This is a genomic window from Streptomyces sp. NPDC037301, assembly GCF_055602785.1.
Genome location: NZ_JBVJWD010000004.1, coordinates 97,019 through 211,991 on the forward strand (window position 1 = coordinate 97,019; position 114,973 = coordinate 211,991).

A 114,973-nucleotide genomic window follows, 5' to 3' on the forward strand; every position below is an offset into this window, starting at 1 on the left:
TTCTCCTCCCCAAGCCATCGCCATGCGCCCGCCCCCCTGCGCGCAGAACGAACCCCCCCCCACCCCCCCCCCCCCCCCCCCCCCCCCCCCCCCCCCCCCCCCCCCCCCCGGCTCCCTCCCCCCCCCCCCCCCCCCCCCCCCCCCCCCCCCCCCCCCGGCCCTCGCCCCTGCCGGCCGAGCCTCCAGCGGTCTCAGGCCTGCGCCGCCCACCACTTCTTGAGCTTCTCGACCGCCACGTCATGCCCCATCGGCCCGTGCTCCAGCCGCAGCTCCAGCAGGAACGCGTAGGCCTTGCCGATAACCGGCCCAGGACCGACACCCAGGGTCTTCATGATCTCGTTGCCGTCGAGGTCGGGCCGGATGGCATCCAGCTCCTCCTGCTCCTGCAACTGTGCAATGCGCTCCTCAAGCCCGTCATAGGTCCGCGAGAGGGCAGCAGCCTTGCGCTTGTTCCGCGTGGTGCAGTCCGAGCGGGTCAGCTTGTGCAGTCGCTCCAGCAGAGGTCCCGCATCACGCACGTACCGGCGCACCGCGGAGTCGGTCCACTCGCCGTCGCCGTAGCCGTGGAAGCGCAGATGAAGCTCCACGAGCTTCGAGACATCCTTGACCATGTCGTTGGAGTACTTGAGCGCGGCCATCCGCTTCTTGACCATCTTGGCGCCCACCACCTCGTGGTGATGGAACGAGACGCGCCCGTCCTTCTCGAAGCGCCGCGTCCTTGGCTTGCCGATGTCATGGAGGAGAGCGGCAAGGCGCAGAACCAGATCAGGGCCGTCCGCCTCCAGGGCGATCGCCTGCTCCAGGACGGTCAGCGAGTGCTCGTAGACATCTTTGTGACGGTGATGCTCGTCACTTTCCAGACGCAGAGCGGGGAGCTCCGGCAGCACCTGCTGCGCCAGCCCCGTATCGACGAGCAGCGCCAGACCCTTGCGGGGGTTGGCGGAGAGCAGCAGCTTGTTGAGCTCCTCCCTGACCCGCTCGGCGGAGACGATCTCGATACGCCCGGCCATTTCCGTCATCGCCGTGATCACATCGGGGGCGACATCGAAGTCCAACTGCGCGGCGAAGCGAGCAGCACGCAGCATGCGCAGCGGATCGTCGGAGAACGATTCCTCGGGGGTGCCGGGAGTGCGCAGTACACGCTCGGCCAGGTCCTCAAGACCACCGTGAGGATCGATGAAGTCCTTCTGCGGAAGCGCTACCGCCATCGCGTTGACCGTGAAGTCACGACGGACGAGGTCTTCCTCGATGGAATCGCCGTAGGACACCTCGGGCTTGCGCGAGGTCCTGTCGTACGCCTCCGACCTGTATGTGGTGACCTCGATCTGGTAGCCGTCCTTCTGGGCACCCACGGTGCCGAAGGCGATCCCGACCTCCCATACCGAGTCGGCCCACGGCCGGACAATCTTCAGTACGGCCTCGGGGCGGGCGTCGGTCGTGAAGTCCAGGTCGTTCCCGAGCCTGCCGAGAAGCGCATCCCGGACCGAGCCACCGACCAGGGCGAGGCTGAATCCGGCATCCTGGAAACGGCGGGCGAGGTCGTCGGCGACCGGGGACACCCGCAGCAGTTCACTGACTGCGCGGTGCTGCACCTGGGTCAGGGCACGGGAGCTGTCTTCATTGGCGTTCGACACAACAGAAAAGGGTACGTGCCCGGACCGGCCCGGTCGTCCTGGTTTCGTCCCGCCCTGCGAGACTCTTCCGATCATGTAGCGGACTCCCCAGCACTTGGCACCCACGCACATCGTTACCATGCGGGGACGCAGCAACCGACAACCATCGACACCAGCTGACAACGACGAGGGACGGGTAGGCGCGTGGCCGAGGCGGCAGACATTCAGGGGATCGGTCCCTCTCCTGCCCGCCGGTGGCTGCGGCGCACAGCCTCCTTGATCATCGGGGCGCCGCTCGTCGCAGCTCTGCTGGCAGGACCGGCCACACCCGCCGCACAGGCCGGCGGGACCGCCAAGGCCCCGACCGGCTCCGAAACAGTCAGTGTGTCCCTGAACACCGTCGCTCCGAGCGCGCCGGTGAAGGGGGACACCCTGACCGTCTCCGGCACCGTGACCAACAGGGGCAAGGACACGATCACGCAGGCGAAGGTCGACCTGCGAGTCGGCCCGAGGCTCCTCGACAGGACATCGATCGACACCGCTGCCAAGCGCACCGGGTACGTCCTCGGCAGCGACCCCGCCCCGATCGGCGGCAAGTACACGGTGAAGTTCGCGAAGCTCCCATCCGGAATAAGCCAGGACTTCACGCTGTCCGTCCCGGTCGGCAAACTGGGGCTCGGCGACGACGGCGTCTACCAGCTCGGCGTCTCGCTGTCGGGGCAGACCTCCCGGGCCCCGTACGGGGTTCTGGGAATCCAGCGCACCTTCCTGCCGTGGCAGGAAGAGGAGCGTGACTCCAAGACGAAGGTCACCTATCTCTGGCCGCTCATCGCATCGCCCCATGTCACTGCCGAGACCGGCTCCGACGATCAGCAGACGCCTGTGTTCGCGGACGACGACCTGGCCGCCGAACTCGCTCCGGGCGGACGCCTCGAACAGCTGGTCTCGCTGGGCAGTCAGCTGCCCGTGACATGGGTCATCGACCCTGATCTACTGGCCAGCGTCGATGCGATGGCGAGGAACTACCGCGTCAAGTCCGGCGACACCACCGTCGCCGGGAAGAACCAGGCCGTCGCCAAGAAGTGGCTCACCTCGCTGGAGGCCGCGGTCTCGGACGGCAAGGTCATCGCGCTGCCGTTCGGCGACCCCGATCTGGCGTCCATCGCACACCGCGGCAAGAACGTGTCGGGCACCCTCAGCCACCTGCAGACCGCCACGGAGGTGGCCGGGACAACGGTACAGACCATCCTTCATGTGAAGCCGTCGACCGACTTCGCCTGGCCCGTCGACGGAGCGATCGACCCGTCGATCGTCGACGTCGCCACCTCGGCCGGCGCCCACAACGTGATCGCCCGCAGCGACAGCCTTCAGGAGACCGGCGGCCTGTCGTACACGCCCACCGCGGCCCGGCCGATCGGCGGCGGCACGACCGCGGTGGTCTCCGACGCCCGGCTCTCCACGGCTTTCCAGGGCGACATGTCGAAGGCGGGGAACTCCACCCTCGCCGTGCAGAAATTCCTCGCTCTGACCCTCGCTCTGACCCAGCAGGACACCGACGCGGAACGGAGCATCGTCGTCGCACCGCAGCGGATGCCGACTGTCGCCCAGGCCCAGTCGATGGCCGACGCCCTGCACGCCCTCGACGACGGACGCTGGACAGAACCCCTCGGGCTCGTGGACGCGGCCGAGGTGAAGCCGGACACGGACGCGACGACCAGCGTCCCCGGATCGTCCCAGTACCCGAAGAAGCTCCGCAGCCAGGAGCTGCCCACCCAGGCGTTCCAGGACATCAAGTCCACCCAGGTCTCGCTCAACAACTTCCAGGTCATCCTCACCCATCCCGAGCGGGTGGTGACTCCCTTCGGCAACGCGGTCAACCGCTCCATGTCGACGTCATGGCGTGGCAAGCCGCTGGAGGCCCAGCAGTACCGGGACTCGGTACGCACCTATCTGCAGGGCCTCATCAACGAGGTCCAGCTCATCTCGAAGTCGGACGTCACCCTGTCCGGCCGCAGCGCCACAATCCCGGTGACTGTGCAGAACAGACTGTTGCAGGGCGTGGACCATCTGGTCCTCCGGCTCAAGTCGGAGAACGCGACCCGGCTCAAACTGAACGACGGTGGGGCCGTGGCGGAGCAGCCGATCCGGATCGCCGGCGGCCACAGCCAGTCCGTGAAATTCGACGCCGCGGCCAACGTCAATGGCCAGGTGCAGATGACCGCACAGCTCTATACCGAGGACGGCACACCGTACGGCGGAGAGATGGCCTTCACCGTGAAGGTCTCCGAGGTCACCCCGACCGTGCTGCTGGTGATCGCCGGTGGGCTGCTCCTTCTGGTCCTCGCAGGCATCAGGATGTACACCCACCGCAAGCGCGCCAACGCGGGCGGGGACGACGGCGGCGAACCCGAGCAGCCGAGTGACCCGACCCCGGACACCGGTCCGGAAAACGGGGAGCCGTCGGGCTCGGGTGAGAAAGTGGAACGTTGAGCGATGTCTGTCGTGGCCTGTCGGCCGGGGACGATGAGGTGGGGTTTCGATGAACGCGCCGTACGACGGTGACCGCGGTCAGGGTGCGGACGGAGCCGGTTCTTCCGGCGGGCCCCCGATGCCGCCCGGACCGGGCCAGGTTCCGCCGACGCCCGATCCGTACCTCCAGACCGCGTACGACCACGATCCCTACCGGTCCCAGGATCTGTCCGTCCAGGACCCGGTGACCGAGGCGCTGTACGACCGCGCCGCGCACCCGCCGCCACCCCCTGGCACCTACCAGCAGCCCCAGCCGCTCTACCAGCAGCCGCCCGCGGCGCAGTACGCACCCGATCCGCGTATCTGGGCGCAGACCCCGCCGCCCGAGCCCGACGGCCCGTCGCGATACCTGCCGTATGGCGATGACCCGGTGACCACCCAGTTCGTCGGGGTGGACGATCTCGTCAGCCAGGCGTCCCAGGACCACGAGCAGCCGGATGCCTTCGCGCACCTGTTCCGGGACCAGGAGGGCCCGGCAGGCCCCTCCCCCGTTCCGGCGGAGCCCGAACCGGCCCCGGCACCCGCACCGCCCAAGTCCGGCGGCCGGGCCTCCGGCCTGCTGAAGTCCAGTGCGGTGATGGCGGCCGGCACGCTCGTGTCCCGGCTCACCGGATTCGTCCGCAGCCTCGTGATCACGGCCGCGCTCGGTGCGGCACTGCTCGGCGACAGTTTCACCATCGCGAACACACTGCCGACGATGATCTACATCCTCACCGTCGGTGGCGGGCTGAACTCGGTCTTCGTTCCCCAGCTCGTGCGATCCATGAAGGACGACGAGGACGGCGGCGAGGCCTATGCCAACCGCCTGCTGACTCTCGTGATGGTCGCGCTCGGTGTGATCGTCGCGATCGCGGTCTTCGCCGCTCCGTGGCTGATCCACATGATGTCGCCGACGATCGCCGGGGACGCGGCAGCCAACAGCGTCGCCGTGACGTTCGCCCGCTACTGCCTGCCGACCATCTTCTTCATGGGCGTGCATGTCGTGATGGGCCAGGTCCTCAACGCCCGCGGCAGGTTCGGCGCGATGATGTGGACCCCGGTCCTCAACAACATCGTCGTGATCTTCACGTTCGGCATGTTCATCTGGGTCTACGGCACCTCCGCCGAATCCCAGATGGGGGTCCAGACGATCCCGCCGGAGGGCGTCCGCCTGCTGGGCATCGGCACGCTGCTCGGTCTGGTCGTCCAGGCCCTGGCCATGGTCCCGTATCTGCGTGAGGCCGGCTTCCGTTTCCGCCCGCGCTTCGACTGGAAGGGGCACGGGCTCGGCAAGACGGTCAAGCTGGCCAAGTGGACCGTCCTGTTCGTCCTGGCCAACCAGGCGGGCGTGATCGTCGTCACCCAGCTCGCGACGTCGGCGGGCAAGCTGTCCGGCAAGGACGGCGCCGGCTTCCTCGCGTACTCCAACGCCCAGCTCATCTGGGGCATGCCGCAGGCGATCATCACCGTGTCGGTCATGGCGGCCCTGCTGCCCCGCATCTCCCGCGCCGCGCACGACGACGACCCGGGCGCAGTCCGCGACGACATCTCCCAAGGACTGCGGAACTCGGCCGTGGCGATCGTGCCGGTGGCCTTCATGTTCCTCGCCCTCGGTCTGCCGATGTGCACCCTGCTGTACGCCTCCGCGGGCACCGAAGCGGCCCGGTCCATGGGCTTCATCCTCATGGCCTTCGGTCTCGGTCTGATCCCGTACTCCGTGCAGTACGTGGTGCTGCGAGGCTTCTACGCCTACGAGGACACCCGGACGCCCTTCTACAACACAGTCATCGTCGCCGCGGTCAACGCGGCCGCCTCGGCCCTCTGCTACGTGGTTCTGCCCGCCCAGTGGGCCGTAGTCGGCATGGCTGCCTCGTACGGACTCGCCTACGCCGTCGGCGTGGGCATCGCCTGGCGACGGCTGCGCAACCGGCTGGGCGGCGATCTGGATGGCGCCCACGTCGTACGCACCTACGCCCGTCTGTGCCTCGCTGCCATCCCGGCAGCGGTGCTCGGCGGCGGCGTCGGCTTCGCTGTTCTCCTGGGCCTCGGCGAAGGCGCCTTCGGGTCGCTCGTCGCGCTGATCTGTGGTGGGGCCGTTCTGCTGGGCGTCTTCTTCGTCGCCGCCAAGCGGATGCGGATCGAAGAGATCAACGGCATGGTCGGCATGGTCCGCGGGCGGCTCGGACGCTGAGAATCACCGGCCGCACAACCATCACCGCCCTTTGCGTGTCGTGCATAGCGCCGGAGTGTGGGCACAATTGGCGTGACTGTGCAGAGCTGGCTGGCATCGCGCAACGGATGGGGAGGCAGGAACGACGGTGGCGGAACGTAGCACGGCTGCCGTCGACGTGGCCGACAACAGCGGTGATGAACCGCTGGCCGCCAAGGCGGACGAGGCCACGACCGACGGGACGGCAGAAGCTCAGGACCCAACGGGCACAAAGCCGCAGGACACGGACGGTGAGCGCATCAGCATCGAGGCCACCCTGGCGACCCCGGATCTGCACAGCGGGCACAAACTCGCCAGACGCTACCGGCTCGAAGAGTGCGTCACCCGTCTGGACGGATTCAGCAGCTGGCGCGCTGTCGACGAGAAACTGCGCCGCGCGGTGGGCGTGCATCTGCTCCCCGCCGACCACCCCCGAGCCCGCTCCGTGCTGGCCGCAGCCCGCTCCTCCGCTCTGCTCGGCGACCCACGCTTCGTGCAGGTACTCGACGCGGTGGAGGAGGACGATCTCGTCTATGTCGTCCATGAATGGCTCCCCGACGCCACCGAGCTCACGTCTCTGCTGGCCGCGGGGCCGATGGACGCGTACGACGCGTACCAGCTCGTCAGCCAGGTATCCCAGGCCATGGCAGCCGCACATCGAGAAGGTCTCGCACATCTGAGGCTGACCCCGGGCGCGGTGCTGCGGAGCTCGACCGGGCAGTACCGGATCCGCGGCCTCGCGGTGAACGCCGCCCTGCGGGGCATCACCAGCGACGGCCCGCAGCGCGCGGACACCGAGGCCATCGGCGCCCTGCTCTACGGCGCCCTGACCCAGCGCTGGCCGTACGAGACCGATGCCTACGGCTTGTCCGGGCTTCCCAAGGGAGTGGGGCTGATCGCCCCCGACCAGGTTCGGGCCGGTGTTCACCGCGGTCTTTCCGAGCTCGCCATGCGCGCACTCGCCAATGACGGCGCCACTGCCTCCCGGCAGGAGCAGCCGTGCACCACCCCGGACGAGCTGGCCAAGGCCGTTGCCGCGATGCCCCGCATCCGCCCTCCGGAGCCCACTTTCACGGCACCCCCGGAGTACCAGCGCACGACCTACCAGCAAGGCACCTACGGACGCCCGCCTGCAAGCCCCGGCGCCGCTACGCAGCCCGTGATCGCCGTGCCTCCGGCCCCACTCCAGAGCCGCACCGGCAAGGTCCTCAAGTGGGCGGTGTCCGCACTGCTCATCGCCGCGCTGGGCCTCGGCAGCTGGCAGCTCGCCGAGACGCTCCTCGACCGCAGCAACGACTCTGGGAGCGACGACACCACGCAGACAACCCCGAAGAACGAGGGCAACAAGGCTCCGGCCCCTCTCAAGCCGCTGCGGATAGCCGGTGCGACAGAGTTCATGCCCAGCGGTTCGGGGATGAAGCCGGAGGACGCGCCGAAGGCCGTCGACGGCGATGCGAGTACCGCTTGGGTCACGTACCGCTACCAGGGCTACGCCAACTTCGGCAACATCCCGAACCGCCGGGACGGCAGCGGCATAATCGTCGATCTGGGCAGTGTTCAGGACGTCAACGGCATCAAGGTCGAGATGTTCCGCAGTGGGCAGAAGGCCGAAGTGCTCGCGGCCGACGCGAACGCCTCCGCCCCGTCATCGCTCTCGGACTTCTCTCAGCGCCTCACCAAGCTCGGAACAGTGGGGGGCGAGCTGAAGGAGTCCCTCGCCAAGCCCGTGCGTACCCGCTACGTGCTGATCCACATCACGGAGCTGCCGTCGGACGGGACGTCTGACGGCTTCCGCGGCGGAATCTCGGAGATCTCGGTACTCGGCTGATGCGAAGGGCCGGTGGGAACCCCCACCGGCCCTTCGCACACCGGCCGGCGACCAGGACGATCCCGTACGGTGTGCCTGCCGCCCACTGCCCCTGCTCACTCGAATCGTGATAGACAGACGCACCTTGACGCAGAGAGAGGGAGGGAGGGGGAGGTGGCCGCCGAGCCGTCGGAACCACTCAGCGACTCAGACCTCCTCGCTCGCCATGTGGCCGGTGAACCCGACGCTTTCGGCGAGCTCGTACGGCGCCACCGTGACCGGCTGTGGGCCGTGGCACTGCGGACCCTGGGCGACCGCGAGGAAGCCGCCGACGCCGTCCAGGATGCGCTGGTCTCCGCCTTCCGGGCCGCCCATACCTTCCGCGGCCAGTCCGCCGTCACCACCTGGCTGCACCGCATCACCGTCAATGCCTGCCTCGACCGGGTCCGCAAGGCAGCCACCCGCAAGACCTCGCCGGTCGATGACACCGAACGGTTCGACCAACTCCTCGAACCGCACGAGTCCGCGGAAGCCCCGGCGGAGCGCCGGGACCTGCACCGCGAGCTCCTGGCCGCACTCGACACTCTCCCCGCCGAGCAGCGTGCCGCCCTGGTCCTCGTGGACATGCAGGGATACCCCGTGGCCGAAGCGGCTCGCATCCTCGACGTACCGACAGGCACCGTGAAGAGTCGCTGCGCGCGGGGCAGAGCCCGGCTGGCCCCTCTGCTCGCTCACCTCCGCAGTGAAAGCACAGGAGCCGAGGAACCCGACTTGGGAAGGAACCGGACGCCTCGCGCATCCGTCCCACCCGCATCGGTGCCGAGGGACGCCGGTACAAGCGATCCTGCTGGAGTGAAGGGCGGAGGTGGGCGCGCATGACATCAACGACCGACACGGCCTGGCACCCGGACGTCTCGGAGATCTCCGATCTCACGGAGGGGCTGCTCCCGCCGTCACGTGCGGCAGAGGTACGCAGTCATGTGGACGACTGTGAGCTCTGCGGCGATGTCCATTCCTCACTCATGGAGATCCGCGAGCTGCTCGGCACCGTGCCCACGCCACAGCACATGCCCGACGATGTCGCGGACCGCCTCGACGCCGCGCTCGCCGCCGAGGCTCTCAGCACCGCGGCGCCCGTCGGAGCGGTGCATGTTTCACGTGAAACAGAACCCTCTGTGACACAGAAGCCGGAAACGGAGCTCAGTCTCCGGGACCGCCCTGCCGGGCGTCCCCGGGCTACCACCGGTCCCGGCCGTCGGCCGGCCCGGCGCCGCAACACAGCCGTGCTCGGCACCGCTCTCGGTGCAGCCGTGGTCGGTGTGGGCGTCTTCATGCTGCAGAACGTCCAGCCGTCCCAGGAGGATGCCAGCCTCAAGGCGGCGGACCGGGGCTCCAGCTCCGCAGCGAAAGGTGCAGGAACCTTCTCGGCCTCCACCCTCGAAGGCCGGGTCCAGACGCTCCTTCTGAGCGCGGGCACGGAGCCGTCGAGTACGAACGGCACCAGCACCGAGAAAAAGGCGCCGTCCGTCGACATTCAGTCGACGCCCAAGAGCGACTCTCCCGGCTCCGAGTCGCCTCGAACACCGTTGCGCGCACCTGTCGTTTCCGTCCCGCTCTGCGTGGAGCAGGGCATCGGGCGGAAGACCGCGGCCCTCGCCGCGGAGGAAGGCACCTACGAGGGCACGAATGCCTTCCTCGTCGTCCTGCCGCATCCCTCCGACGTGACCCGCGTCCAGGCATATGTCGTAGACGCGGCCTGCGTCCGGGAAAAGCCCGCCGCCAAGGGGAAGCTACTGCTGACCCGCGCCTACGCGCGCCCCTGAGAATCGCGCCGGACGCGGCCCCGGCACGTCGGGAATGCATCCCCCGTAGGATCCGTTGGGTGGGGTGAGAGTCGTTGAACCGACCCCAGTAGGCGTGGACAGTAGGCAGTCTGCAGAGACGAGGAAGAAACCCGTGAGCGACGTCCGTAATGTGATCATCATCGGCTCCGGCCCTGCGGGCTACACGGCCGCCCTTTACACCGCACGCGCCTCGCTGAAGCCGCTGGTGTTCGAGGGCGCCGTCACCGCCGGCGGTGCGCTGATGAACACCACCGACGTGGAGAACTTCCCGGGCTTCCAGGACGGGATCATGGGCCCGGAGCTCATGGACAACATGCGCGCCCAGGCCGAACGCTTCGGCGCCGAGCTCGTCCCCGACGATGTCGTCTCCGTGGACCTCACCGGAGACATCAAGACGGTCACCGACACGGCCGGCACGGTGCACCGCGCCAAGGCCGTCATCGTGACGACCGGCTCCCAGCACCGCAAGCTCGGCCTGCCCAATGAGGACGCCCTCTCCGGGCGCGGCGTCTCCTGGTGCGCCACCTGTGACGGCTTCTTCTTCAAGGACCAGGACATCGCCGTGATCGGCGGCGGCGACACCGCGATGGAGGAGGCGACCTTCCTCTCCCGCTTCGCGAAGTCGGTCACCATCGTCCACCGTCGCGACTCGCTGCGTGCCTCCAAGGCCATGCAGGACCGCGCTTTCGCCGACCCGAAGATCAAGTTCGCCTGGGACAGCGAGGTTGCTGGAGTGCACGGGGAGCAGAAGCTGTCCGGCCTGACCCTTCGGAACACCAAGACCGGCGAGACGTCCGGGCTCGCGGTGACCGGCCTGTTCATCGCGGTGGGCCATGACCCGCGCACCGAACTCTTCAAGGGGCAGCTCGACCTCGACGAGGAGGGCTACCTCAAGGTCGAAGCTCCCTCGACGCGCACCAACCTCACCGGTGTCTTCGGCGCCGGTGACGTCGTCGACCACACCTACCGGCAGGCCATCACCGCTGCCGGCACGGGTTGCTCGGCCGCTCTCGACGCCGAGCGCTTCCTCGCCGCGCTCGCCGACGACGAAAAGGCCGCTGCGGCTACCGTCTGATCCACGCCTCACCCCCACACCCCAAGTAGTTAAGGAGGTCGCCGTGGCCGGCGCCCTGAAGAACGTGACCGATGACTCCTTCGACGAGGTCGTCCTGAAGAGCGACAAGCCTGTGCTGGTGGACTTCTGGGCCGCGTGGTGCGGTCCGTGCCGCCAGATCGCGCCGTCTTTGGAGGCCATCGCTGCTGAGCACGGCGACCAGATCGAGATCGTCAAGCTCAATATCGACGAGAACCCGGACACGGCCGCCAAGTACGGCGTCATGTCCATCCCGACCCTGAACGTCTACCAGGGTGGCGAGGTCGCCAAGACCATCGTTGGCGCCAAGCCGAAGGCCGCGATCCTCCGCGACCTCGAAGGCTTCATCGGCGAGTAGGACCGTGGTCCGCTGTTTCACGTGAAACGGGTCCATCCCCTCGGGGGATGGACCCGTTTCACGTTGTCATGGGCTCTCGGATCAAAGAGGCCGCAGCGCCGGCTCCTTCTGGACGGCACCCAGCAACCGGTCCAGCGCCAGCTCGACGTCCTCCTTCCAGGAGAGCGTCGTACGCAGTTCCAGTCTCAGCCGCGGATGAACGGGATGGGGCCGTACAGTCTTGAAGCCGACCGCGAGGAGATGATCTGCCGGAAGCACACAGGCAGGCTCCTTCCACCGGGCGTCGCCGAAAGCCTCGATCGCCCTGAATCCCCGACGCAGCAAGTCCTTGGCGACGGTCTGCACCATGACTCGGCCCAGGCCCTGTCCCTGGTATGCCGGCACAATCCGGGCAGTCATCAACTGCACGGCATCGGGGGAGACGGGGCTCGTCGGAAAAGCCGTCGAGCGCGGCACGTAGGCAGGCGGTGCATAGAGAACGAAGCCCGCCGGCACATCGTCGACATAGACAACGCGGCCGCACGATCCCCACTCCAGCAGAACGGCCGAGATCCATGCCTCTTTCTCCAGCTCGGGCGTTCCCGCCTTTACTGCAGCTTCCCCACTGACCGGATCAAGCTCCCAGAAGACGCACGAGCGGCAACGCCTGGGGAGATCGGAAAGGTTGTCCAGTGTGAGCGGTATGAGCCGACGCCCCATGAAGGCTGTTCCTCGCTTCCTTCGCCCGCCGCACCGCGTGCGGCAGTCAGTGCACTCCGTTCAAGGAGCAGGCTGCCGACGAACCCTCCGACAGCCCCCAGGCCCAGCCCCACTGTCACCAGTCGGCTGCGGCTCACTGATCGCATGGCCCTCCCTCCGCCGAGGTGGCTCAAGCCGATGTGCCATACCAGAACGCATCGTATCCACCCAGCGATGAAGCCGACACCGAGAGAAAGCAAAGGGCGGGCTGTATTCCGGTATCCCCCGGAACACAGCCCGCCCCCAGTCCATCGGCAGAGGTCAGCTCTCGTCGCCCTCGGCAGGATCTTCAGAGGAGGCCCGATCCAGCACGCGCCCCTCACCCGGTGCCAGGCTGCCGAGAATGCGGTCCAGATCCTCCATCGATGCGAACTCGACGACGATCTTTCCCTTCTTCTGGCCGAGGTCGACCTTCACCCTGGTCTCGAAGCGGTCCGAGAGCCGGGAAGCAAGATCGGACAGCGCAGGCGACACCCGGCCACCGGCCCGCAGCCCCTTGGCCTTGGCAGTGCTCGTGGGACTGGAGCCCATGAGGGTCACAATCTCTTCGACCGCACGCACCGACAGCCCCTCGGCCACAATGCGATGTGCCAGCCTGTCCTGCTCCTCCGAGTCGTCCACGGACAACAGCGCCCGTGCATGACCGGCCGACAGCACCCCGGCCGCGACCCTCCGTTGGACCGGATGCGACAGCCTCAGCAGTCGCAGCGTGTTGGACACCTGGGGGCGGGAACGCCCGATCCGGTCAGCCAGCTGATCATGCGTGCACTTGAAGTCCTTGAGCAGCTGGTCGTACGCGGCTGCCTCCTCCAACGGGTTCAGCTGAGCCCGGTGCAGGTTCTCCAGGAGCGCGTCCAGGAGAAGCTTCTCGTCGTCCGTGGCCCGGACAATGGCGGGGATCCGCTCCAGACCGGCCTCACGGCAGGCCCTCCAGCGCCGCTCGCCCATGATGAGCTCATAGCGCTCCGGACCCATCTTCCGCACCACGACGGGCTGGAGAAGGCCCACCTCCTTGATGGAGGTCACCAACTCGGCAAGCGCGTCCTCGTCGAATACCTCACGGGGCTGACGAGGATTCGGGGTGATGGAGCCGAGAAGAACCTCGGCAAAGTACGCTCCTGCGGCTCCCGCAGATTCTGCCGCGGCCTCGGGCTCCGAAACCGGCGCACTCGGCTCCGGCACAACCGGAGCGGGCGCAAGCGTGGCCACCTTCGCAGCGGCCACTCCCCGCTCTGCCGTCATGACAGGACCCGCCCCAGGAGAGGCCGAGCCCACCCCCGTGGACGGCACCTGCTTCTCCTGCGGAGCGGCGGGGATCAGGGCACCTAGCCCACGCCCCAACCCTCTTCGACGCTCACTCACTGGATCCCCTCCGAAATGCTCTGCTGACTGTTCCCACTGCCCGTGTGGGCCTGCTGGGCCTCGTACTGCACCCCTACACCCCGCAGGGCGATCTCACGCGCCGCTTCGAGGTACGACAGCGACCCACTCGAACCCGGGTCGTAGGTCAGTACAGTCTGCCCATAGCTCGGTGCCTCCGAAATCCGCACCGACCGCGGAATGCTCGTCCGCAGCACTTCCTTACCGAAGTGGCTGCGCACCTCCTCCGCGACCTGCGAAGCGAGCCTGGTCCTGCCGTCGTACATGGTGAGCAGAATCGTCGACACATGAAGATCGGGGTTGAGATGCCCCCGCACCAAATCCACATTGCGCAGCAGCTGCCCCAGTCCTTCCAGTGCGTAGTACTCGCACTGGATAGGGATCAGCACCTCGGCACCGGCGACCAGGGCATTGACCGTCAGCAGACCGAGCGAAGGCGGGCAGTCGATGAGGATGTAGTCCAACGGCTGCTCATATGCCTGGATCGCCCGCTGCAGTCGACTCTCCCGCGCCACCAGCGACACCAACTCGATCTCCGCACCGGCGAGATCGATAGTGGCGGGGGCGCAGAAGAGGCCTTCGACGTCCGGAACAGGCTGAACCACCTCGGAGAGCGGCCTGCTCTCCACCAGGACGTCATAGATGGAGGGGACTTCGGCATGGTGATCGATACCCAGAGCCGTGGAGGCGTTCCCCTGCGGGTCAAGGTCGACCACCAGAACACGTGCACCGTGAAGCGCGAGCGAGGCGGCAAGATTGACCGTCGTGGTCGTCTTGCCCACCCCACCCTTCTGGTTGGCCACCACCATGACGCGCGTCCGGTCAGGACGGGGCAGGCCCTCGCCGGCGCGGCCAAGGGCCTCGACCGCCAGCTGGGCCGCGCGACCGATGGGTGTGTCATCCATCGGCGGCGGTGTTTCACGTGAAACACCCTCCCCCGCCGATTCGGTTCGGGGACCGGGGACCGGATCGGTCATCGGTCCCGCGATGTTGGCGTCGGACCGCAAGGATTCACTCTCCTCGACTTCAGGCTCACAATGAGCAGAGCCTGCCATGCTTTCGGGGTCGTGAACCAGCGAGGCCCGCTCTTCTGTGGATGAATCCACTTCTGTGGACAACTCCGTAGCCCTAACGGGCCTGCGGTGCCGCGGCGCGGCAGCCGCGCGACCGCGGCTGATGATCCCATGCAGCAGAGAGCGACGTTTCACGTGAAACACGATGCCCCTGCAGCCTAGCTACAGGGGCACGACACTCCGCGTGGGGTATGTATGGCCGCTTGTCGGGAGCATCGCCGACAGGCAACCAAACTGTATGTAATGGTCGATTTCGCAGCGTGACCAGACGCGTCAGCGACGACGCCTCGTGCGGCTCGTCCTCGCGGCCTTGGCCCTCTTTGCGGCGAACCTCACACCGCCCGGGCTCTCCCCGACCACCACACGCACCACCGTGGACATCGGATCGACAACGCCCTCTCCGACGTGCAACACCTCGGTCTCCACCACGCCGAGCTTACTCAAGGCCGCACGGGCGCCGACGATCTCCTCTTCGGCTGTATCCCCCTTGAGCGCCAGCATCTCTCCGTATGGACGCAGTAGCGGAACTCCCCAGCCGGCCAGCCGATCGAGCGGCGCCACAGCCCGAGCCGTCACAACGTGAACCGGCTGAAGCGTCCCTAGAACCTCCTCGGCCCGACCACGTACAACCGTCACATGGTTCAGGCCCAGCAGCTCGACGACTTCCTGGAGGAAATTCGTCCGCCGGAGCAAGGGCTCAAGCAAGGTGATCTTAAGATCCGGACGCACCAGCGCCAGCGGGATACCCGGAAGCCCCGCACCGGAGCCCACATCGCAGACCGTGACGCCTTCAGGCACGACCTCGGAGAGCACCGCGCAGTTCAGCAGATGCCGCTCCCACAGCCGCGGCACCTCACGCGGACCGATCAACCCCCGCTTCACCCCGGCATCCGCCAGCAGTTCCGCGTACCGGACAGCCTCTGGGAAGAACTCACCGAAAACTGCCCGCGCCCCTTCGGGCGCCTGGGGAAGCTCTACTTCCGCCGTCACGGGAACCGTCCTTCCATACCGCACTACCGCACTGTGGGTGGCTGACTATCAGGCTGACAAAGATCGGCCCCGCCTGCGAACAGACGGGGCCGACAGAACAAGGTTCCGGTCAGGCCGGGAGAACGACGACGAAGCGCTGCGGCTCCTCGCCCTCGGACTCGCTGCGCAGACCAGCGGCCGCGACCGCATCGTGCACAACCTTGCGCTCGAACGGCGTCATCGGGTCCAGCTTCACCGGCTCACCGGTGCTCTTGACCTCGTCCGCGGCCTTGGCACCCAGCTCGGCGAGCTCAGCCCGCTTCTTGGCCCGGAAGCCCGCGATGTCCAGCATCAGCCGACTCCGGTCACCGGTCTCCCGGTGCACAGCAAGCCGCGTCAGCTCCTGGAGCGCCTCCAGCACCTCACCGTCGCGGCCCACGAGCTTCTGCAGATCACGTGCCGAGTCGCTGATGATCGAGACCGCGGCCCGGTCCGCCTCGACGTCCATGTCGATGTCTCCGTCGAGATCGGCGATGTCGAGCAGGCCCTCGAGGTAGTCCGCTGCGATCTCGCCCTCCTGCTCAAGGCGGGTCAAGGTGTCGCTGCCCTCAGCGGCCGTGGAGGTGGTGCCTTCCGTCACGGATGGACTCCTTCTTACTTCTTGGACGGGTGCTTGGGCCGCTGCGGGCCCTTGCGCTGTCCGGACTTGGCTTGGCGTGAGGAGCCGGACGCGGGCTTGCCCGCCGGCTTGGGCTTGTCGTCCTGCGATGCGTCCGGCTTCTGCAGAGAGGTCTTGGATCCCGACTCGGTTGAGTCGGTGTCCTTGGCCCCCGCCTGCTGGGCAGCACCGGTCTGACGCTGGGCCTTGGTCTGGCGCTTGGGCTGCTGACGCCGCTGCGCGGCTCCGCCCTCGGACTCGGCAAGAGCCGTATCGCTCTTGATCACCGTGCCGTCCTCCTGGGCGGCGAAGCCCAGCTTGGCAAGTCCAGTGATGAACTTCCGCTCGATGTCATTGCGATCCGAGCCCTTGGACACGATCCGCTTGACCGTATTGCGCTTGGTCCTGCCGCGAACGTCACCGTGAGCGGTGACGCTCTTCAGCAGACGTCCCAGGTACTGGTCCTGCGCCTTGCTGCCCGGGGTCGGGTTCTGGTTGATCACGTACATCTGCTGACCCATGGTCCAGACGTTGGTGGTCAGCCAGTAGACGAGGACACCGACGGGGAAGTTGATGCCCATGACGGCGAAGATCAGCGGGAAGATGTACATCAGCATCTTCTGCTGCTGCATGTAAGGCGTCTTGACCGTCAGGTCGACGTTCTTCGTCATCAGCTGGCGCTGGGTGAAGAACTGCGACGCCGACATCATCACGATCATGACCGCGGTGACGACCCGGACGTCGGTCAGCGAGGCACCGAGCGCACGGACCGTCGCTTCGCTGTCCATGAACTTGGCAGCGAGCGGAGCACCGAAGATGTGTGCCTGACGGGCGCTGTCGAGCAGCGGCTGGTCGATGACACCGATCGTCTTGCCCGAGGCGATGGCCGAGAGCACGTGATACAGGGCGAAGAAGAACGGCGACTGCGCCAGGATGGGAAGGCACGAGGAGAGCGGGTTGGTGCCCGTCTCCTTGTACAGCTTCATCATCTCTTCGGACTGACGCTGCTTGTCGCTCTTGTAGCGCTCCTGGATCGCCTTCATCTTCGGCTGGAGCACCTGCATGTTGCGGGTCGACTTGATCTGCTTGACGAACAGCGGGATCAGGCAGATCCGGATCAGCACCACCAGGGACACGATGGACAGGCCCCAGGCCCAGCCCGTGTCATCGCCGAAGATCGCTCCGTACAACGTATGGAACTGAACGATGACCCATGAAACAGGCCAGGTGATAAAGCTGAACAGACTGGCAATCGTGTCCACTAATCAGGCTCCTTGAGCTTTGGGCGAGGTCTCTGAGGCCGGGCTAGGGGGTTCGGAGACCGTCCCCCCAGGAGGCACATCAGCGGCGGAGTCCCCGCCCTTGCTGCCACGTATTGCATTACGCAGCAGTTCGTGCCAACGCGGGCGTTTGCGTGGCGGGACGTGATCCACGCCGCCGGGTGACCACGGATTGCATCGCAGGATGCGCCAGGCCGTCAGCGCAGTTCCCTTGATCGCTCCGTGCCGGTCGATCGCCGTATATCCATAGTGGGAACACGACGGGTAGTAACGGCAGACAGGCCCGAGAAGTGGGCTGATCGTCCACTGATACAGCTTGATAAGAGCCAGCAGCGGGTACTTCATCGCGCGCCCCCTCCCAGCAGCCGCTGCAGAGCGGCGTCCAGGTCTCGGGCCAGCTGTTCATGGTCGGCGTTGCCCGCTCCGGGCAACGCTCGTACGACAACCAGGCTACCGGGGGGCAGCAGGGCCAGTCGCTCGCGGACCAGATGGCGAAGCCTGCGCTTCACCGCTGTGCGTACAACCGCTCCACCCACAGCTTTGCTGACAACGAAACCCGCACGCGGCGGGGGAGCGTTCTCCCCAGTCACGTGCGGGTCCGTTGCACCGCTGCGTAGATGAACGACGAGAAGCGGGCGGCCGGCCCGGCGTCCTCGACGTACTGCGGTCGCGAAGTCCTCGCGCCGCCTCAGCCGATTCTCGGTAGGCAGCACGTCATGACCTGTAAGCGATCAGGCGGACAGGTTGGCGCGACCCTTGCCACGGCGGGACGCGAGGATCGCGCGGCCGGCACGGGTGCGCATACGCAGCCGGAAGCCGTGGGTCTTCGCGCGACGACGGTTGTTCGGCTGGAAGGTGCGCTTGCTCACTCGGGGGCTCCAGAAATGACTCGTGTGTTGGCGGGACATCGCCTGGCTGTCACCGTGCGCCCACGAGAGACTCGCGTAAACGCCCTAGTGCACCGCTTCACAATCACAGATCGTGATCTTTGCCCATCGGAGGCAGGCGGCAGCAGCCATCGACAACTCGACCTGGTCACGGTACGCGCGGCTACGCCATCCGGTCAAACCGGCTCCACAGCACCCCCCACTGTGCACAGCCTGTGGACAACAACTTGAACCACGCGGGTCGGCCTGACTACCGTGGTTGAACTCCGGTTCTTTTTCTTCCTGCCTGCCGGTCCTCACCCATCCCGACCCATCCCGTCCCGAGAACCACACATTCGTGGGACCAGCGAGAGAGCGTGCCTTGTGGCTGATGTACCTGCCGATCTTGCCGCAGTGTGGCCACGAGTTCTGGAGCAACTCCTCGGGGAGGGCCAGCAGGGCATCGAGCCGAAGGACAAGCAGTGGATCGAGCGCTGCCAGCCGCTCGCGCTGGTCGCCGACACGGCGCTGCTCGCCGTCCCCAATGAATGGGGCAAGCGAGTCCTGGAAGGCCGGCTCGCGCCGCTCATCAGCGAGACGCTGAGCCGCGAGTGCGGCCGTCCGATCCGCATCGCGATCACCGTCGACGACTCCGCGGGCGAACCTCCGAGTCCGCCCGCGCCTCCGATGCACCAGTCCCAGCAACCTCAGCAGCACCGCTACCAGGGACCGCAGCACGACGAGCGTCAGCACAATGACGCATACGACGGATACGGACACCGGCCCTCCGACGACGGCATGCCGACCGCCAGGCCCGCCTACCCCGACTACCAGCAGCAGCGCCCCGACCCCGGCGCGTGGCCGCGCACCCAGGAGGACCTCTCCTGGCAGCAGCCCCGGCTCGGCGGATTCCAGGACCGCGACACCTCGGCGGAACAGTGGCGCGAGCCGTACGCCGGCGGCCGCCCCCAGCAGCCGCAGCACGACTACCGGTCGCTGCCGCCCGAGCGTCAGAGTTACGAGCAACAACGCTCCGAGCGCCACGACATGCAGGACCCCCAGCACCGCCAGGGCGGTACCGGCACCGGACGGCCCGGCGGCGCCACCGGGCCGATGGGCGCGCAGCCCGCTCCCACGCCCGGCCCCGGCGAGCCGGCGGCCCGGCTGAATCCGAAGTACCTCTTCGACACCTTCGTCATCGGTGCGTCCAACCGATTCGCGCACGCCGCAGCGGTCGCCGTCGCCGAAGCACCCGCCAAGGCCTACAACCCGCTCTTCATCTATGGGGAGTCCGGACTCGGCAAGACCCACCTGCTGCACGCCATCGGGCACTACGCCCGCAGTCTCTACCCGGGCACCAGGGTGCGGTACGTGAGCTCCGAGGAGTTCACCAACGAGTTCATCAACTCGATCCGCGACGGCAAGGGCGACACCTTCCGCAAGCGCTACCGCGATGTGGACATCCTGCTGGTCGACGACATCCAGTTCCTGGCGAGCAAGGAGTCGACGCAGGAGGAGTTCTTCCACACCTTCAATACGCTCCACAACGCCAACAAGCAGATCGTGCTTTCCTCGGACCGGCCGCCCAAGCAGCTGGTGACCTTGGAAGACCGGTTGCGGAACCGTTTCGAGTGGGGTCTGACCACTGATGTGCAGCCACCGGAACTGGAGACGCGGATCGCGATCCTCCGCAAGAAGGCGGTGCAGGAGCAGCTCAACGCCCCGCCGGAGGTATTGGAGTTCATCGCCTCCCGCATCTCCCGGAACATCAGGGAGCTGGAGGGGGCGCTGATCCGGGTCACGGCCTTCGCCAGTCTCAACCGCCAGCCGGTGGACCTCGGGCTGACCGAGCATGTGCTGAAGGATCTGATCCCGGGTGGCGAGGACTCGGCTCCGGAGATCACGGCGACGGCCATCATGGCGGCGACCGCGGACTACTTCGGTCTGACGGTCGACGATCTCTGCGGAACTTCGCGCAGCCGCGTGCTGGTGACAGCCCGGCAGATCGCCATGTACCTCTGCCGGGAGCTGACCGATCTCTCGCTGCCCAAGATCGGTGCGCAGTTCGGCGGCCGCGACCATACGACGGTGATGCACGCGGACCGGAAGATCCGTGCGCTGATGGCGGAGCGACGCTCCATCTACAACCAGGTCACCGAGCTCACCAACCGCATCAAGAACGGCTGACGGACCACCGGCACACGCTCTCCGTACGCGCCGAAGGGCGCCTGGGGAACCCTCACAGGGTTCCCCAGGCGCCCTTCTCCGTTGCCCAAGGCTTGCCCGAAGCCCTTCCGGAGGGCGTCCCGGAGGGCTTCCAGATGCCGCTCCGAAGTCCTCCGGAAGCCGTCCCGCCCCCTCCTGAAGCCTTCCCCTAGCCCTTCAGGAGCCCCGAAGGGCCCCTCCGAACCCGGCCTCTGAGGCTCCGACGCAGTCGCGGTGTTCGAATACCCGGCGCCGGCCGTCCGTTCTCCACAGATCTGGGGAGATTTTCCTCTCCACAGCCTGGGGATCCGGAAGTTGTCCATATTGCTTCCACAGGGGCGACTGTCGATACTCCATCAGGCCAGGTCAAGGGCCTGGGGATTTGTGGTCAACAGTGATCCACAGCCTGTGGACAAAATATTCGTCCACAGAGAGCCGATGATGTTGTCCACCGGCGGCCCACAGCCCGGGCCATGTTGTCCCCAGCTTCCTTGAACTTCTCCACACCCCTGTCCACTGTTCGGCAACGCGACACCGCCCTTCACTGCGCCGAGTGAAAGGCGTCACACCAAGAGGGCAGGTTGGGCTGTGGGGAACGTGGGTAAAGCTGGGGACAGCCCTGGGGAGAACTCCCCCTGTCCTGTGCATCGGGTGTGCAGAACTTTCGTGTGTCCACAGAAGCACCGGGTTGTCCACCGGTGCCGCCCACAGGGTCGGTGGACAAAAAACTGGGCCTGACCTGCGAAAACGACGTTATCCACGGTTTCCACAGGCCCTACTACTACTGCCACCTAGAGTTAGCCCGGAATCCGCTTCGAAGTGGGGCCTGTGCACAACTCGGCGCCGGAGCTCTCCGAACCTCTTGTCGCGACTTGACCCCGAGCAGCACCGAGTGTCGGTGCCGTACGTCAGACTGGTCCCCGGCGTCCTCCCGCTGTCATCGGTGGGAGACCCGATCAGACGACGAAGGCCAGCAGGGCGAGCGAGCAACAGCAGGAGGCGGTTCCGGTGAAGATCCGGGTGGAGCGCGATGTACTCGCGGAGGCTGTGGCCTGGGTGGCCCGTAGCCTCCCGGCCCGTCCGCCGGCGCCCGTTCTTGCGGGCCTTCTGCTGAAGGCTGAGGACGGCGCCCTCAGCTTCTCCAGCTTCGACTACGAGGTCTCGGCCCGGGTCTCGGTGGATGCCGAGGTCGACGAAGACGGCACGGTGCTGGTCTCCGGCCGGCTGCTCGCGGACATCTGCCGCGCCCTTCCCAACCGCCCGGTGGAGATTTCCACAGACGGTGTACGGGCCACCGTGGTCTGCGGCTCCTCGCGATTCACACTCCACACCCTTCCGGTGGAGGAGTACCCGGCGCTGCCGGAGATGCCGACCGCGACCGGCACGGTCCCGGGTGAGGTCTTCGCCTCGGCCGCCGCCCAGGTCGCCATCGCCGCGGGTCGTGACGACACGCTGCCGGTCCTGACCGGTGTGCGGATCGAGATCGAGGGCGAGACCGTCACCCTGGCCTCCACCGACCGTTACCGCTTCGCGGTCCGCGAGTTCCTCTGGAAGCCGGAGAACCCGGATGCCTCGGCCGTCGCCCTGGTGCCCGCCAAGACGCTGCTGGACACCGCCAAGGCGCTGACCAGCGGCGACACGGTGACTCTGGCGCTGTCCGGCTCGGGTGCCGGTGAGGGCCTGATCGGTTTCGAGGGTGCGGGCCGGCGTACGACCACGCGACTGCTCGAAGGCGATCTGCCGAAGTACCGGACACTGTTCCCCACAGAGTTCAACTCGGTCGCGGTCATCGAGACCGCTCCGTTCGTCGAGGCCGTCAAGCGTGTGGCTCTCGTTGCCGAGCGGAACACTCCGGTGCGGCTCAGCTTCGAGCAGGGTGTGCTGATCCTGGAGGCGGGTTCCAGTGACGATGCACAGGCTGTGGAGCGGGTCGACGCGGTGCTGGAGGGTGACGACATCTCGATCGCCTTCAACCCGACCTTCCTGCTGGATGGGCTGAGCGCGATCGACTCCCCGGTCGCCCAGCTCTCGTTCACGACGTCCACCAAGCCTGCGCTGCTCAGCGGCCGTCCGGCCGTGGATGCCGAGGCGGATGACGCGTACAAGTACCTGATCATGCCGGTCCGCCTTTCCGGCTGACCCGGCCATCGGTCCTGCAACGGCAGCTCCCGACGGGCACGCTCAGTGCCGAGCATGCCCGTCGGTCTGTGGCCGGCCGGGCGTAGGCTCGGCCTTGGGTACGAATCGGCACAACGCTTAAGGAATCTCTGATGGAGCTCGGTCTCGTCGGCCTAGGCAAGATGGGCGGCAACATGCGCGAGCGCATCCGCCGCGCAGGCCACACCGTCATCGGTTATGACCGCAACCCGGACGTCTCCGATGTCCACAGCCTCGAAGAGCTTGTGGGCAAGCTGAAGGGTCCCAGGGTCATCTGGGTGATGGTGCCGGCCGGCGCGCCGACCCAGGCCACCATTGACGAGCTGGCCGGGCTTCTCTCGCCCGGTGACATCGTCGTGGACGGCGGAAACTCCCGCTGGACGGACGACGAGAAGCACGCGGTCGAGCTGGGCATCAAGGGCATCGGCTTCGTGGACTGCGGCGTCTCGGGCGGCGTCTGGGGCCTGGAGAACGGCTACGCGCTGATGTACGGCGGCGACGCCGAGAACGTGGCGAAGGTCCAGCCGGTCTTCGACGCCCTGAAGCCCGAGGGCGACTTCGGTTCCGTCCACGCGGGCAAGGTCGGTGCCGGCCACTTCGCGAAGATGGTCCACAACGGCATCGAGTACGCCATGATGCAGGCCTATGCCGAGGGCTGGGAGCTGCTGGAGAAGGTCGACTCCGTCACCGATGTGCGCGAGGTCTTCCGCTCCTGGCAGGAGGGCACGGTCATCCGCTCCTGGCTGCTCGACCTGGCGGTCAACGCGCTGGACGACGACGAGCACCTCGACAAGCTCCGTGGCTTCGCCGCCGACTCCGGTGAGGGCCGCTGGACGGTGGAGGCCGCGATCGACAACGCGGTGCCGCTGCCCGCAATCACGGCGTCGCTCTTCGCGCGTTTCGCCTCGCGGCAGGACGACTCCCCGCAGATGAAGATGATCGCCGCGCTGCGCAACCAGTTCGGTGGCCACGCGGTCGAGAACAAGAAGTAACCGCAACGAGGAGCGGGCCGGGCCGAAGCGTCCGACCCGTGACTACGGAGCACGGAGCAGGAAGCCGGGAAGGTCGGCGTACACCCATGCATGTCACGCATCTCTCGCTGGCCGACTTCCGCTCGTACGCCCGGGTCGAGGTACCTCTCGATCCGGGCGTCACCGCTTTCGTGGGGTCCAACGGCCAGGGCAAGACGAATCTGGTGGAGGCCGTCGGCTACCTTGCGACGCTCGGCAGCCATCGGGTCTCCTCCGATGCGCCGCTGGTGCGTATGGGCGCGGACCGGGCTGTCATCCGGGCCGCCGTGACGCAGGGCGAGCGCTCGCAGCTGGTCGAGCTGGAGCTCAATCCGGGCAAGGCCAATCGCGCCCGAATCAATAGATCGTCGCAGGTCAGGCCGCGTGATGTGCTGGGGATCGTACGTACGGTGCTGTTCGCGCCGGAGGATCTGGCGCTGGTCAAGGGGGACCCGGGGGAGCGCCGGCGCTTTCTCGACGAGCTGATCACGGCGCGTTCGCCGCGGATGGCGGGGGTGCGTTCGGACTACGAGCGGGTGCTGAAGCAGCGCAACACCTTGCTGAAGTCGGCGGCGATGGCGCGCAGGCACGGTGGCCGGTCGATGGATCTGTCCACGCTCGATGTGTGGGACCAGCACCTGGGCCGGGTGGGTGCGGAGCTGCTGGCGCAGCGACTGGATCTGATCGCCGCGCTGCAGCCGCTGGCTGACAAGGCGTACGGGGATGTGGCGCCGGGCGGTGGTCCGGTGGCGCTGGAGTACCGCAGTTCGGTCGGTGCAGGCGTGGAGCCGGCCCGCACCCGTGACGAGCTGTACGAGCAGCTGATCGCGGCCCTGGTGGATGTGCGTAAGCAGGAGATCGAGCGGGGTGTGACGTTGGTCGGTCCGCACCGTGATGATCTGGTGCTGGGTTTGCGGGGGATGCCGGCCAAGGGGTACGCGAGCCACGGTGAGTCCTGGTCGTATGCGTTGGCGCTGCGGCTGGCTTCGTACGATCTGCTGCGCGGCGAGGGCAATGAGCCGGTGCTGGTGCTGGACGATGTCTTTGCCGAGCTGGATGAGCGTCGTCGTGAGCGGTTGGCGGAGTTGGTGGCTCCGGGCGAGCAGGTCCTGGTGACGGCTGCGGTGGACGACGATGTTCCGGGTGTGCTGGCGGGGGCGCGGTATGCGGTGTCCGCGGGTGAGGTGGAGCGGCTGTGAACGGCCGTGGTGAGGTGTCCGGTGCTTCTGGGGGGCAGTCGCAGGAGCGGCCGGTGGAAGGGAAGCAGCCGGAGCCCTCGGGTGTCGATCTGGCGCGGGTGGCGTTGCGCGCGGCGAAGGAACAGGCGCGGGCGCGTGGTGCTGCTGCGCAGCAGAAGAAGCAGGCCAGGCGGGGTGGGGGGCTGCGTTCGGGGGCGCGGGCGGATGGGCGTGACCCGTTGCCGTTGGGTGCTGCGATCAATCGTCTGATCACTGAGCGTGGCTGGGAGACGCCTGCGGCGGTGGGTGGGGTGATGGGGCGCTGGCCGCAGATCGTCGGTGAGGATCTGGCCAATCACTGTGTGCCGCTGCGGTACGACGAGGATCCGGACGAGCGGGTGCTGACGGTGCAGTGCGATTCGACGGCGTGGGCGACGCAGCTGCGGTTGCTGGCGCCTCAGCTGGTGGCCCGGCTGAATGCGGATCTGGGGCATGGCACGGTGAAGTTGATCAAGGTGTTGGGGCCGGGGGGTCCGCAGCGCAGGTTCGGTCCGCTGCGGGCGCCGGGGAGCACCGGTCCTGGCGATACGTACGGATGAGGCTTCTGAGCTGGTCTTTTCTCTGTTTCTGAGCTCCGTGGGGCTCTGCTCCGATGTGAGTCATGGCCTTGTGCTGTCTTCTCGGTGGTGCTGTCCGTCGCGTCCGTTTTGTACCGGTGTGCGGCGGTTGAAACCGCGCGGTGGGAGTGGGGCGTCCCTCACGGTAGTGAGAGGTTGACAGGCCGAAGCGCTCAATGCCCGCGTGAGCCTCTTGGGGGCCCGTCCTGAATATGGGGAGTCGTCAGGCGCTCATTCAGGGCGGCACATGCGTACTCAGGTACCGGCAAACCCCCATTCATGTCGGTGCTACCGGTAGACTGGTGGACAATCCCGCATCCTTGCGGGAGTCGTCGATTACAAGCCGAACGACGCAGCCGCTCCCGACTGTCCGGAGAACGGCCTGTGCTGTGCCAGAAAGGGCGCTTCGTGGCCGATTCCGGCAACCCCAACGAGAACATTCCGTCCACACCCGGTGAGAGCGGCGGGGCAACTGCCCCGGGCGAGGTCTCGTCCTCGTACGACGCCAGCGCGATCACCGTCCTCGAGGGTCTGGACGCGGTCCGCAAGCGACCTGGCATGTACATCGGTTCGACCGGTGAGCGCGGTCTCCACCACCTCGTGCAAGAGGTCGTGGACAACTCGGTCGACGAGGCGATGGCCGGGCACGCGGACACGATCGACGTCACGATCCTCGCCGACGGCGGGGTCCGCGTGATCGACAACGGCCGTGGCATCCCGGTCGGCATCGTGCCGTCGGAGAAGAAGCCCGCGGTCGAGGTCGTGCTGACGGTGCTGCACGCCGGCGGCAAGTTCGGCGGCGGCGGTTACGCCGTCTCCGGCGGTCTGCACGGTGTCGGTGTCTCCGTGGTCAACGCGCTGTCGTCGCGGGTCTCGGTCGAGGTCCGGACGGACGGTTACCGCTGGACGCAGGACTACAAGCTCGGTGTGCCCACCGCTCCGCTGGCCCGCAACGAGGCCACCGACGAGACGGGGACGTCTGTCACCTTCTGGGCCGACGGGGACATCTTCGAGACGACCGAGTACTCCTTCGAGACCCTGTCGCGCCGCTTCCAGGAGATGGCGTTCCTCAACAAGGGTCTGACGATCAAGCTCACCGACGAGCGTGAGTCGGCGAAGGCGACGCTGGGCGCGGAGGTCGCCGAGGTGGCCGAGGCCGCCGAGGCGGAGCAGGCCCGCACGGTCAAGTACCACTACGAGGGCGGCATCGTCGACTTCGTGAAGTACCTGAACTCCCGCAAGGGCGATGTCATTCACCAGTCGGTGATCGACATCGAGGCCGAGGACAAGGAGCGTCTCCTCTCGGCCGAGATCGCGATGCAGTGGAACACGCAGTACAGCGAGGGCGTGTACTCCTTCGCCAATACGATCCACACGCATGAGGGCGGTACGCACGAGGAGGGGTTCCGTGCGGCGCTGACGACGCTGGTCAACAAGTACGCGCGGGACAAGAAACTGCTGCGCGAGAAGGACGACAACCTCACCGGTGACGACATCCGTGAGGGTCTGACGGCGATCATCTCGGTGAAGCTGGGTGAGCCGCAGTTCGAGGGCCAGACGAAGACCAAGCTGGGCAACACGGAGGCGAAGACCTTCGTCCAGAAGGTGGTCCACGAGCACCTCACGGACTGGTTCGACCGCAATCCGAACGAGGCGGCCGACATCATCCGCAAGGGCATCGCGGCGGCCACGGCCCGTGTCGCGGCCCGCAAGGCGCGTGATCTGACCCGTCGTAAGGGGCTTCTGGAGAGCGCCTCGCTGCCGGGCAAGCTGAGTGACTGCCAGTCCAACGACCCGACGAAGTGCGAGATCTTCATCGTCGAGGGTGACTCCGCCGGTGGTTCGGCGAAGTCCGGCCGTAACCCGATGTACCAGGCGATCCTGCCGATCCGCGGCAAGATCCTGAACGTCGAGAAGGCCCGGGTCGACAAGATCCTGCAGAACACCGAGGTCCAGGCGCTGATTTCGGCCTTCGGTACCGGGGTCCACGAGGACTTCGACATCGAGAAGCTCCGCTATCACAAGATCATCTTGATGGCGGACGCCGATGTCGACGGTCAGCACATCAACACCCTGCTGCTGACGTTCCTCTTCCGCTTCATGCGTCCGCTGGTCGAGGCCGGGCACGTGTATCTCTCCCGCCCACCGCTCTACAAGATCAAGTGGGGCCGGGACGACTTCGAGTACGCGTACTCGGACCGGGAGCGCGACGCCCTGGTCGAGCTGGGCAAGCAGAACGGCAAGCGGATCAAGGAAGACTCGATCCAGCGCTTCAAGGGTCTCGGCGAGATGAACGCCGAGGAGCTGCGCGTCACCACGATGGACATCGACCACCGGGTCCTCGGTCAGGTCACGCTGGACGACGCGGCGCAGGCCGACGACCTCTTCTCGGTGCTGATGGGCGAGGACGTCGAGGCGCGGCGCTCGTTCATCCAGCGCAACGCCAAGGACGTCCGCTTCCTCGACATCTGAGTCGGCCGTACCAGCAAGCCGCCGCTCGAAAGGACTTTGACCAGCAATGGCCGACGAGAACACCCCTGTGACACCTGAAGAGGAGCCCGCCGCCGGCGTGGGCATGCGTGTCGAGCCCGTGGGGCTCGAGACGGAGATGCAGCGCTCCTACCTCGACTACGCGATGTCCGTGATCGTCTCGCGTGCGCTGCCCGACGTACGGGACGGTCTCAAGCCCGTTCACCGCCGGGTGCTTTACGCGATGTACGACGGCGGTTACCGGCCCGAGAAGGGCTTCTACAAGTGTGCCCGTGTCGTCGGTGACGTCATGGGCACGTACCACCCGCACGGTGACTCGTCGATCTACGACGCACTGGTGCGACTGGCACAGCCGTGGTCGATGCGCATGCCGCTGGTGGACTCCAACGGCAACTTCGGTTCTCCGGGTAACGACCCGGCCGCCGCCATGCGGTACACCGAGTGCAAGATGATGCCGCTGTCCATGGAGATGGTCCGGGACATCGACGAGGAGACCGTCGACTTCCAGGACAACTACGACGGCCGCAACCAGGAGCCGACGGTTCTGCCGGCGCGCTTCCCGAACCTGCTGGTCAACGGTTCCGCGGGCATCGCGGTCGGTATGGCGACCAACATCCCGCCGCACAACCTGCGTGAGGTCGCGGCCGGCGCCCAGTGGTACCTGGAGCACCCGGAGGCCTCGCAGGAGGAGCTTCTGGACGCGCTGATCGAGCGGATCAAGGGCCCGGACTTCCCGACGGGTGCGCTCGTCGTGGGCCGCAAGGGCATTGAGGAGGCGTACCGCACCGGCCGTGGCTCGATCACGATGCGTGCGGTCGTCGCGGTCGAGGAGATCCAGAACCGGCAGTGCCTGGTCGTCACGGAGCTTCCGTACCAGACCAACCCCGACAACCTGGCGCAGAAGATCGCCGACCTGGTGAAGGACGGCAAGGTCGGCGGGATCGCGGACGTCCGTGACGAGACCTCGTCGCGTACAGGTCAGCGCCTGGTCGTCGTGCTGAAGCGGGACGCGGTCGCCAAGGTCGTTCTGAACAACCTGTACAAGCACACCGATCTGCAGACCAATTTCGGCGCCAACATGCTGGCGCTGGTCGACGGTGTGCCGCGCACCCTGTCGATCGACGCGTTCATCCGCCACTGGGTGACGCACCAGATCGAGGTCATTGTCCGGCGTACGAAGTTCCGTCTGCGCAAGGCGGAGGAGCGGGCGCACATTCTGCGTGGTCTGCTCAAGGCGCTGGACGCGATCGACGAGGTCATCGCCCTCATCCGGCGCAGCCAGACGGTCGAGGTGGCGCGCGAGGGCCTGATGGGCCTGCTGGAGATCGACGAGATCCAGGCGAACGCGATCCTGGAGATGCAGTTGCGCCGGCTGGCCGCGCTGGAGCACCAGAAGATCACGGCCGAGCACGACGAGCTCCAGGCGAAGATCAACGAGTACAACGCGATCCTGGTGTCGCCGGAGCGGCAGCGTCAGATCGTCAGCGAGGAGCTGGCGGCGATCGTCGAGAAGTTCGGCGACGACCGGCGTTCCAAGCTGGTGCCCTTCGACGGTGACATGTCCATCGAGGACCTGATCGCCGAGGAGGACATCGTCGTCACGATCTCACGCGGCGGCTATGTGAAGCGCACGAAGACGGACGACTACCGCTCGCAGAAGCGCGGCGGCAAGGGCGTGCGCGGTACGAAGCTCAAGGAAGACGACATCGTCGACCACTTCTTCGTGTCGACGACGCACCACTGGCTGCTGTTCTTCACCAACAAGGGCCGGGTGTACCGGGCGAAGGCGTACGAGCTCCCGGACGCCGGCCGCGATGCCCGTGGTCAGCATGTCGCCAATTTGCTGGCTTTCCAGCCGGATGAGCAGATCGCCCAGATCCTGGCGATCCGTGACTACGAAGCCGCGCCCTATCTGATCCTGGCCACGAAGGGCGGTCTCGTGAAGAAGACCGCGCTGAAGGACTATGACTCGCCGCGTTCCGGCGGTGTCATCGCCATCAACCTCCGGGAGACGGCAGATGGCGCCGAAGGCACTGCCGACGAGCTGATCGGTGCGGAGCTGGTGTCGGCCGAGGACGATCTGCTGCTCATCAGCAAGAAGGCCCAGTCGATCAGGTTCACCGCGACGGACGATGCGCTGCGCCCGATGGGCCGTGCCACTTCGGGCGTCAAGGGCATGAGTTTCCGCGAAGGCGACGAACTGCTCTCGATGAATGTTGTCCGGCCGGGTACGTTCGTGTTCACTGCCACCGATGGTGGGTACGCGAAGCGGACTCCCGTCGACGAGTACCGCGTTCAGGGTCGTGGTGGCCTGGGCATCAAGGCCGCCAAGATCGTGGAGGACAGGGGCTCGCTGGTCGGTGCGCTGGTGGTCGAGGAGACGGATGAGATCCTCGCCATCACGCTCGGCGGTGGTGTGATTCGTACGCGGGTCAATGAAGTCAGGGAGACGGGCCGTGACACCATGGGCGTCCAACTGATCAATCTGGGCAAGCGCGATGCCGTCGTCGGTATCGCTCGTAACGCCGAAGCCGGCCGCGAGGCCGAAGAGGTCGAGGGGTCCGAGGACGCCGAGGCCGCGACGGCAGAGGCTGCCGAGAGCACAGTCGAGGGCAATGTCGAAGGCACGCCGCCTTCGGCCGGGGAGCACGAGGAGTAGAGCGTGAGTGGAGCCACGGGCGCCGGTTCGGCCGCTTCCGGAGCTGGAGCGAACGGTGACCGTGGCCCTGCCACGGACTCCCAAGGGGGCACTGTGACGGACACTCGGGGGCCTCAGCCCCAGTACGAGGGTTACGCGACCGGGCCGTTGCCCGGTGAGCGCGAGCCCGCACCGGGGCAGGCGAGCGGGCCGTACCACCCCCCGCAGGCGTACCCCTCGCCCGCGGACGGGACGCAGGGCGCCGCTGCCGCGCAGGCGGCCCGGTGGCCGCGGACAGGGGCGCGGACCACTCCGCGTACCCGCAAGGCGCGCCTGCGGGTGGCCAAGGCCGACCCGTGGTCGGTGATGAAGGTCAGCTTCCTGCTCTCCATCGCGCTCGGTATCTGCACGGTGGTGGCGGCCGCGGTGCTGTGGATGGTCATGGACGCGATGGGCGTCTTCTCCACCGTGGGCGGCACGATCAGTGAGGCCACCGGCTCGAACGAGAACAACGGCTTCGATCTCCAGTCGTTCCTGTCGCTGCCGCGGGTCCTCATCTTCACTTCGGTCATCGCTGTGATCGATGTGGTTCTGGCGACCGCGCTGGCGACGCTGGGCTCCTTCATCTACAACTTGTCGGCGGGCTTCGTGGGCGGTATCGAGCTCACGCTGGCCGAGGACGAGTAGGGCGCCGGGTATCGATTTTGGGACTGGCCCCGACGTGCGCTAATCTTCAGAAGTCAGCGCACAGCGCGGCGGGGCTATAGCTCAGTTGGTTAGAGCGCATCCCTGATAAGGATGAGGCCACAGGTTCAAATCCTGTTAGCCCCACAGTGACAGTTGAAGGCCCGGTACCTCTTCGGAGATACCGGGCCTTCTGCGTGTGGTGTGCGATGCGTCCCCGGGCGTGCATGCGCAGGGGCTGAGGGACGCGGTCTCGGGGCGGTCTTGGTGCCTGTACGCGCCGAGACCCCGGGGCTGGGCGCGTACAGGGAGACCTTCCCGGGGCTCGGTGCGGCACGGAGGTGCGCCGTGCCCCCGCGCCGGCGGGGGCAGAGCGGGGCTTGAGCACATGAAGAAGCCCCCGTCCGGCGCGAACCGGCCCAGGGGGCTCTGTGCGTCAGTTGCGCGGCTCTCACGGCGGGAGAATGGAGGTGTCCCCCGCCGGGGCCCCGTGGGCGGCGCGGGCGGTGTTCCTGGTCTCCATGGCGTCCGTCGTGTCTGCGGACAGATGGCGGGTGGCGGGTGAGGAGCCGTGTGCCTCGGCGCGGATGCGCTGCTTCATCGTGGGTGGCAGTGCCCTGTCACGCGGAAGGGTCCATCGCACCGACGGGGTGGTCGCGATTGCCGCGGTCGCACCCGTGTGCTCCTGGTTCGTGGTGGTCGGCTCCGTGGTGCTCGACTCCGTGGCCGCCGCCGGGGTGCTCATGAGCCCCAGTGCGGCGAGGAGCGCGAAGAAGGCGGTGACGAAGGCGGTCCAGATGTTCTTGGCCTTGAAGGTGCTCATGGCCCCTCGCTTTCGGGTGGTCCGGTTTGCTTACCTTTCCGATGATGTGGATGGGGCCCGCGATTTCGTGGACCGACGCCACCGATCCACCGATCTTCAGATGAACACCACTCGTATGGTTCAACCGGCCTTGACGGGCTTGTGCGGGGCGATCGGCGTGCGCCGGGTCCTTTGGCCGGGACGATCCGCGGAGCGATCCTTGGATGATCGCTTTTCCCCTGACGCCAGTTGGGCCGCAGGTAGGTCACCGATCGATATCGGCCGGTGTGTATAGTCGGGCGGCAGAAGTCCCCTACGTCAAGGAAAGACGAGGTCGCGCGGTGAAGAAGCTTCTCCTGGTCGCACTGGCCGCCATCGGCGGGCTCCTCGTGTACCGCCAGATCCAGGCGGATCGCGCCGAGCAGGATCTGTGGACGGAGGCGACTGACTCCGTGCCCGCAGGTTCGGGTGTGTGAGACAGAACAGCCTGATTGCGGGCCCCGGTCGCTGAGCGGCCGGGGCTTCGTGCTGTTGCGGGACCGTGATGCCTGTGCTCTTGAATTCGCCTAAGCAAATCAATAGGTTGCGAGAGCAAAACGGCCGGGTTTCGAGGAGGCACGGGTGAAGGCACGGGACCACCACCGCCGTACTGCAGCTGCGGGGGCATGGCTCGGCGGGGCGCTGCTCGCCCTGGTGGCGGGCGCGATGCCGGCCGCGGCGGCGGCACCGGGCGGTGCACCCGCCACTTCTGAGACACCCCGACCCGGCTCGGGCGGCAGCCTGATCATGGTGCTCGACTCGTCCGGATCCATGGGGGACGACGACGGCACGGGGCATACCCGGATGGAGAGCGCCCGTACGGCCGTCGGCACCGTCGTCGACGGCCTTCCCGACGGATATCCGACCGGGCTGCGGGTGTACGGCGCGGACCGTCCTCAGGGCTGCACGGACACCAGGCTCGTACAGCCGGTGCAGAGGCTCGAGCGGGGAGCCGTGAAGCGGGCTGTGGCGGCCGTACAGCCCAAGGGTGACACTCCCATCGGGCTGTCGTTACGGAAGGCCGCCGAGGACCTTCCGCGGCCCGCGGGTGGTGCCATCGGTACGCGCACGATCCTGCTGATCTCCGACGGCGAGGACAACTGCGGTACGCCGCAGCCCTGCGAGGTCGCCGAGCAGCTCGGCAAGGAGGGGGTCGGGCTGCGGATCGACACCGTCGGCTTCCAGGTGAAGGGCGCGGCGCGCGAACAGCTCGAATGCATCGCGGCGGCCGGCAACGGCCGCTACTACGACGCACCGGATGCCGAGGCGCTGGCCCGGCAGCTGCAACGGGCGTCGCAACTCTCCGCGGACGGCTACCGGTTCCGGGGCGAGCGGGTCGAGGGTGCGGCGACGGGTGCGGCGGCACCCGTGCTCGTACCAGGGCAGTATCTGGACACCATCGGACCCGGTGAGAAGCGGTACTACGCCGTCGACCTGGATGCCGTTTCGACGGTGGACTTCTCGGCGACGGCGGTGCCGCAGCCCGGAGCGGCCGTCGACACCTTCGACGCACTGCGCACCGGCATCGTGTACGGCACCGGCAGTTCCTGCGTGACGGACACCGCGCACTTCTACCAGAAGGAGGGCGCGACCCCGCTGACCTCGGCGGTCGCCCGTATCCCCGCGGAGGAGGGCAACCACGCCTGCGACCGGGCGGGCCGGTACTGGCTGGTGGTGGAGCGGGAGAGCAAGAAGGGCTCCGACGCCGCACGTTGGCCGCTCGAGCTCCTTTACGGGGTGGAGGCGGCGCTGGCGAAGGGCGTCACGCCCGCCCAGTCGCAGCCGGAGTACGGCAAGGGCGGCAAGGACGCCGTGATGCCCACCGGTGACCCCCGAGATGTACGGGGCGGCACCGGCTTCAACGACGCCAAGGAGCTCGGCCCAGGCGTGTGGCGCGACCGGATCCTTCCGTCGCAGACCCTCTGGTACAAGGTCCCGGCCGGCTGGGGCCAGCAGGTGCGCTACGACGTGGAATTCGCGAACGAGCCCACGGTGGAGCGCGGTACCTCCACGTACTCGTACGGGGCGACCCAGCTGTTCACCCCCGCTCGTTTCCCGCTCACCGGCGGCGGCGAGTTCACCTCGACGGCCATGTACAACGGTCGTCCGTCGGCGATCAGGATGGGCGGGGTGCCGGTCGCCTGGACCAACCGCTACGAGTACCGCTCCAACGTGCAGCCCGTACACGCCGGGGGCGACTTCTACATCTCGGTGACGCTGGGGGCGAGGGCCGCCGATATCGCGGAGAACCCGCAGATCGGTGTGGTGCTGCGGGTGTCGGTGCTCGGCGACGAGCCGGCAGGCCCCGAGCACCATGCTCCTGCCGTAGCCAAGAAGGCGGACAAGAACGGCAATTCGAGCGGTGCCGAAGACAGCGGTGGTACGGGCGGGGCAGGATGGACCGGCATTGCGGCCGCTGCCGGTGCGGGCGCCGTGGTGGTGGTGATCGCGGGGCTCGTGTCCGTACGAGGGCGTCGCAGGCGGGCCGCACAGACGACGAGGGGAAGCGTGTGATGAGGCAGCGCAACAGAGGCCGGGTGGCGCTGGCCATGGTCGCGGCGATGTGCGTGGCGGCGGCGCTGCCGGGGCAGGCGTACGCGGACGGGGAGAGTGCTGCGTACACCTTCGATCCCCGGGCGAAGAAGGTCAGCGGCGCGGAGGTCAGCACCGAGGCGTCGGTGTTCACGCCCGGATCGGTCTACAAGAGCTCGATCAAGCGCGGCGAGAAGCTCTACTACCGTCTGGACCTCGACGACAAGACGAACGCGTACGTCTCGGCGGTGGCCGTGCCCAAGGGCGGCGGCCAGGTCGCCTACGGGGACGGCATCACGGTCAGCGTCAGGGACAACGCCGACCTGCAGTGCAGTTCGGAGGACGCACGGTTCGAGTCGGCGGAGTTTCCGCGTCCGATCGCGGCGTACGCCTACCGGGTCACGCAGAAGGACAGCAGCACCTGCCAGAAGGCCGGAACGTACAACGTCCTGATCGAGCGGGAGAGCAAGGCCACCTCGGCATCCGACGAGTGGGACCTGGAACTGCGGTACGAGTCGGAGCCGCAGCTGGAAGCGGGCGGTTCGATGCCGACCCAGGCGCCGGAGAACTGGCCGTCGGCGTCGCCCGCGCCGCCCACCACGGCCCCGCAGAGGCGGTCGGGCGGCACCAGCTACCACGACGCGACCAGCCTGGAAACCGGCGAGTGGCACGACAGCATCGCACCCGGGCAGACCCGCTTCTACCGGGTGCCGGTGGACTGGGGTCAGCAGATCTTCGCCACCGCCGACCTGAGCAACAACAACGCCTCGGACGAATACATCGGCAACGCGCTCGCGATGTCCCTGGACAACCCGGCGCACGGCCATGTCGACGACGCGTCGCCGCTGTCGTACTCCGGCAAGCCCGCGTCCGTGTCGATGGATCCACTGCCTCCGGTGGCGTACGAGAACCGCTACAACTCCACCAGCAGCGACAGCGCCATGCGGTTCGCCGGCTGGTACTACCTGTCGGTGTCCCTCAGCCCGGAGGTCGCGAAGTCGTACGGCGACAAGGCGATTCCGCTGACCCTCAGGATCAAGGTCGAGGGGACGGCGGAGAAGTCGCCGTACACGGGGGGTGCCGGGATCTTCTCGGTCACGCAGGACGACAAGGACATGGCGAGGAGCGGCCAGAGCGGTCCCGAGGCGGCCGAGAGCGACACCATGAAGATGGTCGGCGTGGCCGGGATCGGCGTGGGTGCGGTGCTGGTGCTCGGGCTGGGTGTGTGGACGCTGCTGGCACGGCGCCGTGCGGCCGCCGCCCAGGTGGCACCGATCGGTTCGAACAGTCCGGTTGCGGGAGGCCCGGCCGGGGGCGGGCAATCGCCGTACGGAGGGCCGCCGCAGGGCTGGTAGCCGGCGGGCCGGAGCCGCCGCCGCGTAGGGCAGGGGCTCCGGCCGGGCGTGCTCAGCTCTGGGTCAGTGCCCAGATGCCCACGGCGAAACAGATCAGTGCCACCAGCAGGACCGGGACCGCCACCTTCGGGGGCGGTCCCGGACGCTTCTGCGGTGCGAGCGCGGGAACAGCGGCCGAGAGGTGCGGGGGAACCCCTGCTCCGGGAGCGGGAACCTGCGGCTGCCCGGCGGTGTACGCGTGGGTGAGAGCCGGTTCGTGCTGCCCTGCGGCAGTGGGGGCCTGCGAAGGATCCGGCGCGGGGAAGGGGGAAGCCGCGTGCGCCGGGATCGGTGTGGGGGGCGTGGCCGGCTGCGCCGGATGGGGCAGCGGTGTGGGCTGCTGCGGAGGCGGTGGGAGGTGGAAGCTGCCCGTTTCCGACATCGGGACCGGCGGCTGGGTGTAGGGCTGCTGGGCGGACTGGTCCGTCTGTGCGGGCTGCGCGTCCTGAGAGGCTGTCCGGGGGGACGCGATCGGTCCGGCGGGGCCGAAGCCTGCAGGCAGCGGCCCGAGTTGGTCGAAGACCTCCACCGGCTCGTCGTCGGCGCCGAGCTCGGGCAACATGTCGACCGCGGCCGTCAACGCTTTGCGCGCACCCGTGGCCGTACGGAACCTGGCCTGGGGATCCGGCTGCAGCAGCCCTGCGAGCACCTGCCACAACGGCTCGGGAATCCCCTCCGGGGCGCTGGGAGTGCCGTACGAGGCGAAGTGCTCGACGAGGGCCCGCGCGTCCGGCTTCTTCCCCTGCAGCAGATACAGCGCGACCAGTCCGACCGCGAAGAGGTCCGCGGGGAAATCGGGTTCCGCGCCCATCATCTGTTCGGGTGCGAAGTAACCGGGCGTGCCCACCACGTAGTTGGTCTCGGTGAGCCGCGGCTCACCCTTGCGCATGGAGATACCGAAGTCGGACAGCCGTAGATGCGGCCGTCCGGTGCCGGTGGCCTCCATCAGGATGTTCGCGGGTTTGATGTCCCGGTGCACGACACCCTCCGCATGCACCGTCGACAGTCCGGACAGCAGTTGGTCGAGCAGCGTGCAGACGAAACGAGGAGGCAGCGGTCCGTAGTCGCCGATGACATGCGCCAGCGAACCACCGCTCACCAGATCCATGGTGAACAGGACCTTGTCGTCGTCCGCGGCCCAGCTGGCCGGGGCGAGCACATGCGGATGCTCGATCCGCAGCGCCTGCTCGCGGACGAAGCGCAGCAGCGTGTGTGCGTCGCTCTGCTGGAGGACCTTGGCCGCCACATAACGGCGGCGCCGGTGGTCCCAGGCGCGCCAGACGGCGCCGACCCCACCACGTCCGATCGGATCGATCAGTTCGTACCGACCGGCGAAGACCTCACCCATTGCGCTGTGCCCGCTCCCAGTCCTGTTTCGGCTCGTGCCCGGCTCTCGGGGGTAGTGCCCTAGGGCATGAAAGGACAGGCCCTAGCTCTGGTGTCCCTCGTAGTGCGCCACCGCGTCCGAGGTGCGCCCTGCGCCGTACACCTTGAGGAACTCTGCCAGTTCCGGGTGGGTCGGGGCGAGGGAGTCGGCGGCATCGATGATGTCACCGGCGGCCGCGACGGACCGCAGCAGCGACTGGATCTCACGCACCACGCGCCGGACGGTCGGAGCGCCGCCGGTGTTGGAGGTCTGGCTGGTGCCGGTGAGGACGGAGCCGCCCTGGGACTTCTTGATCTCTTCCATGCGGTCGGTGGCCTCTCCCGCGCTGGCGCTGCCGTCGGCGACCTGGCCGGCCAGTTCCTGGAGCGCCTGGACACGCTGGACGACCGCGGGGTTGCCGATCTTCGCCCGCTGACCGCTCATCAGCTGGGAAAGCATGGGGGCGGACAGCCCGAGGACCGCGGCGAGCCGGGCCTGGTTCAGGCCGAGATCATCGATCAGCCGGCGGAAGAGCGCCCCGAGAGGTTCTCCGTACCAGCTGCGCTGAAGCTCCCTGGCTCTTGCTGTTGCCTCTTGCTGAGCTGCATCCATGGCGTCTCCCCTTCGCTGCGGCTTCGCTGCTGCGAACCTCGTCGAGCATCTTACGGAGAGTGGTCGCCGACCGGGAGTCCCCATCTTTTTTGCAAGATTCCGGGGGGTACCCGGTACTCTGGTCTGCGGCGGTCGCCGAGACGCAGAAGCGTCCGGTGATGTCCGCTTTTTCGGGGCCTTAGCTCAGTTGGTAGAGCGCTGCCTTTGCAAGGCAGATGTCAGGAGTTCGAATCTCCTAGGCTCCACAGGTGACAGAACGGGCGCCGGAAGACCTCAGGTCTTCCGGCGCCCGTTCGTCGTGCAGGGGCTGTTCAGCGGCGGTCGTCGAGATCGGTGCCGTCCACACCTTCCGGGCCGTCCGTGCCCTTGGTCTCCGCGTCGGCCTGCTTGGCCTGGACCTCCGGGTCGAGCGAGCTCGGACCACTGCCGTCGACCGAGGACAGGGGCGCGCGGTCGGAGACCTCCGTGGGAGCGGGGGGTTCGACCAGCCAGTCCGGGTTGGCCTGCTTGTCCCACCACCTCCAGGCGGCGTAGGCACCGCCCGCCACGATGCCGACCACGGCGAACTTCTTGAACAGCCGCCCGGTCTTCGCCCGCCGCTCGTGCTTTCTGGCCAGCTGCTTGATCTCCTTCGCGGTCACCTGACTGCGCAGCGCGGCCAGCGCGGCGGCGCTGCGGGCCGAGGCCTCCTCGGCCACGGGCTGGGCGACGGCCATCGCGTGCCCGACGCGCGGCACGGTGTAGTCCGCGGCGGTACGGGCGGCCCGGCGGGTGCGGTGCGCGGCGCGCTGGGCGGCCTCGTCGACCTTGGGGGGTACGTGAGCACGGGCCAGTTCGATACGTGGTGCGAGATGCGCGTCGTATTGGACGCGGGCCTGCTGGGCTGCCTTCGACACCTTCGGCGCGAGCCGGGTGCGGGCCTCGTACGCAAGATGTGCGGCCTGGTCCTTGGCCGTGTCGGCGTAGGGCGCCACCACTTCCGCGGCGTGCTGCACGCTGTCCTTCGCCGAGTCGGTTGCGGCGCGCACGCTGTCGATGCGGGTCACGGGATCCTCCTCCTTGGTGGCGGGTGGATACTCCGCCTTTCCACCCATTTCGAGATCATGCCTGCCGGAGGCCTGTATGGCATGCGGGGCAGGCATCCGGGTTATTCAGGTCATCGGTGACGCCTTCGGGTAATGCGGTGCAAGGGGAGCTTGCCGACGACAATGCCACGGTTCGGTTCAGCCCGCGCCGGTTCGTCACGCACTTGGCCGCATTTGTTCCTGCGGGGAGCGGCACATGAGGATTTCGGGGAAGCCGCAGGCGAGCGGGGTGAAAACGGCCTTCCGCACGGGGTGCGGAAGCGGGCAAGAAGGTGGCGGAATCGGGCAAGAAGGTGAGTGAAGTGCGTTGGTGGTGGCGGCCGGGCACCGGAGCGGACGGTCCGTGCGAGGATCGGTGAACGTCACTGAAGACTTACGGAAGGCAGATCGTGGCTGAGCAGCTTTACGCCACCTTGAAGACCAATCAGGGCGACATCGAGATCCGGCTTCTGCCGAACCACGCGCCCAAGACGGTCAAGAACTTCGTCGAGCTCGCCAAGGGTGAGCGTGAGTGGACGCATCCCGAGACCGGCAAGAAGTCCACGGACAGGCTGTACGACGGCACCGTCTTCCACCGCGTCATCAGCGGCTTCATGATCCAGGGCGGTGACCCGCTGGGCAACGGCACCGGTGGCCCTGGGTACGAGTTCGGTGACGAGTTCCACCCCGACCTCAGCTTCAACAAGCCGTACCTGCTGGCCATGGCCAACGCCGGCCCGGGCACCAACGGCTCGCAGTTCTTCGTGACCGTTTCGCCGACAGCCTGGCTGACCGGCAAGCACACCATCTTCGGCGAGGTCGTCGACCCCGCCAGCCAGAAGATCGTGGACGCCATCGCGTCCACCAAGACCAACTCCCGCACCGACCGTCCGCTGCAGGACGTCGTGATCGAGTCGGTCGTCATCGAGAACCGATGATCGCCGGTAGTCATCAAATGATCACGCTCTGATTGTCCTTTCGGGGAACCAACCGCCCTGCTCGTCCGTACTTGTTACATAGCGGACGAGCAGGGCTGCGTTGTGCGTGCTGCCGCCACGACGAGCACCGAGGGGACCGGGAAGTGATGGGACCGATGGACCAGCAGCCGCCGGGAGACCAGGACCGGTCCGCCGCCACGGACGGCTCGCTCAGCTGCTACCGCCACTCAGGTCGTGGGACGCACATCCGCTGCACCCGCTGTGACCGGCCGATCTGCCCCGAGTGCATGGTCAACGCCTCGGTCGGCTTCCAGTGCCCGGACTGCGCCCGCCAGGGAGCCGGTACGGGACACGGCCCGGGCGCCGCCCGGCCGCGCACGGTCGCCGGCGCCCCCGTCACGGCCGACCCCCGGCTCATCACCAAGATCCTTCTCGGCATCAATGTCGCCGTGTTCATCGCCGTGCAGGCGAACGGTGCGCTGGTCAACGATCTGGTCCTGATCGGCCGTGCCACGACCCACTTCGGCGGCCCGCTGGAAGGCGTCGCCGAGGGCCAGTGGTACCGGCTGGTGACGTCGATGTTCCTGCATCAGGAGATGTGGCACATCCTGTTCAACATGCTGGGGCTGTGGTGGCTCGGCGGGCCGCTGGAGGCGGCGCTCGGCCGTGCCCGCTATCTCACGCTCTACATGCTCTCCGGCCTGGCGGGCGGCGCCCTCACCTACTGGCTCTCCGCACCTGTACAGGGCTCGCTCGGAGCCTCCGGAGCGATCTTCGGCCTGCTGGGCGCCACTGCCGTGCTCATGCGCCGCCTGAACTACGACATGCGCCCGGTCTTCGTGCTTCTCGCGGTGAACCTGGTCATCACCTTCAACCCCTGGGGCGGAATCGCCTGGCAGGCACATGTCGGTGGTCTGATCGCGGGCACGCTGATCGCGATCGGCATGGTGCACGCACCCCGCGAGCGGCGCGCACTGGTGCAGTACGGCACCTGCGCCCTGGTCCTGGTGGCTGTGGTCGCCGTCGTCGTCGCCAGAACAGCCGCGCTGACCTGAGCGGACGCCGTTCCCTGGCGCTCCCTGGGCGTTCCCCAGGTCAGTTGTCCACAGTGCGTGCCGGATCTTGTGCATTCTGTGGGAACAACTGTGCCCCTTGTCGCTGAGCTGGGTTTTTCCAGCAGAGACAAGGGGCGTGCCATCCCCCGATGGGGGAGGCTGCAGTCACATCGGCGTCAACAGCCAGGGAGTTATCCACAGATCGTCTGACCTTTTCCCCTGCCTGTGGATAACGCTGTGGGTAACTCGGGGCAAGGGTTGCAGGACCGGGCCCTGCTGTGGGGTCACATGCCCTGCGGTGCTACTTCCACTGCGTGGAGACACCGAAGCCACCGGCGATGAAGCCGAAGCCGACGACGATGTTCCAGTTCCCCAGCGACTTGATCGGCAGATCGCCGTCGGTCACATAGAAAACGACGATCCACGCCAGACCGATCAGGAAGAGCGCCAGCATCACCGGCGCCACCCAGCTCCGGCTGGTCAGCTTTATGTTGGTTGCCTGCTTCGCCGGAGGGGGCGTGAAGTCGGCCTTCTTGCGGATACGTGACTTCGGCACGAGGAACTCTCCTGTCGATGCGCTGCGTGACCGCGCAGGGAACTGTGGCTGGCGCCGGGGCGGGGCGCGAGGGGGGAATGCTGCCTCCCCCGGGCGTCCGTTAGCGTAGTGCTTCCGAGGCGCCGAAGGAGATAAGGGTACGTTGAGCAATTCTGCCGACTCCCCCCAAGGACCGGTCCGGCGCACCTTCCGGCACCCGGTCAGGGTGCTCACCGCTGCAGTCTTCGCCCTCGCCGGACTGATCTTCGTCACCAGCGCCAACACGGCCAAGGGCACCAATATCCGCACCGACTCCTCGCTGCTGAAGCTCTCCGACCTCATCCAGCAGCGCAGCGGCAAGAACGCCCACCTGGACGAGACCAACGCATCCGTGCGCGAGGACATCGACACGCTCGTCCGGCGCGACGACGGCAGCACCAAGGGGGAGGACGCCCGGCTCAAGGAGCTGGAACGGGACGCGGGCACCGCAAAGCTCTCCGGCCGGTCCGTGGCCGTCACGCTCGACGACGCCCCGCCCAACGCCACCGCCAACCCCGGCTACCCCGACCCGCAACCCAATGACCTGGTCATTCACCAGCAGGACCTGCAGGCGGTCGTCAACGCCCTCTGGCAGGGCGGCGCACAGGGCATCCAGGTCATGGACCAGCGGCTGATCTCCACGAGCGCCGTGCGCTGCGTCGGCAACACCCTGATCCTCCAGGGCCGGGTCTACTCCCCGCCCTACAAGATCACCGCAGTCGGTGACCCGGCCGAGCTCAAGCAGGCTCTCGACAACTCTCCGGCAATCAGCAACTACCTGCTGTATGTGAAGGCGTACGGACTCGGCTGGAAAGTCGACGAGCACAAGGCGGTGACTCTTCCCGGCTACTCGGGCACAGTGGATCTCCACTATGCGGAGCCGGCGAAGTAGCGAGCAGCTGTGGGGAGGCCGACGAGGTGTCGGTGCGACTGATCGTGAGGACGTTCAGCGAACTCTGTATCACCGTCGGCGCCCTGATCGTGCTCTTTGTGGTGTATGTGCTGTTCTGGACCGGAGTGAAGGCCGCCGACGCGACCGAGGGACAGATCGACGCCCTGCGCGACCGGTGGGCGCAAGGAACGGTGTCCGCACCCGCGCCGCACACATCCCCGACGGGGGCGCCCCCCGCCCCCGCGGCGTACCGGGACGGCAAGCCGTTCGCGATGCTGTACATACCCCGCTTCGGGAAGGGCTGGGAGTGGCCCGTCCTGGAGAACACCGAGGTCAGGACCTTGCAGAAGGGGCTCGGCCACTACACCGGGACTGCCCGCCTCGGCGCGAGGGGCAATTTCGCGGTCGCCGGACACCGTCGCACGTACGGGGACCCGTTCAAGGACTTCCCGAAGCTGCGCCCGGGAGACGCGGTGGTGCTGACGGACGGAGCGACGTGGTTCACGTACCGCATCGACAAGAGGCCCTACCGGACGGTACCGAGCGACATCGGGGTCATCGACCCCGTCCCCCGCAAGTCCGGCTTCGACGGGCCGGGCCGCTATCTGACGCTGACCACCTGCGATCCCGAATGGGGCAGCAGCCACCGGCTGATCGCCTGGGCTCACCTCGATGCGACCCAGCCTGTGACCGACGGCAAGCCGGCAGCTTTCCACAGCTGACCCACGCTCCTGCCCCGGCCCTTTAGTCTGGTCCCGTACCGAATGGAGGGGACAGCATGTACGGCTGGATCTGGCGGCATCTGCCGGGCAACGCATGGGTGCGTGCGCTCATCTCGCTCGTGCTGGCGCTGGCTGTCGTCTACGCGCTTTTCCAGTACGTCTTCCCGTGGGCGGAGCCGCTGCTTCCGTTCGGTGACGCGACGGTCGACGGCTCGACCGGATCGGGGGCCGGCCAGTGAGTGCCCGCATCCTCGTCGTGGACAACTACGACAGCTTTGTCTTCAACCTCGTCCAGTACCTGTACCAGCTCGGTGCCGAGTGCGAAGTCCTGCGCAACGACGAGGTGACCACGGCACACGCCCAGGACGGCTTCGACGGCGTGCTGCTGTCACCCGGCCCGGGTACCCCGGAGCAGGCAGGTGTCTGCGTCGAGATGGTGCGCCACTGCGCGGCCACGGGCGTTCCGGTCTTCGGGGTCTGCCTCGGGATGCAGTCGATGGCGGTGGCGTACGGCGGTGTGGTGGACCGGGCCCCGGAGCTGCTGCACGGCAAGACCTCGCTGGTGACCCATGAGGGCACCGGGGTCTTCACCGGTCTGCCGTCCCCCTTCACCGCGACCCGCTACCACTCGCTCGCCGCCGAACCCGACACGGTTCCGCCGGAGCTGGAGGTGACCGCGCGCACCGCCGACGGCATCATCATGGGGCTGCGCCACCGCGAACTGGCGGTGGAGGGCGTGCAGTTCCACCCGGAGTCCGTGCTGACCGAGCACGGCCATCTGATGCTGGCCAACTGGCTGGCACAGTGCGGCGACACAGAAGCTGTCGCGAGGTCGGCGGGGCTCGCGCCGGTGGTGGGCAAGGCCGTCGCGTGACCGCACTCCGCCCCGAACACGACGCCGGACAGGACGGCCCGTACGAGCAAGGAGCGTACGAGGCCGCAGGCGCGTTCGAGGCGGCGGTCGACCAGCTGGCGGATCCGCTGAACGATCCGCTGCCGGGGCAGCATGCCTCGCCGTGGTTCCGGGCGGACAACATCCCGTCCGAGGAGCCGGGAGCGGGGCAGGAGCAGAAGCCGGGGCGGGGGCTGCACCGGGCGCCGGATCAGCCGCCGCAGGCGCAGGCACGGCCGCCACAAGGGGCGCAGAAGCCCGAGGAGACTCCGCGGGAGTGGTACGACCCCGAGGGGTTCGAACGGGACTGGTACGGGCAGCAGGCGCCCGCGCCGACGCCCGCGCCGATGCCCGCGCCGATGCACCGGGCGCAACCCGTCGCCCATCCCTTCCCGCTCGACGACGAGACGGTCGGTCTGCGGACGGCGGACACCCGGCGCCTGGTCGACCAGGCGGTGACGACCCGGCAGCCGAATCCCGGGCCGGAGCCGGAGCTGGAGCCGGAGCCGGAGCCGGGCTCGGGAGCGGGGCCGGCGAGCGATGTGGAGAGCTTCGCGGAACCGGGCACGGGGCCCGAGACGGCCGGTCCGGAACCACGTACCGGAGGCCGCGCCGAGCGCCGGCGTGCTGCCAAGGGGCGCGGCCGCCGGCGTACCGAACCGCAGCCGGAGAAAGCGGCGCCGGCCGCGAAGCCGATGTCACGCGTCGAGGCACGGCGTGCGGCGCGCGCGGCCAAGGACAGCCCGGCCGTTGTCGCCAGCCGGGTCGTCGGGGAGCTGTTCATCAGCCTCGGCGTGCTGATGCTGCTGTTCGTCACGTACCAGCTGTGGTGGACGAATGTGCGTGCCGACCAGTACGCCGGCAAGGAGACGCACAAGATCCAGGACGACTGGGCGAAGGGCGACCGCAATCCCGGTGTGTTCGAAGCGGGGCAGGGATTCGCCATCATCCACATCCCCAAACTGGATGTCGTCGCTCCGATCGCCGAGGGCACCAGCAAGGAGAAGGTCCTCGACCGGGGCATGGTCGGCCACTACGACGAGGGCGCGCTCCGCACCGCGATGCCGTCGGCCAAGCAGGGCAACTTCGCGCTGGCGGGCCACCGCAACACGCACGGCGAACCGTTCCGCTACATCAACCGGCTGCGCCCCGGTGACCTGATCGTGGTCGAGACGCAGGATGAGTACTACACGTACGAGGCGACGAAGACCCTTCCGCAGACATCGCCGTCCAATGTCTCGGTGATCGGCCCGGTGCCGCCCGGTTCGGGGTTCACCGGGCCGGGCCGGTACATCACTCTGACGACCTGTACGCCGGAATTCACGAGTACGTACCGTCTGATCGTCTGGGGCAAGATGGTCGACGAACGACCGCGCAGCAAAGGGAAGCCCGACGCGCTCGTCGGCTGATACATCATCACGACAGGGACGGGTGCGGTGACTGCGAGGACCGAGCACGAAGAGCGAATCGGTGAGTCCGCGCCCCCACAGCGGCGCAGCGGCCGCCACCCCGTCGCGACCGCAGTCAGTGTTTTCGGCGAACTGCTGATCACCGCAGGCCTGGTGCTGGGGCTCTTCGTCGTCTACTCCCTCTGGTGGACAAATGTGCTCGCCGATCGCGAGGCCACCAAACAGGGCCACACCGTCCGCGACCGCTGGGCGGGCGGACCGGGCGCGCTGGACACCAAGGACGGCATCGGCTTCCTGCACGTCCCGTCGATGAAGAACGGCGAGGTGCTGGTCAAGAAGGGTACCGACACCGAGAATCTCAACGACGGCATCGCGGGCTACTACACGGACCCGGTGAAGTCGGCTCTCCCCTGGGACAAGAAGGGCAACTTCACCCTGGCGGCACACCGCGACGGGCACGGTGCCAAGTTCCACAACATCGACAAGGTGAAGACGGGTGACGCGGTCGTCTTCGAGACCAAGGACACCTGGTATGTCTACAAGGTCTTCAAGGAGCTTCCCGAGACGTCGAAGTACAACGTCGATGTGCTGCAGGCGGTGCCGAAGGGATCGGGAGCGAAGAAGCCCGGCCGCTACATCACGTTGACGACCTGCACGCCGGTCTACACGTCGAAGTACCGCTACATCGTGTGGGGCGAACTGGTGCGTACGGAGAAGGTGGACAAGGACCGTACGAAGCCGGCGGAGCTGCGTTAGCCGGTACGATGAGCCGGGCCCGAAGTCGCAACCAATCCTTGCGACTTCGGGCCTTCTGCCGTCGTGGCCTACTTGCTTACTTGAGCACCTGCAGCTTCGCGCCCGCGCTCCAGGCCTCCAGCAGGCCGCGGTGCACGGCGGTGACGCCGACCTGCATCGCGATATCGAGCGACTCGCGGGAGAACGGGCAGGTCGCCACGTACACGGCAACGTCCGCCCGGTGCAGCGTCTTTGTGCCGACGAACTTCTGCATCTCGCCGCTCCACACCGAGCGGTACGGGGCGAAGTTCTTGCACTGGACGACCACCCGTCGCCCGTCGGCGGTGTACGCGGTGATGTCGGCCCCGCGGTCGCCGCTACCACCGTGGATCTCGACGTCGGTGCAGCCGTCCCGATGCAGCAGTCCTGCGATGTGCTGCTCGAACTCCCGCCAGTTCATGGCGTCGATGGAGGCCATGACCCCGGTGAGGGGGCGCTGTTCCTGGGCGTGCTGAAGGCGGCGCAGCTGGATGTCGTGGCGGACGAGCCTCCGCTCGATCTGCTGGACGTTCTCGCGGAGACTGATGAGCTCTCGCTGCTGCTCGCCGGAGGTCTCGATGAGGGCGTTGAGTATGGGGACGACGGTGGCGCCGAGGAGGCGGGTGAAGCTCTCCTCGCTGAGTCGCGTGATGTGGGCGTCGAGGGATTCGACGTCGCTGTCACGCCGAGGGGTATCCGTGATCACCGGGTGCACCCGGGAGGTGTGTTCGACGTCGAGCAGATATGTACGGACACGGCGCGCAATCTCGCTGTCCCGGAGCAGCATGGCAACGTTCAGGACGGTCCGCCGCGGCCAGAGCGCCATGCTCGAACGGGGCTGTGGATAACTCTCCCGATAGGAACTCAGGGTGAGTTCCTTAAATTTCTGCAGCTCAGCGCCACGGATCACCCTCAGACCATTCGATTCGAGCTCCTCTCGATGACGGCTGAGGAGGTTGTTGATGACGGTTTCCGCCACCTCGAAGTAGGCGGCAACCATGGCGGTGGTCACGTGCATGCCGTCCGGCAGTAAGGACAGCATTTTGACTCTGTCGAGTGCCTCCGTCCGCTCGGCGAAGTTTTGACGCAGCGCCTGTGATTCCACCAGAGCGACCTCGTTGATCACGCTCTTGACCCTTCGCGTATCCAGCGATGTGGACGGAGTCCGATGCCCCGCCCTATCCGATCAACGAATCGGCACATATGAAGACACGATCGGTATACGGCTACATGTGCGGTATGCCTCGCAGAAGGCATCGCGGCGGGCACAGCAAAGGGCCCCGGTCACCGTTGCGGTGACCGGGGCCCGATGGCAGTCGCGATTCGGGGTCAGTGCCGACGTGAGCCGGACGGGCCGCCGAAGATGTTGCCGTCTCCACCACCCTGCACGGTCTGGACGTTGACCACGCTGTTCTTGTCGACCTCCTGGCCCGCTTGGGGCTGGAAGAGGACGACCCTCGCGTTGTCGTCATTCGATCCCTGCACCTGGATCTGCAGGCCCGCCTGGGCCAGCAGAGCCTTCGCCTCCGCGAGGGTCTTGCCCTGCAGGTCGGGAACCGTGGCCTTCTCCGGCTGCGGCGGACCCTTCGAGACCTTCAGGACGATCGGGGCGTCCTTGGCCTGCTTGCCGACTCCGGGGGACTGCTCGACCACGGTGTCCACCGGCTGGGTCGAGTCGATGTCGACACGCGAGATGGTTGTGAACCCGATGCCCCTGAGCTGGGCCTCTGCATCCTGGTACGTGCGGGTGCGAACGTCGGGGAGGTCCAGCAGGGCCTGCTTGGCGACCGTGATCGTGACCTCGGAGTTCTTCTCGGCCTTCGCGCCGCCATCGGGGTCCTGCTTGATGACCGTACCCGCGGTCTTGCCGGACTCGACCGCGGTGACGTTCACCGTGAAGCCCTTGTCCTCAAGGTCCTTACGGGCAGTCGCCTCGGTCTTCTCCACAACGTCCGGGACCTCGACCTTCGGCGCACCGGTGGAGACGACGACCGTGACGACCTCCTTCTCCGCCATCTGGCCGTCCGCCGGGTCCTGGCTGCAGATCTTGCCCTTGGGCTGTTCCTCGCAGGGTTCGTGCGAGCCGACCTTGAGGACGACGTCGGCGGTTTCCGCGCGTTTCTGTGCTTCCTTCACAGTCAAGCCGACCATGTTCGGCACATCGACCTTGCCGCTGTTGCTGTTGGTGTTGCTGAACACCGCCCGGCCGATCAGGATCGCGCCGATGAGCACCAGGACGCCCGCGACGATCAGCAGGATCGTCGAGGTGTTGCTCTTCTTCTGGCGGCGGCGGTCCGGGCGGTCGTCGTAGCCGTAGCCGCCGTCGTCCGGGTTGACCGGGGGCAGCATGGACGTGGGCGCGCCGTTCTGGTCCGCGGCGCGCAGTGCGGTGGTGGGCTGGTCGTTGCCGTATCCGTCGTAGCCGCCGTAACCGGGCACACCCATTGCCGCGGTGGCGGCGACCGGCCGGCCGTCGAGGCAGGCCTCGATGTCGGCGCGCATCTCGTCGGCCGACTGGTAGCGGTAGTCGGGGTCCTTGACCAGGGCCTTCAACACGATCGCGTCCATCTCGGGCGTGATCTCGGGGTCGAAGTTGCTGGGTTTCTGCGGCTCTTCCCGTACGTGCTGGTAGGCGACCGCGACGGGTGAGTCCCCGATGAACGGCGGCCGGACCGTCAGCAGCTCGTAGAGCAGGCAGCCGGTCGAGTACAGGTCGGAGCGTGCGTCGACCTGCTCGCCCTTGGCCTGTTCCGGGGAGAGGTACTGGGCGGTGCCGATGACGGCAGACGTCTGGGTCATCGTCATGCCGGAGTCGCCCATGGCGCGGGCGATGCCGAAGTCCATGACCTTGACCTGGCCGGTGCGCGTCAGCATGACGTTCGCCGGCTTGATGTCGCGGTGGACGATGCCTGCGCGGTGCGAGTACTCCAGCGCCTGGAGGATGCCGACGGTCATCTCGAGGGTGCGCTCGGGCAGCAGCTTGCGGCCGGAGTGCAGAAGTTCCCTGAGCGTCGACCCGTCGACGTACTCCATGACGATGTACGGGATGGAGACCCCGTCGACGTAGTCCTCACCGGTGTCGTAGACAGCGACGATCGCCGGGTGATTGAGCGAGGCGGCGGACTGGGCCTCACGGCGGAACCGGGCCTGGAAAGACGGGTCGCGGGCGAGATCGGCCCGCAGTGTCTTCACAGCTACGGTGCGGCCGAGCCGGGTGTCGTGTGCGAGGTAGACCTCGGCCATGCCACCACGGCCGAGCACCGAGCCCAGCTCGTACCGGCCGCCGAGGCGACGCGGCTCTTCCATAACTGTTCCAGCCCTCTCCGTCAGTCCCGACCGCACCGGTGTGCGGTCCGGCGGTGTGCTGCTCGCGCATACGCTACCGGCCGCGCACTACCTGATCGGCCCGGAGTCCGGACCTGATACCTGACCGGTATCCCAATGTGCAGGTATGGCTCCCGATGTGACGGGCATCACCTCTTGCTGTCGATGACCGCCTTCATTACAGCCTTTGCGATCGGGGCGGCCAGACCGCCACCGGAGATGTCGTCCCGGTTGGCCTGGCCGTCCTCGACAACGACGGCGACGGCAACCGGGGAGCCCTTGTCGGTCTTGGCGTACGAGATGAACCAGGCGTACGGCTTCTCGCTGTTGTTCAGACCGTGCTGGGCGGTACCGGTCTTGCCGCCGACAGTGACGCCGTCGATGAGTGCGTTGGTTCCCGTGCCGTTCTTGACCACGGTCTCCATCATCTGCTGGAGCTTCTGGGCGTTCTCACCCGAGAGGGGCTGGCTGAGCTGCTCCTTCTCGTGCGTGTAGATCACGTCCAGGTTCGGGGCCTGGCGCTTTTCGATCATGTACGGCTGCATCAGCTTGCCGTCGTTGGCGACCGCGGCGGCGACCATCGCCATCTGCAGCGGGGTGGCGCGGTTGGACGCCTGGCCGATGCCGGCCATGGCGTTCTGCGGGCGGTTGTCCTTGGGGTAGACGCTGGCGTCGGCGCGTACCGGAGTGAAGATGTCCTTGTTGAAGCCGAACTTGTTGGCCTGGTCGATCATCTTCTGGTTGCCGAGGTCATCGCTGATCTTGCCGAAGACGGTGTTGCAGGACCACCGCAGCGCCTCCCGCAGCGAGGCGTTCTCGCACGGGATGTTGCCCTCGTTCTCCAGGTTGCCGGTGGTCAGCGGGAGCCGGTAGGGCAGCGGCGACTTGGTGTGCTCGTCGATGCTGGTGTACAGCCCGTTCTCCAGCGCGGCCGCGGCGGTGACGACCTTGAAGGTCGAGCCCGGAGGGTAGGTCTCGCGCAATGCCCGGTTGAGCATCGGCTTGTCCTTGTCCTTGGAGAGCTTCTCCCAGGCCTTGGAGTCGGCGTCGGAGTTGCCCGCGAAGGTCGAGGGGTCGTACGACGGGGTGCTGACGAGGGCCAGGATGGCGCCGGTCTGCGGGTCGAGCGCGGCGACGGCGCCCTTCTTGTCGCCGAGTCCCTTGAAGGCGGCCTTCTGAGCGGCGGAATTGAGGGTGGTGACGACGTTGCCGCCCTGCTTCTTCTCGCCGGTGAACATCGACAGGGTCCGGTCGAAGAAGAGCCGGTCGTCGTTGCCGGTGAGGATGCCGTCCTCGAGCTTCTCGAGAAAGTTGGCGTCGAACGCCTGCGAGGAGTACCCGGTGACGGGCGCCCACATGGGGCCGTTCTTCCAGACACGCTTGTACTTGAAGTCGCCCACCTTGGTCTCGACCGAGCCGGTCACAGCGGTGCCGCCGTCGACGATGATGTTGCCGCGTTCGTGCGCGTAACGCTCGATGCGGACGCGACGGTTCTCGTCGCGGCTGTTCAGCTCGTCGGCACGGACGTACTGCAGGTAGTTGGTCCGTACGAGCAGGGCGAGGATGAGGACGCCACAGAAGATCGCGATCCGGCGAAGGGGCTTGTTCACGGTCGGACCACCTGGGTCATCTCGGCGTCGGAGGACGGGGCGGGGGCCGGGGCGGGACGGCGGGCGGTGTCGCTGATCCGGATCAGAATGGCGATCAGCGCCCAGTTGGCCAGCACGGACGAGCCACCGTACGCGAGGAACGGCATGGTCATACCGCTCAGCGGGATGAGCCCCATGACACCGCCGGCGACCACGAAGACCTGGATTGCGAAGGCCCCCGACAGCCCGATGGCGAGAAGCTTGCCGAAGGGGTCACGGGCGGCCAGCGCCGTGCGGACGCCTCGCTCGACGATCAGGCCGTAGACCAGCAGGACGGCCATCATTCCGGCCAGACCCAGCTCCTCGCCGACTGTGGAGAGGATGAAGTCGGCGTTGGCGGCGAACATGATCAGGTCCGAGTGGCCCTGGCCCAGTCCGGTGCCGAGCGTGCCGCCGGAGCCGAAGGACATCAGCGACTGGGCGATCTGGTCGCTCTGCGCCATCGTCGCCTTGGAGAACGGGTCGAGCCAGGCGTTCACCCGGGACTGCACATGCGGCTCGAAGGACGCCACACCCACCGCGCCTACCGCGGACATCAGTAGACCGAAGACGATCCAGCTGGTCCGTTCCGTGGCGACATAGAGCATCACCACGAAGAGGCCGAAGAACAGCAGTGAGGTGCCGAGGTCGGTTTCGAAGACCAGGATCAGGATCGACAGGGCCCAGATGGTGATGATCGGTCCGAGGTCACGTCCGCGCGGCAGGTACATCCCCATGAAGCGGCGGCTGGCCAGCGCCAGCGCATCGCGCTTCACCATGAGATAGCCGGAGAAGAACACCGCGATCAGGATCTTGGCGAACTCTCCCGGCTGGATGGAGAACGGGCCGAGGCTGATCCAGATCTTCGCGCCGTTCACCGCGGGGAAGAACATCGGCAGGATCAGCAGGATGAGCGCCGCGACCATCGAGATGTAGGTGTAGCGCTGAAGGATGCGATGGTCTTTGAGGATCACCAGCACGGCGACGAAGAGGGCGACGCCGATCGCTGAGTACAGCAGCTGCTTGGGGGCATCGGGGCTGTACGCCCCGTAGAGAGTCTCTGCACGCTGGATCAGCCTCGGCGACTTGTCCAGCCGCCAGATCAGCACCAGCCCCAGGCCGTTGAGCAGGGTGGCGAGCGGGAGCAGCAGCGGGTCCGCGTACGGCGCGAACTTGCGCACCACGAGGTGCGCGACGCCGCCGAGCAGGATGAGCCCGCCTCCGTATCCGAACATGCTGGACGGGAGCTTGCCGTCCATGGCGAGTCCGACATTGGCGTAGGCGAATACCGAGATGGCGATGGCGAAGACCATCATCATCAGTTCGGTGTTGCGGCGGCTCGGTGCGTCGATCGCGCCGATCGTGGTCGTGTTGGTGACAACGCTCATGGTGCTGAAGGCCCCCTACGGCTTTACTGCTTACCGCACTGCGGGACCAGCTTTTTCTCTTCCTCCGAGAGGCTGGGACCAGGAGTGGGAGTTGCGGTCGGCTTGGTCTTGGTGGCACCGGAAGCGGCGGATGTCTTGGTGACGTCCGAGCCCATACCACCGGCTTGGCCCTCGTCGGAGCGGGCTTTCTCGGCCGCGCGTCGCTGGGCGTCCTTCTTGCAGGCGGATGCCTGGACAGCGAGTTCGCCGATCTTCTCGCGTGCGGCGGTGAGGTCGCCCTCGGCGATGGTCGCCTCGACCTGCTTGCGCTGGTAGGGCGGGAGGTACTTGAGTTCGATCTCGGGGTGGTCCTTCTCGACCTTCGAGAGCGAGACCCAGGCCAGGTCCTGGTTGAGGCCACGGAACAGCGCGACATGTTCGTTCTTCGCGCCGACATAGAACTGGTTCTGGGTCCAGCGGTAGCCGCCGTAGAGACCGCCGCCGATGACAGCGAGCGCGAGCACGACGTAGAAGGACCTCTTGAGCCACTTACGGCCGCCGCCGGGCTTGATGAAGTCCTCGTCGGTGTACTCGTCGAAGGAGCCGTCAGGCATTTCGCCGTAGCCGACGCCGTCACCGCTTCCGGGCGGACCGAAGCCGCCTGCGGGCGGCGGGACGGGGCGGCCGAGGCCGGCCGCTCGTCCGGCGGGGGTCTGCATGGCGGCTGTGCTTTCGGCGGCGGACATCTGTGCAGCCTGGTTCTCGGCGACCGCGCCGACGATGACCGGGGTGTCGTTGAGCTGTCCGGCCAGGGTGTCGTTGCTGTCGACGTCGAGGACGTCGGCGACGATGCAGGTGATGTTGTCCGGGCCGCCGCCGCGCAGGGCGAGCTGGATCAGCTCCTGGATGGTCTCCTGGGGGCCCTGGTAGCTGGCGAGGGTCTCTTCCATGGTCTGGTGGGAGACGACGCCGGAGAGCCCGTCGGAGCAGATCAGATAGCGGTCGCCGACCCGGACCTCACGAATGGAGAGATCGGGTTCGACGTGGTCGCCACTGCCCAGGGCGCGCATCAGAAGGGCGCGCTGCGGGTGGGTGGTGGCCTCTTCCTCGGTGATCCGGCCTTCGTCGACCAGCCGCTGCACCCAGGTGTGATCCTGGGTGATCTGGGTGAGTACGCCGTCGCGCAGCAGGTACGCGCGGGAGTCGCCGACGTGGACGAGGCCGAGGCGCTGGCCGGTCCAGAGCAGGGCGGTGAGCGTGGTGCCCATGCCCTCCAGCTGGGGGTCCTCCTCGACCATCATGCGCAGTTGGTCGTTGGCCCGCTGGACCGCCGTACCGAGCGAAGTGAGGATGTCCGAGCCCGGGACGTCGTCGTCGAGCTGGACGAGCGTGGAGATCACCTCGGAGCTGGCGACCTCGCCGGCTGCCTGGCCGCCCATGCCGTCGGCGATGGCGAGAAGGCGCGGACCGGCGTAGCCGGAGTCCTCGTTGCCTTCCCGGATCATGCCCTTGTGCGATCCGGCGGCGAAGCGCAGGGAAAGACTCATGCGCACCTCTCCCGTCGGCTCGGGGTACAGCCGGTCTCGAGCCACACTGCCCACCCTCCGGTCGGGAGCCGGGCCGGGTCCGTTGCCCGGACCGCCGCGGCTCGCTCGCTCCGCTCGCTCATTGTCGTACTACTTCCGCAGCTCGATGACGGTCTTGCCGATCCGGATCGGCGCGCCCAGCGGAACAGGTGTCGGGGTGGTGAGTCGGGTCCGGTCGAGATACGTGCCGTTGGTGGACCCGAGATCCTCGACGATCCACTGGCCGTCACGGTCGGGGTAGATCCTGGCATGCCTGCTGGACGCGTAGTCGTCGTCCAGGACGATCGTTGAGTCGTGGGCACGGCCCAGCGTGATGGTCTGCCCCTGGAGCGCCACCGTGGTGCCGGTGAGTGTGCCCTCGGAGACGACCAGCTTTGTGGGTGCCCCCCGGCGCTGGCGGCCGGGCTGTTGACGTTGCTGCGGCGGTGCCGCGGCATTCTGGCGTGCCTGTGGCGGCCGTGCGTCGGTCGCAGTGCGGCGTGAGCCGCGCTGCGTGACGCGCGTTCCGAACAGGTCGCTGCGGATGACCTGGACGGCCACGATCACGAACAGCCACAGAACAGCCAGGAAACCTAGCCGCATGACCGTCAGGGTCAGCTCTGACATTGCCCCCGCTTCACCCTTCGGCTTGCCGGTAAACGATGGTGGTGCTGCCCACGACGATCCGCGAGCCGTCGCGGAGCGTAGCGCGGGTTGTGTGCTGCCCGTCTACCACGATGCCGTTGGTAGACCCGAGATCCTGGATCGTCGAGGGCGTTCCGGTCCGGATCTCACAGTGCCGGCGCGATACGCCGGGGTCGTCGATCCGCACGTCGGCGTCGGTGCTGCGTCCCAGCACCAGCGTCGGGCGGGAGATCTGATGGCGGGTGCCGTTGATCTCGATCCAGCGCCGCACCTGCGCGTTCGGCAGGGGGCTGGGGCCGGCCGGCGGGTGCCGGTCGCTACCGGGCGCCCCGGGCCTGCCCGCGCCCGGCGGCGGGGCCGCGGGCATGGGCGGGGCGGAGCTGGGCGGGTAGCCGTAGCCTCCGGTGGGCTGTGCAGGCCGCCCCGGGCCTGGGTAGGGGGGCTGGCCGTGCTGTCCCGGGGGGTTCTGCAGTCCTGGCCGGCCCTGGGGGTCCTGCTGCTGTGACGAACTCGACGCCAGGGTGCGGCTGCGCACCCGGTAGAGCCCGGTGTCGAGGTCGTCGGCCTTCTCCAGATGGACCTTGATGGGGCCCATGAAGCTGTACCGCTGCTGCTTGGCGTAGTCGCGGACCAGGCTGGAGAGTTCGTCGCCCAACTGGCCGGAGTACGGGCTGAGTCGCTCGTAGTCCGGGGTGCTGAGCTCGACGATGAAGTCGTTGGGGACGACGGTCCGCTCACGGTTCCAGATTGTTGCGTTGTTGTCGCACTCGCGCTGGAGGGCTCCCGCGATCTCGACCGGCTGGACCTCGGACTTGAAGACCTTGGCGAAGGTGCCATTGACCAGACCTTCGAGACGCTGCTCGAAACGCTTCATGACTCCCATTGGGGCACCTCCTCCGTTGTAGTCGTCCCTGTACTGCTTACTGATCGTATCCACGCGTGGGGAAATCGGCTGGTTCCCCTTGTCTGCCCTGTGGATGAGTGTCACCTCTCACACGGATCGTAGAGGCGGCCTCCTGACAGTGTCCCGCACCTGGGGTGCACTGAGGAGGAGTGGGGGCCGCCGCACGGCGTTCCCCGTTCCCGCCAGGCATTCGGTGAAACAACGGATGTGAATCCACCCTGTCCAGCGTGCTAATCTTCCGGATGTCGCCAGGCGCTCGCACCAAACGGTGAGAGAGTCTGGAAACACCACTCTTGCGCGAGTGGCGGAACGGCAGACGCGCTGGCTTCAGGTGCCAGTGTCCTTAGGGACGTGGGGGTTCAAATCCCCCCTCGCGCACAAGAGAGAAGCCCCACAGGCCAACGGTCTGTGGGGCTTCTTCGTTCTCGGGTTTGGTTTCACGTGAAACGCCGGATTCGGGGCGTCCTGTGGTGGCATGAGGCTTTCGGGGTTTGTGTGGGGGCGTCGCCTCCGTGGGCTGCTGGTCGGGTCCCGGCTCCCGCGGGCCCTGGTCGGCTCTGTGCCGTACGACTCAGGCTGCGAGGCGGGCAGCGAGGGACTTGGCCTTCTCTGCAGCCGCAGTGAACGCCTGGGCGCGGGAGGCGTCGGCGAGTGGAATGAGGTTTGCCATCGAGGGCTGGGACCGGGTCGGCGTCAGTGCCGGGACGATGAAGTCGACCTCGGCGCCGAACATGCTCGTCAGCAGCTTCTCCAGGTAGTTCTGGACCAACTCGGCGCCGGCGGCGACGGCCGCAGCGTCCAGGTGGGGCAGCGGGGCGGCGGCGAGATCGCGGTAGACAACCTGTCCGTCGGGGTGCTGCTCACGCCAGGCCTGCACAAAGGCGGCACTGACATTGATGGTGGTACGTGGGTTCCGGTGGTCGTGACTCTGGCACTGACTGACGCCCTGCTGGGCTGTCTTCGCGTTGTACTGTCCGGCCGCCGGGGCTCGTTCTCATGGCTCCGGCGGGTGGAACATGACCTGGTGGGAGCTTGGTCAGAAGCCCCCTCAATGTCCGACGGCCCCTGCTGACGCGTGCCGGATGCCGCGAGGGGGGCTGAGGATGCGTCCTGGCCGTCGCGCCGGTTGTAGCGGGCCGGAGGATGTTCTGTCGGGTCAGGCCTTCGGTGTCTGCGGGGAGGTCGTGCTCGGGTCGCCCGCCGCGTTGTAGCGCAGCAGGTATTCCGCGAAGCCGGCGAGGTCGTCCGCTGTCCAGTCCGCGAGGCGCTCCTGGTAGGCGGAGCGGCGGCTGGCCTGTGTCGATGCGAGCGCCTGGGTTCCGGCCTCGGTGGGGTGCAGCACCTGGATGCGGTGGTCGTCCGGGTCCGGGTGTCGTTCGACCAGTCCCAGTTTCTCCAGGGCGCCGATCTGTCGGCTGACCGTCGATTTGTCCAGCATGTAGTGCGCGGCCAGATCTGTTGCGCGGCAGCCGTGCCGGTCGTCGATGTGTGCCAGCAGCGTGTACGAGACCAGGGGCAGCTCTGGATGGAGGCGGGCCGCCGCGGAGCGCGCGCGGCGTGCGAAGGCGGTCAGTTCGCGCTGGATGACATCCAGTGATTTTTGGCGTTCTCCGGGGGTGCCTGGCACTGCTTCGCCTTCCTCTCCGCCTTCCTTGGAACTTCGGTTGTATAGTACAACGGGTTAGGGGTTGTAAAAGCCAACTATTGGAGAGTTCCGAATGTCGTCAGGCCCGAGCGCCGCCGGCTCCACCGCCGCCGCTCTGCGTCATGTGCTGAGCCATCTCGTCACGCCGCTGCTGATGTGCATCGGCATGGGGCTCGCCTACCTCGGGGCGTTCCACGCCCCTGAGCCGCACGATCTGCGGGTGGACGTGGTCGGGTCGGGGTCGAGAGCGCAGGTGCTCGCGCAGACGCTGCAGGACAAGGGTGACGGGGCGCTGAGTGTGCGCACGGTCCCCGATCGCGCGACGGCTGTGAACCACCTCAGGACGCAGGCGAGTTACGGTGCCTACCTGCCGGGGAAGCACCCCGAGCTGTTGGTGGCCAGCGCGTCCTCCGACACCAGCGCCACGGTGGTCGAGAAGGTCTTCACCGAGGTTGCGGCCGCGGAGGGGGACCCGCTGAAGGTGACGGACACGGCACCGACCGCTGACGGCGATCCGACCGGTCAGGGCATCTTCTTCCTGCTGGTCGCGGTGAGTATCGGCTCGTACGCATCGGTCGCGGTGATCGGTGGTGCGGGCGCGGTGCTGGCGCTGCGGATCAGGGCCGCTCTGACGGTTGCTGCGTCCCTGGCGGTGAGCGTGATCGGAGTGGTCTTCGCCGGTCCGCTGTTCGGTCTCGTGGACCACGGGCTCGGCGGGCTCTGGGCGATGGCCTGGCTCTACTCGCTGGGCATTCTGCTGATCGGCGTCGGAATGCACACCTTTCTCAAGCGGTGGACGACGCTCGGCGTGATGGTGCTCTTCGTGATGCTCAACTTCACCAGCTCCGGCGGCATCTTCCGGCCCGAGCTGCAGCCCGGCTTCTTCGGTGCGCTGCACTCCTTCTGGAACGGTGCGGGCTTCGTCGAGGGTGTGCGCAGCCATGTGTACTTCGGCGGACACGCGCTCGGCCGGCATGTGCTGGTGCTCGCGCTCTGGTTCGTGGTGGGCCTGGCAGTGATGGGTGCGGCGGGGCTGGCCGAGGCAAAGCGGCGGAGGGCCACCGTGGAGACGGCTCAGGCCGGCGCCGTCGTCGGGTCCGCCGAGGCCGGGGGAGCACAGGGACGGGGGCGGCACGTCAAGGCCGAAGTCCGGACCGAGGCGGACGACGAGGAAGAGCTGGGGGAAGAACTGGAAGAGGCGGCCGTCGGCGTCTGACCAGGACAGAGCGTTGTCCACAGGCCGTGAGGTGAGTTTTCCACAGGGGCAGACGGCTTTCGGTGAACGGCGGTACCTTCGTCGCAATTGATCTGCGACAGGGCATGGGGCCAGTAGCGCAGGGCGAAGGCGGGGGAGGCTGCGCGTCATGGGTGAAATCGAAGCGGCAGTGCCGGTTCAGCGGGCTGTGACAGATGATCCGCGCATTCCGGTCGTGCCCGGATTCGCGTCGCGTCGGACGACTGTGGCGACTGCGGCGGGCAAGAATGCGCCGCAGTCGCCCAGGGAAGCGGGCAAGGCGCTGCGGGAGAGGGTGCCCAGGGCCTCTCACTCCGCCCTTGACCTTCCGGCCGGGCGACCCGATGCCGTGCAGGCGGTCGAGGAGTCGAGCCGGGGCAGGGTGCCCGGTCTCGCTCCGATCCGTGTGGGGCGGATGGCAGCCACACCGTTCGCGTTTCTGCGTGGCTCGGCCGGGCTGATGGCCCATGACCTGGTGGGCACGCCGGTCAGCGGGGTGGGCGCCCAGCTCTGCGGCGATGCGCACGCGGCCAATTTTGGGCTGTACGGCGATGCGCGGGGCAGCCTGGTCATCGATCTGAACGATTTTGACGAGACTGTGTTCGGCCCCTGGGAATGGGACCTCAAGCGCCTCGCCACCTCGCTCGTGCTCGCTGGGCGTGAGGCCGGGGCGGACGAGGACACCTGCCGCCAGGGCGCATACGACACGGTGGGCGCATACCGGCGGACGATGCGGCTGCTGGCCAAACTGCCCGCGCTTGACGCCTGGAACGCCATCGCGGACGAGGAGTTGGTCTCGCACACGGATGCGCGGGATCTGCTCGGCACCCTGGAGCGGGTCTCGGAGAAGGCCCGTAACAACACCAGCGCCCGCTTCGCGGCCAAGTCCACCGAGGATTCCGGGGACGGTGGACGCCGTTTCATAGACGCGCCGCCGGTGCTGCGGCGGGTGCCGGACGAGGAGGCCGCGGCGGTGGCGGCGGGACTCGGCGACTATCTGGGCACGATCTCGGACGACCGGGTACCGCTCCTCGCCAGATACGCGATCCATGACGTGGCGTTCCGGGTGGTCGGCACGGGGAGCGTCGGCACCCGGTCGTACGTGGTGCTCCTGCTCGATCACCGTGGCGAGCCCTTGGTGCTGCAGGTGAAGGAGGCGCGGCCATCCATGCTGGCGCCCTACCTCCCGGCTGTCGGGTTCGATGTACCGGCAGTGGCGCACGAGGGGCGCCGGGTGGTGCTCGGGCAGAAGCGGATGCAGGTCGTCAGCGACATTCTCTTGGGTTGGGCCACCGTCGACGGGCGCCCGTTCCAGGTGCGGCAGTTCAGGAACCGCAAGGGCAGTGTGGACCCGGGAGCACTGGCAGCCGACCAGGTCGACGACTACGGCCGTATGACCGGGGCTCTGTTGGCTCGGGCCCATGCGCACAGCGCCGACCCGCGGCTGATCGCGGGCTACTGCGGCAAGAATGAGGAGCTGGACGAGGCGGTGGCGGCGTTCGCGGTGACGTACGCGGACCGTACTGAGGCGGACCACACGGAGCTGGTGCGGGCCATCGGTTCGGGGCGGATAGCCGCCGAACCGGGCGTGTGAGGGGCATTGAGTCGACCGCGCGTCCTCGGGGCGTGGACGGTGGCCATACGCTGGACGGGTGACCCACGAAGCCGCCGGGGTGCCGATCACCCGGAACGACGATGACCGGCAGGAAAACGACCGGCAGCACGAGCAGGATGCGCAGCACGGAGGGCCTGCCGGTGCCGATGCCGCTGCAGGTTCGGAGGCCGACGCTGCCGCTGGGGCTGACGGCGGGCCTGGCGGGGCTGCCGACGGAACTGCTGAGGGAGCTCGGCCCGAGGCTCGGCTTGCCAAGGCTGTGCGGGTGGCGGAGCAGGCGCTGATCGAGTTCGAGATCGCGGTGGAGACCTTCCGGGTCGAGGTCGAGAACTTCTCCCGGTTGCACCATCAGAAGCTCGGGCCGATGTACGCCCGCCTCGATGAGCTCGATGCGCAGATCGCGGAGGCCCAGGCCGCCAGGACCGGTGACCCCGAAGACCTCCGCAAGGCGCAGGAGGCCCGGGCGATCGTGATGCCGATGCCGGGCGTCGACGAGCTGTTCCACGACTGGATCGACTCCGACGGGCTGTCCCCCGAGGCGGCGGCGATGCTGACCGAGCAGCCGGTCCGGCCGCCCAAGCGGGTCCGGCCGACCGAGGAGGCGCGCAAGCTCTACCGCGAGCTGGCGCGCAAGGCCCACCCGGACCTGGCGCAGGACGAGACGGAGCGGGCACGCCGGGAGGAATTCATTACCCGCGTCAACGCTGCTTATGGGCGTGGGGACGAGGCGCTGCTGATGGAGCTGGCGCAGGAGTGGGCGGCGGGGCCGGTGGTGCCGGAGGCGGAGCTCAGCGAGAGCGAGGAGCTCTATGCCCGGCTGAACTGGCTGACCCAGCGCAAGGAACTCCTGACGGTGCTCGCCCAGGAGCTCGAGGAGAGCGCGATCGGGGCCATGCTGCGGATGGCGCCCGACGATCCGGACCGGCTGCTCGACGAGATCGCCGATCAGCTGCTGGGCGAGGTCGCTCAGCGTGAGGCGGAGCTGGCGGGTCTGGTGCAGTAGCGTTCCCGGTGACTCTGGAGCGTACGTACGAGAGAAGGCATGACCCATGAATTTCGCCCCGCTGCCCTCGGTGGATGTCGCGGCGGTTCCGTCGGACGGCTTTGTGCTGGACGTCCGGGAGAACGACGAATGGGCGGCCGGGCATGTCGCAGGCGCCCTGCACATTCCGATGAGTGACTTCGTGGGCCGTTTCGGTGAGCTGACCGAAGCTGCCGAGGACGGTCGGCGCGTGCACGTGATGTGCCGGGTCGGTGGCCGGTCCGCCCAGGTCACCCAGTACCTGGTGCAGCAGGGCATCGACGCCGTGAACATCGATGGCGGGATGCTCGCCTGGGACGGTGCCGGACGTCCCATGGTCACCGACAACGGCAACCCGGCTTTCGTGCTCTGAGACCGGGGCCGCTCGGCTGCTGGAGTGCTGGGCTGCCGGGGTGCCGAGCGGACGCTCGACCCGTGTTGTCCGAGGACCTGGCCGGTATCAGCTGAGGAGGTGCGCGGCCAGTAGGTCGCCCAGTGCCTCCTCGTGTGCCGCCGCCGGGCCGAGGGAGAGCTCGATCTGCTTCGCCCAGGCATGGAAGCGGTGCAGCGAGTAGTCGGTGTCCGCGCCGAAGCCGCCGTGCAGATGCTGTGCCGTCTGTACCACCCGGCGGACACCGTCCGACGCCCAGATCTTCGCCACGGCAATGTCGCCCTCAGCGGGCAGCGCACCGCCGGCCCCGGTGGAGATACGCCAGGCCGCCTGCCAGAGCGTCACTTCCATGGCCCGCAGGTCGATGTAACGGTCCGCGGCCTGTACGGCGACGGACTGGAAGGTCGCGACGGGAAAGCCGAACTGCTCGCGCTTGCCGGTGTATTCGCTCGTCATGGTCAGCACAGCCTCGCCCAGACCCAGCGCGAGTGCGCACGTCCCGGTGATGAGCAGGGCGCGCAACCACTCCCAGGCCCCGGCGGTGTCGATCAGCGCACGGCTGTTGATTCGTACCGAATCCAGCCGGACCTCGGCGAACAGCTCACCGCTGGTGGAGACCTGCTCGGCCAGAGCGACGCCGTCGTGGGTGGGCCGGATCAGGGCCACAACGGCCCGGCCCTCGCCTGTGTGGGCAGGAATCGCGACCCAGTCCGCGGCCTGCGCCCACGGCACCCCTGACTGCACCCCGTCGAGCACCCAGCCCGCAGCATCACCGTCGGCGTTGCCAGGCCGGTTGCTCGCGGGGGCTTCCCGGCGGGCGGTGACGGCGAGCTCGGCCGGATCGTGGCCGGTGCGGCCGTTGGCCCCGACGGTGAGGACCAGTTCGCCCCGGCCGACCCGGGGCAGCAGCTCGGCGGCCAGCCCCGCGTCGCCGTAGCGCTGGAGCGCCATCGCGACCGCGCACGTCTCCAGCAGCGGCACCCGCGCAAGTATCCTGGCGGACTCGCGCAGCACCAGACAGAGCGCGACTGGATCGAGCCCGGCCCCGCCATGCTCCGGCGGCAGCGTCAGACTCAGCAGGTCGCCTGCGGCGAGCCCGGCCCACAGAGGCCGGTCGATGTCCTCGGCCACCGCTCCCGGCACGAGAGCGGGGCTGGGTACCCCGTCGGGCGCAACGCCCGAGAAGACCGCTCTCGCTGCCTCAGCGGCTGCCTGCTGTTCCTCGGTGAAGGTGAAGTCCACTGCCCTGGCCTCCTGCGAACCGCTGCTCCCGTACCCGGACCTGACGGATCGTCAAGATAGAACAGGTTCTATAAGAAGGGAACAGGAGGAAGCGGACGGAGACGGAGAGGGGGCGCGGTCAGCGGTCGAAGTCGAGCTCCACCTCCGGAGTGACGGGATGTGACTGGCACGCCAGCACATAACCGGCGCCCGTCTCTTCGGGCTCCAGCGCGAAATTGCGGTCCATCCGTACCTTGCCCGAGACCAGGAATGCCCGGCAGGTCCCGCACACACCGCCCTTGCAGGCGTACGGCGCGTCGGAGCGGCTGCGCAGCACGGTCTCCAGCAGCGATTCGCCCTCCTGTACCGGCCATGTGCCGGAGCGGCCGTCCAGGGTCGCGGTGAGGCTGCTGTGAGCAGGCGTTTCGGCCCGGGTGCGGGCAGGTGCGTTCGGGCCGTCGTCCACATGGAAGATCTCCTGGTGGATACGGGTCCGGTCGACGCCCAGGCCGTGCAGCGCGCGTTCGGCGGCCTGTACCAGTCCGAACGGCCCGCACAGATACCAGCCGTCCACCTCCGGCACGGGTAGCAGCGCGGGCAGCAGCTCGGTGAGACGGTCCCTGTCCAGCCGGCCGGAAGGGAGACCTGCCTGCTGCTCCTCCCGGGAGAGCACCGTGACCAGCTGGAACCGGTCCGGATAGCGGTCCTTGAGGTCGGCGACCTCGTCCAGGAACATCGTCGAGACCGCCGTCCGGTCGCTGCGGATCAGACAGAAACTGGCGTCGGGCTCCCGCGCCAGCAGTGTCGCTGCGATCGACAGCACCGGGGTGATCCCGCTGCCCCCTACGATCGCCGCGAAATGTCCGGCGCGGGGCGTGAGCACGAAGCGGCCCATCGGGGGCATCGACTCGATCAGGTCACCGACGGTGAGTTCCTTCAGCGCGTACGTGGAGAACGCGCCGCCGTCGACGAGCCTAATGCCCACCCGTAGCGCCGGATCCGACGGTTCCTCGGTGGCCGGGGAACAGATCGAGTACGAGCGGCGGATCTCCTCACCGTCGACGCTGTAGCGCACATTGAGGTGCTGGCCGGGCTTGTGGCGAAAGGTCTCGCGCAGCTCGGGCGGCACGGCGAAGGTGACGGCCACCGAATCGTCCGTGAGCCGTTCGATCGCGCGGACCCGGAGCGGATGGAACATCTACAACTCCTTGAAGTGGTCGAACGGTTCGCGACACGTCACACAGCGGCGCAGTGCCTTGCACGCGGTGGAGGAGAACCGGCTCAGCAGCTCCGTATCGGTCGAGCCGCAGTGCGGGCAGCGGACCGAGAGCGTGAGCGGCACTGGGCCGCCTGCGGGGGCCGTGGCATCGTGCGGGCGCGGGGGCGCGATGCCGAACTCGGCCAGCTTGCGCCGCCCTTCCGCGCTGATGTCGTCCGTGGACCAGGCAGGCGAGAGCACGGTGACCACGGAGACTTCCGGTATGCCGTGGTCGTGCAGCACCCGCTCGATGTCGGCGGACATGGCCTCGATCGCCGGGCAGCCGGTGTAGGTCGGGGTGAGGCGTACCGTTACCTTGCCGGGCGCCACCACGTCCACGCCCCGGAGCACCCCCAGCTCGTCCAGGGTCAGCACGGGCAGTTCGGGATCGGGTACGGAGCCTGCCAGTCGGTGCAGCTCCTCCTCCAGGAGCGTTTCGGTCACCATGACGCCCCCGGGTGGCTGCGATGCAGGTGCTGCATCTCGGCGATCATCCGGCCGAAAGGTTCGGTGTGGATGCCCTGCCGTCCCGCGCCCGCCGTCCATGCTCCGGTCTGCGGGCCGGCCGGTACGGTCAGCGTGCCCTGCTGCAGCACTGTGGTGACGGACTCCAGCCAGCCGCTGTTCAGCGACTGCCAGTCGATCTCCACGCCCTCGACGGGCTGGAACAGTTCGCCGGTGAACCGCCAGAGGGCGTCGACCCCGCGCTGCATCCGCTCATGGCTCTCGGCCGTGCCGTCGCCGAGCCGCAGCGTCCAGTGCTCCGCGTGGTCCTGGTGGTAGGCGACCTCCTTGACCGCCTTCGCCGCCAGCCCGGCGAACGGACTTTCACCGGCCGCCAGCTGCTCGTAGAGCAGCCGCTGGTACGTGGAGAAGTAGAGCTGGCGGGCGATGGTGTGGGCGAAGTCGCCGTTCGGCTGCTCGACCAGTTGGACGTTGCGGAAGGCACGCTCCTCGCGCAGATACGCCAGCTCGTCCTCGTCCCCGACAAGGGAGAGCAGCACCCGGGCCTGTCCCAACAGGTCCAGGGCGATGTTGGCCAGGGCCACTTCCTCTTCCAGTACGGGGGCATGGCCCGCCCACTCCCCCAGCCGGTGCGAGAGCACCAGCGCGTCGTCGCCCAGGGCGAGGGCCGCGGTCACAGGTGCTTCACCCCTTCCGGGATCTCGTAGAACGTCGGGTGCCGGTACGGCTTGTCACCGGCCGGCTCGAAGAAGGAGTCCTTCTCGTCGGGCGAGGAGGCTGTGACCTGTGCGGACGGGACCACCCAGATGGAGACGCCCTCGGAACGGCGCGTGTACAGATCGCGTGCGTTGCGCAGGGCCATTTCCGCGTCCGGGGCGTGCAGGCTGCCCGCGTGGGTGTGGGACAGCCCGCGGCGCGAACGCACGAACACCTCCCACAGCGGCCATTCGGTCGAGCTGCTCATGCTGTTGCCTCCCCGTTCCGTACTGCTGTGTGCTTCTCGGCGTACGCAACCGCCGCGTCCCGGACCCAGGAGCCCTCCTCGTGCGCCCGGCGGCGCTGGGTGAGGCGCTGCTCGTTGCACGGGCCGTTGCCCTTGAGGACTTCCTGGAACTCCTGCCAGTCGATCGCCCCGAAGTCGTGCTGTCCACGCTCCTCGTTCCACCGGAGGTCCGGGTCCGGGAGGGTGAGCCCCAGCGCCTCGGCCTGTGGGACACAGATGTCCACGAAGCGCTGCCGCAGCTCGTCGTTGGAGTGCCGCTTGATCTTCCAGGTCATCGACTGCGCCGAGTGGGCCGATGCGTCATCCGGCGGGCCGAACATCATCAGGGACGGCCACCACCAGCGGTTCACCGCGTCCTGCGCCATCTCGTGCTGTGCCGGGGTGCCGCGGCTGAGGGTGAGCAGCAGCTCGTAACCCTGACGCTGGTGGAAGGACTCCTCCTTGCAGATACGGACCATCGCCCGGGCGTACGGGCCGTAGGAGCAGCGACAGAGCGGAACCTGGTTGGTGATCGCGGCGCCGTCCACGAGCCAGCCGATCGCGCCGACGTCCGCCCAGGTCAGCGTCGGGTAATTGAAGATCGATGAATACCTCTGGCGGCCTGCGTGGAGCTTGTCCAGCAGCTCCTCGCGGCCGGTGCCGAGGGTCTCCGCGGCGCTGTACAGATAGAGCCCGTGTCCGGCCTCGTCCTGGACCTTGGCCATCAGGATCGCCTTGCGGCGCAGCGAGGGCGCTCGCGAGATCCAGTTGGCCTCCGGCTGCATTCCGATGATTTCGGAGTGGGCATGCTGGGCCATTTGCCTGACCAGTGAGGCACGGTACGCATCCGGCATCCAGTCGCGCGGCTCGATGCGCTCGTCCGCCGCCACCGCAGCATCGAAGGCCGCCTCCAAGGCCTCGTCCGCCCCTTCAGGCCTGCCTGCTCCTGCCTGCGCTGTCTGGTCCGCAGTCACTGCCGTCATCCCGGACTCCCTACCGACCGACCGATCGTTCGGTTCAATGTCTTCAATGGTGAGTCGACGGCCCGTAGGGTGTCAACCCTGTGGATAACTCACCGGGGATCGACGGGGATCGGGGCGGGATGGATTCGTACGGCGACAGGGCTGTCGGGAGCGGGAACGGGAGCGCCGGGCCAGGGCCGGGGCAGCGCGAGGACGCGTCGTCCGGCGCCGGTCGGGGGGCGGGTCAAGGTCCCCGTGTCGGTATGGCTGCCCTGTCACTTCCGTACCAGATCGTTGCCGCGATCGCACTGTCGGTCATCGGGCTGGTCGCCTGCGTTCAGCTGGCCATGGTGTTTCTGCACGTCGCACCCTCCAACACCCTGACCAAGCAGCACGGCGAAGCGGTCGACGACTGGATCTATCCCGAGTTCGAGCAGAACTGGAAGCTCTTCGCCCCGAACCCGCTTCAGCAGAACGTGGCCATTCATGTACGAGCCGAGATAGCCGGCGCCGACGGCCGCCGCACCACCCCCTGGATGAGCCTCTCCGGTGAGGACGGCAAGGCGATACGCGGCAATCTGCTCCCCAGCCACGTCCATCAGAACGAGCTCCGTCGCGCCTGGGACTTCTATCTCGGTTCCCATGACAACGAGAACCGGGCGAACGGCCTGCGCGGTGAGCTCTCCGAGCATTACATCCGCCGCGTCGCGATGCTGCGCCTCGGCGAACACGACTACGGCGGCACCGTCGAGCGCATCCAGATCCGTTCCGAGGTGCGATCCATCGCGGCGCCCGGATGGAGCGAGGAGAAGATCAGTACGAAGCCGTCCTACCGGGTGCTGCCGTGGTGGACCGTAACCCCCGACGACCTTCCCGAGAACGCCAAGGGGGCGGACAAGTGAGTACGTTCACCTTCGACCGCAAGCTCGCGCGCGCCGTCCAGCGCATCACTTCCTCGGCCCTGGGCCCGTACCAGAGCGCCGTCATCCGGATCGGTTTCTCCGCCACCTATCTGCTGTACCTGCTGCGTGAACTGCCGCACCGCCACGAGATGTACGGACCCGACGCCCCGTGGCGCTGGGACATGGCGCAGCAGCTCATATCGGGCAATCAGGCCTTTACCGCGCTCATGTGGTCGGACAGTACGGTCTGGTTCGAGATCGTGTACGCGGTTGCTCTGCTCTCCGCCGCGCTGCTGATGGTCGGCTGGCATACCCGCGCCATGTCGGTCCTCTTCATGGCCGGTGTGCTCTCCCTGCAGAACCGCAGCATTTTCATGGGCGACGGCGGCGACAATGTCATCCATCTGATGGCGATCTACCTCGTGTTGACGCGCTGCGGGCAGGTCTGGTCGTTGGATGCACGGCGTGCGGCGCGCGCGGGTCGTGTGGCGGATGCGGAAGACGATGGTCCGCGGCGTTCGGTGCTGGGGGATGTGGCCGGTCCGGTTCTCTGGGTGGTACTCGGCCTGGTTCTGACCGTGGCCACCGTGACAGACGGCCTCGGCGGCACCTGGTGGCTGCCGGTTCTCTTCTGGGTCCTCTGGGCCGGCCAGGGTGCCTGGTGGGCTGTGAATCGCTACGCGCCCCACAGCGAAGCGCGCACCCTGCTGGATGTCGTCGCCAATCTCGCCCACAACGCGACCCTCGTCGTGATCATGGCCGAGGTCTGTCTGATCTACGCGACAGCAGGGTGGTACAAGATCCAGGGTTCGCGGTGGCAGGACGGCACGGCGCTGTACTACCCGCTCAAGCTCGACTACTTCACGCCCTGGCCCGGGCTGTCGGACATCCTCGCATCCAGCGGTGTCATGGTGATGCTGCTGACGTACGGCACGGTCATCGTCCAGGTCGCCTTCCCCTTCACCCTGTTCAACCGGCGGGTCAAGAACGTCCTGCTCGTCGTCATGGTGTGTGAGCATGTCGGCATCGCCCTGCTGCTCGGGCTGCCGTTCTTCTCGATGGCGATGATCGCTGCCGACTCCGTCTTCCTGCCGACCGTCTTCCTGGTGTGGCTCGGCGGCCGGGTGACCCTCGGGCGGGAGCTGCTGTTCTCGCGCAGGGGCAGGGTGCCGGGGCAGCGGCGAGCCGTCGATGACGAGGAGGCCCCGCAGCACAGCGGCGACGGGGGCCATACGCTCGTCGGGTGAGTAGTGAGAGCGGCAGCAGTAGCAGCACCGGTAGTACCGGCAGTACCGGCGGGGATTCGTTGACCGAAGAGTCCGGAGGGCTCGGACGCGAACCCTCCGTCGGATCCGTGCCGACGACGGAACCCATGCAGTACGACGACGGATTCGGGACGGAGATCGGCGTCGGGCCGCATCCGCTGCCCTGGCCCGTGGAGGAGCGGTACGACCCCGAGCTGCTTGCCCACGGCGACCGGCGCAACGTGGGCGACGCCTACCGGTACTGGACACGGGAGGCGATCGTCGCCGATCTGGATCTGCGGCGGCATGACTTCCATGTGGCGGTCGAGAACTGGGGCCACGACTTCAATATCGGCTCCGTGGTGCGCACCGCGAACGCCTTCCTGGCCAAGGAGATCCACATCGTGGGGCGGCGGCGCTGGAACCGGCGCGGTGCGATGGTCACCGACCGGTACCAGCATGTACGGCACCACCCCGACACGGAATCGCTGACCGCGTGGGCGGCGGCGGAAGGGCTGCCGATCATCGGAATCGACAATCTGCCGGGGGCGGTGCCGCTGGAGCGGACCGAGCTGCCGCGGCGGTGTGTGCTGCTCTTCGGGCAGGAAGGGCCCGGGCTGACCGAAGAGGCCCGAAAGCACGCGGCGATGGTGTGCTCCATTGCGCAGTTCGGGTCGACGCGGTCGATCAATGCGGGTGCTGCGGCTGCGATTGCCATGCATGCGTGGGTGCAGCGGTATGCGGAGATTTCGGGGGCGGGGCGGGAGTAGGAGCCCGGGCCCCGGGGAGGCGGGCCCGGGCCCCCGGGGAGGGCTGGGGTTCTGACGTGGGTGGGGCGGCGGGGGTGGGCACCTGCGGCGGGTCTGTTCCCCTGCCCGCCCCTTCTCGTAACCGGGGGCTCCGCCGCCCCCACCCCCGCTTCTGATTGGGGAGCCCGGAAGATGACTGGGCGGAGGAACGGGGATTACGCCTGGCGGCGGACTTCCACCATGCGGAAGCGGCTTGCTACGAAGGCTCCGTCGCACAGGGCCGCGTTCGCTGCCGGGTTGCCGCCCGAACCGTGGAAGTCGGAGAACGCCGCGGTCTGGTTGACGTACACCCCGCCGGTCAGGTTCAGCGAGAGCTGGGCCGACTCGTCCAGGCAGGCGTCCTCCACCGCGCGCTCCACCTCCGGTGAGGTGGTGTACGCGCCTACCGTCATCGCGCCCTTGTCGCGGATCGTGCGGCGGAGCAGTTCCACGGCGCCGTCTGTCGAGTCGACCGCTACTGCGAAGGAGACCGGTCCGAAGCACTCCGACAGGTAGTGCTCCTCGTCGTCGGGCTTGGTGCCGTCCAGTTTGACGACGACGGGGGTGCGGACCACGGCGCCGGGGAATTCCGGGTTGGTCACCTCGCGGGAGGGCAGGGCGACTTCGCCCAGCTCCGCGGCTGCCTCCAGGCGGGCCTTCACATCCGGGTTGACCAGGGCGCCGAGCAGTGCGTTCGCCCGGGCGTCGTCGCCCAGCAGCCCGTTGACAGCGGTGGCGATGTCGTCGACGACTTCGTCGTACGTCTTGTCGCCGGCATCGGTCGTGATGCCGTCCCGGGGGATCAGCAGGTTCTGCGGGGTGGTGCACATCTGGCCGCTGTACAGCGAGAGGGAGAACGCCAGGTTGGCGAGCATGCCCTGGTAGTTGTCGGTGGAGTCGAGGACGATCGTGTTGACTCCGGCCTTCTCCGTATAGACCTGGGCCTGGCGGGCGTTGGCCTCCAGCCAGTCGCCGAAGGCGGTGGATCCGGTGTAGTCGATGATCTTGATCTCGGGGCGGACCGCGAGCGTCTTCGCGATGCCCTCGCCCGGCCGTTCGGCCGCCAGAGCTACCAGGTTGGGATCGAAGCCCGCCTCGACGAGCACCTCGCGGGCCAGCTGCACCGTGAGCGCGAGTGGAAGCACGGCGCGCGGGTGCGGCTTGACCAGGACGGGGTTGCCGGTGGCCAGGGAGGCGAAGAGGCCCGGATAGCCGTTCCACGTGGGGAACGTGTTGCAGCCGATCAGGAGCGAGATGCCGCGGGGTGCCGCGGTGAACGACTTGTGCAGTTGGAGCGGGTCGCGCTTGCCCTGCGGCTTGGACCAGTCGGCGCTCTGCGGGGTGCGGATCTGCTCCTCGTACGCGTACGCCACCGCCTCCAGGCCGCGGTCCTGGGCGTGCGGGCCGCCCGCCTGGAACGCCATCATGAAGGCCTGGCCGCTGGTGTGCATCACGGCGTGGCCGAACTCATGGGTCCTGGCACTGATCCGCGCCAGGATTTCCAGACAGACCAGGGCCCTGGTCTCGGGGCCCGCCGCACGCCAGGCGGCCATTCCCGTACGCATCGCCGGCAGCAGGACGTCCAGGTCGGCGTGCGGATATTCGACGCCGAGCTCCGGTCCGTACGGAGAGGTCTCTTTGCCCGTCCAGCCGTCGGTGCCCGGCTGGCCGAGGTCGAGCCGGGTGTGCAGCACGGCGTCGAAGGCCGCTTTGCCCTCGGCGGCGCTCAGGCTGCCGGGGGCGCCGCCCTCGCCGTATGCCTTGGGATGCTCGGGATGCGGGGACCAGTAGGCGCGCGTACGGATCGCGTCGAGGGCCTGGTCGAGCGTGGGGCGGTGCTTCTCGGACAGCAGGTGCAGGGAGAGCTCGGCGGCCATGACGGACCAACTCCTCATCGAGCTGGGCAGGGACGGGCGGACAGAGTTAGAGTAACCGAACGATCGGTCGGGACAAGGGGGCCCGCCAAACCTGTGGACAACTCGTAGGGGAGGATCGCGGACATGACCACGGCCAAGCGGGACACGTACACCCCGGAGACTCTGCTCACCGTCGCCGTCCGTGTCTTCAACGAGCGCGGCTACGACGGCACGTCCATGGAGCATCTCTCCAAGGCGGCGGGCATTTCCAAGTCGTCCATCTATCACCATGTCGCGGGCAAGGAGGAACTGCTCCGCCGTGCGGTCAGCCGGGCGTTGGACGGGCTCTTCGGAATCCTCGACGAGCCGGGAGCGACGCAGGGGCGTGCGATCGAGCGGGTCGAGTACGTCACCCGTCGTACCGTCGATGTGCTGATAGCCGAACTGCCCTACGTCACGCTGCTGCTGCGCGTACGGGGCAATACGAAGACCGAGCGCTGGGCCATGGAGCGGCGGCGCGAGTTCGACCACCGGGTGACCGATCTGCTCAGGGCGGCGGTCGCGGACGGCGATCTCCGCTCCGACGTGGACATACGGCTGGTGACACGGCTGCTCTTCGGGATGGTCAACTCCCTGGTGGAGTGGTATCGGCCGCAACCGGACGGCGGTGTCGACGGGGAGCGCCTGGCGGACACGCTCGTCCGGGTGGCCTTCGAGGGGATGCGGTCCAGCCGCTGAGCCGTTGACGGCCGGACAGGCCCAGACCACCATCCTTCGGCGTGACCGCTGTCTTGCGTGCTCCTGTCCTGCGTGTTCCCGGGACCCTGTCGGCTGCCGTGCTGCTTGCGGCCGTGTCGCTGACCGGATGTGGTGGAGGCGACGGTGACGGAGGGGCCGGCGCGGACGGACGCGGCGGCCGGAGTGCGAGCGAGACCGCGGTGCCGGACGATTTCGGCTGTCTGACGTCGCAGGAGGCGAAGGCTGCCTCCCTCACCTTCGAGTCCGCGGACGGGACCGGGACTGGCGCCTATGTACCGGGCGGTGCGAGCGGCGGCGGGACCGGCGCGGGGATCGTGCTCGCGCACCAGTCCGACGGCACCGCCTGCCAGTGGAAGGACAAGGCCGACGAACTGCACCGGGCCGGCTATCGGGTGCTCGCGGTCAATTCGGCGGGCCAGGAGGTCTCCGAGATCGTCGGGGCGGCCGGGTACCTGCGCGGCAAGGGCGCGAAGAAGTTGCTGCTGATGGGGGCGTCCAGGGGAGGCACTGCCGTGCTCACCGCTGCGCCTGCCGTACGGCCGCAGCCGGACGCGGTGATCGCGCTCTCCGCGCCGACGGTGTACTCCGCAATGAACGCTCTGGACGCCGTCCCGAAGCTGACCGCGCCGGTGCTCTACATGGCCGCCGAGTACGACGAGTCCTTCGGGGAGGATGCGAAGGCGCTGAACAAGGCCAGCACCAAGGCGTCGGAGCACAAGCTGATCTACGTCAGGGGTGCGGGCGAGCACGGGGTGGCGCTGCTCGACAGCGTGAAGAACTGGGCCACGGTCCAGGCATTCCTCAAGAAGTACGGTTCCTGAAGAAGTTCCGGTCCCGATTCGGATTGCCGGTTCCCGTTCACCGGTTCCCGTCAGGTCAGCTCGGTGGGTCTGGCCGGGCCCGGGGCCAGGTCCGTCTCCTCGAACACCAGAAGTGTGCGGGTGGAGAGCACCTCCGGGATGGCCTGGATCCTGGTCAGGACCAGCTCGCGCAGCGACCGGTTGTCCGGGGTGTGCACCAGCAACAGGACATCGAAGTCGCCGCTGACCAGTGCGATGTGCGTGGCCCCCGGCAGCACCTGGAGCTGTTCGCGCACGGTGCGCCAGGAATTCTGGACGATCTTGAGAGTGATGTACGCGGAGGCGCCCTGCCCCGCCCGCTCATGGTTCACACGCGCGCTGAAACCGCGGATCACGCCGTCGTCAATGAGCCGATTGATCCGGGCATACGCGTTGGCCCGGGACACATGGACGCGATCGGCCACCGACCGTATCGAGGCACGGCCGTCCGTCTGGAGCAGTCGCAGGATGTCGCGGTCGATGGCGTCGAGCGGGCGCGCGGGCGGAACCTGGCCGGGGTCCTCGCCCCCGTCGGCCATTTGTTCAGCTGACATGTGCCCCCGCCTCCCTGTCCTGGACGACCTGCTCCTATCCCAGGCTGTGGAGAACCGTTTGTCCACAGGCTGAAGGTGCCTGTAGCCAAAATGCACTCGCGACCGAACAATCGGTAGGTGAGGCACAGCGCATCCGTGCCTCGGACAGCGCTCGACATTTCGAAGTATTTCGACACCCCTCGACATCGGACGATCCTCCGATGTCCAAGACGCCGCTCGAAAACCCCTCGATGCCAGGAGGTGCTTGTCATGACGGTCCAAGAGCTGCCCGGCGCGGCCGCTTACCGGCCCACGCCGCCCCCGGCCTGGAAGCCGCTCACCGATCCCGCGCCGCTGCTCCCGGACCCCGAGCCGTACCGCGTACTCGGTACGGATGCCGTGGCCGATGCCGACCCCGAACTGCTGCTGCGGCTCTACACGGAGCTGGTGCGCGGACGGCGGTACAACGCGCAGGCCACCGCCCTCACCAAGCAGGGCCGACTCGCTGTCTACCCGTCGAGCACGGGGCAGGAGGCCTGCGAGATAGCGGCCGCGCTGGTGCTGGAGGAGCGGGACTGGCTCTTTCCCAGCTATCGCGACACGCTGGCGGCCGTGGCGCGCGGCCTGGACCCGGTCGAGGCACTGACGCTGCTGCGCGGCGACCGGCACACCGGTTACGACCCGCGCGAGCACCGCATCGCTCCGCTCTGCACCCCCCTCGCCACCCAACTGCCGCACGCGGTGGGGCTGGCACACGCGGCGCGTCTCAAGGGCGACGACGTGGTGGCGCTGGCCATGGTCGGTGATGGCGGGACCAGCGAGGGTGATTTCCACGAGGCGCTGAATTTCGCGGCCGTCTGGCGGGCCCCGGTGGTCTTCCTCGTACAGAACAACGGCTTCGCGATCTCCGTACCGCTGGCCAAGCAGACCGCTGCTCCGTCCCTGGCGCACAAGGCCGTGGGATACGGGATGCCGGGCCGGCTGGTGGACGGCAATGACGCGGCCGCCGTGCACCAAGTCCTCGGTGAGGCGGTTGCGCGGGCCCGGAGCGGTGGCGGTCCTACGCTCGTCGAGGCGGTGACGTACCGCATGGACGCCCATACGAACGCCGACGACGCCACGCGCTACCGGGTCGACAGCGAAGTGGAGGCGTGGCGTGCACACGATCCCATCCAGCTCCTGGAGCGGGAGCTGACCGGACGGGGGTTGCTCGGCGACGACGGGATCGAGGAGGCGCGCGTGGCCGCGGAGCGGATGGCTGCCGCTCTGCGCGAGCGGATGAATGCCGATCCGGTGCTCGACCCGATGGATCTCTTCGCCCATGTCTACGTGGAGCAGACCACGCAGCTACGTGAGCAGGCCGCCCGATTGCGTGTCGAGCTGGAGGCCGAGCAGGGCCGGCACGGCCACAACGACTTGGAGGAAGGGCGATGACCACCGCAGCGGCGCCGGCCGGAGAGCGGACGGCGAAGGCCAAACCCGCCACCATGGCGCAGGCGCTCGGGCGAGCGCTGCGCGACTCGATGGCCGAGGACCCGACGGTGCATGTCCTCGGCGAGGACGTCGGCATGCTCGGTGGGGTCTTCCGGATCACCGACGGTCTGACGAAGGAGTTCGGCGAGGACCGTTGCACGGACACCCCGCTGGCCGAGGCGGGCATCCTCGGCACGGCCGTCGGCATGGCTATGTACGGGCTGCGGCCCGTGGTGGAGATGCAGTTCGATGCCTTTGCCTATCCGGCGTTCGAGCAGCTCATCAGCCATGTCGCAAAGATGCGGAACCGGACGGCCGGTGCCATGCCGTTGCCGATCACGGTCCGGGTACCGTACGGCGGCGGGATCGGCGGGGTCGAGCATCACAGCGACTCCTCGGAGGCGTACTACATGGCGACGCCCGGCCTCCATGTCGTCACGCCTGCCACAGTCGAGGACGCGTACGGGCTGCTGAGGGCCTCGATCGCCTCCGACGATCCTGTGGTCTTCCTGGAGCCGAAGCGGCTCTACTGGTCGAAGGCGGACTGGTCGCCCGAGGCGCCGGTGGCCGTGGAACCGATCGGACGGGCTGTCGTCCGCCGGCCCGGGCGCAGCGCGACGCTGATCACGTACGGGCCGTCGCTGCCGGTCTGCATGGAGGCTGCGGAAGCGGCCGTCGAAGAGGGCTGGGATCTCGAAGTCGTCGATCTGCGCTCATTGGTGCCGTTCGACGACGAGACCGTCGCCGCTTCCGTGCGGCGTACGGGGCGCGCCGTCGTCGTCCATGAGTCCTCCGGTTTCGGCGGCCCGGGCGGCGAGATCGCGGCCCGGGTCACCGAGCGCTGTTTCCACCATCTGGAGGCGCCGGTGCTGCGGGTCACCGGGTTCGACATTCCGTATCCGCCGCCGATGCAGGAGCGGCACCATCTGCCGGGCGTGGACCGGGTGCTCGACGCGGTCGCCCGCCTGCAGTGGGAGGCGGAGAGCTGATGCCCCAGGTATTCGAATTCAAGCTGCCGGACCTCGGCGAGGGGCTCACCGAGGCGGAGATCGTGCGCTGGCTGGTGGAGGTCGGCGATGTCGTCGCCATCGACCAGCCGGTCGTCGAGGTCGAGACGGCCAAGGCGATGGTGGAGGTGCCGTGTCCTTACGGGGGCGTGGTGACCGCGCGGTTCGGCGAGGAGGGAACGGAACTTCCGGTCGGGGCAGCACTGTTGACGGTGGCGGTGGGGTCCGAGGGAGCCTTGGGATCAGCGGGGCCGGCGGACTCCGGGGTGGGCTCGGGCTCGGACGCGGGGGCTGGGGCGGTGGTATCGGCTGTGGGGTCGGGGGCCGGTTCAGGCGGGGCGGGTTCCGGTTCCGGTGAGGCGGAGGCGTCCGGCAATGTGCTGGTCGGGTACGGGACGGGCGCACCGGTTGCGCGTCGTCGACGAGTCCGTCCCGAGGCGATGGCGGCGACTGTTGCCGCACATGTGACCGCTGCGGCTGCGGTTTCTGCGGCTGTTCCGGACGCGGCGCAGGGGCCGGTGGCCGTCGTCTCCCCACTGGTGCGGAAGCTGGCGCGGCAACATGATCTTGATCTGCGGCAGCTGGCGGGTTCCGGGCCCGACGGGCTGATCCTGCGGGCCGATGTCGAATCCGCCATCAGGGCACTCACAGAGGGGGCGGCCGCTCCCACGCCGGCCGCCGTCTCGGTGCCGGAGTCGGTTTCGCAACCGACGTCGCTGCCTTCGGTACAGCCGTCGGTGCCTCCGATGCAGCCGTCGGTGGCGCAGCCGGCTGCGAGTCCGGCCGTGGAGCGGATCCCGTTGCGCGGTGTACGGGGCGCGGTCGCCGACAAGTTGGCGCGCAGCCGACGGGAGATCCCCGATGCCACGTGCTGGGTCGACGCCGACGCCACCGAGCTGATGGCGGCCAGATCCGCGATGAACAGCGCCGGTGGCCCGGCCGCCGGGCCCAAGGTGTCGGTGCTCGCTCTGCTGGCGCGTATCTGCACCGCCGCGCTGGCCCGGTTCCCCGAGCTCAACTCCACGGTGGACCTGGAGGCGCGGGAGATCGTGCGGCTGCCGGAGGTCCATCTCGGGTTCGCGGCCCAGACCGAGCGGGGCCTGATTGTCCCCGTCGTACGGGACGCGCAGGCCCGGAACGCGGAGTCGATCGGGGCCGAGATCGCCCGGCTGACCGAGGCGGCCCGGACCGGGAGGCTGACCCCGGCGGAGCTGACCGGCGGCACGTTCACGCTGAACAACTACGGGGTGTTCGGAGTCGACGGTTCGACCCCGATCATCAACCACCCGGAGGCGGCGATGCTGGGTGTCGGCCGGATCGTGCCCAAGCCGTGGGTGCACGAGGGCGAGCTGGCCGTACGCCAGGTCGTCCAGCTCTCGCTGACCTTCGACCACCGGGTCTGCGACGGCGGTACGGCGGGTGGCTTCCTGCGCTACGTGGCCGACTGCGTGGAACAACCGGCGGTGCTGCTGCGCACGTTGTAGGCGTAAAGCTGCGCACGTTGTAGGCGTAAAGGGGGGAGCGGGCTCCCGTTTCCTCCCTTCGCTGATCCACTGGATTGCGGACGGGGAGGATCAACGGGAGGCTGCGGCCCGCATACTCGGATGCATGACCGCGTATGACGCCATCGTCCTTGCCGGAGGGGCCGCCAAGCGGCTCGGCGGCGCCGACAAGCCCGGAATCCGGGTCGGTGGCCGCGCGCTGCTCGACCGGGTGCTGGCGGCCTGCGCCGATGCCTCGACCACCGTGGTGGTGGGCGGGCGGCGGCCCACCGTGCGCGCAGTGACCTGGACGCGGGAAGAACCACAGGGCGGCGGCCCGTTGGCCGCGCTCGATGCCGGGGTCCGGCGCACCGCGGCGGACTGGGTTCTCGTACTCTCCGCCGATCTGCCGTTCCTCGGGGAGAGCACGGTCGGAGCGCTGCTGGCCGCCGCCGGTGAGGGGCAGCAGGAGGGGGCCCTGTGCACCGATCAGGGCGGTCGTGACCAGCCTCTCGTCGCCGTGTACCGTGCCGAACCGCTGCGTCGCGAGCTTGCCCTGCTCGCCACCGAGCACGGCAGTCTGTCCGGACTCCCCTTGCGGTTGCTGACGAATGAACTCGACCTTGCCCGGGTGGAGGCCGGCCCGCTGGTCTCCTTCGACTGTGACACCTGGGAGGACATCGCGTCGGCCCGGGCCCGTATCAGAGAGCATGGGACCGTGCTGGACGAATGGATCAACGCAGTCAAGAACGAACTGGGCATCGAACTCGACGTCGACACCGACGTCCTGCTCGATCTCGCCCGTGACGCCGCCCACGGCGTCGCCCGGCCCGCCGCGCCCCTGACGACCTTCCTGGTCGGGTACGCGGCGGCGAAGGCAAGCAGCGATGGCGACGGACCGGCGGCGGTGGCCGAGGCCGCCCGCAAGGCTGCCGCGCTCGCACTTCGGTGGGCGGACGAGAACGAGACGCAATGACAGCCCATAACGGCAGGTCCGACCCACCTCCGGCGGCCGACGTCGCGTCGATGGACGTCGGGTCCTCGGCGGGCGTGGGGCCCTCGGCAGGTGTCGGGTCTTCGGCCCGTGACCGTCCGGCGTCGGCCGGCCGAGGGCTGGATGCGGGCGATCGGCCGTCGGCCACCGACTCATCCTCGACGGTCAGTCCGTCTTCGGCGGCCAGCCCGTCGTCAGGGGACAACTTGTCGTCGGCGAGCGACCGTCCTGCAACGGCGGGTCGGCGCCCGACCCCGGAGGAGCTGCGGGCTGCCGAGGAGGACCGGGCTGTTGAACAGGCCCTCGCTCTGGTCGGGCGCCAGTCGTCGGGTGAGCCCCACCCCGCACGTCGGCCTCAGTCCGCGGATCAGCTCCACTCCGCGGATCAGCCCCACTTCCTGGACTCCGGCTCCTCGGGGCAGCCGAATGCCAGGGACCGGCCCCACCCCACGAAGAGATCTGCGTCCGCATCCCAGTTCCCGCCCCCGAACCAGAGCACCGGCCGGCCCCACGAGCGTGACCGGAACAGGCGGGCTGCACCCTGGCGGGAGGCGCGCGCCCTCGCCGTACGGTCGGGCCGGAACGCTCCCGCCCGCGTCCGGCGACTGCCCCTCGACCAGGCGCTCGGACATGTACTCGCCGAGCCGCTCGTGGCGCTCACCGATCTGCCGTCCTTCGACACCTCCGCCATGGACGGCTGGGTCGTCACCGGACCGGGTCCGTGGACCATCCGCGAGGTCGAAGGAGCAGGAAAGGAGAAGGGTTCCGGGGACGCGGGTGCGGGTCCGCGCCCTGGCCAGGATCTGGGCATCCTTGCCGGGCACAGCACGCCCGCCGCACTCCCCGACGGCGATGCCGTACGGATCGCCACCGGCGCCCGCATCCCGGCGGATGCCAACGCCGTGATCCGCAGCGAACACGCTCACGTGGACGAGGCCAAGGGGCTGCTCCACGCGAAGCAGCGGGTGCTCCCGGGACAGGACATCAGGCCTCGTGGCCAGGAATGCCGTTCCGGCGATCAACTCCTTCCCGCCGGGGCCCTGGTGACGCCCGCTGTCCTCGGTCTGGCCGCCGCTGCCGGGTACGACGAGCTCGTCACTGTCCCCCGCCCTCGCGTCGATGTCCTCGTCCTCGGTGACGAACTGCTGACCAGCGGTCTGCCGCACGACGGGTTGATCCGCGACGCGCTGGGCCCGATGATCGGCCCCTGGGTACGAGCGCTGGGCGCCGAGGTCTCCGCCCCACAGCGCCTCGGCGACGACGCGACGGCCCTTCGGCGCGCCCTCACCACCTCGGACGCCGATCTGGTCGTCACCACCGGCGGTACCGCCTCGGGCCCTGTCGACCACGTCCACCCGGTCCTTGCCGAGATCGGGGCCGAGTTGCTGGTCGACGGCGTCGCGGTCCGCCCCGGTCACCCGATGCTGCTGGCCAGGCTCAAGACGGAGGGTTCAGACGTGGACCGGTATCTCGTCGGACTGCCCGGCAATCCCCTGGCCGCCGTCTCCGGGCTCCTCACGCTCGCCGAACCGCTGCTCCGCGGGCTGGCCGGCCTTATGCCGGAGACGCCGTACCGGGTCGTCGTACGCGACGAGGTGCACGGGCACCCGCACGACACCCGTCTGGTGCCTGTTGTCCACCGCACAGGCAGTACCAGCGACAGCGCCGGCTACCTCGGCGACACGGGAACCGGCAGCGGCGCCGAGCACGTCGTACCGCTGCACTACAACGGTCCGGCGATGCTCCGGGGAATTGCCGCGGCGGACGGGCTGGCCGTCGTACCACCGGGCGGGGTACGGTCCGGCACCGAGGTGGAGATCCTCGACTTGCCGTGGGCCTCGGCGACGCCGTGGACGGAAGGGTGTTTCACGTGAAACTTCCCGGCCACGATGCGATGGCCAGGCGCGCCGACGAGCATGTCGCGCCCACGCGGGTGCAGCTCCCGCGCAGGGTCGTCCAAGGACCGGCGCGGCAGGTCGCCAAGCGGCTGATGATGGCGTTGATGGTGCTTGCCGTCACCGTGCTGATCGTCTGGCTCGACCGCAGTGGATATCACGACGCCGCCGATGGCAACGTCGACCTGCTGGACGCGGTGTACTACGCGACGGTCACCCTCTCCACCACCGGGTACGGCGACATCACCCCGTACGGGGACGTCGCCCGGCTCACCAATGTGGTGCTTGTGACACCGCTGCGGGTGCTCTTCCTGATCATCCTGGTCGGTACCACTCTCGAGGTCCTTACGGAACGGACCCGGGAGGACTTTCGGCTGAAGCGTTGGAGAACCAACTTGCGTGACCACACCGTTGTCGTCGGCTTCGGCACGAAAGGCCGTTCGGCCATCCAGACCCTGCGGGCCACCGGCCTGAAGAAGGAACAGATCGTCATCGTCGACCCGGCGACCAAGGTGATCGAGATCGCCAACGCCGAAGGGTTCGTGGGTGTGGTCGGCGACGCGACGCGCAGTGAGGTGCTGTTGCGCGCCGAGCTCCAGAAGGCGCGTCAGATCATCATCGCCACCCAGCGCGACGACACGGCGGTGCTGGTGGCGTTGACGGCGCGCCAGCTCAACCGCGGCGCGAAGATCGTGGCCGCGGTGCGCGAGGAGGAGAACGCCCCGTTGCTCCGGCAGTCCGGTGCCGATGCTGTGATCACCAGCGCCAGCGCGGCGGGCCGGCTGCTCGGCCTCTCCGTCCTCAGCCCCAGCGCGGGCACGGTGATGGAGGACCTGATCCAACAGGGCAGCGGTCTCGATCTCGTCGAACGGCCGGTGATAAAGGCCGAGGTGGGCAAGAGCGTCCGGGAGACCGACGATCTCGTGGTCAGCGTGTTGCGGGGCCATCGGTTGATCGGATACGACGATCCGGCTGCCAGTCCGCTGCAGTTGACGGACCGTTTGATCACCATCGTGCGTGCCTCCAACGAACCACCGCTGAGCAACCCGGCTACGGGCACGCCGCGTCCGTAGCGGGCCTCGCGCCGTGCCCGTAGCCCAGGCATCGCGCCGGCACGGTTCGCCTCCGTCGGCCCGGCCCGCCGTCCACGGTGTCGCCCGGCCCGCCGTCCAAGGTGTCGCCCGGCCAGTCCACATGGTGTCGCCCGGACTCCCGGAGCCATGGCGTCGCCCGGCCCGCGCCACGGAGTAGCCTCGCCGCCATGTATGCGATCACGATCCCCGAACCCGGTGGTCCCGAAGCGCTCGTATGGGCCGAGGTGCCAGATCCGGTAGCCGGCGAGGGCGAGGTTCTCGTCGATGTCGTGTCCAGCGCGGTCAATCGCGCCGACGTGCTGCAGCGGCAGGGGTTCTACGACCCGCCGCCCGGCGCCTCCCCGTACCCGGGCCTGGAGTGCGCGGGCCGCATCTCGGCGATCGGTCCCGGTGTCACCGGCTGGTCGGTAGGCGACGAGGTCTGTGCGCTGCTCGCAGGCGGCGGTTACGCGGAGAAGGTCGCCGTGCCCGCCGGGCAGCTGCTGCCCGTACCGGACGGAGTCGACCTGACGCTGGCCGCGGCGCTGCCCGAGGTGACGGCCACGGTCTGGTCGAACGTGTTCATGGTGGCCCATCTGCGCCCCGGTGAGACGCTGTTGGTGCACGGCGGGTCCAGTGGCATCGGCACGATGGCGATCCAGCTCGCCAAGGCGGTGGGCGCAACGGTCGCGGTGACCGCGGGCGGACCGGAGAAGCTCGCGCGCTGTGCGGAGCTCGGGGCCGACATCCTGATCGACTACCGGGAGCAGGACTTCGTCGAGGAGCTGCGCAAGGCGACGGACGGGGCCGGTGCGGATGTCATTCTCGACATCGTGGGTGCGAAGTACCTGGACCGGAACGTGAAGGCCCTCGCCGTCAACGGCCGGCTTGCCATCATCGGCCTCCAGGGCGGCGTCAAGGGCGAGCTGAATCTGAACGCCCTCCTGCACAAGCGGGCCGCCATCACCGCGACCTCGCTGCGTGGCCGTCCGCTCGCCGAGAAGGCCGCCATCGTCGCTGCCGTACGCGAGCACGTCTGGCCGCTGATCGCCGACGGTGTCGTCCGGCCGATCGTGCACTGCACGCTGCCGATGTCCGATGCCGCCGAGGCACATCGGGTGCTGGAGTCCGGCGCGCACATCGGAAAGGTGCTTCTGCAGACCTCGGCGGGCTGACACGCGCCCCGCCGCCGAGCACACGCAACGAGGCCCGGCACACAGGTCGTCGACCATGTGCGCCGGGCCTCGGTGTTGCTACGTGATCGAGGTGTACGAACCAATTGCGATGTACGGACTAGAGATACGGGCCCGACCGGATGGCCCCGTGGTGGTCCCCGCTGCCGTCCTCGTCCTCGTGCCCGCTTCCCGGCGGAAGGGCGCGGCGCATCTGCTCCAGCTGGGCCCGCGCCGCCATCTGCTGGGCGAACAGCGCCGTCTGGATGCCGTGGAAGAGGCCCTCCAGCCAGCCCACCAACTGGGCCTGTGCAATCCGGAGTTCCGCCTCGGAGGGCACCGACTCCTCGGTGAACGGCAGGGAGAGCCGCTCCAGCTCCTCCACCAGCTCCGGTGCGAGGCCGTCCTCCAGCTCCTTCACGGAACTTGCGTGGATCTCCTTGAGCCTGACCCGGCTCGCCTCGTCGAGAGGAGCCGCCCTGACCTCCTCCAGGAGCTGCTTGATCATGCTGCCGATGCGCATGACCTTCGCGGGCTGTTCGACCATCTCCGTCACCGGGACCTCACGCGATTCGTCGTCAGTGCCACCGCCGCCGATCGCCATGCCGTCCTGCCCCACCACGAGGACTTGGGGGTGCTCCTGCGACCGTTCATTCCTCGGCATCTCCATGGCGCCATTGTCTCGCACACCTGCCGTACAACACGGTGGTGCCCCCGCAAACGGTTGATCCACCGTTTTCGAGGGCACCGAATCAGCCGGTCAGGCCACTGACCGCACCACCCGCGTCATCATCCGGCCCGCCGCGCCAGAGCCAGGCGCGACCGCGTGAACGCCGCCGCGAGCACCCCGGCCAGCAGCGGAATGCACACGACGAGCAGGCCGATGGTCGCCCAGGGCAGCACGATCGGCGTGTACGCCGACTGCGTGGGATCGAGCCGCATCGTCTTCAGCGCTTCCCGCAGGTCGACGAGGCGCAGCGCCACCGCGGGCACCAGGCCTGCCAGTGTGCCGAGAACCACACCCGTGAGCGCCACCACCACGCACTGGAAGCCGGACAGCTTCCGCCGCACGCTCGGAGGGGCACCCACCGCGCTGAGAGTGTTGAGATCGGCTTCCGCGTCCGCCTTGGCCAGGCCCGTAGTGATCGCGGCCGCGCCCAGGGTCACCACGCCGGCGAACAGGGTCAGGATCAACAGGACGGTGTCCTGCCCCCGGCTGAGGCCGTAATCGGACTGCACCCAGATGCCGCCGCCGGCCTGCTCGATGGCACCGGAAGCCCGCTGGTCCTCGGCGGCCGTCGGCGCATGGGCGACGGCATACACGCTCCCGGACGCCCTGGTGTGCAGGCCGAGCCGCTCTGCGGTCTTCGCCGGAAGGATCATGCGGATTCCAGGGGTGGCGGCGTACTTCGCGGGGGCCACGTACACCTTCAGCCTGTCCATGGTGGTCCGCGTCTTGCCCGGGTGCTGCTTCCCGTACTTCTTGTCCTTCTCGCTGTACTGGTGGACCGCCTTGACGGTGACCTCGCCGTTCTCCGCGTACACCGGGTTGAGCAGCACCGGTGTGCCCGCGGACAGTGCCTTGGCGGCTGCGGGATCGTCGAGCCTCACATACGTGTCGAGCAGGTCCGCGTCCGCGACGACGATGTTGCTCTCATCGGTGTTGAAGACACCCGACGCCATCAGGTCGGTGAGGCAGGCGGGGGAACGCATCAGCTTCCTGTGCTCGTCGGCGGAGAGCCGTGCGGCGAGCTCCTTGGCCCCCTTGCGGGTGAGCGGGCAGCTGTGGGCCTTGCCGGTGGGCTTGACCAGTTCCAGCGAGCCGCAGTGGTTCTCCTCGTAGTTGTTGCAGTCACTGCCTGCCCAGACCCGTCGGAAGTCCGCGTGCCCGCTGGTGACGGCCATGTTCCGTTCCACCGCGGTCCGTGCCAGCGGGAGGTGCTCGGCCGCCTTCTCGTCGGAGGACGAGACGACGATGGTCCCCCTGGTGATGTAGGGGGTGTAGTTGTACTCGAGCTCGGCGGAATAGCTGGACGTATACGTGGCGATGGCCACCGAACCCGCGACCGCCGCCATCACCGCGGCGACGGCGGGAGCGGTACGACCGCGGTTGCGGGCGGCGTCGCGCAGCGCCATCCGGGGCGAGAGAGGCAGCCTCCTGCCGAGTCGCCCGAGGAAGCCGACGATCACCGGGATGCAGGCGAGCAGCCCGAGTTCGGCGACCATCGAGCCGCCGGCGACCAGTGTCGAATTCCCGCTGGTGCCGCCGTAGAGGGCGATCGCTGCACCGAACGCCAGCACGCAGGCGCCCAGGACGGGCAGCACCCGGGAGGAGCGGCGGACGCCGCGTCGTCCGGTGAGCGACTCCAGTACGGACTGCCGACTCGCCACGATCGCCGGGGCGAATGCCGCCAGCAAACCGGTGATCAGGCCGATCGCGGCGATGAGCAGCAACTCCAGCGGCGGCATCGTCAGAGAGCCGAACCGGTTTCCGGCCCAGTTCTCGATCGCGGGCTGGAGGGCCGCGGTGAGCCCGAGGCCGACCACGACCCCCGCCACCGCTCCGATGCCACCGAGCACCAGACCGCCACCGAGCACCACGGCCCTGACGTGGCGCCTGTCTCCGCCGCAGGTGCCGAGGAGGCCGAGCTGGCGGCGGGAGCGGCGCGCACCGACCGCGAAGGCCGGACCGGCGAGCAGCACGATCTCCAGGACCGCCATGGCGATCACGGTGACGAGTGCCGTGCTGAGCTCTCCGGAGCCACTGTCGGCGATGCGTGGGTTCCTGGCCATCAGCGGGACCTCGGAGTCCGGCGGCGTGTCGAGGGCGACCTGCCGGGACGTGACGAGCACGCCCGACTTATTGGCCTCCACGATGTGCGGCCAGGTCACGCCGACCCCTGCGGGGCCTTTGACCAGCCAGTCCGTGGACCCGGCGTTCGGCGGAAGCACCTTCTTGTCCCGGTCGGCCTCGGCCTTCCACGGAGCGATGACCGCACCGGGGTCGGCGTAGAGCGCCTCGGTCTTCAGCTCGCTGGGCAGCTCGACCACACCGGTGATGGTGTACGTCCGGCCGGAGTTGCGCACGGTGGTGGTCGAGCCGACGTGCAGCCCGGTCGTCTTCAGGAACGGCTCCGTGGCAGCCATCTCGCCCTTGCCGTGCGGGTAGGCGCCGCGCACGAGGTCGATCTTGCCGCGGGCCATCGTGTCCGACGTCCGGATCTCGACGATGTCGGTGTTCGTGACGCCGTACCGGGTGGTGACACTCGCAGGGACGGACTGGATGCTGATCGCCCGCGAACCCTTGGGGAACGTCGTGCTGATGTCGACCGGGTCGCGGTTCTCCACGGGCGGTGCGTCGTCCACGCCCATGTAGATGTGGCTCAACGCCCCATCGGGGAGCTGCTCTATGGGCCCCATCATCTCGTCGCTGAACAGCGCGTCGGCGGAGCCCATTTCGCTGGTCAGCTGCTCGGCGACGGTCGGCGCCATGCTGCGGTACGTCACATCGAGGGCCGTGACGCCGAGTACCGGTATCGCGATCATCGCGACCACCAGTGCGCTGCGGCCCTTGGCGCGCATCGCGTCGCGCCTGGCTATGCGGAGGGAGGCGCGCCAGCCCGTGAAGACGCTCACTTGGCGCCCTCGGCGGCCAGCAGCGAGTCGGCGCCGGCGGTGAGCGACTGGTCGACGATCGAACCGTCCCGGAGGAACACGACCCGGTCCGCCCAGGCGGCGTACCGCGGCTCGTGCGTCACCATCACACCGGCCGCGCCCCGGTCACAGCGGTTGCGCAGCAGCGCGAGCACGGCCTCGCCGGTCTCGGAGTCGAGTGCCCCGGTCGGTTCGTCGGCGAGCACGAGGCGCCGGTCCCCCACCAGCGCGCGGGCGATCGCGACCCGCTGTTGCTGGCCGCCGGACATCTCGTCCGGGAACCGGTCGGCGATCTCCAGGAGCTTCAACTCCTCCAGCGCCGCACGCGCCTCCTTGCGGGCCTTGCGCACGGAGACTCCGTCGAGCTCGCGCGGCAGGGCGATGTTCTCGGCGGCGGTGAGCGCCGGGATCAGGTTGTAGTCCTGGAAGACATAGCCGATGCTGCGGCGGCGCAGGGCGGCGACGCCCTTGCGGCCGAGGCCGGCGATGTCCTGGCCCTCGATGATGACCTGGCCGCTGGTCGCGGTGTCGAGACCGCCCGCGATGGTCAGCAGGGTGGACTTGCCGGAGCCGGAGGGGCCCATCACGGCGACGAGTTCACCGGCGTGCACGGAGAGGTCGATGCCACGCAGGGCGTGCACCTCGGCGATGCCGGTGCCGTGGGTGCGGGTGAGCGCTCGGAGTTCGAGCACCGGTGCGTCGGCCGACAGCGGCGAACCGGACGAGGACGCGGATCGGGACGGGGCGCGCGAGGACATGGTGGGTGGTTCCCCCTTGGAACGGGTCTGTGGGACCGGCGCCGGACACCGATGCGGTTCGTGGCCGGTGCCGGGTGTGTATCTGGCAGTCCGTCGTCGGCGCCCGGTGCGTACGTGATGGCCTGAGGGGCAGTGCCGGTTTCCGGGTGGTCGGTGGTCAGCGCCGGGCGCGTGGGCGGGCGGTACGGGCCGGGGCGCGGTTGGCCGTACGTACCTCCGGCTCCGGCTCCGTGGCGGCGGCCTCGGCGAGGCGGACCAGCCGGGACTCGCAGTGATCCAGCCAGCGGGCCTCGGCCTCCGCCTGGAAGATCAGCTGCTCGAGTACGAGCAGCCAGGCGACCTCGTCGCGGTTGGCCGGGACATCGGCGAGGGCCTGTGCCTTGAGACGGGTGTAGTCCTGCATCGCCTTCACGGTGTGGTGGCGCTGGGACTGGATGACGGCCCGGATGTCGACTCCGGGCGCGCCGACCGCCATGGCGAGCTTGATGGCCAGCTCGTCGCGGGGCGGGTTGCTGCGGTCGACGGGCGTCTCGAACCAGTTCCGCAGCTCGGTGCGGCCGTCGTCGGTGATCGCGTAGAGGGCGTGTCCCTGGTCGTCCTCGTCGTCCTGGGCGACCAGGCCGTCGCGCTCCAGCCGGCTCAGCGTCGTGTACACCTGGCCGACGTTGAGCGGCCAGGTGGAGCCGGTGCGCGACTCGAATTCGGTACGGAGCTGGGAGCCGTATCGGGGCCCCCGCTCCAGCAGGGCCAGTAGGCCGTGGCGGATGGACATACTGAGTATGTATACCGAGTATGTTGTTCGATGCAAGCCCGGCCGGAGCGTGTGGGAGCTGGTGGGAGGCCTGTGGGTCGTCTCAGTTCGGGCGGCGCAAACGGAATGCCAGGAAACCCAGCCCCAGTCCTATCAGTGCGATTCCCGCGCCCAGCGACACCCGCTGCACCCGCTCCACGGACGGCCCGTCGAGGGCCTGTGGAGCGAGTCGGCCGGCCTCGGGGGGTGTGCTCGCCGCCGGTGTCACGGCGTTCACCGGCGCCGGGTCGGTCGCCGCGGGCCGCGCGTCGGGCTCGTCGAACGAACTGTCCGCGGGGGTGAGCTCCGACGGCGGGAGGTGTCGCCCGGGCCGCAGCCGCCCCTCACCGGCCTCGCGCCCGGCGAGCGGGGGCTGCGCTTCGGGAGGCGGTGACCCTGCGTTCGCGGCGGCGGAGGGGGGTGAGGTCGAGGGGGAGCCGGAGGCCGCGGAGGGCGGCGGAGGGGATGCCGGAGGTGCGGGGGCGGCCGAGGCGCCCCCCGAGGGAGTGGTCGTCGGTACGGCCGAAGGAGTGGCCGAACCCTTGCCTGACGGTTCGGCATCGGGGGTGGCGGAAGGCGGGGCGGAAGGTCCGGCCGATGCGGTCGTGGGCGGTGTCGCCGAGGTGCTGACCGCCCCCGGCGTCCCGCCGGGGGTGCGCCGGTCGGCGTGCGCCACGCCGGTTGCGTTCCCCAGCGCCGCGCCCGCCGTCAATATGAGGCAGGCCACACACTTCGTGGACCGTGGGGGGAGAAGTCCTTGAGCCATGAGGGCAGCGTCACATGTGACGATATGTCCGGCATCTTGGATATGTGGCGACCTCAGGAGGTGCCGTCACGCGTATGCGGCCCGGGAAGCCCGCCCTCACATCTACCGGGCCGTCACTTCCGTGTACCCGCGTACGCCTCCGGTCAGGCCGGGTCGCCCGTCGCGACGCGCAGCTCGAAGTGGGCGCCCTTCTGGGGCACGGCCGTTCCGGAGGTGGGGAACTGGTCGATGACCTGGTCCTCCGCGTAGGCGTTCCCCGGCACGTCGATCTTCTTGATGGTCCAGCCCGCCGCGTCCGCGCACGCCTTCGCCGAGAGGACGTCCTTGTAGAGGAAGCTCGGTGCGTTGACCTTGTTCGGGTCGTCGCTGTCCTCCATCGCGTCCGTGCAGTCCTCGGTTTTCATCGTCCGGTTCCGCTCCGGATCCTTGTGCTCGCTCGCGGCCGGCGATTCATTCGCGGAGTTGTTGCCGTCCGTACCCGGGTTGTTCTTCAGTGACAGCACCGTGATCAGCCCGCCGATCGCGATCAGCGCGACCACGATCGAGCCCACGATCACCGGCATGTTCCGCTTGGAGCCGCCCGCGGCGGAGCCGGAGTGCGTCTGCGGCGCGATCGTGTAGGGCGGTGGGGTCTGCTGCTGCATCGGGGACATCGGCGCCTGGCTCTGGTACGCCGGAGCCGACTGCGGATAGCCGTACGACGGAGCGGGCGCCGGGGTCTGCGGACCGTACGGCCCCGACTGGGCGCCCGACTGGTACGGGCCCGGCTGGTACGGCGTCTGGACGTTCTGCGGCGCCGGGGTGGACTGGTCGACCGGCGGGAAGACCGCCGAGCCGACGCCTGAGCCGCTGTTCGACGGCGCGCCGCCGCCCGCGACGATCACCGGGGCGCCCGTCTGCCCGCTCGCGTTCAGCACGCGCGCGATCTCGTCCTGCATCGCCGCGGCGCTCGGGAAGCGCTCGTTCGGGTTCTTCTTCAGTGCGCGGGCGACGAGCGCGTCCATCGCCGGGGTGATCGACCGGTTGATGGTGGAGGGCGCGACAGGATCCTCCTGGACGTGCGCGTACGCGATGGCGAGCGGCGAGTCCGCGTCGAACGGGATGCGTCCGGTCAGCAGCTGGAACAGCATGATGCCGACCGAGTACAGGTCGGAGCGCGCGTCCACCCCGCGGCCCAGGGCCTGCTCGGGGGAGAGGTACTGCGGGGTGCCGACGACCATGCCGGTCTGCGTCATCGATGTGACGCCCGACTGCATGGCGCGGGCGATGCCGAAGTCCATGACCTTCACGACACCGCGCTTGGTCACCATCACGTTGCCGGGCTTGATGTCGCGGTGGACCAGGCCCATCTCGTGGCTGGTGTCCAGCGCGGCCAGTACGTCGGCCGTCACCTTGAGCGCCCTGTCGGCCGGCATCGCGCCGTAATTCCGGATGTCCGCCTGGAGCACGGAGCCGAGCGGCTGCCCCTCCACGTACTCCATGACGATGTACGGCATCAGCGCGCCGCCGAGCTCGTCCTCGCCGGTGTCGAAGACCGAGACGATGTTGGTGTGCTGCAGTTTGGCAACGGCCTGCGCCTCGCGCCGGAACCGTTCACGGAAGGACTGCTCGCGGCCCAGCTCCGTGTGCAGCGTCTTGATCGCGACCTGGCGGTCCAGTGCGGAGTCGTACGCCAGATATACGGACGCCATCCCGCCCTCGCCGAGCAGGTCGCGAAGCTGGTACCGGCCGCCGGCGACCGAACCGCCGGCATAGCGCCCCTGAGCGCCGTGTGCGCCGTCCTGGCTCATGACTTGCTTCCCCCTCGGCGCGCGACTGACGCGATGATCCCTATTTACGCGCCAAGTCTGCCCGAGGGGTACGACACGTCAAGCCAGGTGCCCGTTCCGTGACCCTACGCACAAGAAGAGTCTCGGAAGCGTTACAGGAAGCGCATGGAATTTGCGCGCGCGGCACGCCGGCCGGTTGGATGACCCGTCCCTCTCGGAAACGGTGTGTCCGGCGGAGGCTGTAGCGTGACGTGGCAATGCAGCTAGACACCGTGAGAACCCGCGGACGCGCGGACAGATACGACGGCGAGGACTGATGGCACCCGATTCCGAAGCAAACGGCGGCGGAGTTTCGGATGGCACCGACTCCTGGGGCATCGGCGGCGTCGTCGGTGACGGACGCTACCGAATGACCCACCGGCTCGGCCGGGGCGGCATGGCGGAGGTCTTCGCGGCCGAGGACGTCAGGCTGGGACGTACGGTCGCGGTCAAGCTCCTGCGTTCCGATCTCGCCGAGGACCCGGTCTCCAAGGCCCGGTTCACGCGCGAGGCACAGTCGGTCGCGGGCCTCAACCACCATGCGATCGTCGCCGTGTACGACTCCGGCGAGGATGTCGTGGGCGGCCAGACCGTCCCCTACATCGTGATGGAGCTCGTCGAGGGCCGCACCATCCGCGATCTCCTGCTCAATGCCGAGGCCCCGCCGCCCGAACAGGCGCTGATCATCGTCTCGGGGGTGCTGGAAGCCCTCGCGTACTCGCACCAGCACGGCATCGTGCACCGTGACATCAAGCCCGCCAACGTGATCATCACGAACTCGGGTGCGGTCAAGGTGATGGACTTCGGCATCGCCCGTGCGCTGCACGGCGCGCAGTCGACGATGACGCAGACCGGCATGGTCATGGGCACGCCGCAGTACCTCTCCCCCGAGCAGGCGCTGGGCAAGGCCGTCGACCACCGCTCCGACCTCTACGCCACCGGCTGCCTGCTGTACGAACTCCTCGCGCTGCGGCCTCCGTTCACGGGTGAGACGCCGCTCTCCGTGGTGTATCAGCATGTACAGGACATTCCGGTCCCGCCGTCCGAGGTCCTGGACGCGGTGCCGCCGGAGCTGGACGGGCTGGTCATGCGCTCGCTCGCGAAGGACCCGGACGACCGGTTCCAGAGCGCCGAGGAGATGCGCGGCCTCATCCAGTACGGCCTGCAGATGCTTCAGGTGCAGGGCGGCCACACGGGTACGTGGAACACCGGCCCGGTCGCGATGCACGAAGGCGGACACACCCCGGCCATGGGTATCGCCGGGGGCACGATGGCGATGAGCCACCCGCAGCACGGGGACACCTCGCAGGGCCCGATCCTGCCGCCGATGAACCCCGACGACGGTGGCTACGAAGGCGGACACCAGGGCGGTGGCGGCCGCGGCAAGCTGTGGCTGTTCGTCGTGCTCGCGCTGATCGCGATCGGGGCCGGTGTCGCCATCGCCGTCAACGCGGCGAACAGCAACGGCGACCAGCAGGAGAAGAAGCCCACGAAGACCTCCAGCTCGCCGTCCGAGTCGGAGAGTTCGCCCTCGCCGAGCGACGAGCAGAGCGAGGAGAGTCAGCAGCCGGAGAACTCCACCGGCGACCAGCAGAACACGCCGCCGAAGCAGCGCTACACCCCGCCGGTCACACCGAGCGAGTCGTCCGAGCCGCCGTCGACCAAGCCGTCCGCACCGGCCACAGGTGGCAGCACCGACGCAGGCACGGGAACGGGCACGGCCGACGGCGGTACGGGTGCGGCCGATGGCGGTACGGGTGCGGCCGATGGCGGTACGGGTGCGGCCGATGGCGGTACGGGTGCGGCCGATGGCGGTACGGGTGCGGCCGACGGCGGTACCGGTGGCGCCGCCACCGGGACCACCACCGGCATGTCCGCGGGGGCCGGCGGCACCACGGCGGGCACCCCTTAACCCGGACGGCCCGCACGGGGCGGCCTCACCCTGTGAACGCCTCGCACACCGCCTCGTACTCACGCGTCCACCAGACCGCCAGGGCCGACACCGCAGGGAACTGCGGGTCGGCCCTTCGGTCGTGCAGGCAGTACCGCCAGCGCAGTATCCAGAAGTCGTTGAGCCGCTCCCACCACACCCGGTGCACCGCCGCGGCCAGTTCTGCCGCCCCCGCCCCGGCCGCCCGCCGGTAGGCCCCCGCGTACGCCCGTACCTTCTCCAGCTCCAGCTTCCCGGCCGGCTGCACGAAGAAGATCGCCGCGGCCCGTACCGCCTCCTCCGCGCGGGGCTGGACCCCCAGCCGGTCCCAGTCGAGGATCGCGACCGGCTCCGTGCCCCGGTAGAGGACGTTCAGCGGGTGGAAGTCGCCGTGCACCCAGCCGGTGGCCGGGATGTCGGGGGTGGGCGGCCTGCGGTCGGCGTGCTGCTCCAGCAGGGTGCGCCGCTCCAGGAGGCGGTGCTCGGCCAGCTCGTCGAAGGAGTCCCGGGGGCGGCGCCCGCGCGCGGCCGCCAGCAGGTCGTCGATCAGCACGAAGGTGTCGGCGGGGTCGGGGCTCCGATAGCCGCCGGACCGCCCTGCGAGTCCCGTGCCCGCCTCCATGACCTGTTCGAGCCCGGTGTGCACGGCCCCGAGCAGCGCTCCGAGCCGCTGCGACTGGGCGGCGGTGAGCTGGGCGCCGGCCCGGTGCAGTCCGTCGACCCAGGGGTGCAGGGCGTAGCACCGGCCGCCGATCTCCGCGACCGTGTCGCCCTCGGTGTCCTCCACAGGCGGCGCGACGGGCACGCCGAGTGACTGCAGCCGCTGGGTGGCGCGGTGCTGGCGGACGATCGTGGCGCGGTCGCCGGTGGAGTCGTCGAGGTGATGCTTGAGGAAGTAGGAGCCGCGGGTGGTGGAGACGCGGTAGCCGTGATTGAGCAGGCCCTGGGTGACGGGCTTGCAGGTGAGGGGCTCACCGGCATCCGGGTAGCGGCGCAGCACCTCGTCCACCGGGGGAACGGGCGGGCGGGGCACGGCCGAACGGGGCATGGACGAGCACAGCACCTCGCCGGCCGGCGGAGCAGACGGAAGGGTTACAGATGAGCGCGGCACTCGCCAGATGTTAGATCACGCTGCGTTGCGGATCAGTTGACTTGCGTGGAAGCCCAGGGTGTGCACGGAGACGAAGTGCGGGTCGACCCCGAGGTAGGCAGGGGCGAAGGGCTCCCCGTTCACCTGGTCGGGCGCGGCGCCGAAGCGCTCCCGCTGTTCGGGGGTCGGGTGCACGATCTCGGCGGGGCCGGTGAACTGCACGGACCACAGCTCGCCGTCGTCCCCCGAGGGCGCGGCGTTGAAGTTGTCCGCTCCGTACGCCACGACCGTGCCGTCGCAGGCCTCGTGGTAGCCGAGGCCGCTGTGCATCCGCAGGACGACGTGGCCGTCGACCACGATGTGGCGGGCCACCGCCAGTATCGGGAGGGCCCGCATGCTCGTCGCCAGCCGGCCGTACTGGACGCGGCCGAGCAGTTCGATCGCGTGGAGTTCCTCAGAGGGCATGCTCTCCACTCTCCGCCACGGGGGAGGCCGTAAAAAGAGGCCGCGGCCCCAGGTGGTCCGGGACCAAAGTCCCGAAAGATCACCGAGGACCGCAGCCGCTCCGTGCAGGTCCCGGCCCTGTCACCGCGGCGCTCAGCCCTTCTCCGCCTGCAGCCTGGCCACGTACGCGGCGGCCTGCGAGCGCCGTTCCATGCCCAGTTTGGAGAGCAGACTGGAGACATAATTCTTGATCGTCTTCTCGGCGAGGTGCAGCCGCTCGCCGATCGCCCGGTTCGTCAGCCCCTCGCCGATCAGATCGAGGATCTTGCGCTCCTGATCGGTGAGACCGGCGAGCTTGTCGTCACCCCGGCTCTTCTTGCCGTCGCGCAGCCGCTCCAGCACCCGGGCGGTCGTCACCGGGTCCAGCAGCGACTTCCCGGCCGCCACGTCCCGTACCGCGTTCAGCAGTTCGTTGCCGCGGATCGCCTTCAGTACATATCCCGACGCGCCCGCCATGATCGCGTCGAAGAGCGCCTCGTCATCGGCGTACGAGGTCAGCATCAGGCATTTGATGTTCTCGTCCTGGGAACGGATCTCCCGGCAGACCTCCACCCCGCTCCCGTCCGGCAACCGCACATCGAGCACCGCCACATCGGGCCGGGTCGCGGGGATACGGACCAGTGCGTCCGCCGCCGTGCCGGCCTCGCCGACGACCTCGATGTCGTCCTCGACCGAGAGCAATTCATGGACTCCGCGCCGGACGACTTCGTGGTCGTCCAGCAGAAAAACAGTGATTTTTCCTTCTTCGCGCACAAAACGCAGTCTCACACACTCGCCTCTTCCCTGCCGCCGAACGGCGGGATAACGTGCCGTTGTTCCGGCGGCCTGCAAGGCTGTTCCCAGTGCTGTGACCAGCGAGAGTTCCCGACTTTTTCGATTTACTTGGAAATCCAAGCAAAATCGCAGGTCAGATAGGGTTTCGCAGTTATGCGGCGTACTGGGTAACGTGCTTTTGGCAGGGCGCTCGCCGGGGCACCTGTCACGCCTGTTCCCGGACCGAGCGGCACCCACCCCGTGCACGGGTACGGACACAGGCGAGCCGCACTGGCTTCCCGGCAGACCCCGGGGGCCGGACCGACGGAGGAGCACGCACGTGACCGTGGAGAGCACTGCCGCGCGCAAACCGCGACGCAGCAGCAAGCGGACCAGCGCCGTGAAAACACCCGCTAAGACGCCCGCCAAGACGCCACAGAGTTCCGAGCCCGAGCTCGTACAGCTGCTGACGCCCGAGGGCGAGCGGGTGGAGCATCCGGACTACCAGATCGACCTGACCGCCGAAGAGCTGCGCGGTCTGTACCGGGACATGGTCCTGACCCGCCGCTTCGACGCCGAGGCCACCGCCCTGCAGCGCCAGGGCGAGTTGGGCCTGTGGGCCTCGCTGCTCGGCCAGGAGGCCGCCCAGATCGGCTCCGGCCGGGCCCTGCGCGACGACGACTACGTCTTCCCGACCTACCGCGAGCACGGCGTCGCCTGGTGCCGGGGCGTCGACCCGACCAATCTGCTCGGGATGTTCCGCGGTGTGAACCACGGCGGCTGGGACCCGAACACCAACAACTTCCACCTGTACACGATCGTCATCGGCTCGCAGACCCTGCACGCCACCGGCTACGCCATGGGCGTCGCCAAGGACGGCGCGGACTCGGCCGTGATCGCGTACTTCGGTGACGGCGCCTCGAGCCAGGGCGACGTCGCCGAGTCCTTCACCTTCTCCGCGGTCTACAACGCCCCGGTCGTCTTCTTCTGTCAGAACAACCAGTGGGCGATCTCCGAGCCGACCGAGAAGCAGACCCGCGTCCCGCTCTACCAGCGCGCGCAGGGCTTCGGCTTCCCCGGCGTCCGGGTCGACGGCAACGACGTACTCGCCTGCCTGGCCGTCACCAAATCGGCGCTGGAGCGGGCCCGCCGGGGGGAGGGGCCCACGCTCGTGGAGGCGTTCACCTACCGCATGGGCGCGCACACCACCTCCGACGACCCGACGAAGTACCGGGCGGACGAGGAGCGGGCCTCCTGGGAGGCCAAGGACCCGATCCTGCGGCTGCGCGCCTACCTGGAGAAGGAGGGCGCCGCCGACGAGGCGTTCTTCACCGCGCTGGACGAGGAGAGCGAGGCCCTCGGCAAGCGGGTGCGTGAAGCGGTACGGGCGATGCCCGACCCGGACCCGATGGCGATCTTCGACCACGTCTACGCCGACGGGAACCCGCTCGTCGACGAGGAGCGCGCCCAGTTCGCCGCCTACCAGGCATCGTTCGCAGACACCGCCGAGGAGAGCAAGTAGCCATGGCCATGGAAAAGATGTCCATTGCGAAGGCTCTCAACGAGTCGCTGCGCAAGGCCCTCGATACCGACCCCAAGGTCCTCATCATGGGTGAGGACGTCGGCAAGCTGGGCGGGGTCTTCCGGATCACCGACGGGCTCCAGAAGGACTTCGGCGAGGAGCGGGTGATCGACACCCCGCTCGCCGAGTCCGGCATCGTCGGTACGGCGATCGGCCTGGCCCTGCGCGGCTACCGGCCCATCGTGGAGATCCAGTTCGACGGCTTCGTCTTCCCCGCGTACGACCAGATCGTCACGCAGCTCGCCAAGATGCACGCCCGCGCGCTCGGCAAGATCAAGCTGCCGGTCGTCATCCGGATCCCGTACGGCGGCGGCATCGGCGCGGTCGAGCACCACAGCGAGTCGCCCGAGGCGCTGTTCGCGCACGTCGCGGGCCTGAAGGTGGTCTCGCCCTCGAACGCCGGCGACGCCTACTGGATGATGCAGCAGGCCGTCCAGAGCGACGACCCGGTCATCTTCTTCGAGCCGAAGCGCCGCTACTGGGACAAGGGTGAGGTCGAGACCGACTCCATCCCCGGCCCGCTGCACCGCGCCTCGGTGGCGCGTACGGGCTCCGACCTCACGCTCGTCGCGTACGGCCCGATGGTGAAGGTCTGCCTGGAAGCGGCCGCGGCCGCCCAGGAGGAGGGCAAGTCGATCGAGGTCCTGGACCTGCGCTCGATGTCCCCGATCGACTTCGACACCATCCAGACCTCGGTCGAGAAGACCGGCCGGCTGGTCGTGGTCCACGAGGCGCCGGTGTTCTACGGCTCCGGGGCCGAGATCGCCGCCCGGATCACCGAGCGCTGCTTCTACCACCTGGAAGCACCGGTGCTGAGGGTCGGCGGCTATCACGCCCCGTACCCGCCGGCGCGGCTGGAGGACGAGTACCTGCCGGGTCTCGACCGTGTGCTCGACGCCGTCGACCGCTCGCTGGCGTACTGAGGACTGGGGCGTGACAACGATGAACGACACTTCCAACGCTGCTCGCTTCCGAGAGTTCAAGATGCCCGACGTGGGCGAGGGACTGACCGAGGCCGAGATCCTCAAGTGGTACGTACAGCCCGGCGACACCGTCACCGACGGCCAGGTCGTGTGCGAGGTCGAGACGGCCAAGGCGGCCGTGGAGCTCCCGATTCCGTTCGACGGGGTGGTGCACGAGCTGCGCTTTCCCGAGGGCACGACCGTCGACGTCGGCCAGGTGATCATCGCGGTGGACGTGGCGCCGGGCAGCGGTGACGCGGCCCCGGTTCCCGAGCCGGCCTCGCAGCCGGAACCGGAGCCCGAGGCTCCCAAGGGCCGTCAGCCCGTCCTGGTGGGGTACGGCGTGGCCGAGAGCTCGACCAAGCGGCGTGCCCGCAAGGGCGCCACGACGGCGGTGCCCGCTGCCGCGGCGGCGATCCAGGGCGAGATGAACGGCCACGGCGCCGTGGCCGTTCGGGAGAGCCGGCCGCTCGCCAAGCCGCCGGTGCGCAAGCTGGCCAAGGACCTGGGCATCGACCTGGCGACGGTCGTCCCGACCGGCGAGGGCGGGATCATCACCCGCGAGGACGTGCACGCGGCTGCCGCGCCCGTACCCGCACAGGCTCCGGCGCCCGTCGCCGCCGCTCCGGTGGCGGCCGCACCCGCTCCCGAGGCGCCGGCCGAGGCCGTCGTGGGCGCGCGGGAGACCCGTATCCCGGTCAAGGGCGTACGGAAGGCCATCGCCCAGGCGATGGTCGGCAGCGCCTTCACGGCTCCGCATGTCACCGAGTTCGTCACCGTCGACGTGACGCGCACGATGAAGCTGGTGGCGGAGCTCAAGGAGGACAAGGACATGGCGGGGGTGCGGGTCAACCCGCTCCTGATCATCGCCAAGGCCCTCCTGGTCGCGATCAAGCGGAACCCGGAGGTCAACGCCGCCTGGGACGAGGCGAACCAGGAGATCGTGCGCAAGCACTACGTCAACCTGGGCATCGCCGCGGCCACCCCGCGCGGCCTGATCGTCCCGAACATCAAGGACGCGCACGAGCAGACGCTCCCGCAGTTGGCGGCTTCCCTGGGCGAGCTGGTCTCCACGGCCCGCGAGGGCCGGACCTCCCCCGCCGCGATGGCGGGCGGCACGGTGACCATCACCAACGTCGGTGTCTTCGGCGTCGACACGGGCACGCCGATCCTGAACCCGGGCGAGTCCGCGATCCTCGCGGTCGGTGCGATCAAGCTCCAGCCGTGGGTCCACAAGGGCAAGGTGAAGCCCCGTCAGGTCACCACGCTGGCCCTGTCGTTCGACCACCGCCTGGTCGACGGCGAGCTCGGTTCCAAGGTCCTGGCGGATGTCGCCGCGATCCTGGAGCAGCCGAAGCGGCTGTTCACCTGGGCGTAGGTGTTTGAGCGGTACGCGTGCCTTCGGCGGTACGTGTACGAGGTGGGCCCGCGCGGAGTTCGCGCGGGCCCACCGGCGCGTCCGGCCTTTGCCGTAGGGCGAGTTCGGCGAAGACGGTCTTGCCGACGGTGCGTGGCTCGACGCCCCAGTGGTCCGCGAGCCGCGCGACGATCAGGAGGCCCCGCCCGTAGCACTCGTCGGCCGCGGCCTCGCGCAGTCCGGGCAACCGCTCGCCGCGTGCGTCGCTCACCGCGATACGGAGCGCGGTCGCGGTGAGCGTGAGGTGGACGCGGAAGAGCCGCCCCCGGATGGCGCCGTGCAGTAACGCGTTGGTCGCCAACTCGCTGACCAGCAAGGCCGCGTCGCCGGCCAGGCCCGGATGCCCCCACTCCCGAACGAGCCGCGCGGTGCGGCGCCGGGAGAAGGAGACGCTGCGGGCGGTGGGGGTGTAGTCGAGCCGGTCCTCATGGAGGACGGGCTCGGGGAGTTTGTCCCTGGCTGAGGTCATGGGCGCGTACCTCTCGGTGAGGGGGCGGTGGCGATGCCGCGCCTGCGGGGCGCCGGGCCTGGTTCGGTTCCGGTGCAGGGCAGGGCGGTGCACTTCCGCCGGTTTCGGCTCCGCTGTGCGAGCGGTGGAACACCGACGGTAGCGGTGTGATTGCGTGTGCAGCAATAAGTTCGGGCAGAAATTTCTCTGCCCTAGTTGGTGTTCGAGGAGAATGCGTCCCAGACTTGGGCGACTCGGCGGAGGGATGCGACGTGGCAGGTAACAGCCCTGATCGGGGCCGGACGGTTTCGACTGTGCTCGGGCGCCGTCTCGGCGGTGAGTTGCTGCGCATGCGTGAGGCGCGCTCCCTGCGGCAAGCGCATGCTGCGGAGGCGCTGACGGCGTCGGTCGCCAAGGTTGCGAAGATCGAGCGGGGCCTCGTGCCGATACGGGATCCTGACATCAGGGCCCTGTGCCACCTGTACGGCGAGGCTGACGCCGATTTCGTCGACAGGTTGCTGGCTCTCGCCAAGACCGACCGCGAACGTCGCAAGGCGAGCGGTTGGTGGAATCAGTACCCGGGACTTCAGTCCATGGTCGAGTACGTGGCTCTGGAGGACATCGCCACCAGTCTCCGTACCTGGCAAGTCGCCATCGTGCCCGGACTGCTGCAGACCCCGGACTACGCCAGAGCGCTCGCCGTGGGAAACGGGTCCTGGGACGACCCCGACGAGATCGAACCCTTCGTCGAGTCCAGGATGACGCGGCAGGCGCGGTTGAGTGGCGACCGACCGCTTGAGCTGCGGGCGGTGGTGCACGAAGGTGCCCTGCGTCAGTTGGTGGGCGGACGCGAGGTGATGAGGGACCAGCTCGGCAGGCTGCTGGACGTGGCTCGGCAGCCGAACGTGAAGCTTCAGGTGATGCCGTATATCGCGGGTGCTCACCCCGGCATGACAAGCGCCTTCACCATCGTGTCCTTCGCTGGGCCGGGAGCGCTCGACGTGGTCCACATGGATACGACCTCGACCACTCTCTGGCTGGAGAGCGATACTGATGCCGAGCGTCACGGCAGCCTTTTCGACCGCATCTCGCGACTGGGGCTTGCGCAACACACCTCGGTCAGACTTATCAATGACATCCTCAGGGAGCTGTAAACCGCGTGCTCGGGTACAAGTTCGTCAAGTCCAGCTACAGCGGAGGCAACGCGGGCCAGGAGTGCGTCGAAGTGGCCCGCAACGTCCCCCGTACCGTGGCGGTTCGTGACTCCAAGCGGCCTGACGGCCCGCTTCTCGTCCTCGCTCCCGCCGCGTGGGACAGCTTCACGGCGGGCCTGCGCCGGCAGCCGTAGGAATGGCAACGGGCTGTCGCGGACAAGCTGTCGCTGTCCGACTGGATGCAACTCATCGCGAGCAGCAAGGAGATGAACCAGTGAGCGAGTTCCGCTTCAACAAGGCCAGTTACAGCGAGCCGAACGGCGAGTGTGTCGAGGTTGCCCGCAACATCCCCCGCACCGTCGCCGTCCGCGACTCCAAGCGGCCCGACGGTCCTGTCGTCCTCCTCGGCCCCGCGGCCTGGGACGCCTTCCGGGCCGGGCTGGTCCGCTCGTCGGCCTGACCCGGCCCCGCCCGGCTAGCGCTGTTGCTCCACCGCCCTCCCCGGTACCAGCAGGGCGAGGGTGCTGCGCGCCTCTCGCCGTAGCGTGCGACGGCGGGCGAAGGTCGCGGTAAGGGCGAGGACGGAGACCGTGCCCCCGTAGAACACGGCGGCAATCGTGGACAGGAGCCCGATAGGCATCGGGCACGCACCTTTCTTCCCCCGCTCGGCCCGCCCGGCTCACGGCCCGGGGCGGGCGTTGATGCGTTTCCTCTCCATTGTACGAACGCCGTCAACTCCCTTGAGTTTCCTGGCCAACCTGGCGGGCCTTCGTGGTCACAGCTTCCTGGAACAGAACAGCTGGGCCCGCAGCCGGCAGGCGATGCCGGCGGCGAGCACCAGTCGGCCGTCGCGCTTCCCGGCGATTCCTGGACCAACTCCTCAGCGGACTTCTGCTTGACGACGGACTCGGTCAACTCTGGCGTCTTCTTGGTGATCAGATCGGCCAATGTTCAGAGACTCCCGGTCCTGCACGTGGGGGAGGTGCTTACGGTGAGTGTTCCGTCTGCGTGGGGAAGAGGTTGGTGTCATGGGGGAAAGTCGAATGGGGCTGGTGATGGTCCACGGGATCATGTCCGGGCCGGAGGTGTGGGAGCCGCTACGCAAGTTGATTGCGGCGGACAGGGACCTTGAGTTCGTCGAGTCACTCGCGTTCGAATATGCAACCGGGCTGTTGTCGGTTAATCCGCTGCGGGTCTTCCCGTCGATCGACACGGTTGCCGACAGTCTGAAGGAGTATTTGGCCACGGAAGCCGGTGCATTCGATCAGCTGTTGCTGGTCACTCATAGCCAAGGAGGGCTGGTCGCCCAACGTTACCTGGCTCGCATGCTACAAGATGGCAGAGGCGCTGAGCTGGCGCGGATCCATCGGCTGGTGATGATCGCCTGCCCGAGTAACGGCTCTGAGCTGTTACTTTCTTTGCGTCGGCGTGCCTTGGGCCTGCGTCATCCGCAGGAGAAGGATCTGCGCCCCTTGAATGATCAGGTCAGCTCGACACTGCGCACGGTCCTGCGTGATGTCGTGCATGCCACTGCAGTCACCGATCGGACCTGCCCCATTCCGGTGTCGGTGTACGCGGGTGAGAGCGATGGCGTGGTACCTCGCTCCTCGGCGCAGTCCGTCTTCCCGGACAGTTCCGCTCTACCGGGCGACCACTCCAGTATCCTCAATGCCGATTCGCCCCGGCATCGGACTTTCACCGCTCTCCGCCGCCTCATCCTCGTCACGCATAACGGGTCGCACATGTCCGGCCCTGCGTCGTCGGAACCGCTCTCGTCGCCGCCCGAACCATTGGTTCCCTCGGGAACTGCCGGTGCACCGCTCGGGGGCAGGGGCGAGTCTGTGCCGAGGGCCACCGCCGGGCCCGTGTCCTCACCGGGCCCCGAACCGGCAACGCGGCCCGTCGCGCCCGTTCCGGCCAGGAGAGAACCCGCCGGGAAGCAGCGGCGCGTGGCGATCGCGTTCGGCGCGGTCGCCACCCTGGCGGCTGCTGCCTTGGTCCTGCATTTTGCCCCGATGCCTTGGACTTCGGACGCCAACTCATCTGATGCAGACACCAAACCATCCGCTGTAGGCAGCGATTCGAGCACTCCGAGCCCGGCGGGGAAGGACTCCGGCGCCATCCCGCCCGAGGTGTTTCCGGACACGAACGTGTTCTGGATGGTCCAAATCAACAAAGACCGCAAAGCCGAATACGTGACGGTCGACAAGAGCCAGCACTTCCGGTTCTGGTGGAACGGCGGCGTCAAAGACAATCTCTTGCGTTCCGACGGGGCGGGGGTGAACTCGTACACCCCTGACGCCGGTGCGGACGGCGCTGCCCTGCGCTTTGGCGACATCGACGGTGACAAACGACCCGACTGCATGGTGGTCGATCGGACCGGCGGGGTGACCGCCTACACCTGGGTGGAGGGCGAATCAGGTGCAAGCATGTGCATGAGAAGGTACGACGGCGTCGCCAAGGTTTCCTTGGGAAGTTCCGCTGGCGACATGATGGACATCAAGCAGATCCAGTTCGCCGACCTCGACGGAGACAAGCGCGTCGACTACCTGCGGATTGAACCGGACGGCAGGGTGACCGTCTGGTACAACCAGGGCCCCAGCCTCAAAGATGGCCGAGAGTACCTGGGCTGGTCCCGTCCGCAGGAGTTCAATGTCCCCCTTAAGAGTCCCCATGAAATTAGGTTTGCCGACCTGAACGGGGACGGGCGTGCCGACCAGATCCTCATCACCCCCGGGGGCGGCGCAAGGGCCTGGATCAACGAAGTGGGCGAGAATGCGCCGGTAAAGCTTAAAGACATCTACGAGATCGTGAGTGACACCGGGGTCCCTCCGCGGGAAATCCAGTTCGCCGACGTCGACGGAGACGGAAGGGCCGAATTCCTGCGCATCGACAAGACGGGTGCTGTCCGCGTCTGGCATCCCAAGCTGGGAAGATACTGAGTTGGACCAGGCGCTTCAGCGGCTGACGCTTACCGCCCCTCGGCCGCTCCCGTTCCAGTGCGGTACGCGGCTGTCCCAGAAGCTCGGCCCCAGGGCCATGGCCCTCGTACTGGGTCCACTCGAAACGCCACCGAGTGGGGAGCGGGGAGTGGCTCGTTCTTGTCCGGTTCGTGGCGGTTCTAGAAGGGGGCAGGGTCCTGTGGCGCGTGGGGCACGGGTCTCCTCCGGAGGGCGCGGCAGCGATGCCGGAGCACCGTAGTTCCACGGCTCCCCTCAACACGCCACGAAGGCGCGAACGGTGCCGCTGCGAGTGTGGGGATGAACACCCGGGGCGATTGCCGTTTATTCGTTGGTCAACGTGCTAATGGTCACCGGGAATTGGGCCGCAGAGGCTCGTTGTTAGGGTGGCCCAATGGCATCGGTCAAGAAGTTCCAGGTCACCTTCGACTGCGCAGAACCCGAGCGTGTGGCCCGTTTCTGGTGCGAGGTGTTGGGCTACGTCGCGACGCTGCCTTCTGAGGGGGAGGGTTCATGGGCCGTGTGCGCTGATCCCTCGGGTGAGGGCCCGCGCATGTATTTCCAGCGTGTTCCCGAAGGCAAGGTTGCCAAGAACAGGGTGCATCTCTGCGTGCGGGCCGGCACCGGGCTCGTGGGTGCGGAGCGGCTGGCCACGCTTGAGGCCGAACGTGATCGGCTGGTCGCGCTCGGGGCGGTGTGCGTGAACGTGCTGTACGCCGATGAAGAGAACGAGTCGTGCATCGTGATGCAGGACATCGAGGGCAACGAGTTCTGTCTCGACTGAGCATCCTCCGGTACGGCGAGAGGGGGCCCGCGTGGTGCGGGCCCCCTCCGTGCGTGCGTTGCCGGACCGGGCTACTTCTTGAAGCTGTAGTCCATGATCTTCTTCATGTCCGCAGAACGGTTGGCCGCGCTCGTGGAGGCGAGCACCGTGCCGATGACCGTCTTGCCGTTACGGGTCGCGGCGAAGACCAGGCAGTACTTGGCCGTCGGGCCGGAACCGGTCTTCACACCGATCGCACCGCTGTAGCTGCTGAGCATCGCGTTGGTGTTGGACCACGACATGTAGCGGTAGCCACCGGACTTCGTGGTGACCTTCTGCTTGGTCGACTTGGTCTTCACGACCGTGCGGAACGTGGAGTTCTTCATCGCGCTGCTGGCGATCTTCGTCAGGTCGCGCGGCGTCGAGTAGTTCGAGCCGCTCCCTATGCCGTCGAACGAGTCGAAGTGGGTGTTCTTCAGCCCGAGGGACTTGGCCTGGGCGTTCATCTTGCCGATGAACGACTTCACGCGGGCCGCGCGGGTGGTGCCGGAGCCGAACTTGTCGGCCAGCGCGTACGCGGCGTCGCAGCCGGACGGCAGCATCAGGCCGTACAGCAGCTGACGGACCGTAACCTTGTCACCCACGATCAGGCGGGCCGACGAGGCCCCCTTGGAGACGATGTAGTCGCTGTACGCCTTCTGGATCGTGACCTTGGAATCCAGGTTGAGGTTCTTCTGCGACAGAACGACCTTGGCGGTCATGATCTTGGTGGTGGAACCGGTGGAGCGACGGGTGTCCGCGGCCTTGCTGAACAGGGTCTTCGCGGTGCCGTTGTTCATCACGTAACCGCCCTTGGCGGTGATCGTGGGAGTGGGCGGCGTCGCGGCCTGTGCCGTGGAGGCGAACACGCTGCCCGCGATGACGGCACCCGCGGTGAGGGCCACGGTGGCAGCGGCGGAAACGCGGTTTATGCCCTTAATGCCGATTTTCAACTTGAACGCTCCAAATGCCCCTGGAATGCGGCCACATGAGGGTGCCGCTCGGTGGTGAGACTCATGGGACCGGGGGAAGGATGTGCTGATTCCTGAGGCAATTTCGGAGCTAAGGGTGGTTCAGGGCCATGGGGTGGCGCCCATCCGGAACCCGTCCGGATCCCGGACGGGATTCATCATGTACGCATGTTGTATCTATGCTGTGTACATGCCTGCCGCACCCCCAGCCGTGAAGCCCCCTGCGAAGTCCGCCGCGCAGTCGACCGTGAAGTCTTCCGTCAAGCAGCCCCCCGCCGCCGAGCGCGTCTACGTCCATATCAAGGAGGCGGTCCTGGACCGCCGCTACGAAGGCGGCACGCTCCTCACCGAAGGTGATCTCGCGGAGGCCGTCGGTGTCTCCCGTACGCCCGTGCGTGAAGCGCTGCTGCGGCTGGAGGTCGAGGGGCTGATCAAGCTGTATCCGAAGAAGGGTGCCCTTGTTCTCGCCGTCTCCGCGCAGGAGATCGCGGATGTGGTGGAGACCCGGCTGCTCGTCGAGGAGTTCGCGGCCCGCAAGGCCGTGCCCGCCTCCGCGCAGTTGATCGGACGGCTCGAGGAACTTCTTGAGGAGCAGCGGCAGTTGGCGGAGGCCGGGGACCTTGCCGCCGTGTCCGTGAAGGACCGCTGCTTCCACGCGGAGATCGTGCGCAACGCGGGCAACGACATCCTCTCGCGCCTCTACGACCAGCTGCGCGACCGACAGTTGCGGATGGGCGTCGCCGTGATGGAGGCGCACCCGGGCAGGATCGCCGCCAACATCACCGAGCACGGTGAGCTGCTGGAAGCGATCAGGTCCGGTGACGCGGACGGTGCCGCACAGGTCGTGCGGCGTCATGTCAGCCGGGTCAAGGTGCTGGTCAGGGGTGAGGACCGGTGAGTTCTGCCGCCGCTCCCACCCTGTCCCTGCCCGGAGATCCACCCGGCGGCCGGCGTGCCGCGTGGGTCTGGGGCATCGGCGTCGCCGTCTACTTCGTCGCCATCATCTTCCGCACCAGCCTGGGTGTTGCCGGACTGGACGCCGCCGACCGGTTCCACGTCAGCGCCTCCGCGCTCTCCACGTTCTCCATCCTTCAGCTGCTCGTCTACGCGGGCATGCAGATACCCGTCGGCCTGATGGTCGACCGGCTCGGCACCAAGAAGGTCCTCACCCTCGGGGCCGTTCTGTTCACCCTGGGGCAGCTCGGCTTCGCGCTCTCCCCCTCGTACGGCATGGCGCTGGCGTCCAGGGCGCTGCTCGGCTGCGGCGACGCGATGACCTTCATCAGCGTGCTGCGGCTCGGTGCCCGCTGGTTCCCGGCCCGGCGCGGTCCGCTGATCGGGCAGGTCGCCGCGCTCTTCGGGATGGCGGGCAACCTCGTCTCGACGCTGTTCATCGCGAGGGCCCTGCACGGATTCGGCTGGACCACCACCTTCGTGGGCAGTTCCGCCGCCGGGGTTCTCGTCCTCGTGCTTCTCCTGCTGTTCCTGAAGGATCACCCCGAGGGCCACGAGCCGCCGCCCGCCGAGCACGCGGGCGCCGCCTACGTACGCAAGCAGATCGCCGCTTCCTGGCGGGAGCCCGGCACCCGGCTCGGTATGTGGGTGCACTTCACCACGCAGTTCCCGGCCATGGTGTTCCTGCTGCTGTGGGGGCTGCCGTTCCTGGTGGAGGCGCAGGGGCTGAGCCGGTCCACCGCCGGTGAGCTGCTCACTCTGGTGGTGCTCTCCAACATGGCGTTCGGGCTGGTCTACGGGCAGATCATCGCCCGCCACCACGAGGCCCGCGCCCCGCTGGCCCTCGGGACGGTCACCGTGACAGCCCTGCTCTGGGCGTCGACCATCTTCTACCCGGGCGACCGTGCGCCGATGTGGCTGCTGATCGTCCTGTGTGTGGTGCTCGGCGCGTGCGGTCCCGCTTCGATGATCGGCTTCGACTTCGCACGGCCCGCCAACCCGCCGGAGCGCCAGGGCACCGCGTCGGGCATCGTGAACATGGGCGGATTCATCGCTTCGATGACCACGCTGTTCGCCGTCGGCGTGCTGCTGGACGCGACCGGCGACAACTACCGGATCGCGTTCGCCTCGGTCTTCGTACTGGAGGCGCTCGGCGTCGTGCAGATTCTGCGGCTGCACTCCCGGGCCACGCACCGCGAGCGGGACCACCATGTGATCAGCCGCGTGGAAGCCGTGCACGTACCCGCGTAACGCGCCTGTCGCACCTGATCGGCGGCGCGTCCGTCCTCGCACGACGGGCGCCGCCGACCACGGTGGGGCGGCGCCGTGGCGCTACGGCGTCACGGCGAAGTTCTGCAGGATCGCCTCCGCCAGATCCTGGTCGCCCTCGACCTTGATCCGGTCCATGACCGCACCCGCCCGTACCCGCCCGCAGGCGAGGCGGAAGTACGTCTCCCAGTCCATCGCCAGCGTCACCGCGGGCCCGAGCGACGGCGAACCGTCCACCGAACCGCGGCCCTGCGCATCGACCCTGACCGTGCGCAGGAACTCCATCGGCCCGTGCACATCGAGCACGACCGCCGAATTGGCCGGTGCACCCGCGTCCTTGGCGACCACCTTGGGCAGCGCGGCGAGCAGGGTGTCCCGGACGACAGAAGCGCCGGGGGAGTCCAGATTGCCGGGCTGCCCCAGCGTCGCCCGCAGATCCTGCTCATGCACCCAGACGTCGAAGGCCCGCATCCGCAGTGCCAGTTCGAGGGTCTGCTCGGCGCCGAGCGGCGCCCGGACCATGGTCTCGGGGTCACGTGTCTCGTTGCGCAGCTGCCGTGCGCGGCGAATGATCGTGTACTCCAGCTCGGAGGTCATCTCCGGCGCGGTGTGGTGGCGCCGCACATCGACCTGCATCTCCATGTAGCGAGCGAAGTCGTTCTGCACATGGTAGAGATCGCGCGGCAGCGTGTGGATCGGACGCGGGTCGCCGAGCTGCTCGCACTCCATGCCGATGACGTGCGAGACGATGTCACGCAGCGACCAGGCGGGGCACGGCGTACGGCGGTTCCACTCTCCCTCGGCGAGCGGCTTCACCAGCTCGGCTATCGACTCGATGGAGTGGGTCCAGGCATCGGCGTAGGTCTGGAGGCTGGGATGGACGGTCACGGGACCCCTCGTGCGGTTCTGCGGTGCATGGGCTGGAGTGCTGGGCGCGGGCGGCGGGCTGCGTGGGAGGTTCGATCGCTAAGTTACGCTGCGAGCAGGCACCCCGGCAGTGCTTTCGTGTGACGATCGTAGGCCTGTGTTGACGGCTCGAATGCCAGGACGGTGGTAGTGTGCGCGCCTCCCTCATCCAGATCGCAGTAGACTCGGACGAATCCGTCAATTCCCGTAGGCAACGCGCGGCTTCGCTGATCGCGGCCCAGCGCGGTGCGGATCTGGTGGTTCTTCCTGAACTCTGGCCGGTCGGCGCGTTCGCGTACACCGCCTTCGCGGACGAGGCCGAGCCGCTCCAGGGGCCCACCCACGACATCATGGCGAAGGCGGCAGCCGACGCCGGGGTCTGGCTGCACGCGGGCTCCTTCGTCGAGCGCGCGGCCGACGGCACCCTCTACAACACCGCGCTCGTCTTCACACCCGAGGGCGAGCGGGCCGCCGCGTACCGCAAGATCCACCGCTTCGGCTTCGACAAGGGCGAGGCGGTCATGATGGGCGCCGGCGAGGAGCTGGTCACGGTCGCCCTGCCGCAGACCACCCTGGGCCTCGCCACCTGCTACGACCTGCGCTTCCCGGAAATGTTCCGCGGCCTGGTCGACGCGGGCGCCGAGACGCTGATCGTCGCGGCGGGCTGGCCGGAGCGCCGTCGCGCCCACTGGACGCTGCTGGCCCAGGCCCGCGCCGTCGAGAACCAGTCGTACGTCCTGGCCGTCGGCACCGCGGGCAGCCATGCCGGAATCCAGCAGGCCGGACACAGCATCGTCATCGACCCCTGGGGCGAGGTGCTTGCCGAGGCGGGCGCGGACGAGGAGGTGCTCACCGTGGAGTTCGACCCGTCGAAGGTCGCCGTCACGCGCGAGCAGTTCCCGGCGCTCAAGGACCGCCGGCTGGGGCTGGCCCGGCCAGAGACGGGCAAGTAGTCACGTTTCACGTGAAACGCGCCGAGGTCAGCCCTCGTGCTCCTTGTCCGCGAGCGCGATGACGCACACCGATACGGCGATGAGCAGTGCCGCGTCGGCGTCCTCCCGTACGACATCGATCCCGTACGTGTCCCGGACGGTCAGCCAACGCCGTGAGATCTGGGCCAGCAGTTCCCCGTCGTAGTCGATGGCGAACTCGCGGTCCAGGATCTCGCCGCTGACATCGAGCTCGGTGCCGTCCACCAGCGTGACCCGGTAGTGGTTGCGCAGCAGCGACAGCCGCTTGCGCTTGATCGTGGCGAGCTGTTCGCCGTCGCGCTCGATGAGCATCGTGTCGCGCAGGCTGAGCAGCTTCTGCCGGATCTCGACCAGGACCCGGCCCTGCGCGTCCTTCAGCTCGAAGGTGTCACGCACCCGCATGGCCTTGCCGTCTACGAGGAAGACCTTGCGGCCGTCCGCGTCCTCGATCCAGTGGTCGTCACCGACAGCGAAGAGCCGTTCACGCACCAGGAATCTCATGGCTCACAGGTTCCCTCAAGACCCTCCGGAATGCGTGGGGGCCACGGTGATGTTGACTGTCGATATGGCAAAACGTGCGCGCGTCAGGGCCCCCGAGCTGATCGGCAAAGGCGGCTGGCTCAATACAGGCGGCCAGCAGTACACCCTCGCTGACCTGCGAGGGCGCGTCGTCATTCTGGATTTCTGGACGTTCTGCTGTGTGAACTGCCTGCATGTCCTTGATGAGCTGCGCGAGCTGGAGGAGAAGCACCGCGACACCGTCGTGATCATCGGTGTGCACTCGCCGAAGTTCGTCCATGAGGCCGAGCACCAGGCCGTCGTCGACGCCGTCGAGCGGTACGAGGTCCACCACCCGGTCCTCGACGACCCGGAACTGGCGACGTGGAAGCAGTACGCCGTACGGGCCTGGCCCACGCTCGTCGTCATCGACCCCGAGGGCTATGTCGTCGCCCAGCACGCGGGCGAGGGCCATGCGCACGCCATCGCGAAGCTGGTCGAGGAGCTGGAGGCCGAGCACGGCGCGAAGGGCACGCTGCGCCGCGGCGACGGCCCCTACGTCGCGCCCGAGCCGGTCGCCACGCATCTGCGTTTTCCGGGCAAGGCCCTGCTCCTGCCCGACGGCGGGTTCCTCGTCTCCGACACCACCCGCCACCGCCTGGTCGAGATCGAACGTGACGGTGAAACGGTCCGCCGTCACGTCGGTACGGGGGACAGGGGGTTCGCCGACGGCGGGCCCGAGGAGGTCCGGTTCTCCGAGCCGCAGGGGCTGACCGTGCTGCCCGACGGCCGGATCGCGGTCGCCGACACCGTCAACCACGCTATCCGCGCCCTCGATCTCACCACCGGGATGACGACGGCCCTCGCCGGTACCGGCCGCCAGTGGTGGCAGGGTTCGCCGACGACCGGCCCGGCCCGCGAGGTCGACCTCTCCTCCCCCTGGGACGTCGCCTGGTTCGCGGACCGGCTGTGGATCGCCATGGCGGGCGTGCACCAGCTGTGGACGTACGACCCCGCGACGGAGACCGTGCAGGTCGCGGCGGGCACGACCAACGAGGGCCTGGTCGACGGGCCGGCCGACGAGGCCTGGTTCGCCCAGCCGTCGGGGCTCGCCACGTCGGCCGACGGGGAGCGACTGTGGGTCGCCGACTCGGAGACGTCCGCCCTGCGGTACGTCGAGCGCGATGGCACCGGCTTTGCCGTCCGTACGGCCGTCGGCACCGGCCTCTTCGACTTCGGACACCGCGACGGTGCCGCGGATCAGGCCCTGTTCCAGCACCCGCTGGGCGTGACCGCGCTGCCCGACGGGTCCGTCGCCGTGTGCGACACGTACAACCACGCGCTGCGGCGCTACGACCCCGCGAGCGGTGAGGTCACCACCCTGGCCACGGATCTGCGCGAGCCCAGCGACGCCGTGCTGGTCGAAGGCGACCTCGTCGTCGTCGAGTCCGCCCGGCACCGGCTGACCCGGCTCCGGCTCCCGGAGGAGGCCGTACGCGTCGCCGGCCAGGCACACCACACGCAGCGCGCGGCCACCGAGATCGCCCCGGGCACGCTCCGGCTCGATGTGGTCTTCCAGGCCCCCGCCGGGCAGAAGCTGGACACCCGGTACGGTCCCTCGACCCGGCTGCTGGTCTCGGCGACCCCGCCCGAGCTGCTGGCGGAGGGCTCCGGTCCCGGTACCGATCTGTTCCGCGACCTGGTCCTGGCCGACGGCGTCGCCGAGGGCGTCCTGCATGTGTCCGCGATGGCGGCGTCCTGCGACGACGACCCGGAGAACGAGTACCCGGCCTGCCATGTCCACCAGCAGGACTGGGGCGTCCCCGTCCGCGTGACCGCGGAAGGAACGCCCCGGCTGCCGCTGGTGCTGGCAGGGATGGACGAGCAGGCCTGACGGCGCGCGGAGCCCCGGACACGGAGGGCCTTCTGCGGCGGGGTAGGGGCCGCGCCCCGCGGGGCGCGTCGTACGGCCCGGCTCAGCGGGTCAGGAGGTGCCCGCCTGCTTCATGGAGCTCACCGCTTCGGCGACCGTGCTCCGGTACAGGCCGAGCTTCGGGTCGCGCACCTTCACATCGGGGCCGAGATCGAAGTTCTGCGTCTCCGCGTTGGGCATGTGGTCGCCGTCGGCGAGCACGTTCATCTCGTCGATCCAGGTCAGGCCGTTCGCACCGCTCGGGTTGAGGTCGATCACGGCGATGGCGGCCGTCTTGGGCTTGACCGGGTACGCGGGTGCGCCGCCCAGGCCGCCGGGAACGGTCGGCTGGATGTCGGAGCTGTGGTCCGAGGCCTTCGCGGCGCCCAGGCTGACCCGCGGGAAGTAGCTCAGGCCGCAGGAGTTCGCGCCGACGTTGTTGACCTCGATCACCTGCTGGGTGGCCGAGCCCTCACGGGGGTACACGCGCACCGACAGGTCCCCGCTCTTGCACGGGTGCTTGTAGGCGTAGCTGTCGCTGGTGTCGCCGCCCGTCTTGGCGCTGCCGTTGGACGTGCCGGTCTTCGAGGTGCCCGTCTTCGTGGCTCCGGTGTTCTGCCCGGCACCGCCGGTCTTCGCGGTGCCCGTGGTCGTCGCGTCGGTGGCGTCCGTCGAGGCGGCAGCCGCTGCGGAGTTGCTCTTCGCCGGGCCGGCGGACTTCGTGCCGGAACCGTCGCCGCCACAGGCGGTGAGGGACAGGGCGAGCACGGCGGTGGTCGCGGCGGCAAGGACGGTTGTGCGGTTGCGGAGCGTACTCATGGAATTTCCCCCGAGTGTAACGGTGAGGCGAACGCCGGGTCATGTGGCGAGCGCCTCTGACCTGCTGACATGTATGAGTCTGGGGTCCGCCGCTCATGTTCCGCTGCCGTCCCGCTAACGTCCGGCTGACGCCCCCGCCCTCACTCCCACGTCGCTGCGCGGGGGCGCGGTTCACTCGTCGTCGGCGAGCCGCCGGACCGCCTGTTCGTACCGCTTGCGGTACTCCGACTGCGCCGTCACCTGCAGCAACGCTTCGAGGGCTCGTACCGCTCCCTCGTCGTAACCGGCGCGCTCCGCCTCCCCGGCTGCCCGGTCCAGCAGCCGGATGCCTTCGCTCTCCTCGCCGAGCGCCAGACGGGCCTCGCCGCTGGTGGTCAGCAGCCGCACCCGGCGTGCGGCCTCCTCGTGCTCGGGCCCGAGGTCGAGCGCCGTCCGGGCGGAGTCGAGGGCGTCCTGCGGCCGGTTCGCGGCGAGCTGCATCCGGGCGAGGTGCTGCAGCGCGAGCATCTCGGTGTGTGCGTCGCGTTCTTCGCGGGCCAGGCCCACGGCCCTTCCGCAGCCCTCCAGCGCCATGTCGAGCGCGCCCTCTTCGGCCTGCACGACGGCCAGGTTGACCAGCGCGGTCGCCTCGCCGAGCCGATCACCGGCCTGCCGGGCGAGGCCGGGTGAGCGCTCCAGCAGGGTGGCGGCCTCGGCGGTCCTGCCCTCCTCGGCCAGCACCCAGCCCAGCAGATTGATCACCCGCGACTCGGCGTACGGATTGCTCTCGGCGCGGGCGGAGTCCAGCGCCAGTTCCAGCAGCGGGGCCCAGCTGTCCCGTACCCGCCACACCACCTGCGGCCACTGGAGCAGGATGATCCGCCAGGCCCGGTCGTCGAGCCCGGCGGCCCGGGCCGCGACGGCGGCCAGGGCCAGGTCGTCGCGTTCGGTGGCCAGCCAGCGCATCGCCGCAGCCCGGTCGGTGAAGTCCCTTGTAGCGGCGGGCCGGTGGTAGTCGTCCGGCAGGACGAAGCAGGGCTCGCCGCCGGGTTCGGCCGTGTCGGCGGCGGCGAGCGCGGTGGCGATGTAGTGGTCGAGGACACCGACGAGGGCCTCGGACCCGGACACGGGGTCCAGACCGCGGGCGTAGAGGCGTATCAGATCGTGCAGCACCCAGCGCCCGGGCGCCGTCTCGGTGACGAGGTGGGCGGTGGCGAGCCGTTCCAGCGCCGCTGCCGCGATGATCGGGTCCGTGCCGGCGAGTGCGGCGGCCGTGTACGGGTCGAAGTGGCTGCCGGGGTGGTGGCCGAGCCGGGCGAACTGGTGGACGGCGTCCGGCGGCAGTTGCTGCACGGTCAGCCGCAGCGCGGCCGAGACACCGGTGTCGTCCACGTCGAGGTACGTCAGCCGGCTGCGCTCGTCGGCCAGTTCGTCGGCCAGTCCGGCCAACGTCCACTGCGGACGCCCCGCCAGCCGGGCCGCGGTGACACGCAGGGCGAGCGGCAGGCCTCCGCAGAGCCCGGCGAGCCGGCGGGCCGCCACCGGTTCGGCGAAAACCCGTTCCTCGCCGAGGACACCGGCCAGCAGGGCCGTGCTGTCCTGCGGTTCGAGTATGTCGAGCGGAACGGGACGGGCCGCGTCCGAGGCGATGAGGCCTTCCAGCCGGTTCCGGCTGGTGACCAGCGTGACGCAGTCGGTACCGCCCGGTAGCAGTGGCCTGACCGTCGCGGAGTCGCGGGCGTTGTCGAGGACGACGAGCAGCCGGCGCCGGTCGGTCAGGGAACGGAAGAGCGCCGCTGCGGCGGGGACGGACTCGGGGACGCGGCGCGGCGCGACGCCGAGCGCCAGCAGGAACTCACGCAGCACCTCGATGAGCGTGGGCTCACCGGTGTCGCTGAATCCGCGCAGATCGGCGAAGAGCCGTCCGTCCGGGAAGGCGGCGGGGTTGCGGTGCGCCCACTGGAGGGCCAGCGCGGTCTTTCCCACGCCGGCCGGTCCGGTGACCAGGCAGACGGGCGCCTCGCCGGCCGCGGCCCGGGTGAGCGCGGCCAGTTCGGCGCCCCGCCCGTGGAAGCCCCGGGGGGCACGGGGCAGCAGATCGGTGGGGTGCGGCTCGCCGACGACGGGTGGCGGAAGGAGGAGACGAGGAAACGACGGGCCGGGTGCCAAGTCCGTACCGGCTCCCGCCCCGCCCCCCGTACTGCTGATCAAGTCGCCAGGGCGGTCGGCCGGTCCGGCCCCCGTATTCGGCCCGGCCCGACGCTCGGCCACCGGACGGGCCACGGACACAGCCCCGCTGTTGTCGGCGAGGCCCGTGCCGTTGCCGTGGCCCCTCTCGCCGCCCGTGCCACTGCCGGAGCCGATGCGTGGCCGGACCGGACCGCGCATGGGCGCTGCCGGGCCGTCGGCCGTGTTCCGTCCGGCGTCCGGTGCGGTGTCCCGTGCTGCGTCCGGCCCGGGGTCGCCGCGCAGGATCAGCGCGTACGCATCGGCGAGCTCGTGCCCCGGGTCGACCCCCAGCTGATCGGCGAGCAGCCGCCTCGTGCGCTGGAACCAGTCCAGTGCCTCCGACTGACGACCCGCCCGGTACAGCGCCGTCATCAAGGCCGCCGCCAGCGACTCCCGCATCGGAT

102 protein-coding genes, 3 tRNA genes and 1 pseudogene (1 of these 106 only partly in view) are annotated in these 114,973 nt (G+C 68.4%); 58 read left to right on the forward strand and 48 right to left on the reverse strand.

The features are described from left to right. Positions 1-191 precede the first annotated feature (191 nt). Positions 192-1,634, reverse strand: a complete 1,443-nt coding sequence (locus ACZ7IB_RS09170) for a CCA tRNA nucleotidyltransferase (RefSeq protein WP_470910654.1) — start codon at positions 1,632-1,634, stop codon at positions 192-194. Between the two features lie 183 nt (positions 1,635-1,817). Between ACZ7IB_RS09170 and ACZ7IB_RS09175 the strand changes: the two genes are divergently transcribed. The 7 genes from ACZ7IB_RS09175 to trxA all read left to right on the forward strand — a co-directional run bounded on the left by ACZ7IB_RS09175 (position 1,818) and on the right by trxA (position 11,432). Then, the gene (locus ACZ7IB_RS09175; protein ID WP_470910656.1) at positions 1,818-4,103 is read left to right on the forward strand and encodes a DUF6049 family protein; all 2,286 of its coding nucleotides are present in this window, start codon (positions 1,818-1,820) and stop codon (positions 4,101-4,103) included. A 49-nt stretch (positions 4,104-4,152) separates the two neighbouring features. Next, positions 4,153-6,312, forward strand: coding sequence for a murein biosynthesis integral membrane protein MurJ (murJ, locus tag ACZ7IB_RS09180; RefSeq protein ID WP_470910659.1), 2,160 nt, complete (start codon positions 4,153-4,155; stop codon positions 6,310-6,312). Between the two features lie 127 nt (positions 6,313-6,439). After that, positions 6,440-8,158, forward strand: a complete 1,719-nt coding sequence (locus tag ACZ7IB_RS09185) for a protein kinase family protein (RefSeq protein ID WP_470910661.1) — start codon at positions 6,440-6,442, stop codon at positions 8,156-8,158. Between the two features lie 153 nt (positions 8,159-8,311). Further along, a complete protein-coding gene (gene sigM, locus ACZ7IB_RS09190) occupies positions 8,312-9,016 on the forward strand; it encodes an RNA polymerase sigma factor SigM (RefSeq protein WP_470910663.1) in 705 nt (234 codons plus the stop codon). Beyond that, positions 9,013-9,960, forward strand: coding sequence for a hypothetical protein (locus tag ACZ7IB_RS09195; protein WP_470910665.1), 948 nt, complete (start codon positions 9,013-9,015; stop codon positions 9,958-9,960). The genes sigM and ACZ7IB_RS09195 overlap by 4 nt, the downstream gene beginning before the upstream one ends. Positions 9,961-10,093: 133 nt before the next feature. Further along, on the forward strand, positions 10,094-11,056 hold the full coding sequence (gene trxB / locus ACZ7IB_RS09200) for a thioredoxin-disulfide reductase (protein WP_470910667.1): 963 nt from the start codon (positions 10,094-10,096) through the stop codon (positions 11,054-11,056). Between the two features lie 43 nt (positions 11,057-11,099). Beyond that, positions 11,100-11,432, forward strand: a complete 333-nt coding sequence (gene trxA / locus ACZ7IB_RS09205; protein WP_093895053.1) for a thioredoxin — start codon at positions 11,100-11,102, stop codon at positions 11,430-11,432. 81 nt (positions 11,433-11,513) lie between these two features. On the opposite strand, the gene ACZ7IB_RS09210 is transcribed toward trxA, so the two are convergent. From ACZ7IB_RS09210 to rpmH, 9 genes are all read right to left on the reverse strand, one after another. Further along, complete coding sequence (locus tag ACZ7IB_RS09210; RefSeq protein ID WP_470910669.1) at positions 11,514-12,131, reverse strand: GNAT family N-acetyltransferase; 618 nt, start codon at positions 12,129-12,131, stop codon at positions 11,514-11,516. Positions 12,132-12,431: 300 nt separating this feature from the next. Next, the gene (locus ACZ7IB_RS09215) at positions 12,432-13,532 is read right to left on the reverse strand and encodes a ParB/RepB/Spo0J family partition protein (RefSeq protein WP_470910671.1); all 1,101 of its coding nucleotides are present in this window, start codon (positions 13,530-13,532) and stop codon (positions 12,432-12,434) included. After that, positions 13,529-14,605: a ParA family protein gene (locus tag ACZ7IB_RS09220; RefSeq protein WP_470911160.1), complete on the reverse strand. Its 1,077-nt coding sequence runs from the start codon at positions 14,603-14,605 to the stop codon at positions 13,529-13,531. Before ACZ7IB_RS09220 ends, ACZ7IB_RS09215 begins: the two co-directional genes overlap by 4 nt. Before the next feature lie 291 nt (positions 14,606-14,896). Next, positions 14,897-15,613, reverse strand: a complete 717-nt coding sequence (rsmG, locus tag ACZ7IB_RS09225) for a 16S rRNA (guanine(527)-N(7))-methyltransferase RsmG (RefSeq protein ID WP_327274146.1) — start codon at positions 15,611-15,613, stop codon at positions 14,897-14,899. A gap of 109 nt (positions 15,614-15,722) precedes the next feature. Continuing rightward, entirely contained in the window at positions 15,723-16,232 is a 510-nt protein-coding gene (locus ACZ7IB_RS09230) for a Jag family protein (protein WP_114245516.1), read from the reverse strand. A gap of 14 nt (positions 16,233-16,246) precedes the next feature. Further along, positions 16,247-17,512 (reverse strand): membrane protein insertase YidC, encoded by a 1,266-nt coding sequence (yidC, locus tag ACZ7IB_RS09235; RefSeq protein WP_470910675.1) that lies wholly within the window; start codon positions 17,510-17,512, stop codon positions 16,247-16,249. Positions 17,513-17,515: 3 nt separating this feature from the next. Next, complete coding sequence (gene yidD / locus ACZ7IB_RS09240) at positions 17,516-17,875, reverse strand: membrane protein insertion efficiency factor YidD (protein ID WP_078852785.1); 360 nt, start codon at positions 17,873-17,875, stop codon at positions 17,516-17,518. Beyond that, positions 17,872-18,243, reverse strand: a complete 372-nt coding sequence (gene rnpA, locus ACZ7IB_RS09245) for a ribonuclease P protein component (protein WP_114245514.1) — start codon at positions 18,241-18,243, stop codon at positions 17,872-17,874. The genes yidD and rnpA overlap by 4 nt, the downstream gene beginning before the upstream one ends. A gap of 18 nt (positions 18,244-18,261) precedes the next feature. After that, the gene (gene rpmH / locus ACZ7IB_RS09250; protein WP_030930485.1) at positions 18,262-18,399 is read right to left on the reverse strand and encodes a 50S ribosomal protein L34; all 138 of its coding nucleotides are present in this window, start codon (positions 18,397-18,399) and stop codon (positions 18,262-18,264) included. A gap of 381 nt (positions 18,400-18,780) precedes the next feature. Between rpmH and dnaA the strand changes: the two genes are divergently transcribed. The 9 genes from dnaA to ACZ7IB_RS09295 all read left to right on the forward strand — a co-directional run bounded on the left by dnaA (position 18,781) and on the right by ACZ7IB_RS09295 (position 31,522). Further along, positions 18,781-20,583, forward strand: coding sequence for a chromosomal replication initiator protein DnaA (gene dnaA / locus ACZ7IB_RS09255; RefSeq protein WP_470910678.1), 1,803 nt, complete (start codon positions 18,781-18,783; stop codon positions 20,581-20,583). A 1,026-nt stretch (positions 20,584-21,609) separates the two neighbouring features. After that, on the forward strand, positions 21,610-22,740 hold the full coding sequence (gene dnaN / locus ACZ7IB_RS09260; RefSeq protein WP_361449664.1) for a DNA polymerase III subunit beta: 1,131 nt from the start codon (positions 21,610-21,612) through the stop codon (positions 22,738-22,740). Positions 22,741-22,871: 131 nt separating this feature from the next. Further along, positions 22,872-23,750 (forward strand): phosphogluconate dehydrogenase (NAD(+)-dependent, decarboxylating), encoded by an 879-nt coding sequence (gene gnd, locus ACZ7IB_RS09265; RefSeq protein ID WP_327274151.1) that lies wholly within the window; start codon positions 22,872-22,874, stop codon positions 23,748-23,750. Positions 23,751-23,836: 86 nt separating this feature from the next. Beyond that, positions 23,837-24,967, forward strand: coding sequence for a DNA replication/repair protein RecF (gene recF, locus ACZ7IB_RS09270; protein ID WP_470910681.1), 1,131 nt, complete (start codon positions 23,837-23,839; stop codon positions 24,965-24,967). Positions 24,968-25,020: 53 nt separating this feature from the next. Continuing rightward, complete coding sequence (locus ACZ7IB_RS09275; protein ID WP_470910683.1) at positions 25,021-25,545, forward strand: DciA family protein; 525 nt, start codon at positions 25,021-25,023, stop codon at positions 25,543-25,545. 402 nt (positions 25,546-25,947) lie between these two features. Next, a complete protein-coding gene (gene gyrB, locus ACZ7IB_RS09280; protein WP_470910686.1) occupies positions 25,948-28,035 on the forward strand; it encodes a DNA topoisomerase (ATP-hydrolyzing) subunit B in 2,088 nt (695 codons plus the stop codon). 46 nt (positions 28,036-28,081) lie between these two features. Then, a complete protein-coding gene (gyrA, locus tag ACZ7IB_RS09285; RefSeq protein WP_470910689.1) occupies positions 28,082-30,712 on the forward strand; it encodes a DNA gyrase subunit A in 2,631 nt (876 codons plus the stop codon). A gap of 93 nt (positions 30,713-30,805) precedes the next feature. Then, positions 30,806-31,378 (forward strand): DUF3566 domain-containing protein, encoded by a 573-nt coding sequence (locus ACZ7IB_RS09290; protein WP_470910691.1) that lies wholly within the window; start codon positions 30,806-30,808, stop codon positions 31,376-31,378. A gap of 70 nt (positions 31,379-31,448) precedes the next feature. Beyond that, positions 31,449-31,522: transfer RNA gene (locus ACZ7IB_RS09295), tRNA-Ile, on the forward strand. 304 nt (positions 31,523-31,826) lie between these two features. Here ACZ7IB_RS09295 and ACZ7IB_RS09300 read toward each other — a convergent pair. Further along, complete coding sequence (locus tag ACZ7IB_RS09300) at positions 31,827-32,198, reverse strand: DUF6344 domain-containing protein (protein WP_470910693.1); 372 nt, start codon at positions 32,196-32,198, stop codon at positions 31,827-31,829. Between the two features lie 320 nt (positions 32,199-32,518). On the opposite strand from ACZ7IB_RS09300, the gene ACZ7IB_RS09305 reads away from it, so the two are divergent. From ACZ7IB_RS09305 to ACZ7IB_RS09315, 3 genes are all read left to right on the forward strand, one after another. Continuing rightward, entirely contained in the window at positions 32,519-32,653 is a 135-nt protein-coding gene (locus ACZ7IB_RS09305) for a DLW-39 family protein (RefSeq protein ID WP_003958712.1), read from the forward strand. A 229-nt stretch (positions 32,654-32,882) separates the two neighbouring features. Continuing rightward, positions 32,883-34,730 (forward strand): vWA domain-containing protein, encoded by a 1,848-nt coding sequence (locus ACZ7IB_RS09310; RefSeq protein ID WP_470911164.1) that lies wholly within the window; start codon positions 32,883-32,885, stop codon positions 34,728-34,730. Then, entirely contained in the window at positions 34,730-36,103 is a 1,374-nt protein-coding gene (locus ACZ7IB_RS09315; RefSeq protein ID WP_470910694.1) for a hypothetical protein, read from the forward strand. Before ACZ7IB_RS09310 ends, ACZ7IB_RS09315 begins: the two co-directional genes overlap by 1 nt. 52 nt (positions 36,104-36,155) lie before the next feature. On the opposite strand, the gene ACZ7IB_RS09320 is transcribed toward ACZ7IB_RS09315, so the two are convergent. Both ACZ7IB_RS09320 and ACZ7IB_RS09325 read right to left on the reverse strand, forming a co-directional pair. Then, positions 36,156-37,490 carry a protein kinase domain-containing protein gene (locus ACZ7IB_RS09320; protein WP_470910696.1) on the reverse strand — a complete coding sequence of 445 codons (1,335 nt, stop codon included), beginning with the start codon at positions 37,488-37,490 and terminating at the stop codon, positions 36,156-36,158. An 81-nt stretch (positions 37,491-37,571) separates the two neighbouring features. Further along, positions 37,572-38,120 (reverse strand): helix-turn-helix domain-containing protein, encoded by a 549-nt coding sequence (locus ACZ7IB_RS09325; RefSeq protein WP_470910697.1) that lies wholly within the window; start codon positions 38,118-38,120, stop codon positions 37,572-37,574. 172 nt (positions 38,121-38,292) lie between these two features. Here ACZ7IB_RS09325 and ACZ7IB_RS09330 point away from each other — a divergent pair. Next, positions 38,293-38,365 (forward strand) — tRNA-Ala (locus tag ACZ7IB_RS09330). A 66-nt stretch (positions 38,366-38,431) separates the two neighbouring features. On the opposite strand, the gene ACZ7IB_RS09335 is transcribed toward ACZ7IB_RS09330, so the two are convergent. Further along, the gene (locus tag ACZ7IB_RS09335; protein WP_470910699.1) at positions 38,432-39,166 is read right to left on the reverse strand and encodes a DUF5324 family protein; all 735 of its coding nucleotides are present in this window, start codon (positions 39,164-39,166) and stop codon (positions 38,432-38,434) included. A 428-nt stretch (positions 39,167-39,594) separates the two neighbouring features. Here ACZ7IB_RS09335 and ACZ7IB_RS09340 point away from each other — a divergent pair, with 428 nt between their 5' ends. Beyond that, a complete protein-coding gene (locus tag ACZ7IB_RS09340; RefSeq protein ID WP_470910701.1) occupies positions 39,595-40,122 on the forward strand; it encodes a peptidylprolyl isomerase in 528 nt (175 codons plus the stop codon). 155 nt (positions 40,123-40,277) lie between these two features. Continuing rightward, positions 40,278-41,177, forward strand: a complete 900-nt coding sequence (locus ACZ7IB_RS09345) for a rhomboid family intramembrane serine protease (protein WP_470910704.1) — start codon at positions 40,278-40,280, stop codon at positions 41,175-41,177. Positions 41,178-41,478: 301 nt separating this feature from the next. Here ACZ7IB_RS09345 and crgA read toward each other — a convergent pair whose 3' ends face one another. Further along, positions 41,479-41,733 carry a cell division protein CrgA gene (crgA, locus tag ACZ7IB_RS09350; RefSeq protein ID WP_265543105.1) on the reverse strand — a complete coding sequence of 85 codons (255 nt, stop codon included), beginning with the start codon at positions 41,731-41,733 and terminating at the stop codon, positions 41,479-41,481. 142 nt (positions 41,734-41,875) lie between these two features. Here crgA and ACZ7IB_RS09355 point away from each other — a divergent pair, with 142 nt between their 5' ends. Genes ACZ7IB_RS09355 through ACZ7IB_RS09380 form a run of 6 tightly spaced genes read left to right on the forward strand, consistent with a single transcriptional unit; the run spans position 41,876 to position 46,422 of the window. Next, positions 41,876-42,643 (forward strand): DUF881 domain-containing protein, encoded by a 768-nt coding sequence (locus ACZ7IB_RS09355; RefSeq protein WP_470910707.1) that lies wholly within the window; start codon positions 41,876-41,878, stop codon positions 42,641-42,643. Positions 42,644-42,669: 26 nt separating this feature from the next. Further along, on the forward strand, positions 42,670-43,365 hold the full coding sequence (locus ACZ7IB_RS09360) for a class E sortase (RefSeq protein WP_470910709.1): 696 nt from the start codon (positions 42,670-42,672) through the stop codon (positions 43,363-43,365). A 56-nt stretch (positions 43,366-43,421) separates the two neighbouring features. Next, on the forward strand, positions 43,422-43,604 hold the full coding sequence (locus tag ACZ7IB_RS09365; RefSeq protein WP_470910712.1) for a hypothetical protein: 183 nt from the start codon (positions 43,422-43,424) through the stop codon (positions 43,602-43,604). After that, positions 43,601-44,239, forward strand: a complete 639-nt coding sequence (locus ACZ7IB_RS09370) for an aminodeoxychorismate/anthranilate synthase component II (protein WP_470910714.1) — start codon at positions 43,601-43,603, stop codon at positions 44,237-44,239. The genes ACZ7IB_RS09365 and ACZ7IB_RS09370 overlap by 4 nt, the downstream gene beginning before the upstream one ends. Beyond that, complete coding sequence (locus ACZ7IB_RS09375) at positions 44,236-45,666, forward strand: class E sortase (protein WP_470910716.1); 1,431 nt, start codon at positions 44,236-44,238, stop codon at positions 45,664-45,666. Before ACZ7IB_RS09370 ends, ACZ7IB_RS09375 begins: the two co-directional genes overlap by 4 nt. A gap of 27 nt (positions 45,667-45,693) precedes the next feature. Next, positions 45,694-46,422 carry a class E sortase gene (locus ACZ7IB_RS09380; protein ID WP_470910717.1) on the forward strand — a complete coding sequence of 243 codons (729 nt, stop codon included), beginning with the start codon at positions 45,694-45,696 and terminating at the stop codon, positions 46,420-46,422. A 76-nt stretch (positions 46,423-46,498) separates the two neighbouring features. Here ACZ7IB_RS09380 and ACZ7IB_RS09385 read toward each other — a convergent pair whose 3' ends face one another. From ACZ7IB_RS09385 to ACZ7IB_RS09415, 7 genes are all read right to left on the reverse strand, one after another. Continuing rightward, positions 46,499-47,566: a restriction endonuclease gene (locus ACZ7IB_RS09385; protein WP_470910719.1), complete on the reverse strand. Its 1,068-nt coding sequence runs from the start codon at positions 47,564-47,566 to the stop codon at positions 46,499-46,501. Between the two features lie 203 nt (positions 47,567-47,769). Then, entirely contained in the window at positions 47,770-49,746 is a 1,977-nt protein-coding gene (gene pknB / locus ACZ7IB_RS09390) for a Stk1 family PASTA domain-containing Ser/Thr kinase (RefSeq protein WP_470910721.1), read from the reverse strand. A gap of 167 nt (positions 49,747-49,913) precedes the next feature. Beyond that, positions 49,914-51,374: a peptidoglycan D,D-transpeptidase FtsI family protein gene (locus ACZ7IB_RS09395; RefSeq protein WP_470910725.1), complete on the reverse strand. Its 1,461-nt coding sequence runs from the start codon at positions 51,372-51,374 to the stop codon at positions 49,914-49,916. Then, positions 51,371-52,780: an FtsW/RodA/SpoVE family cell cycle protein gene (locus ACZ7IB_RS09400; protein ID WP_470910728.1), complete on the reverse strand. Its 1,410-nt coding sequence runs from the start codon at positions 52,778-52,780 to the stop codon at positions 51,371-51,373. The genes ACZ7IB_RS09395 and ACZ7IB_RS09400 overlap by 4 nt, the downstream gene beginning before the upstream one ends. Positions 52,781-52,803: 23 nt before the next feature. Beyond that, entirely contained in the window at positions 52,804-54,306 is a 1,503-nt protein-coding gene (locus ACZ7IB_RS09405; RefSeq protein ID WP_470910731.1) for a Stp1/IreP family PP2C-type Ser/Thr phosphatase, read from the reverse strand. 129 nt (positions 54,307-54,435) lie between these two features. Then, positions 54,436-54,951, reverse strand: a complete 516-nt coding sequence (locus tag ACZ7IB_RS09410; protein ID WP_093895021.1) for an FHA domain-containing protein FhaB/FipA — start codon at positions 54,949-54,951, stop codon at positions 54,436-54,438. A gap of 10 nt (positions 54,952-54,961) precedes the next feature. Further along, positions 54,962-55,852 (reverse strand): FhaA domain-containing protein, encoded by an 891-nt coding sequence (locus tag ACZ7IB_RS09415; protein WP_470910736.1) that lies wholly within the window; start codon positions 55,850-55,852, stop codon positions 54,962-54,964. A gap of 316 nt (positions 55,853-56,168) precedes the next feature. Here ACZ7IB_RS09415 and ACZ7IB_RS09420 point away from each other — a divergent pair. Then, positions 56,169-56,251, forward strand: a tRNA-Leu gene (locus ACZ7IB_RS09420). Positions 56,252-56,444: 193 nt separating this feature from the next. Here the strand turns inward: ACZ7IB_RS09420 and ACZ7IB_RS09425 are convergent. Further along, positions 56,445-56,789, reverse strand: a pseudogene (locus ACZ7IB_RS09425) (NAD(P)H-dependent oxidoreductase); the annotation flags it as partial. A gap of 240 nt (positions 56,790-57,029) precedes the next feature. After that, positions 57,030-57,500: a MarR family winged helix-turn-helix transcriptional regulator gene (locus ACZ7IB_RS09430; RefSeq protein ID WP_470910739.1), complete on the reverse strand. Its 471-nt coding sequence runs from the start codon at positions 57,498-57,500 to the stop codon at positions 57,030-57,032. Between the two features lie 91 nt (positions 57,501-57,591). Here ACZ7IB_RS09430 and ACZ7IB_RS09435 point away from each other — a divergent pair, with 91 nt between their 5' ends. The 4 genes from ACZ7IB_RS09435 to ACZ7IB_RS09450 all read left to right on the forward strand — a co-directional run bounded on the left by ACZ7IB_RS09435 (position 57,592) and on the right by ACZ7IB_RS09450 (position 61,761). Further along, a complete protein-coding gene (locus ACZ7IB_RS09435; RefSeq protein ID WP_470910741.1) occupies positions 57,592-58,734 on the forward strand; it encodes an ABC-2 transporter permease in 1,143 nt (380 codons plus the stop codon). Between the two features lie 148 nt (positions 58,735-58,882). Further along, positions 58,883-60,346, forward strand: a complete 1,464-nt coding sequence (locus ACZ7IB_RS09440; RefSeq protein WP_470910745.1) for a DUF2252 domain-containing protein — start codon at positions 58,883-58,885, stop codon at positions 60,344-60,346. A gap of 58 nt (positions 60,347-60,404) precedes the next feature. Continuing rightward, positions 60,405-61,370, forward strand: coding sequence for a J domain-containing protein (locus tag ACZ7IB_RS09445; protein WP_470910746.1), 966 nt, complete (start codon positions 60,405-60,407; stop codon positions 61,368-61,370). Between the two features lie 46 nt (positions 61,371-61,416). Then, positions 61,417-61,761, forward strand: a complete 345-nt coding sequence (locus ACZ7IB_RS09450) for a rhodanese-like domain-containing protein (protein WP_266359861.1) — start codon at positions 61,417-61,419, stop codon at positions 61,759-61,761. An 87-nt stretch (positions 61,762-61,848) separates the two neighbouring features. Here the strand turns inward: ACZ7IB_RS09450 and ACZ7IB_RS09455 are convergent, their stop codons facing one another. From ACZ7IB_RS09455 to paaA, 6 genes are all read right to left on the reverse strand, one after another. Next, the gene (locus tag ACZ7IB_RS09455) at positions 61,849-63,021 is read right to left on the reverse strand and encodes an acyl-CoA dehydrogenase family protein (protein ID WP_470910751.1); all 1,173 of its coding nucleotides are present in this window, start codon (positions 63,019-63,021) and stop codon (positions 61,849-61,851) included. Between the two features lie 118 nt (positions 63,022-63,139). Continuing rightward, on the reverse strand, positions 63,140-64,198 hold the full coding sequence (locus tag ACZ7IB_RS09460; protein ID WP_470910754.1) for a 2Fe-2S iron-sulfur cluster-binding protein: 1,059 nt from the start codon (positions 64,196-64,198) through the stop codon (positions 63,140-63,142). Continuing rightward, on the reverse strand, positions 64,199-64,705 hold the full coding sequence (gene paaD, locus ACZ7IB_RS09465) for a 1,2-phenylacetyl-CoA epoxidase subunit PaaD (RefSeq protein WP_470910757.1): 507 nt from the start codon (positions 64,703-64,705) through the stop codon (positions 64,199-64,201). Beyond that, positions 64,699-65,400, reverse strand: a complete 702-nt coding sequence (gene paaC, locus ACZ7IB_RS09470) for a 1,2-phenylacetyl-CoA epoxidase subunit PaaC (protein ID WP_470910759.1) — start codon at positions 65,398-65,400, stop codon at positions 64,699-64,701. Before paaC ends, paaD begins: the two co-directional genes overlap by 7 nt. Further along, positions 65,397-65,687, reverse strand: coding sequence for a 1,2-phenylacetyl-CoA epoxidase subunit PaaB (gene paaB, locus ACZ7IB_RS09475; protein ID WP_093548044.1), 291 nt, complete (start codon positions 65,685-65,687; stop codon positions 65,397-65,399). The genes paaC and paaB overlap by 4 nt, the downstream gene beginning before the upstream one ends. Further along, positions 65,684-66,688 carry a 1,2-phenylacetyl-CoA epoxidase subunit PaaA gene (gene paaA / locus ACZ7IB_RS09480; RefSeq protein WP_266359873.1) on the reverse strand — a complete coding sequence of 335 codons (1,005 nt, stop codon included), beginning with the start codon at positions 66,686-66,688 and terminating at the stop codon, positions 65,684-65,686. Before paaA ends, paaB begins: the two co-directional genes overlap by 4 nt. A gap of 119 nt (positions 66,689-66,807) precedes the next feature. Between paaA and ACZ7IB_RS09485 the strand changes: the two genes are divergently transcribed. From ACZ7IB_RS09485 to ACZ7IB_RS09495, 3 genes are all read left to right on the forward strand, one after another. Further along, entirely contained in the window at positions 66,808-67,569 is a 762-nt protein-coding gene (locus tag ACZ7IB_RS09485; protein ID WP_470911168.1) for a DUF5819 family protein, read from the forward strand. After that, positions 67,566-68,816, forward strand: a complete 1,251-nt coding sequence (locus ACZ7IB_RS09490) for an HTTM domain-containing protein (protein ID WP_470910763.1) — start codon at positions 67,566-67,568, stop codon at positions 68,814-68,816. Before ACZ7IB_RS09485 ends, ACZ7IB_RS09490 begins: the two co-directional genes overlap by 4 nt. A 125-nt stretch (positions 68,817-68,941) precedes the next feature. Then, the gene (locus ACZ7IB_RS09495; protein WP_470911171.1) at positions 68,942-69,583 is read left to right on the forward strand and encodes a TrmH family RNA methyltransferase; all 642 of its coding nucleotides are present in this window, start codon (positions 68,942-68,944) and stop codon (positions 69,581-69,583) included. A 194-nt stretch (positions 69,584-69,777) separates the two neighbouring features. On the opposite strand, the gene paaN is transcribed toward ACZ7IB_RS09495, so the two are convergent. After that, on the reverse strand, positions 69,778-71,478 hold the full coding sequence (paaN, locus tag ACZ7IB_RS09500; RefSeq protein WP_470910765.1) for a phenylacetic acid degradation protein PaaN: 1,701 nt from the start codon (positions 71,476-71,478) through the stop codon (positions 69,778-69,780). A 123-nt stretch (positions 71,479-71,601) separates the two neighbouring features. Between paaN and ACZ7IB_RS09505 the strand changes: the two genes are divergently transcribed. After that, positions 71,602-72,195, forward strand: coding sequence for a TetR/AcrR family transcriptional regulator (locus ACZ7IB_RS09505; RefSeq protein WP_114245475.1), 594 nt, complete (start codon positions 71,602-71,604; stop codon positions 72,193-72,195). Between the two features lie 41 nt (positions 72,196-72,236). Continuing rightward, on the forward strand, positions 72,237-73,037 hold the full coding sequence (locus ACZ7IB_RS09510; protein WP_470910768.1) for an alpha/beta hydrolase family protein: 801 nt from the start codon (positions 72,237-72,239) through the stop codon (positions 73,035-73,037). A gap of 50 nt (positions 73,038-73,087) precedes the next feature. Here ACZ7IB_RS09510 and ACZ7IB_RS09515 read toward each other — a convergent pair whose 3' ends face one another. Further along, the gene (locus ACZ7IB_RS09515) at positions 73,088-73,594 is read right to left on the reverse strand and encodes an Lrp/AsnC family transcriptional regulator (protein WP_470911174.1); all 507 of its coding nucleotides are present in this window, start codon (positions 73,592-73,594) and stop codon (positions 73,088-73,090) included. A gap of 264 nt (positions 73,595-73,858) precedes the next feature. Between ACZ7IB_RS09515 and pdhA (ACZ7IB_RS09520) the strand changes: the two genes are divergently transcribed. The 7 genes from pdhA (ACZ7IB_RS09520) to ACZ7IB_RS09550 all read left to right on the forward strand — a co-directional run bounded on the left by pdhA (ACZ7IB_RS09520) (position 73,859) and on the right by ACZ7IB_RS09550 (position 82,686). Further along, positions 73,859-75,022 (forward strand): pyruvate dehydrogenase (acetyl-transferring) E1 component subunit alpha, encoded by a 1,164-nt coding sequence (gene pdhA, locus ACZ7IB_RS09520; RefSeq protein ID WP_470910769.1) that lies wholly within the window; start codon positions 73,859-73,861, stop codon positions 75,020-75,022. Continuing rightward, the gene (locus ACZ7IB_RS09525) at positions 75,019-76,050 is read left to right on the forward strand and encodes an alpha-ketoacid dehydrogenase subunit beta (RefSeq protein WP_470910771.1); all 1,032 of its coding nucleotides are present in this window, start codon (positions 75,019-75,021) and stop codon (positions 76,048-76,050) included. The genes pdhA (ACZ7IB_RS09520) and ACZ7IB_RS09525 overlap by 4 nt, the downstream gene beginning before the upstream one ends. Then, on the forward strand, positions 76,050-77,552 hold the full coding sequence (locus tag ACZ7IB_RS09530) for a dihydrolipoamide acetyltransferase family protein (RefSeq protein ID WP_470910773.1): 1,503 nt from the start codon (positions 76,050-76,052) through the stop codon (positions 77,550-77,552). The genes ACZ7IB_RS09525 and ACZ7IB_RS09530 overlap by 1 nt, the downstream gene beginning before the upstream one ends. A 124-nt stretch (positions 77,553-77,676) precedes the next feature. After that, positions 77,677-78,525 carry an NTP transferase domain-containing protein gene (locus ACZ7IB_RS09535; RefSeq protein WP_470910774.1) on the forward strand — a complete coding sequence of 283 codons (849 nt, stop codon included), beginning with the start codon at positions 77,677-77,679 and terminating at the stop codon, positions 78,523-78,525. A 224-nt stretch (positions 78,526-78,749) separates the two neighbouring features. After that, on the forward strand, positions 78,750-80,417 hold the full coding sequence (locus ACZ7IB_RS09540; RefSeq protein WP_470910776.1) for a molybdopterin molybdotransferase MoeA: 1,668 nt from the start codon (positions 78,750-78,752) through the stop codon (positions 80,415-80,417). Continuing rightward, the gene (locus ACZ7IB_RS09545; RefSeq protein WP_470910778.1) at positions 80,375-81,511 is read left to right on the forward strand and encodes a potassium channel family protein; all 1,137 of its coding nucleotides are present in this window, start codon (positions 80,375-80,377) and stop codon (positions 81,509-81,511) included. The genes ACZ7IB_RS09540 and ACZ7IB_RS09545 overlap by 43 nt, the downstream gene beginning before the upstream one ends. 188 nt (positions 81,512-81,699) lie before the next feature. After that, positions 81,700-82,686 (forward strand): NAD(P)H-quinone oxidoreductase, encoded by a 987-nt coding sequence (locus ACZ7IB_RS09550; protein WP_470910780.1) that lies wholly within the window; start codon positions 81,700-81,702, stop codon positions 82,684-82,686. Positions 82,687-82,804: 118 nt separating this feature from the next. Here ACZ7IB_RS09550 and ACZ7IB_RS09555 read toward each other — a convergent pair whose 3' ends face one another. From ACZ7IB_RS09555 to ACZ7IB_RS09580, 6 genes are all read right to left on the reverse strand, one after another. After that, on the reverse strand, positions 82,805-83,353 hold the full coding sequence (locus ACZ7IB_RS09555) for a bacterial proteasome activator family protein (protein ID WP_114245465.1): 549 nt from the start codon (positions 83,351-83,353) through the stop codon (positions 82,805-82,807). A gap of 119 nt (positions 83,354-83,472) precedes the next feature. Further along, the gene (locus tag ACZ7IB_RS09560) at positions 83,473-86,319 is read right to left on the reverse strand and encodes an FtsX-like permease family protein (RefSeq protein ID WP_470910782.1); all 2,847 of its coding nucleotides are present in this window, start codon (positions 86,317-86,319) and stop codon (positions 83,473-83,475) included. After that, entirely contained in the window at positions 86,316-87,095 is a 780-nt protein-coding gene (locus tag ACZ7IB_RS09565) for an ABC transporter ATP-binding protein (RefSeq protein WP_470910784.1), read from the reverse strand. The genes ACZ7IB_RS09560 and ACZ7IB_RS09565 overlap by 4 nt, the downstream gene beginning before the upstream one ends. 157 nt (positions 87,096-87,252) lie before the next feature. Continuing rightward, entirely contained in the window at positions 87,253-87,867 is a 615-nt protein-coding gene (locus ACZ7IB_RS09570) for a PadR family transcriptional regulator (protein ID WP_470910785.1), read from the reverse strand. 82 nt (positions 87,868-87,949) lie between these two features. Beyond that, complete coding sequence (locus tag ACZ7IB_RS09575; RefSeq protein WP_470910787.1) at positions 87,950-88,561, reverse strand: hypothetical protein; 612 nt, start codon at positions 88,559-88,561, stop codon at positions 87,950-87,952. 233 nt (positions 88,562-88,794) lie between these two features. Further along, on the reverse strand, positions 88,795-90,441 hold the full coding sequence (locus ACZ7IB_RS09580; RefSeq protein WP_470910789.1) for a protein kinase domain-containing protein: 1,647 nt from the start codon (positions 90,439-90,441) through the stop codon (positions 88,795-88,797). A gap of 295 nt (positions 90,442-90,736) precedes the next feature. Here ACZ7IB_RS09580 and ACZ7IB_RS09585 point away from each other — a divergent pair, with 295 nt between their 5' ends. Continuing rightward, entirely contained in the window at positions 90,737-92,371 is a 1,635-nt protein-coding gene (locus ACZ7IB_RS09585; protein ID WP_470910791.1) for a protein kinase domain-containing protein, read from the forward strand. Positions 92,372-92,396: 25 nt separating this feature from the next. On the opposite strand, the gene ACZ7IB_RS09590 is transcribed toward ACZ7IB_RS09585, so the two are convergent. From ACZ7IB_RS09590 to ACZ7IB_RS09600, 3 genes are all read right to left on the reverse strand, one after another. Beyond that, positions 92,397-93,389 carry a phosphotransferase gene (locus ACZ7IB_RS09590; protein ID WP_470911176.1) on the reverse strand — a complete coding sequence of 331 codons (993 nt, stop codon included), beginning with the start codon at positions 93,387-93,389 and terminating at the stop codon, positions 92,397-92,399. A gap of 126 nt (positions 93,390-93,515) precedes the next feature. Continuing rightward, complete coding sequence (locus ACZ7IB_RS09595) at positions 93,516-93,944, reverse strand: pyridoxamine 5'-phosphate oxidase family protein (RefSeq protein ID WP_470910793.1); 429 nt, start codon at positions 93,942-93,944, stop codon at positions 93,516-93,518. A gap of 132 nt (positions 93,945-94,076) precedes the next feature. Then, the gene (locus ACZ7IB_RS09600; protein WP_470910795.1) at positions 94,077-94,736 is read right to left on the reverse strand and encodes a response regulator; all 660 of its coding nucleotides are present in this window, start codon (positions 94,734-94,736) and stop codon (positions 94,077-94,079) included. A 340-nt stretch (positions 94,737-95,076) separates the two neighbouring features. Between ACZ7IB_RS09600 and pdhA (ACZ7IB_RS09605) the strand changes: the two genes are divergently transcribed. From pdhA (ACZ7IB_RS09605) to ACZ7IB_RS09615, 3 genes are read left to right on the forward strand one after another with little or no spacing between them, the layout of a single operon-like run. After that, the gene (pdhA, locus tag ACZ7IB_RS09605; RefSeq protein WP_470910797.1) at positions 95,077-96,258 is read left to right on the forward strand and encodes a pyruvate dehydrogenase (acetyl-transferring) E1 component subunit alpha; all 1,182 of its coding nucleotides are present in this window, start codon (positions 95,077-95,079) and stop codon (positions 96,256-96,258) included. A 2-nt stretch (positions 96,259-96,260) separates the two neighbouring features. Next, positions 96,261-97,241: an alpha-ketoacid dehydrogenase subunit beta gene (locus ACZ7IB_RS09610; protein ID WP_470910799.1), complete on the forward strand. Its 981-nt coding sequence runs from the start codon at positions 96,261-96,263 to the stop codon at positions 97,239-97,241. A gap of 10 nt (positions 97,242-97,251) precedes the next feature. Then, a complete protein-coding gene (locus ACZ7IB_RS09615) occupies positions 97,252-98,658 on the forward strand; it encodes a dihydrolipoamide acetyltransferase family protein (protein WP_470910801.1) in 1,407 nt (468 codons plus the stop codon). Here the strand turns inward: ACZ7IB_RS09615 and ACZ7IB_RS09620 are convergent. Then, a complete protein-coding gene (locus ACZ7IB_RS09620) occupies positions 98,645-99,166 on the reverse strand; it encodes an ATP-binding protein (RefSeq protein WP_470910804.1) in 522 nt (173 codons plus the stop codon). The genes ACZ7IB_RS09615 and ACZ7IB_RS09620 overlap by 14 nt on opposite strands. 251 nt (positions 99,167-99,417) lie before the next feature. On the opposite strand from ACZ7IB_RS09620, the gene ACZ7IB_RS09625 reads away from it, so the two are divergent. From ACZ7IB_RS09625 to ACZ7IB_RS09635, 3 genes are all read left to right on the forward strand, one after another. Then, positions 99,418-100,299 (forward strand): helix-turn-helix domain-containing protein, encoded by an 882-nt coding sequence (locus tag ACZ7IB_RS09625; protein ID WP_266359916.1) that lies wholly within the window; start codon positions 99,418-99,420, stop codon positions 100,297-100,299. A 5-nt stretch (positions 100,300-100,304) separates the two neighbouring features. Further along, a complete protein-coding gene (locus ACZ7IB_RS09630) occupies positions 100,305-100,493 on the forward strand; it encodes a DUF397 domain-containing protein (protein ID WP_266359918.1) in 189 nt (62 codons plus the stop codon). An 80-nt stretch (positions 100,494-100,573) separates the two neighbouring features. After that, positions 100,574-100,759 carry a DUF397 domain-containing protein gene (locus tag ACZ7IB_RS09635; RefSeq protein WP_470910807.1) on the forward strand — a complete coding sequence of 62 codons (186 nt, stop codon included), beginning with the start codon at positions 100,574-100,576 and terminating at the stop codon, positions 100,757-100,759. A 15-nt stretch (positions 100,760-100,774) separates the two neighbouring features. Here ACZ7IB_RS09635 and ACZ7IB_RS09640 read toward each other — a convergent pair whose 3' ends face one another. Further along, positions 100,775-100,939, reverse strand: a complete 165-nt coding sequence (locus tag ACZ7IB_RS09640) for a hypothetical protein (RefSeq protein WP_470910809.1) — start codon at positions 100,937-100,939, stop codon at positions 100,775-100,777. A gap of 403 nt (positions 100,940-101,342) precedes the next feature. Between ACZ7IB_RS09640 and ACZ7IB_RS09645 the strand changes: the two genes are divergently transcribed. Together ACZ7IB_RS09645 and ACZ7IB_RS09650 are read left to right on the forward strand one after the other, a co-directional pair. After that, positions 101,343-103,241 carry an FG-GAP-like repeat-containing protein gene (locus ACZ7IB_RS09645; protein WP_470910811.1) on the forward strand — a complete coding sequence of 633 codons (1,899 nt, stop codon included), beginning with the start codon at positions 101,343-101,345 and terminating at the stop codon, positions 103,239-103,241. A gap of 412 nt (positions 103,242-103,653) precedes the next feature. Next, positions 103,654-104,043, forward strand: coding sequence for a VOC family protein (locus tag ACZ7IB_RS09650; protein WP_470910814.1), 390 nt, complete (start codon positions 103,654-103,656; stop codon positions 104,041-104,043). A 71-nt stretch (positions 104,044-104,114) separates the two neighbouring features. Here ACZ7IB_RS09650 and ACZ7IB_RS09655 read toward each other — a convergent pair whose 3' ends face one another. After that, positions 104,115-105,014 carry a D-alanyl-D-alanine carboxypeptidase family protein gene (locus ACZ7IB_RS09655; protein ID WP_470910816.1) on the reverse strand — a complete coding sequence of 300 codons (900 nt, stop codon included), beginning with the start codon at positions 105,012-105,014 and terminating at the stop codon, positions 104,115-104,117. Between the two features lie 208 nt (positions 105,015-105,222). On the opposite strand from ACZ7IB_RS09655, the gene ACZ7IB_RS09660 reads away from it, so the two are divergent. Further along, entirely contained in the window at positions 105,223-105,930 is a 708-nt protein-coding gene (locus ACZ7IB_RS09660) for a GntR family transcriptional regulator (RefSeq protein WP_470910818.1), read from the forward strand. After that, positions 105,927-107,237 (forward strand): MFS transporter, encoded by a 1,311-nt coding sequence (locus ACZ7IB_RS09665; RefSeq protein WP_470910820.1) that lies wholly within the window; start codon positions 105,927-105,929, stop codon positions 107,235-107,237. The genes ACZ7IB_RS09660 and ACZ7IB_RS09665 overlap by 4 nt, the downstream gene beginning before the upstream one ends. Before the next feature lie 81 nt (positions 107,238-107,318). Here ACZ7IB_RS09665 and ACZ7IB_RS09670 read toward each other — a convergent pair whose 3' ends face one another. Beyond that, complete coding sequence (locus tag ACZ7IB_RS09670; RefSeq protein ID WP_470910824.1) at positions 107,319-108,143, reverse strand: maleylpyruvate isomerase family mycothiol-dependent enzyme; 825 nt, start codon at positions 108,141-108,143, stop codon at positions 107,319-107,321. A 170-nt stretch (positions 108,144-108,313) separates the two neighbouring features. Between ACZ7IB_RS09670 and ACZ7IB_RS09675 the strand changes: the two genes are divergently transcribed. Further along, positions 108,314-109,114, forward strand: coding sequence for a carbon-nitrogen family hydrolase (locus ACZ7IB_RS09675; RefSeq protein ID WP_470910826.1), 801 nt, complete (start codon positions 108,314-108,316; stop codon positions 109,112-109,114). A gap of 27 nt (positions 109,115-109,141) precedes the next feature. Here ACZ7IB_RS09675 and ACZ7IB_RS09680 read toward each other — a convergent pair whose 3' ends face one another. Next, positions 109,142-109,633, reverse strand: a complete 492-nt coding sequence (locus ACZ7IB_RS09680; protein ID WP_470910829.1) for an LURP-one-related/scramblase family protein — start codon at positions 109,631-109,633, stop codon at positions 109,142-109,144. 64 nt (positions 109,634-109,697) lie between these two features. On the opposite strand from ACZ7IB_RS09680, the gene ACZ7IB_RS09685 reads away from it, so the two are divergent. Then, on the forward strand, positions 109,698-111,524 hold the full coding sequence (locus ACZ7IB_RS09685) for an NHL domain-containing thioredoxin family protein (protein ID WP_470910831.1): 1,827 nt from the start codon (positions 109,698-109,700) through the stop codon (positions 111,522-111,524). A 90-nt stretch (positions 111,525-111,614) separates the two neighbouring features. Here the strand turns inward: ACZ7IB_RS09685 and ACZ7IB_RS09690 are convergent, their stop codons facing one another. Both ACZ7IB_RS09690 and ACZ7IB_RS09695 read right to left on the reverse strand, forming a co-directional pair. Beyond that, positions 111,615-112,361 (reverse strand): DUF4232 domain-containing protein, encoded by a 747-nt coding sequence (locus ACZ7IB_RS09690; RefSeq protein ID WP_470910833.1) that lies wholly within the window; start codon positions 112,359-112,361, stop codon positions 111,615-111,617. A gap of 171 nt (positions 112,362-112,532) precedes the next feature. Beyond that, positions 112,533-114,973: the 3' portion of an AfsR/SARP family transcriptional regulator gene (locus ACZ7IB_RS09695; RefSeq protein WP_470910836.1), read on the reverse strand. Its footprint extends 565 nt past the window's final position; the window shows 2,441 of its 3,006 coding nt (coding positions 566-3,006); its start codon lies off the right edge, out of view; the stop codon is at positions 112,533-112,535.

What these genes read in the sequence shown, in the direction of transcription:
- murJ (WP_470910659.1), top strand. Translation starts at nt 4,153, where the DNA reads ATGAACGCGCCGTACGACGGTGACCGCGGTCAGGGTGCGGACGGAGCC.
- ACZ7IB_RS09195 (WP_470910665.1), top strand. Translation starts at nt 9,013, where the DNA reads ATGACATCAACGACCGACACGGCCTGGCACCCGGACGTCTCGGAGATC.
- ACZ7IB_RS09210 (WP_470910669.1), bottom strand. Translation starts at nt 12,131, where the DNA reads ATGGGGCGTCGGCTCATACCGCTCACACTGGACAACCTTTCCGATCTC.
- ACZ7IB_RS09220 (WP_470911160.1), bottom strand. Translation starts at nt 14,605, where the DNA reads ATGGCAGGCTCTGCTCATTGTGAGCCTGAAGTCGAGGAGAGTGAATCC.
- yidD (WP_078852785.1), bottom strand. Translation starts at nt 17,875, where the DNA reads ATGAAGTACCCGCTGCTGGCTCTTATCAAGCTGTATCAGTGGACGATC.
- gnd (WP_327274151.1), top strand. Translation starts at nt 22,872, where the DNA reads ATGGAGCTCGGTCTCGTCGGCCTAGGCAAGATGGGCGGCAACATGCGC.
- recF (WP_470910681.1), top strand. Translation starts at nt 23,837, where the DNA reads ATGCATGTCACGCATCTCTCGCTGGCCGACTTCCGCTCGTACGCCCGG.
- gyrA (WP_470910689.1), top strand. Translation starts at nt 28,082, where the DNA reads ATGGCCGACGAGAACACCCCTGTGACACCTGAAGAGGAGCCCGCCGCC.
- ACZ7IB_RS09300 (WP_470910693.1), bottom strand. Translation starts at nt 32,198, where the DNA reads ATGAGCACCTTCAAGGCCAAGAACATCTGGACCGCCTTCGTCACCGCC.
- ACZ7IB_RS09310 (WP_470911164.1), top strand. Translation starts at nt 32,883, where the DNA reads ATGCCGGCCGCGGCGGCGGCACCGGGCGGTGCACCCGCCACTTCTGAG.
- ACZ7IB_RS09315 (WP_470910694.1), top strand. Translation starts at nt 34,730, where the DNA reads ATGAGGCAGCGCAACAGAGGCCGGGTGGCGCTGGCCATGGTCGCGGCG.
- ACZ7IB_RS09320 (WP_470910696.1), bottom strand. Translation starts at nt 37,490, where the DNA reads ATGGGTGAGGTCTTCGCCGGTCGGTACGAACTGATCGATCCGATCGGA.
- ACZ7IB_RS09325 (WP_470910697.1), bottom strand. Translation starts at nt 38,120, where the DNA reads ATGGATGCAGCTCAGCAAGAGGCAACAGCAAGAGCCAGGGAGCTTCAG.
- ACZ7IB_RS09345 (WP_470910704.1), top strand. Translation starts at nt 40,278, where the DNA reads ATGGACCAGCAGCCGCCGGGAGACCAGGACCGGTCCGCCGCCACGGAC.
- ACZ7IB_RS09365 (WP_470910712.1), top strand. Translation starts at nt 43,422, where the DNA reads ATGTACGGCTGGATCTGGCGGCATCTGCCGGGCAACGCATGGGTGCGT.
- pknB (WP_470910721.1), bottom strand. Translation starts at nt 49,746, where the DNA reads ATGGAAGAGCCGCGTCGCCTCGGCGGCCGGTACGAGCTGGGCTCGGTG.
- ACZ7IB_RS09400 (WP_470910728.1), bottom strand. Translation starts at nt 52,780, where the DNA reads ATGAGCGTTGTCACCAACACGACCACGATCGGCGCGATCGACGCACCG.
- ACZ7IB_RS09405 (WP_470910731.1), bottom strand. Translation starts at nt 54,306, where the DNA reads ATGAGTCTTTCCCTGCGCTTCGCCGCCGGATCGCACAAGGGCATGATC.
- ACZ7IB_RS09410 (WP_093895021.1), bottom strand. Translation starts at nt 54,951, where the DNA reads ATGTCAGAGCTGACCCTGACGGTCATGCGGCTAGGTTTCCTGGCTGTT.
- ACZ7IB_RS09415 (WP_470910736.1), bottom strand. Translation starts at nt 55,852, where the DNA reads ATGGGAGTCATGAAGCGTTTCGAGCAGCGTCTCGAAGGTCTGGTCAAT.
- ACZ7IB_RS09435 (WP_470910741.1), top strand. Translation starts at nt 57,592, where the DNA reads ATGTCGTCAGGCCCGAGCGCCGCCGGCTCCACCGCCGCCGCTCTGCGT.
- ACZ7IB_RS09440 (WP_470910745.1), top strand. Translation starts at nt 58,883, where the DNA reads ATGGGTGAAATCGAAGCGGCAGTGCCGGTTCAGCGGGCTGTGACAGAT.
- ACZ7IB_RS09450 (WP_266359861.1), top strand. Translation starts at nt 61,417, where the DNA reads ATGAATTTCGCCCCGCTGCCCTCGGTGGATGTCGCGGCGGTTCCGTCG.
- ACZ7IB_RS09460 (WP_470910754.1), bottom strand. Translation starts at nt 64,198, where the DNA reads ATGTTCCATCCGCTCCGGGTCCGCGCGATCGAACGGCTCACGGACGAT.
- paaD (WP_470910757.1), bottom strand. Translation starts at nt 64,705, where the DNA reads ATGGTGACCGAAACGCTCCTGGAGGAGGAGCTGCACCGACTGGCAGGC.
- paaB (WP_093548044.1), bottom strand. Translation starts at nt 65,687, where the DNA reads ATGAGCAGCTCGACCGAATGGCCGCTGTGGGAGGTGTTCGTGCGTTCG.
- paaA (WP_266359873.1), bottom strand. Translation starts at nt 66,688, where the DNA reads ATGACGGCAGTGACTGCGGACCAGACAGCGCAGGCAGGAGCAGGCAGG.
- ACZ7IB_RS09485 (WP_470911168.1), top strand. Translation starts at nt 66,808, where the DNA reads ATGGATTCGTACGGCGACAGGGCTGTCGGGAGCGGGAACGGGAGCGCC.
- ACZ7IB_RS09495 (WP_470911171.1), top strand. Translation starts at nt 68,942, where the DNA reads ATGCAGTACGACGACGGATTCGGGACGGAGATCGGCGTCGGGCCGCAT.
- paaN (WP_470910765.1), bottom strand. Translation starts at nt 71,478, where the DNA reads ATGGCCGCCGAGCTCTCCCTGCACCTGCTGTCCGAGAAGCACCGCCCC.
- ACZ7IB_RS09505 (WP_114245475.1), top strand. Translation starts at nt 71,602, where the DNA reads ATGACCACGGCCAAGCGGGACACGTACACCCCGGAGACTCTGCTCACC.
- ACZ7IB_RS09515 (WP_470911174.1), bottom strand. Translation starts at nt 73,594, where the DNA reads ATGGCCGACGGGGGCGAGGACCCCGGCCAGGTTCCGCCCGCGCGCCCG.
- pdhA (WP_470910769.1), top strand. Translation starts at nt 73,859, where the DNA reads ATGACGGTCCAAGAGCTGCCCGGCGCGGCCGCTTACCGGCCCACGCCG.
- ACZ7IB_RS09525 (WP_470910771.1), top strand. Translation starts at nt 75,019, where the DNA reads ATGACCACCGCAGCGGCGCCGGCCGGAGAGCGGACGGCGAAGGCCAAA.
- ACZ7IB_RS09530 (WP_470910773.1), top strand. Translation starts at nt 76,050, where the DNA reads ATGCCCCAGGTATTCGAATTCAAGCTGCCGGACCTCGGCGAGGGGCTC.
- ACZ7IB_RS09535 (WP_470910774.1), top strand. Translation starts at nt 77,677, where the DNA reads ATGACCGCGTATGACGCCATCGTCCTTGCCGGAGGGGCCGCCAAGCGG.
- ACZ7IB_RS09550 (WP_470910780.1), top strand. Translation starts at nt 81,700, where the DNA reads ATGTATGCGATCACGATCCCCGAACCCGGTGGTCCCGAAGCGCTCGTA.
- ACZ7IB_RS09555 (WP_114245465.1), bottom strand. Translation starts at nt 83,353, where the DNA reads ATGGAGATGCCGAGGAATGAACGGTCGCAGGAGCACCCCCAAGTCCTC.
- ACZ7IB_RS09565 (WP_470910784.1), bottom strand. Translation starts at nt 87,095, where the DNA reads ATGTCCTCGCGCGCCCCGTCCCGATCCGCGTCCTCGTCCGGTTCGCCG.
- ACZ7IB_RS09570 (WP_470910785.1), bottom strand. Translation starts at nt 87,867, where the DNA reads ATGTCCATCCGCCACGGCCTACTGGCCCTGCTGGAGCGGGGGCCCCGA.
- ACZ7IB_RS09580 (WP_470910789.1), bottom strand. Translation starts at nt 90,441, where the DNA reads ATGAGCCAGGACGGCGCACACGGCGCTCAGGGGCGCTATGCCGGCGGT.
- ACZ7IB_RS09585 (WP_470910791.1), top strand. Translation starts at nt 90,737, where the DNA reads ATGGCACCCGATTCCGAAGCAAACGGCGGCGGAGTTTCGGATGGCACC.
- ACZ7IB_RS09595 (WP_470910793.1), bottom strand. Translation starts at nt 93,944, where the DNA reads ATGCCCTCTGAGGAACTCCACGCGATCGAACTGCTCGGCCGCGTCCAG.
- ACZ7IB_RS09610 (WP_470910799.1), top strand. Translation starts at nt 96,261, where the DNA reads ATGGCCATGGAAAAGATGTCCATTGCGAAGGCTCTCAACGAGTCGCTG.
- ACZ7IB_RS09620 (WP_470910804.1), bottom strand. Translation starts at nt 99,166, where the DNA reads ATGACCTCAGCCAGGGACAAACTCCCCGAGCCCGTCCTCCATGAGGAC.
- ACZ7IB_RS09640 (WP_470910809.1), bottom strand. Translation starts at nt 100,939, where the DNA reads ATGCCTATCGGGCTCCTGTCCACGATTGCCGCCGTGTTCTACGGGGGC.
- ACZ7IB_RS09645 (WP_470910811.1), top strand. Translation starts at nt 101,343, where the DNA reads ATGGGGCTGGTGATGGTCCACGGGATCATGTCCGGGCCGGAGGTGTGG.
- ACZ7IB_RS09650 (WP_470910814.1), top strand. Translation starts at nt 103,654, where the DNA reads ATGGCATCGGTCAAGAAGTTCCAGGTCACCTTCGACTGCGCAGAACCC.
- ACZ7IB_RS09660 (WP_470910818.1), top strand. Translation starts at nt 105,223, where the DNA reads ATGCCTGCCGCACCCCCAGCCGTGAAGCCCCCTGCGAAGTCCGCCGCG.
- ACZ7IB_RS09680 (WP_470910829.1), bottom strand. Translation starts at nt 109,633, where the DNA reads ATGAGATTCCTGGTGCGTGAACGGCTCTTCGCTGTCGGTGACGACCAC.
- ACZ7IB_RS09685 (WP_470910831.1), top strand. Translation starts at nt 109,698, where the DNA reads ATGGCAAAACGTGCGCGCGTCAGGGCCCCCGAGCTGATCGGCAAAGGC.
- ACZ7IB_RS09690 (WP_470910833.1), bottom strand. Translation starts at nt 112,361, where the DNA reads ATGAGTACGCTCCGCAACCGCACAACCGTCCTTGCCGCCGCGACCACC.